This window comes from Marinomonas rhizomae, assembly GCF_003315485.1.
GTDB classification, from domain to species: domain Bacteria; phylum Pseudomonadota; class Gammaproteobacteria; order Pseudomonadales; family Marinomonadaceae; genus Marinomonas; species Marinomonas rhizomae.
In genome coordinates, this window is sequence record NZ_QNSE01000008.1 from 145092 (window position 1) to 260434 (window position 115343).

110 protein-coding genes and 1 other RNA gene (2 of these 111 cut by a window edge) are annotated in these 115343 nt (G+C 41.5%); 76 read left to right on the forward strand and 35 right to left on the reverse strand.

Annotated features, from left to right (window positions below; translation table 11 throughout):
* A protein-coding gene (locus DFP80_RS11715; RefSeq protein ID WP_113916985.1) for an NAD-glutamate dehydrogenase crosses the window boundary here: on the reverse strand, nucleotides 1–3674 show its 5' portion. It extends 1144 nt beyond the left edge of the window; only the first 3674 of its 4818 coding nucleotides appear in the window; it begins with the start codon at nucleotides 3672–3674; its stop codon lies off the left edge, out of view.
* A gap of 295 nt (nucleotides 3675–3969) precedes the next feature.
* On the opposite strand from DFP80_RS11715, the gene DFP80_RS11720 reads away from it, so the two are divergent.
* The 5 genes from DFP80_RS11720 (at nucleotide 3970) to DFP80_RS11740 (ending at nucleotide 8222) form a co-directional block, all read left to right on the forward strand.
* A complete protein-coding gene (locus tag DFP80_RS11720) occupies nucleotides 3970–4989 on the forward strand; it encodes a GlxA family transcriptional regulator (RefSeq protein ID WP_113916986.1) in 1020 nt (339 codons plus the stop codon).
* A gap of 151 nt (nucleotides 4990–5140) precedes the next feature.
* Entirely contained in the window at nucleotides 5141–5908 is a 768-nt protein-coding gene (locus tag DFP80_RS11725) for an ABC transporter ATP-binding protein (protein ID WP_113916987.1), read from the forward strand.
* 76 nt (nucleotides 5909–5984) lie between these two features.
* On the forward strand, nucleotides 5985–6743 hold the full coding sequence (locus DFP80_RS11730; RefSeq protein WP_113916988.1) for a transporter substrate-binding domain-containing protein: 759 nt from the start codon (nucleotides 5985–5987) through the stop codon (nucleotides 6741–6743).
* A 75-nt stretch (nucleotides 6744–6818) separates the two neighbouring features.
* Complete coding sequence (locus tag DFP80_RS11735; protein WP_113916989.1) at nucleotides 6819–7508, forward strand: ABC transporter permease; 690 nt, start codon at nucleotides 6819–6821, stop codon at nucleotides 7506–7508.
* A gap of 3 nt (nucleotides 7509–7511) precedes the next feature.
* Nucleotides 7512–8222, forward strand: coding sequence for an ABC transporter permease (locus DFP80_RS11740; RefSeq protein ID WP_113916990.1), 711 nt, complete (start codon nucleotides 7512–7514; stop codon nucleotides 8220–8222).
* An 87-nt stretch (nucleotides 8223–8309) separates the two neighbouring features.
* Here the strand turns inward: DFP80_RS11740 and DFP80_RS11745 are convergent, their stop codons facing one another.
* Complete coding sequence (locus tag DFP80_RS11745) at nucleotides 8310–8648, reverse strand: P-II family nitrogen regulator (protein WP_110577288.1); 339 nt, start codon at nucleotides 8646–8648, stop codon at nucleotides 8310–8312.
* Nucleotides 8649–8825: 177 nt separating this feature from the next.
* On the opposite strand from DFP80_RS11745, the gene DFP80_RS11750 reads away from it, so the two are divergent.
* Complete coding sequence (locus tag DFP80_RS11750) at nucleotides 8826–9194, forward strand: hypothetical protein (RefSeq protein ID WP_113916991.1); 369 nt, start codon at nucleotides 8826–8828, stop codon at nucleotides 9192–9194.
* A 76-nt stretch (nucleotides 9195–9270) separates the two neighbouring features.
* On the opposite strand, the gene hemE is transcribed toward DFP80_RS11750, so the two are convergent.
* The 3 genes from hemE to DFP80_RS11765 all read right to left on the reverse strand — a co-directional run bounded on the left by hemE (nucleotide 9271) and on the right by DFP80_RS11765 (nucleotide 11830).
* A complete protein-coding gene (gene hemE / locus DFP80_RS11755) occupies nucleotides 9271–10371 on the reverse strand; it encodes a uroporphyrinogen decarboxylase (RefSeq protein ID WP_113916992.1) in 1101 nt (366 codons plus the stop codon).
* A 153-nt stretch (nucleotides 10372–10524) separates the two neighbouring features.
* The gene (locus tag DFP80_RS11760) at nucleotides 10525–11310 is read right to left on the reverse strand and encodes a DUF2927 domain-containing protein (protein ID WP_241560226.1); all 786 of its coding nucleotides are present in this window, start codon (nucleotides 11308–11310) and stop codon (nucleotides 10525–10527) included.
* Entirely contained in the window at nucleotides 11294–11830 is a 537-nt protein-coding gene (locus tag DFP80_RS11765; protein WP_113916993.1) for an NUDIX hydrolase, read from the reverse strand. The genes DFP80_RS11760 and DFP80_RS11765 overlap by 17 nt, the downstream gene beginning before the upstream one ends.
* Nucleotides 11831–12103: 273 nt before the next feature.
* Between DFP80_RS11765 and astE the strand changes: the two genes are divergently transcribed.
* The 8 genes from astE to traF (DFP80_RS11805) all read left to right on the forward strand — a co-directional run bounded on the left by astE (nucleotide 12104) and on the right by traF (DFP80_RS11805) (nucleotide 20766).
* On the forward strand, nucleotides 12104–13120 hold the full coding sequence (astE, locus tag DFP80_RS11770) for a succinylglutamate desuccinylase (RefSeq protein ID WP_113916994.1): 1017 nt from the start codon (nucleotides 12104–12106) through the stop codon (nucleotides 13118–13120).
* 106 nt (nucleotides 13121–13226) lie between these two features.
* The gene (gene znuA, locus DFP80_RS11775) at nucleotides 13227–14216 is read left to right on the forward strand and encodes a zinc ABC transporter substrate-binding protein ZnuA (protein WP_113916995.1); all 990 of its coding nucleotides are present in this window, start codon (nucleotides 13227–13229) and stop codon (nucleotides 14214–14216) included.
* A gap of 116 nt (nucleotides 14217–14332) precedes the next feature.
* Entirely contained in the window at nucleotides 14333–15319 is a 987-nt protein-coding gene (locus DFP80_RS11780; RefSeq protein ID WP_206610579.1) for a KpsF/GutQ family sugar-phosphate isomerase, read from the forward strand.
* Between the two features lie 75 nt (nucleotides 15320–15394).
* On the forward strand, nucleotides 15395–16261 hold the full coding sequence (gene kdsA, locus DFP80_RS11785) for a 3-deoxy-8-phosphooctulonate synthase (RefSeq protein ID WP_113916996.1): 867 nt from the start codon (nucleotides 15395–15397) through the stop codon (nucleotides 16259–16261).
* 3 nt (nucleotides 16262–16264) lie between these two features.
* Nucleotides 16265–16846 (forward strand): KdsC family phosphatase, encoded by a 582-nt coding sequence (locus DFP80_RS11790; RefSeq protein ID WP_113916997.1) that lies wholly within the window; start codon nucleotides 16265–16267, stop codon nucleotides 16844–16846.
* The gene (kdsB, locus tag DFP80_RS11795) at nucleotides 16846–17640 is read left to right on the forward strand and encodes a 3-deoxy-manno-octulosonate cytidylyltransferase (protein ID WP_113916998.1); all 795 of its coding nucleotides are present in this window, start codon (nucleotides 16846–16848) and stop codon (nucleotides 17638–17640) included. The genes DFP80_RS11790 and kdsB overlap by 1 nt, the downstream gene beginning before the upstream one ends.
* Before the next feature lie 303 nt (nucleotides 17641–17943).
* On the forward strand, nucleotides 17944–19224 hold the full coding sequence (gene traF, locus DFP80_RS11800) for a conjugal transfer protein TraF (protein WP_158601349.1): 1281 nt from the start codon (nucleotides 17944–17946) through the stop codon (nucleotides 19222–19224).
* 96 nt (nucleotides 19225–19320) lie between these two features.
* Nucleotides 19321–20766 carry a conjugal transfer protein TraF gene (gene traF, locus DFP80_RS11805; protein ID WP_113917000.1) on the forward strand — a complete coding sequence of 482 codons (1446 nt, stop codon included), beginning with the start codon at nucleotides 19321–19323 and terminating at the stop codon, nucleotides 20764–20766.
* An 8-nt stretch (nucleotides 20767–20774) separates the two neighbouring features.
* Here the strand turns inward: traF (DFP80_RS11805) and DFP80_RS11810 are convergent, their stop codons facing one another.
* From DFP80_RS11810 to DFP80_RS11820, 3 genes are all read right to left on the reverse strand, one after another.
* Entirely contained in the window at nucleotides 20775–21359 is a 585-nt protein-coding gene (locus DFP80_RS11810; protein WP_113917001.1) for a 5-formyltetrahydrofolate cyclo-ligase, read from the reverse strand.
* 4 nt (nucleotides 21360–21363) lie between these two features.
* Nucleotides 21364–21541: non-coding RNA, 6S RNA (gene ssrS / locus DFP80_RS11815), on the reverse strand.
* A 129-nt stretch (nucleotides 21542–21670) separates the two neighbouring features.
* On the reverse strand, nucleotides 21671–21970 hold the full coding sequence (locus tag DFP80_RS11820; protein WP_113917002.1) for a cell division protein ZapA: 300 nt from the start codon (nucleotides 21968–21970) through the stop codon (nucleotides 21671–21673).
* 144 nt (nucleotides 21971–22114) lie between these two features.
* Here DFP80_RS11820 and prfB point away from each other — a divergent pair.
* From prfB to DFP80_RS11845, 5 genes are all read left to right on the forward strand, one after another.
* Nucleotides 22115–23210, forward strand: a protein-coding gene (gene prfB / locus DFP80_RS11825; protein ID WP_113917003.1) for a peptide chain release factor 2 whose coding sequence is annotated in 2 segments (ribosomal slippage) — nucleotides 22115–22186 and nucleotides 22188–23210 — 1095 coding nt in all. Because the reading frame shifts where the segments join, the coding sequence is not laid out codon by codon here.
* Between the two features lie 48 nt (nucleotides 23211–23258).
* Nucleotides 23259–24761 carry a lysine--tRNA ligase gene (gene lysS, locus DFP80_RS11830; RefSeq protein ID WP_113917004.1) on the forward strand — a complete coding sequence of 501 codons (1503 nt, stop codon included), beginning with the start codon at nucleotides 23259–23261 and terminating at the stop codon, nucleotides 24759–24761.
* Nucleotides 24762–24869: 108 nt separating this feature from the next.
* Nucleotides 24870–25931 carry a histidinol-phosphate transaminase gene (hisC, locus tag DFP80_RS11835; protein ID WP_113917005.1) on the forward strand — a complete coding sequence of 354 codons (1062 nt, stop codon included), beginning with the start codon at nucleotides 24870–24872 and terminating at the stop codon, nucleotides 25929–25931.
* A gap of 113 nt (nucleotides 25932–26044) precedes the next feature.
* Nucleotides 26045–26515, forward strand: a complete 471-nt coding sequence (locus DFP80_RS11840) for a 2-thiouracil desulfurase family protein (RefSeq protein WP_309472358.1) — start codon at nucleotides 26045–26047, stop codon at nucleotides 26513–26515.
* Between the two features lie 35 nt (nucleotides 26516–26550).
* Complete coding sequence (locus DFP80_RS11845; RefSeq protein ID WP_113917104.1) at nucleotides 26551–26961, forward strand: hypothetical protein; 411 nt, start codon at nucleotides 26551–26553, stop codon at nucleotides 26959–26961.
* Between the two features lie 332 nt (nucleotides 26962–27293).
* Here DFP80_RS11845 and DFP80_RS11850 read toward each other — a convergent pair whose 3' ends face one another.
* Nucleotides 27294–28181, reverse strand: a complete 888-nt coding sequence (locus DFP80_RS11850; protein ID WP_113917006.1) for a spermidine synthase — start codon at nucleotides 28179–28181, stop codon at nucleotides 27294–27296.
* Complete coding sequence (locus DFP80_RS11855; protein ID WP_206610578.1) at nucleotides 28174–28737, reverse strand: fused MFS/spermidine synthase; 564 nt, start codon at nucleotides 28735–28737, stop codon at nucleotides 28174–28176. Before DFP80_RS11855 ends, DFP80_RS11850 begins: the two co-directional genes overlap by 8 nt.
* A 248-nt stretch (nucleotides 28738–28985) precedes the next feature.
* On the opposite strand from DFP80_RS11855, the gene DFP80_RS11860 reads away from it, so the two are divergent.
* Together DFP80_RS11860 and DFP80_RS11865 are read left to right on the forward strand one after the other, a co-directional pair.
* Complete coding sequence (locus DFP80_RS11860) at nucleotides 28986–29228, forward strand: Rho-binding antiterminator (protein WP_113917008.1); 243 nt, start codon at nucleotides 28986–28988, stop codon at nucleotides 29226–29228.
* Between the two features lie 117 nt (nucleotides 29229–29345).
* Complete coding sequence (locus DFP80_RS11865; protein ID WP_113917009.1) at nucleotides 29346–29663, forward strand: antibiotic biosynthesis monooxygenase family protein; 318 nt, start codon at nucleotides 29346–29348, stop codon at nucleotides 29661–29663.
* Here the strand turns inward: DFP80_RS11865 and DFP80_RS11870 are convergent.
* Nucleotides 29660–30790, reverse strand: coding sequence for a putative manganese transporter (locus tag DFP80_RS11870; protein ID WP_241560225.1), 1131 nt, complete (start codon nucleotides 30788–30790; stop codon nucleotides 29660–29662). The two genes, DFP80_RS11865 and DFP80_RS11870, sit on opposite strands and share 4 nt — an antisense overlap.
* Nucleotides 30791–31327: 537 nt before the next feature.
* Between DFP80_RS11870 and DFP80_RS11875 the strand changes: the two genes are divergently transcribed.
* The 4 genes from DFP80_RS11875 to DFP80_RS11890 all read left to right on the forward strand — a co-directional run bounded on the left by DFP80_RS11875 (nucleotide 31328) and on the right by DFP80_RS11890 (nucleotide 33574).
* Nucleotides 31328–31897 carry a sigma-70 family RNA polymerase sigma factor gene (locus DFP80_RS11875; protein ID WP_113917011.1) on the forward strand — a complete coding sequence of 190 codons (570 nt, stop codon included), beginning with the start codon at nucleotides 31328–31330 and terminating at the stop codon, nucleotides 31895–31897.
* A complete protein-coding gene (locus tag DFP80_RS11880; RefSeq protein ID WP_113917012.1) occupies nucleotides 31894–32658 on the forward strand; it encodes an anti-sigma factor in 765 nt (254 codons plus the stop codon). The genes DFP80_RS11875 and DFP80_RS11880 overlap by 4 nt, the downstream gene beginning before the upstream one ends.
* A gap of 114 nt (nucleotides 32659–32772) precedes the next feature.
* Nucleotides 32773–33216, forward strand: coding sequence for a GNAT family N-acetyltransferase (locus DFP80_RS11885; RefSeq protein WP_113917013.1), 444 nt, complete (start codon nucleotides 32773–32775; stop codon nucleotides 33214–33216).
* A 25-nt stretch (nucleotides 33217–33241) separates the two neighbouring features.
* On the forward strand, nucleotides 33242–33574 hold the full coding sequence (locus tag DFP80_RS11890; protein WP_113917014.1) for a YnfA family protein: 333 nt from the start codon (nucleotides 33242–33244) through the stop codon (nucleotides 33572–33574).
* Here DFP80_RS11890 and DFP80_RS11895 read toward each other — a convergent pair.
* A complete protein-coding gene (locus DFP80_RS11895) occupies nucleotides 33571–34476 on the reverse strand; it encodes a LysR family transcriptional regulator (RefSeq protein ID WP_113917015.1) in 906 nt (301 codons plus the stop codon). The two genes, DFP80_RS11890 and DFP80_RS11895, sit on opposite strands and share 4 nt — an antisense overlap.
* Nucleotides 34477–34626: 150 nt before the next feature.
* Between DFP80_RS11895 and DFP80_RS11900 the strand changes: the two genes are divergently transcribed.
* Both DFP80_RS11900 and DFP80_RS11905 read left to right on the forward strand, forming a co-directional pair.
* Complete coding sequence (locus tag DFP80_RS11900; RefSeq protein WP_206610577.1) at nucleotides 34627–36081, forward strand: YfcC family protein; 1455 nt, start codon at nucleotides 34627–34629, stop codon at nucleotides 36079–36081.
* Between the two features lie 61 nt (nucleotides 36082–36142).
* Complete coding sequence (locus DFP80_RS11905; protein WP_113917016.1) at nucleotides 36143–37039, forward strand: aspartoacylase; 897 nt, start codon at nucleotides 36143–36145, stop codon at nucleotides 37037–37039.
* Nucleotides 37040–37131: 92 nt separating this feature from the next.
* On the opposite strand, the gene DFP80_RS11910 is transcribed toward DFP80_RS11905, so the two are convergent.
* Nucleotides 37132–37632, reverse strand: a complete 501-nt coding sequence (locus DFP80_RS11910; protein ID WP_113917017.1) for a lactoylglutathione lyase family protein — start codon at nucleotides 37630–37632, stop codon at nucleotides 37132–37134.
* Between the two features lie 93 nt (nucleotides 37633–37725).
* On the opposite strand from DFP80_RS11910, the gene DFP80_RS11915 reads away from it, so the two are divergent.
* Nucleotides 37726–38598 (forward strand): LysR family transcriptional regulator, encoded by an 873-nt coding sequence (locus DFP80_RS11915; protein WP_113917018.1) that lies wholly within the window; start codon nucleotides 37726–37728, stop codon nucleotides 38596–38598.
* A 60-nt stretch (nucleotides 38599–38658) separates the two neighbouring features.
* Here the strand turns inward: DFP80_RS11915 and dxs are convergent, their stop codons facing one another.
* Genes dxs through DFP80_RS11930 form a run of 3 tightly spaced genes read right to left on the reverse strand, consistent with a single transcriptional unit; the run spans nucleotide 38659 to nucleotide 41698 of the window.
* Nucleotides 38659–40527 carry a 1-deoxy-D-xylulose-5-phosphate synthase gene (gene dxs, locus DFP80_RS11920; RefSeq protein WP_113917106.1) on the reverse strand — a complete coding sequence of 623 codons (1869 nt, stop codon included), beginning with the start codon at nucleotides 40525–40527 and terminating at the stop codon, nucleotides 38659–38661.
* Between the two features lie 50 nt (nucleotides 40528–40577).
* On the reverse strand, nucleotides 40578–41459 hold the full coding sequence (locus DFP80_RS11925; RefSeq protein ID WP_113917019.1) for a polyprenyl synthetase family protein: 882 nt from the start codon (nucleotides 41457–41459) through the stop codon (nucleotides 40578–40580).
* Nucleotides 41456–41698, reverse strand: a complete 243-nt coding sequence (locus tag DFP80_RS11930) for an exodeoxyribonuclease VII small subunit (protein ID WP_113917020.1) — start codon at nucleotides 41696–41698, stop codon at nucleotides 41456–41458. Before DFP80_RS11930 ends, DFP80_RS11925 begins: the two co-directional genes overlap by 4 nt.
* Nucleotides 41699–41872: 174 nt before the next feature.
* On the opposite strand from DFP80_RS11930, the gene pomA reads away from it, so the two are divergent.
* The 3 genes from pomA (at nucleotide 41873) to dapB (ending at nucleotide 44583) form a co-directional block, all read left to right on the forward strand.
* Nucleotides 41873–42628 (forward strand): flagellar motor protein PomA, encoded by a 756-nt coding sequence (gene pomA, locus DFP80_RS11935; protein ID WP_113917021.1) that lies wholly within the window; start codon nucleotides 41873–41875, stop codon nucleotides 42626–42628.
* A 27-nt stretch (nucleotides 42629–42655) separates the two neighbouring features.
* A complete protein-coding gene (locus DFP80_RS11940) occupies nucleotides 42656–43648 on the forward strand; it encodes a flagellar motor protein MotB (protein ID WP_113917022.1) in 993 nt (330 codons plus the stop codon).
* Between the two features lie 134 nt (nucleotides 43649–43782).
* Entirely contained in the window at nucleotides 43783–44583 is an 801-nt protein-coding gene (gene dapB, locus DFP80_RS11945; protein ID WP_113917023.1) for a 4-hydroxy-tetrahydrodipicolinate reductase, read from the forward strand.
* Between the two features lie 223 nt (nucleotides 44584–44806).
* Here the strand turns inward: dapB and DFP80_RS11950 are convergent, their stop codons facing one another.
* From DFP80_RS11950 to DFP80_RS11980, 6 genes are all read right to left on the reverse strand, one after another.
* On the reverse strand, nucleotides 44807–45163 hold the full coding sequence (locus DFP80_RS11950) for a hypothetical protein (RefSeq protein ID WP_113917024.1): 357 nt from the start codon (nucleotides 45161–45163) through the stop codon (nucleotides 44807–44809).
* Nucleotides 45156–46352 carry a hypothetical protein gene (locus DFP80_RS11955; protein ID WP_113917025.1) on the reverse strand — a complete coding sequence of 399 codons (1197 nt, stop codon included), beginning with the start codon at nucleotides 46350–46352 and terminating at the stop codon, nucleotides 45156–45158. Before DFP80_RS11955 ends, DFP80_RS11950 begins: the two co-directional genes overlap by 8 nt.
* Nucleotides 46353–47044: 692 nt before the next feature.
* Entirely contained in the window at nucleotides 47045–47536 is a 492-nt protein-coding gene (locus DFP80_RS11965; protein WP_113917027.1) for a MarR family winged helix-turn-helix transcriptional regulator, read from the reverse strand.
* A 153-nt stretch (nucleotides 47537–47689) separates the two neighbouring features.
* Nucleotides 47690–49102: a deoxyribodipyrimidine photo-lyase gene (gene phrB, locus DFP80_RS11970; RefSeq protein ID WP_113917028.1), complete on the reverse strand. Its 1413-nt coding sequence runs from the start codon at nucleotides 49100–49102 to the stop codon at nucleotides 47690–47692.
* Between the two features lie 14 nt (nucleotides 49103–49116).
* Nucleotides 49117–50097, reverse strand: a complete 981-nt coding sequence (locus DFP80_RS11975) for a YbgA family protein (RefSeq protein WP_113917029.1) — start codon at nucleotides 50095–50097, stop codon at nucleotides 49117–49119.
* Nucleotides 50098–50129: 32 nt separating this feature from the next.
* A complete protein-coding gene (locus DFP80_RS11980) occupies nucleotides 50130–51146 on the reverse strand; it encodes an NAD(P)/FAD-dependent oxidoreductase (protein ID WP_241560224.1) in 1017 nt (338 codons plus the stop codon).
* A gap of 177 nt (nucleotides 51147–51323) precedes the next feature.
* Here DFP80_RS11980 and DFP80_RS11985 point away from each other — a divergent pair, with 177 nt between their 5' ends.
* Both DFP80_RS11985 and DFP80_RS11990 read left to right on the forward strand, forming a co-directional pair.
* The gene (locus DFP80_RS11985; protein ID WP_241560223.1) at nucleotides 51324–52259 is read left to right on the forward strand and encodes a MerR family transcriptional regulator; all 936 of its coding nucleotides are present in this window, start codon (nucleotides 51324–51326) and stop codon (nucleotides 52257–52259) included.
* 106 nt (nucleotides 52260–52365) lie between these two features.
* Entirely contained in the window at nucleotides 52366–52605 is a 240-nt protein-coding gene (locus DFP80_RS11990; protein WP_113917031.1) for a DUF2061 domain-containing protein, read from the forward strand.
* Nucleotides 52606–52695: 90 nt separating this feature from the next.
* Here DFP80_RS11990 and DFP80_RS11995 read toward each other — a convergent pair whose 3' ends face one another.
* Complete coding sequence (locus DFP80_RS11995; protein ID WP_113917032.1) at nucleotides 52696–54054, reverse strand: sodium-dependent transporter; 1359 nt, start codon at nucleotides 54052–54054, stop codon at nucleotides 52696–52698.
* Between the two features lie 445 nt (nucleotides 54055–54499).
* Between DFP80_RS11995 and ectA the strand changes: the two genes are divergently transcribed.
* The 5 genes from ectA to DFP80_RS12020 all read left to right on the forward strand — a co-directional run bounded on the left by ectA (nucleotide 54500) and on the right by DFP80_RS12020 (nucleotide 59605).
* Nucleotides 54500–55000, forward strand: coding sequence for a diaminobutyrate acetyltransferase (gene ectA, locus DFP80_RS12000; RefSeq protein WP_258546983.1), 501 nt, complete (start codon nucleotides 54500–54502; stop codon nucleotides 54998–55000).
* Between the two features lie 143 nt (nucleotides 55001–55143).
* Entirely contained in the window at nucleotides 55144–56457 is a 1314-nt protein-coding gene (gene ectB / locus DFP80_RS12005) for a diaminobutyrate--2-oxoglutarate transaminase (protein WP_113917034.1), read from the forward strand.
* 149 nt (nucleotides 56458–56606) lie between these two features.
* Nucleotides 56607–56996, forward strand: a complete 390-nt coding sequence (locus tag DFP80_RS12010) for an ectoine synthase (RefSeq protein ID WP_113917035.1) — start codon at nucleotides 56607–56609, stop codon at nucleotides 56994–56996.
* A 57-nt stretch (nucleotides 56997–57053) separates the two neighbouring features.
* On the forward strand, nucleotides 57054–58058 hold the full coding sequence (gene thpD, locus DFP80_RS12015; RefSeq protein ID WP_123097926.1) for an ectoine hydroxylase: 1005 nt from the start codon (nucleotides 57054–57056) through the stop codon (nucleotides 58056–58058).
* Between the two features lie 104 nt (nucleotides 58059–58162).
* Complete coding sequence (locus DFP80_RS12020) at nucleotides 58163–59605, forward strand: aspartate kinase (RefSeq protein WP_113917036.1); 1443 nt, start codon at nucleotides 58163–58165, stop codon at nucleotides 59603–59605.
* 172 nt (nucleotides 59606–59777) lie between these two features.
* Here DFP80_RS12020 and DFP80_RS12025 read toward each other — a convergent pair whose 3' ends face one another.
* Nucleotides 59778–61973: a bifunctional diguanylate cyclase/phosphodiesterase gene (locus DFP80_RS12025; RefSeq protein WP_113917037.1), complete on the reverse strand. Its 2196-nt coding sequence runs from the start codon at nucleotides 61971–61973 to the stop codon at nucleotides 59778–59780.
* A 202-nt stretch (nucleotides 61974–62175) separates the two neighbouring features.
* Nucleotides 62176–62760, reverse strand: a complete 585-nt coding sequence (locus DFP80_RS12030; RefSeq protein ID WP_113917038.1) for a HupE/UreJ family protein — start codon at nucleotides 62758–62760, stop codon at nucleotides 62176–62178.
* 266 nt (nucleotides 62761–63026) lie between these two features.
* Between DFP80_RS12030 and DFP80_RS12035 the strand changes: the two genes are divergently transcribed.
* From DFP80_RS12035 to DFP80_RS12045, 3 genes are all read left to right on the forward strand, one after another.
* On the forward strand, nucleotides 63027–63662 hold the full coding sequence (locus DFP80_RS12035; RefSeq protein WP_113917039.1) for a LysE family translocator: 636 nt from the start codon (nucleotides 63027–63029) through the stop codon (nucleotides 63660–63662).
* A 28-nt stretch (nucleotides 63663–63690) separates the two neighbouring features.
* Complete coding sequence (locus DFP80_RS12040) at nucleotides 63691–63954, forward strand: DksA/TraR family C4-type zinc finger protein (RefSeq protein ID WP_100185968.1); 264 nt, start codon at nucleotides 63691–63693, stop codon at nucleotides 63952–63954.
* A gap of 187 nt (nucleotides 63955–64141) precedes the next feature.
* Nucleotides 64142–64726 carry a hypothetical protein gene (locus DFP80_RS12045; protein ID WP_113917040.1) on the forward strand — a complete coding sequence of 195 codons (585 nt, stop codon included), beginning with the start codon at nucleotides 64142–64144 and terminating at the stop codon, nucleotides 64724–64726.
* A gap of 77 nt (nucleotides 64727–64803) precedes the next feature.
* On the opposite strand, the gene DFP80_RS12050 is transcribed toward DFP80_RS12045, so the two are convergent.
* Nucleotides 64804–66015: a ribose-phosphate diphosphokinase gene (locus DFP80_RS12050; protein ID WP_113917041.1), complete on the reverse strand. Its 1212-nt coding sequence runs from the start codon at nucleotides 66013–66015 to the stop codon at nucleotides 64804–64806.
* A gap of 244 nt (nucleotides 66016–66259) precedes the next feature.
* On the opposite strand from DFP80_RS12050, the gene DFP80_RS12055 reads away from it, so the two are divergent.
* Entirely contained in the window at nucleotides 66260–66664 is a 405-nt protein-coding gene (locus tag DFP80_RS12055; protein ID WP_113917042.1) for a DUF1801 domain-containing protein, read from the forward strand.
* Between the two features lie 20 nt (nucleotides 66665–66684).
* Here DFP80_RS12055 and DFP80_RS12060 read toward each other — a convergent pair whose 3' ends face one another.
* A complete protein-coding gene (locus DFP80_RS12060; protein WP_113917043.1) occupies nucleotides 66685–68211 on the reverse strand; it encodes a DUF3612 domain-containing protein in 1527 nt (508 codons plus the stop codon).
* A gap of 143 nt (nucleotides 68212–68354) precedes the next feature.
* Between DFP80_RS12060 and DFP80_RS12065 the strand changes: the two genes are divergently transcribed.
* The 3 genes from DFP80_RS12065 (at nucleotide 68355) to DFP80_RS12075 (ending at nucleotide 74182) form a co-directional block, all read left to right on the forward strand.
* On the forward strand, nucleotides 68355–70553 hold the full coding sequence (locus DFP80_RS12065) for a malate synthase G (protein WP_113917044.1): 2199 nt from the start codon (nucleotides 68355–68357) through the stop codon (nucleotides 70551–70553).
* Between the two features lie 60 nt (nucleotides 70554–70613).
* Nucleotides 70614–72215, forward strand: coding sequence for an isocitrate lyase (locus DFP80_RS12070; protein ID WP_113917045.1), 1602 nt, complete (start codon nucleotides 70614–70616; stop codon nucleotides 72213–72215).
* A gap of 170 nt (nucleotides 72216–72385) precedes the next feature.
* Nucleotides 72386–74182 (forward strand): ATP-binding protein, encoded by a 1797-nt coding sequence (locus tag DFP80_RS12075; protein WP_113917046.1) that lies wholly within the window; start codon nucleotides 72386–72388, stop codon nucleotides 74180–74182.
* Between the two features lie 238 nt (nucleotides 74183–74420).
* Here DFP80_RS12075 and DFP80_RS12080 read toward each other — a convergent pair whose 3' ends face one another.
* Nucleotides 74421–75308 carry a LysR substrate-binding domain-containing protein gene (locus tag DFP80_RS12080; RefSeq protein WP_113917047.1) on the reverse strand — a complete coding sequence of 296 codons (888 nt, stop codon included), beginning with the start codon at nucleotides 75306–75308 and terminating at the stop codon, nucleotides 74421–74423.
* A gap of 251 nt (nucleotides 75309–75559) precedes the next feature.
* On the opposite strand from DFP80_RS12080, the gene DFP80_RS12085 reads away from it, so the two are divergent.
* From DFP80_RS12085 to DFP80_RS12135, 11 genes are all read left to right on the forward strand, one after another.
* Nucleotides 75560–76162 (forward strand): DUF6198 family protein, encoded by a 603-nt coding sequence (locus tag DFP80_RS12085; protein ID WP_113917048.1) that lies wholly within the window; start codon nucleotides 75560–75562, stop codon nucleotides 76160–76162.
* Nucleotides 76163–76511: 349 nt separating this feature from the next.
* Nucleotides 76512–78296 carry a two-component system response regulator gene (locus DFP80_RS12090; RefSeq protein ID WP_113917049.1) on the forward strand — a complete coding sequence of 595 codons (1785 nt, stop codon included), beginning with the start codon at nucleotides 76512–76514 and terminating at the stop codon, nucleotides 78294–78296.
* Between the two features lie 50 nt (nucleotides 78297–78346).
* A complete protein-coding gene (locus tag DFP80_RS12095; RefSeq protein ID WP_113917050.1) occupies nucleotides 78347–81061 on the forward strand; it encodes a PAS domain-containing hybrid sensor histidine kinase/response regulator in 2715 nt (904 codons plus the stop codon).
* 190 nt (nucleotides 81062–81251) lie between these two features.
* Nucleotides 81252–83036 carry an ATP-binding protein gene (locus DFP80_RS12100; protein ID WP_113917051.1) on the forward strand — a complete coding sequence of 595 codons (1785 nt, stop codon included), beginning with the start codon at nucleotides 81252–81254 and terminating at the stop codon, nucleotides 83034–83036.
* Entirely contained in the window at nucleotides 83033–84367 is a 1335-nt protein-coding gene (locus DFP80_RS12105) for a cobyrinic acid a,c-diamide synthase CobB (protein ID WP_113917052.1), read from the forward strand. The genes DFP80_RS12100 and DFP80_RS12105 overlap by 4 nt, the downstream gene beginning before the upstream one ends.
* A gap of 6 nt (nucleotides 84368–84373) precedes the next feature.
* Entirely contained in the window at nucleotides 84374–85528 is a 1155-nt protein-coding gene (locus DFP80_RS12110) for a cobalt-precorrin-5B (C(1))-methyltransferase (RefSeq protein ID WP_113917053.1), read from the forward strand.
* On the forward strand, nucleotides 85525–86313 hold the full coding sequence (locus tag DFP80_RS12115; RefSeq protein WP_113917054.1) for a precorrin-6A/cobalt-precorrin-6A reductase: 789 nt from the start codon (nucleotides 85525–85527) through the stop codon (nucleotides 86311–86313). Before DFP80_RS12110 ends, DFP80_RS12115 begins: the two co-directional genes overlap by 4 nt.
* Nucleotides 86310–86975 (forward strand): precorrin-8X methylmutase, encoded by a 666-nt coding sequence (locus DFP80_RS12120; protein WP_113917055.1) that lies wholly within the window; start codon nucleotides 86310–86312, stop codon nucleotides 86973–86975. Before DFP80_RS12115 ends, DFP80_RS12120 begins: the two co-directional genes overlap by 4 nt.
* A 168-nt stretch (nucleotides 86976–87143) precedes the next feature.
* Nucleotides 87144–88469, forward strand: a complete 1326-nt coding sequence (cbiE, locus tag DFP80_RS12125; RefSeq protein ID WP_241560222.1) for a precorrin-6y C5,15-methyltransferase (decarboxylating) subunit CbiE — start codon at nucleotides 87144–87146, stop codon at nucleotides 88467–88469.
* A gap of 32 nt (nucleotides 88470–88501) precedes the next feature.
* Nucleotides 88502–89242 carry a precorrin-2 C(20)-methyltransferase gene (cobI, locus tag DFP80_RS12130; protein WP_113917057.1) on the forward strand — a complete coding sequence of 247 codons (741 nt, stop codon included), beginning with the start codon at nucleotides 88502–88504 and terminating at the stop codon, nucleotides 89240–89242.
* A complete protein-coding gene (locus tag DFP80_RS12135; RefSeq protein ID WP_113917058.1) occupies nucleotides 89239–90015 on the forward strand; it encodes a cobalt-precorrin 5A hydrolase in 777 nt (258 codons plus the stop codon). The genes cobI and DFP80_RS12135 overlap by 4 nt, the downstream gene beginning before the upstream one ends.
* Nucleotides 90016–90318: 303 nt before the next feature.
* Here DFP80_RS12135 and DFP80_RS12140 read toward each other — a convergent pair whose 3' ends face one another.
* Together DFP80_RS12140 and DFP80_RS12145 are read right to left on the reverse strand one after the other, a co-directional pair.
* A complete protein-coding gene (locus DFP80_RS12140; RefSeq protein ID WP_113917059.1) occupies nucleotides 90319–91503 on the reverse strand; it encodes a murein transglycosylase domain-containing protein in 1185 nt (394 codons plus the stop codon).
* 24 nt (nucleotides 91504–91527) lie between these two features.
* Complete coding sequence (locus DFP80_RS12145; RefSeq protein ID WP_113917060.1) at nucleotides 91528–93714, reverse strand: OsmC domain/YcaO domain-containing protein; 2187 nt, start codon at nucleotides 93712–93714, stop codon at nucleotides 91528–91530.
* Nucleotides 93715–94315: 601 nt separating this feature from the next.
* Here DFP80_RS12145 and DFP80_RS12150 point away from each other — a divergent pair.
* From DFP80_RS12150 to DFP80_RS12175, 6 genes are read left to right on the forward strand one after another with little or no spacing between them, the layout of a single operon-like run.
* A complete protein-coding gene (locus DFP80_RS12150; protein WP_241560230.1) occupies nucleotides 94316–94783 on the forward strand; it encodes a hypothetical protein in 468 nt (155 codons plus the stop codon).
* Between the two features lie 44 nt (nucleotides 94784–94827).
* Entirely contained in the window at nucleotides 94828–95310 is a 483-nt protein-coding gene (locus tag DFP80_RS12155) for a hypothetical protein (RefSeq protein ID WP_113917062.1), read from the forward strand.
* A gap of 56 nt (nucleotides 95311–95366) precedes the next feature.
* On the forward strand, nucleotides 95367–96065 hold the full coding sequence (locus DFP80_RS12160; protein ID WP_113917063.1) for a fimbrial biogenesis chaperone: 699 nt from the start codon (nucleotides 95367–95369) through the stop codon (nucleotides 96063–96065).
* Entirely contained in the window at nucleotides 96065–96793 is a 729-nt protein-coding gene (locus DFP80_RS12165) for a fimbrial biogenesis chaperone (RefSeq protein ID WP_113917064.1), read from the forward strand. The genes DFP80_RS12160 and DFP80_RS12165 overlap by 1 nt, the downstream gene beginning before the upstream one ends.
* Nucleotide 96794: 1 nt before the next feature.
* Complete coding sequence (locus tag DFP80_RS12170; protein ID WP_113917065.1) at nucleotides 96795–99209, forward strand: fimbria/pilus outer membrane usher protein; 2415 nt, start codon at nucleotides 96795–96797, stop codon at nucleotides 99207–99209.
* Complete coding sequence (locus tag DFP80_RS12175) at nucleotides 99199–100047, forward strand: hypothetical protein (RefSeq protein ID WP_113917066.1); 849 nt, start codon at nucleotides 99199–99201, stop codon at nucleotides 100045–100047. The genes DFP80_RS12170 and DFP80_RS12175 overlap by 11 nt, the downstream gene beginning before the upstream one ends.
* On the opposite strand, the gene DFP80_RS12180 is transcribed toward DFP80_RS12175, so the two are convergent.
* Both DFP80_RS12180 and zntR read right to left on the reverse strand, forming a co-directional pair.
* Nucleotides 100037–100627, reverse strand: coding sequence for a LuxR C-terminal-related transcriptional regulator (locus tag DFP80_RS12180; RefSeq protein WP_113917067.1), 591 nt, complete (start codon nucleotides 100625–100627; stop codon nucleotides 100037–100039). The two genes, DFP80_RS12175 and DFP80_RS12180, sit on opposite strands and share 11 nt — an antisense overlap.
* A gap of 411 nt (nucleotides 100628–101038) precedes the next feature.
* Nucleotides 101039–101464 carry a Zn(2+)-responsive transcriptional regulator gene (gene zntR / locus DFP80_RS12185; RefSeq protein WP_113917068.1) on the reverse strand — a complete coding sequence of 142 codons (426 nt, stop codon included), beginning with the start codon at nucleotides 101462–101464 and terminating at the stop codon, nucleotides 101039–101041.
* Nucleotides 101465–101643: 179 nt separating this feature from the next.
* On the opposite strand from zntR, the gene DFP80_RS12190 reads away from it, so the two are divergent.
* The 3 genes from DFP80_RS12190 to trhA all read left to right on the forward strand — a co-directional run bounded on the left by DFP80_RS12190 (nucleotide 101644) and on the right by trhA (nucleotide 104400).
* Nucleotides 101644–102408 (forward strand): undecaprenyl-diphosphate phosphatase, encoded by a 765-nt coding sequence (locus tag DFP80_RS12190; RefSeq protein ID WP_113917069.1) that lies wholly within the window; start codon nucleotides 101644–101646, stop codon nucleotides 102406–102408.
* A 115-nt stretch (nucleotides 102409–102523) separates the two neighbouring features.
* Complete coding sequence (locus DFP80_RS12195; protein WP_113917070.1) at nucleotides 102524–103618, forward strand: amidohydrolase family protein; 1095 nt, start codon at nucleotides 102524–102526, stop codon at nucleotides 103616–103618.
* A gap of 122 nt (nucleotides 103619–103740) precedes the next feature.
* The gene (gene trhA, locus DFP80_RS12200; RefSeq protein ID WP_113917071.1) at nucleotides 103741–104400 is read left to right on the forward strand and encodes a PAQR family membrane homeostasis protein TrhA; all 660 of its coding nucleotides are present in this window, start codon (nucleotides 103741–103743) and stop codon (nucleotides 104398–104400) included.
* A 43-nt stretch (nucleotides 104401–104443) separates the two neighbouring features.
* Here the strand turns inward: trhA and DFP80_RS12205 are convergent, their stop codons facing one another.
* Nucleotides 104444–104833, reverse strand: coding sequence for a helix-turn-helix domain-containing protein (locus tag DFP80_RS12205; protein WP_113917072.1), 390 nt, complete (start codon nucleotides 104831–104833; stop codon nucleotides 104444–104446).
* Nucleotides 104834–104995: 162 nt separating this feature from the next.
* On the opposite strand from DFP80_RS12205, the gene DFP80_RS12210 reads away from it, so the two are divergent.
* The 4 genes from DFP80_RS12210 (at nucleotide 104996) to DFP80_RS12225 (ending at nucleotide 108823) form a co-directional block, all read left to right on the forward strand.
* Nucleotides 104996–106156 carry an EAL domain-containing protein gene (locus tag DFP80_RS12210; protein ID WP_113917073.1) on the forward strand — a complete coding sequence of 387 codons (1161 nt, stop codon included), beginning with the start codon at nucleotides 104996–104998 and terminating at the stop codon, nucleotides 106154–106156.
* Nucleotides 106157–106366: 210 nt separating this feature from the next.
* On the forward strand, nucleotides 106367–107986 hold the full coding sequence (locus tag DFP80_RS12215) for a methyl-accepting chemotaxis protein (RefSeq protein ID WP_113917074.1): 1620 nt from the start codon (nucleotides 106367–106369) through the stop codon (nucleotides 107984–107986).
* Nucleotides 107987–108164: 178 nt separating this feature from the next.
* Nucleotides 108165–108455 (forward strand): YkgJ family cysteine cluster protein, encoded by a 291-nt coding sequence (locus tag DFP80_RS12220; protein WP_113917075.1) that lies wholly within the window; start codon nucleotides 108165–108167, stop codon nucleotides 108453–108455.
* 29 nt (nucleotides 108456–108484) lie between these two features.
* Entirely contained in the window at nucleotides 108485–108823 is a 339-nt protein-coding gene (locus DFP80_RS12225; RefSeq protein WP_113917076.1) for a thioredoxin family protein, read from the forward strand.
* Nucleotides 108824–108834: 11 nt separating this feature from the next.
* Here DFP80_RS12225 and DFP80_RS12230 read toward each other — a convergent pair whose 3' ends face one another.
* Entirely contained in the window at nucleotides 108835–109104 is a 270-nt protein-coding gene (locus DFP80_RS12230) for a hypothetical protein (RefSeq protein ID WP_113917077.1), read from the reverse strand.
* Between the two features lie 120 nt (nucleotides 109105–109224).
* Between DFP80_RS12230 and DFP80_RS12235 the strand changes: the two genes are divergently transcribed.
* Nucleotides 109225–110154, forward strand: a complete 930-nt coding sequence (locus tag DFP80_RS12235; protein ID WP_113917078.1) for an N-acetylmuramoyl-L-alanine amidase-like domain-containing protein — start codon at nucleotides 109225–109227, stop codon at nucleotides 110152–110154.
* Nucleotides 110155–110190: 36 nt separating this feature from the next.
* Here DFP80_RS12235 and DFP80_RS12240 read toward each other — a convergent pair whose 3' ends face one another.
* Nucleotides 110191–110598, reverse strand: a complete 408-nt coding sequence (locus DFP80_RS12240) for a DUF2721 domain-containing protein (RefSeq protein ID WP_113917079.1) — start codon at nucleotides 110596–110598, stop codon at nucleotides 110191–110193.
* A 266-nt stretch (nucleotides 110599–110864) separates the two neighbouring features.
* Here DFP80_RS12240 and paeA point away from each other — a divergent pair, with 266 nt between their 5' ends.
* From paeA to DFP80_RS12265, 6 genes are all read left to right on the forward strand, one after another.
* Nucleotides 110865–112142 (forward strand): polyamine export protein PaeA, encoded by a 1278-nt coding sequence (gene paeA, locus DFP80_RS12245; protein ID WP_113917080.1) that lies wholly within the window; start codon nucleotides 110865–110867, stop codon nucleotides 112140–112142.
* Nucleotides 112143–112298: 156 nt separating this feature from the next.
* Nucleotides 112299–112439, forward strand: a complete 141-nt coding sequence (locus tag DFP80_RS20685; RefSeq protein WP_158601348.1) for a hypothetical protein — start codon at nucleotides 112299–112301, stop codon at nucleotides 112437–112439.
* Nucleotides 112440–112899: 460 nt separating this feature from the next.
* Nucleotides 112900–113205 (forward strand): DUF883 family protein, encoded by a 306-nt coding sequence (locus tag DFP80_RS12250; protein WP_113917081.1) that lies wholly within the window; start codon nucleotides 112900–112902, stop codon nucleotides 113203–113205.
* A gap of 17 nt (nucleotides 113206–113222) precedes the next feature.
* On the forward strand, nucleotides 113223–113615 hold the full coding sequence (locus DFP80_RS12255; RefSeq protein ID WP_147243852.1) for a hypothetical protein: 393 nt from the start codon (nucleotides 113223–113225) through the stop codon (nucleotides 113613–113615).
* A 21-nt stretch (nucleotides 113616–113636) separates the two neighbouring features.
* The gene (locus tag DFP80_RS12260; protein ID WP_113917083.1) at nucleotides 113637–114056 is read left to right on the forward strand and encodes a hypothetical protein; all 420 of its coding nucleotides are present in this window, start codon (nucleotides 113637–113639) and stop codon (nucleotides 114054–114056) included.
* Between the two features lie 225 nt (nucleotides 114057–114281).
* Nucleotides 114282–115343, forward strand: the 5' portion of a protein-coding gene (locus DFP80_RS12265) for an ABC-F family ATPase (protein WP_113917084.1). 522 nt of this gene lie beyond the right edge of the window; only the first 1062 of its 1584 coding nucleotides appear in the window; it begins with the start codon at nucleotides 114282–114284; its stop codon lies beyond the right edge, outside the window.

Here is a 115343-nt window from a genome sequence, read left to right on the forward strand (position 1 = left end):
GCTTGTGCGTTTGCCAAAGACAATACATGGCTTTGACCAAGGTTATGGCGTAAAACGAGTTTGCCCACTTCATCGGTCATTTCGGCCAGCAAGCTATTGCGTTGCTTCTCAGTCAAATCGCCATTTTCAACCACGCGATTTAGTAGAATCTTGATATTTACTTCGTGATCCGAGCTGTCTACGCCTGCAGAGTTATCAATCGCATCGGTGCTGATTAAGCCGCCTTTCTGAGCAAATTCAATACGACCTAGTTGAGTTAAACCTAGGTTACCGCCTTCACCAACGATCTTGCAGCGTAATTCTTTGCCGTTTACACGCAACCCATTGTTAGCACTGTCACCTGCATCTGCGTGAGACTCGCCTTCGGATTTAACGTAAGTACCGATACCGCCGTTCCAAAGTAGATCAACAGGGGCTTTTAGGATGGCATTGATCAAATCAGTTGGTGCCATGGATTTGATATTGCCTTCGATGCCTAAGGCTTTACGGATATCCGCATTGATCGGAATAGATTTCGCAGAGCGATTGAAGATGCCACCGCCTTTAGAAATAAGCTCTTTGTTATAATCTTCCCAGGAGGAGCGGGGTAGTTTGAACATACGCTCACGTTCTGCAAAAGATGTCGCCGCATTTGGCGTTGGGTCGATAAAAATGTGCATGTGGTTAAACGCCGCAATGAGGCAAGTATGTTCAGATAGCAGCATACCATTACCAAATACGTCGCCAGCCATGTCACCTACACCAACAGCGGTAAAGTCTGTAGTTTGACAATCAATGCCAATTTCTTTGAATTGACGTTTAACCGATTCCCAAGCGCCACGAGCTGTGATGCCCATTTTTTTATGGTCATAACCATTAGAGCCACCAGAGGCAAAAGCGTCCCCTAACCAGAATCCGTATTTCGCAGAAATGCTGTTCGCCAAGTCTGAGAAGGTTGCAGTGCCTTTATCTGCTGCTACAACTAAGTACGGGTCGTCTTCGTCATAACGAAGTACGGATAGAGGTGGCACCACTTCGTTTTGAACCAAGTTGTCTGTAATGTCTAGCAAACCACTAATGAAGGTGGTGTAGCAGTGAATGACTTCTGCTTGTACTTCTTCACGAGAGGCATTCTTTTTCAATTGTTTGGCAACAAAACCACCTTTTGCCCCAGATGGAACAATAACGGCGTTCTTCACCATTTGAGCTTTTACTAGGCCCAGTACTTCGGTTCGGAAATCTTCCATACGATCAGACCAGCGCAGCCCGCCACGAGCAACTTTACCGCCGCGCATGTGAATGCCTTCCACCCATGGCGCATAAACGAAAATCTCAAATTTCGGTCTTGGTAGTGGTACCGCTGGAATTTGTGAAGGATCCAATTTAAACGAAACGTAATCTTTGATTTCGCCTTCTGCGTCAGCTTGATAGAAGTTGGTACGCAGCATGGCTTGAATCACAGAAAGGTAGTGTTTCAAAATGCGGTCTTCGTCCAAGTTGGCAACTTGATCCAATTCTAGGACAATTTTATCAAGTAGTTTTTGTACTTTTTCATCGCGTTTTGCTTCTTGGCTAGGATCGAAGCGTTGTTCGAAAAGTTGAACCAAAAGACGAGCGATACCTGCATTTTTCTCTAGGGTTTGTTGCATGTACTGCAAAGAGAAAGGCACTTGAAGTTGCATTAGGTATTTAGTTAAGGCGCGCAGCATAGTCACTTGGCGCCACGTTAAGGAAGCGCTTAGAACTAGGGCGTTAAAACGATCATTTTCAACACGACGGCTGAAGACTTGGTTGAATGCGTCTTGGAATGCTTCGCGCTGAGAATTTTTCTCAAGATTGATGTCCGCATCTACACTGATGGCAAATTCAACCACCCATGTGTTTGCCGTACCATCACCATTTTGGTCTAGTTCGTATGGGCGAGCTTCTAATACTCGTAGGCCCATGCATTCCAAAATAGGCAATACGTCAGACAAAATAAGTGTTGTGCCTGCACCGTATACTTTGAAAAAGTAATTGTTCTTTGTTTGTCCAACTTGGCGGTAAATATGTGTTGAAATATCGCCTTCACCAGCCAATTGACCTAGACGTTCAATATCTAGTACGGCGGCGTTCGGTGAGAAATCTTCACGGTAGGCGGCAGGCAAGTAAGGAACATAGTCGTTGAAAAGAATGTTACCGCTTTCTTCCCCATGGCTCTTATGAAGAGCTGTTAACAGCTTGTCTTCCCATGAACTCATTGCATCTTGCATTTTTCGCTGGATGTCTTCAGCGTCAATGGTAGGGCTTTGTTTAGGATCAGCTATTTGAATAGTGAAGTTAACTCGCGCTAGGACAAGTTGTGAAAACTGCACATTGAATTCAGAGCTGGTGCCATTGCATGCAGTCATCAAGATGTCTTGCATCTTCATACGCAACTCAGTGTTGTAGCGGTCGCGTGGTACGTAAACTAAAGCGTTTAAGAATCGGCCGTAAATATCTTTGCGGAGAAATACACGTAGTTGGCGGCGTTCTTGAATGGCAAGAATGCTCTCGATAGTGCCAAAAAGCTCTTCAACAGGAGCTTGTAACATCTCATCACGTGGGTAACTGTTTAAGATATGCTTAAGGTTTTTGCCCTTATGGCTATTCGGGTCTACGTCGGCTTTTTCAACAATGACATTCAGTTTTTTTCGCAATAATGGGATGTCTTGTAAACGTGCGATATAAGCCGCAGATGAGTACAAACCAAAGAAGCGCCATTCGCCAATCACATTGCCTTTTTTGTCGAAGCGTTTTACACCAAGGTAATCAAGGTGAACGGGACGATGGACGGTAGAAACTGCAGTAGACTTGGTTAAAACAAGAATGTTATTAGGGTCTACTGCTAATTTAGCTAGGTTGTCTTGTAAAACGATATCACGCTTTACTTTCTTATCGTTGATGTCGCGGAAGGTTCCTAGACCTGAGCCTTCCACCAATTTAAGGTGTGTTTCGTCACCTTCCACTGAAAGGTCGTAAGCGCGGAAGCCAATAAAGGTGAAGTGATCATTGGCAACCCAGCGCAAGAAATCAAGGATTTCTTGATGTTCTTCGTTCTGTTTCAGATGGGCAAGTTTTTCTGATTCGCTAATAATATCGCTTAGTTTGGCTTTCATTGTTGGCCAATCTGCGACAGTTTTCTTTACATCAACTAAGCTATTCAGTAGCTCTTCTTTGATTTCATCTAGTAAGTTGATGTCTGATAAGCGGTCGATCTCAAAACGCATTAAGGCTTCTTGAGGCTTTGAAGATGGGTTGATACCTTGTAGTTCACCTTTCTTATTGCGTTCAACGGGTACAACCGGGTGTGCCGTTAAATGAATGGTGTGGCCAAGACGAACCAGAGCCATATTAAAAGACGAAACAAGGAAGGGCATATCATCCGTTAGAATCTCTATAACGGTATGAGTCGACTGCCAGCTGTGTTCTTCGTAGTTCGGATTGTAGACACGAACCTTAGGTTGATTTACTGGACGTTGCTGTAAAAAATCCCATAGGCATAGTATTGTGCCGTATAGGTTCTCTATAGATTCATTGGCCAAATCTTCCGTTAGAGAGTCCTGGAAGTAGAGGTGGGCAAGTTGAATCAGGTTGTTCGCTTCTACAGTGCCGAAGTTGTCGTTTATTTCTACTTCAACACGTTCGATTAATTCATTTTTTTTGTGGTCAGTCATTAGAACTCATCCCTCATGAGTGGTGTTCTTAATAAAACTAGTTGTTAATGCGATTTTGCGAAAGTATTTAGTTCGGACTCTGGATATGATTATTATGAAAATTTCACTCCTTTGATAGCTATCAACTTATCTAATTGCGACATATTGTTGTGATGTCTGGTTAATTGGACTAAAAAAGTCTTGCTCAATACGAAAAAAACCTTTGTTATCCATTTTAAACGAAATAAACTCCTTTTTTGTCTATAGTTCGCAGGATAATATTTTGTACAAGACTGAATTCGCATCAAGAGAAATCATGCAGGCAAGTAAAAAGCCGCAAAAGTACGGTTTTTTGCTCTTGCCTCATTATTCTATGCTGGGTTTTTCTTCCGCCATTGAAACATTGCATATGGCGAACTGGGTGGCAGGAAAAGAGCTTTATTCTTTTTGCACTATTAGTCATGAAGAGAGAGAGATCCCTTCAAGTACGGGGGTCACAACCGTTTCAGATTATCTAACAAGTGATGCTCCAAGTGATTTAGACGCCATTTTTGTCTGTGGTGCATCGCCTGTGATAAAAAACGAAAGTCAAACTTTAGAAAATTGGATAAAAAAACAAGCAAAAAAACAGGTTGGGCTTGGTGGTGTGTGTACAGGAAGCTATTTGTTGGCAAAAGCTGGCCTGTTAGATGGTTATCGTGCAACGATTCATTGGCGTAGTTTGGCTAACTTGCGTGATGAATTTTTACAGACGATTGTTTCTAATCATCTTTTTGAAGTTGATAGAGATCGTTATACTTGCAGTGGTGGCACAGCGGCGATGGATATGATGCTTTTCCTAATTGGCAAACAGCATGGCATGACGCTCGCTAGTAGTATTTCAGAGCAATTTGTTTGTGAGCGGATTCGCACACATGAAGATCCGCAAAGAATACCTCTTCAGGCTCGTATAGGTACAGGTCAACCTAAGCTTGTTGAGGCTGTCCAATTAATGGAGGCAAATATCCAGGAGCCATTGTCGTCAGATGATATTGCTTATCATGTAGGTGTTTCTAGACGACACCTAGAAAGGTTGTTTAAAGGTAATTTAGATATTGTGCCATCACGTTACTATCTCGAATTACGTTTACAACATGCTAAGCAATTGATTATCCAAACGGATAAAGCGATTACTGAGGTTGGTGTAGAGTGCGGGTTTGGATCCGCGCCTCATTTTAGTACAACCTACAAAGGCTTTTTTGGCGTTACTCCAAGAGAAGAACGTAATAAAATTCATAATAAAAGCGCTACCCCTGTCCAAACGGACAAGAAAAAGAGGCGGCTTTGGAAAAAGTAACTTAAAATATGGGTTACATTTTTCTTGGCGTGATTCTTGTATTCTGTTTGATTGACTAAGCTGGTTATTTGATCGGTTAGGTGTCAATTAGGTGTTACGTTGTTATTACGGTAAAAATAATAAGCTTATAAAATAAAAGAAGGTATAAAACATGTCGAAAGTCCCGGCGTTAGAGCTCGTTGATATCCACAAAACGTTTGGTGATATTGAGGTGTTAAAGGGGATTTCCCTAAAAGCCTACGATGGTGACGTCATTTCCATTCTTGGTTCTAGTGGCTCAGGCAAAAGTACGTTTTTGCGTTGTGTTAACCTGCTTGAGAATCCCACCCGAGGCGATATTCTTTTTAATGGTAATAAGCTTGATTTGATTCAAGGTGAATCTGATTTAGTCGCCAACAACATGAAGCAACTTACGCAAATGCGTCAGCAGATTGGTTTTGTTTTTCAAAGCTTTAATTTATGGCCGCATATGACTATTTTGCAGAATGTGATGGAAGGACCACTTCATGTTTTAAAGCGTCCTAAGCATGAAGTGGCTGAATACGCTGAGCATTTGCTACGTAAGGTGGGTATCGCAGAGAAAAAGGACATGTATCCTAATCAATTATCTGGTGGTCAACAGCAACGTGTTGCGATTGCCAGAACATTGGCAATGGACCCACAAGTCATTTTGTTTGATGAGCCGACTTCGGCATTAGATCCTGAACTTGTAGGTGAAGTGCTGACAGTTATGCGTAATTTGGCAGAAGAAGGGCGTACTATGCTTATCGTGACACATGAAATGAATTTTGCTCGCGAAGTGTCCAGTGAAGTGGTGTTTTTGCATCAAGGTGTGGTTGAAGAAAAAGGCACGCCTGATCAGGTGTTTGGTGCGCCCAAATCAGAACGTTGTAAAGCGTTTTTGTCTAGTGTTTTTTAGGTGATATCTAGTTATTCAAGTAATAATTATTAAAAGTAAAAATGATTAAATAAACAAATATACTAAGGGGATTACAATGAAATTGAAAAAAATGGTTTTGGGGTCAGCACTGTTATTAACGGCGGCATTTTCAGCGGTTTCTGTGCAAGCGGCCGATAAAGTTCGTTTCGTAACGGAAGGGGCTTGGGCGCCATTTAACTTTATTGATTCTGCAGGTAAGCCACAAGGTTTTGATGTAGATATCGCCCGTGCTTTGTGTGCGAAAATGGAAGCAGATTGCGAAATTGGTACCCAAGACTGGGATGGTTTGATTCCTGGACTTAAAGTACGCAAATTTGATGCGATCATTGCGTCTATGTCTATTACAGAAGATCGCTTGAAAGTTGTTGATTTCACCAATAAATATTACTCAGGTGGTTTGCGTTTCATGGGCCGTGTTGGTGAAAAGTTTGATCTAGCTAAGCTTGATGGAAAAACCATTGGAGCACAGCGTGCGACTCTAGGTGCGCAGTATCTTGAAGATAATTTCGCAGATAAAGCCAACTTGAAGTTTTATGATAACCAAGACAATGTTTATTTGGATCTAGTTTCTGGTCGTTTGGATATCGTTTTATCTGATGAATTGCCAACGTATAACTGGTTGAAAACATCAGAAAGTGGTTCTAAGTTTGAATTTAAAGGCGATGCTTTCATGAAAACAGATAACATTGCGATTGCTATTCGTAAGGGCGATGACAAGCTGAAAGCGAAATTGAACAAAGCTCTAGATGCTATTTTAGCGGATGGTACTTACCAGAAAATCAATGCTAAATACTTCCCGTTCTCTATCTACTAAGTGTAGATATTTCTTAGAGTTTCTCGGCGCTATTGTGCCGAGAAACCTACTTTAAGCTTACTCTGAGAAAAAACTATGATTGATCTTCATGGATTCGGTGATCAGCTGCTGCAAGGTGCTGTTGTTACCTTAGAGCTAGCGCTGGCTTCGCTGTTTGTTGGTTTGATTCTGGGATTATTGGGCGCTTCTGCTAAATTGTCCTCTATCGCAGTTATTCGATGGATCGCTAATGGTTACACCACTATTATTCGTGGTATTCCTGAATTGCTCACTGTACTTATCATTTATTTTGGTGCCACCAGTGTTTTGATGGCGATAGCCGGTTTATTTGGTTACGACGAATATATTGAAGTTGGCGCATTTGCTGCGGGTGTTACCGCACTTGGTCTAACGTTTGGTGCTTATGCGACAGAAGTGTTCCGTGGTGCTTTACAATCTATTCCGAAAGGGCAGCATGAAGCGGCAATCGCTTTAGGGATGGGGCCTATTCGAAAGTTCTACCGTATTATTTTGCCGCAGGTATGGCGAATTGCACTGCCTGGGTTAGGGAATTTATTTCTGGTTTTGCTAAAAGATACCGCTTTGGTATCTGTGGTGGGGCTAGATGACATCATGCGCAAGGCAAATATTGCTGTAAGTAGTACCAAGCAAGCTTTCTTATTTTATTTGGTCGCGGCATTTATGTATTTGGCTTTAACCATTATCTCTATGGCGTTTGTTTCCTATATGGAAAAACGAGCGAGCCGTGGTTTGACTAGGGGATAATGTATGGATTTTTCGGTTGTTGTTGAATATTTTCCTCGTTTGCTCGAAGGAGCTTGGGTTAGTCTTCAGTTAGTAATTGTTTCTATTGTATTGGGTGGCGTTTTTGCTTTACCGATTGCTTTAGCAAGGATTTCACCGGTAGCATGGGTTCGAGCGGTGCCTTTCGCTTATATCTTTTTCTTTCGTGGAACCCCCTTGTTGGTGCAGATTTTTTTGGTGTATTACGGCGCATCACAATTTGATGTAGTTCGAGAAAGCGTTCTGTGGCCAATATTGAGAGAGCCGTTCTGGTGTGCCATTATTGCCTTTACGCTGAATACCTCAGCTTATACCGCTGAAATCTTTCGTGGCGCGATTCAGGCGATTCCGCAGGGTGAAGTGGAAGCCTGTAAGGTGGTTGGTATGACGAAGTTCCAGATGTATCGACGTATCTTGTTGCCACGTGCTTTTGGTATTGTGCTACCAGCTTATGGTAATGAGATTATCTTAATGCTAAAAGGCAGTGCGTTAGCAAGTACCATTACCATTTTGGATTTAACGGGCATGTCACGAACCATCATTGCAAGAACCTATACGCCAATGGAGATCTTTTTGGCGGCTGGTGCTATCTACTTGGTGATTAGTATCGTAATTATTGCTATTTTTCGTCAAATCGAATTGCGGCAAAATCGTTACTTGGGAACTTTATCTATCAAGGTTCCTGACAAAGGATAAGTAGTTAAGCAGTGCTAAAATAAAAAAGAGGCCTCGGCCTCTTTTTTATTTTATAGCGTTAAATACCTAAATTAGGTGGCGTTTAGCTTAGATCGCTTCTGCGCCTGTTTCACCGGTACGAATACGGATGATTTGTTCTAGTGCGGTTACGAATATCTTTCCGTCGCCAATTTTACCTGTGTTCGCACTGTGTTGGATGGCTTCAATTGCACGCTCAACTTGGTCTGTTTCTACTGCAAGCTCTAATTTTACTTTTGGTAGAAAATCGACAACATATTCAGCCCCACGATAAAGTTCTGTATGGCCTCGTTGGCGCCCAAAACCTTTCACTTCTGTGACGGTAATGCCGTTAATGCCAATTTCTGAAAGTGCTTCTCGCACTTCATCAAGTTTAAAGGGCTTAACAATGGCCGTAATTAGTTTCATTTCTTTTCTCCATACAAATTAAGAAACCCTTGCACGGATACTGCACTTGCAGCATGTGTAAAGATTTCAAAGCATTATTTAGTCTAAAAATACCACTCTATTGTAAAAGTCGCTACAGGCTCGGCGGTTATGATCTACATTTAGTGAATATATCTTCATAGAAATGGAGTGTCTGAAATGAAAGAAATAACATCAAGCGAGCACTTTACATCAGGGGCAGAGTCTTTTTTTACTGATATGGCTGCTTTGTTGTCTGATCGAGATGGAGTGCAATTATCTAGTGTGTCTTCTCCTCAAAGTGTGGCCTGTTATCAAGCTAAAGGAGTAGCGAGTAATTTGCAGCTAAGGCTTGTGTTGATCCCACTTTCTAATGGTTGCTTACTTGGCCGTTTGTCTTGGTTGGACTGGCGCGGCATAGATCACGTTTGTTGTTATGTAAATGAGGCTTTCGACTGCTTGGTTATGGCATCAGCTGGTATTTGGAAAAAACAAATTGAGAGTGCTGAAACTTTGTGTTTAAAGGGTTTTGAGGCGTTGGTTAAGTAAGTATTCAAAGACCTTTGCTGGCGATTTGGGCAAAGGTCTTGGTGAGATGATTCTATTTTTAATGGTTCATTTTACCTTACAGACCATTTAATTCATCTAAGTCATCATATTTAGGTTCGTGGTACTTTCGCCCCAATTCATGAACCGCATCGATTAAGTATTTCGGATGATCTGGATTTACAAACTGGTGAATGCCATGACCTAAGTTAAATACGTGGCCGCTGCCTGCACCGAAGCCAGATAAGACGTTTTCTACTTCGCGTTCAATGACATCTTTGTCTGCATAAAGAACACAAGGATCAATATTACCCTGTAGTGCCACTTTGTCTCCAACGCGAGCACGAGCTTCTGCAATATCGGTGGTCCAATCTAAACCAAGTGCATCAGGTCCTGTTGCCGCCATGTTTTCCAACCACTGACCGCCATTTTTGGTGAACATAATGACAGGGATTTTTTTGCCTTCGTGTTCACGAATTAGGCCGTCTAGAATTTGTTTCATGTAAAGCAAAGAGAACTGTTGATACATAGGGCCACTTAACACGCCGCCCCAAGTGTCAAAAATTTGCAGTGCTTGCGCTCCAGCTAAAATTTGGCCGTTTAAATACGCTGTAACAGATTTAGCCAGTTTGTCTAATAAAGCGTGTAGAGTTTCTGGCGAGCGGTACATCATGGCTTTGATATGGCGAAAGTCTTTGCTAGATCCTCCTTCCACCATATACGTTGCTAGTGTCCACGGGCTACCAGAAAAGCCTATTAGCGGAACCTCGCCATTCAAGGCGTGGCGGATGGTAGTCACAGCTTTCATTACGTAACCTAAGTCATTCGCCGTGGTTACCGGGATGGCATCCACATCAGCTTTGTTACGAATAGTGTGTCTGAACTTAGGACCTTCGCCCGTTTCAAAATACAAACCTAGCCCCATTGCATCAGGGATAGTCAATATGTCAGAGAACAAAATGGCCGCATCTAAGTCATAGCGCTTTAGTGGCTGAAGAGTTACTTCGCAAGCAAAGGCATCGTTCTTGCAAAGGCTCAAAAAGTCTCCGGCTGTGGCGCGGCTGGCACGGTATTCTGGTAAATAGCGTCCAGCTTGTCTCATCATCCATACAGGTGTTGTATCGACAGGTTGTTTGAGTAATGCGCGCAAGAAGCGGTCATTTTTGAGCTCTGGGAACATTAGGACTCTCCGATATAAATTTTCAGTTGGCGCATTTTACCTAAGTTGGACAGGAAAAGCAGAGTGAATAAGCACAATTTATGGCTTGGTGATTGAAAAGGCTAATTATATTGATCTATGGCAGGGTTTGTTTATGCCTATTTACGAGAAAAATCAGTCGCCTAGGTAAGTTTTCAAACTGTATTTTTGCACCCGGCGGGCCGCATTTTCTATGTCTTTACTAGTGTGAAGCTCAGCTAATACTTTAGGAAAGGCTGCTTTAGTTTGCGTAACATTCATACCTGGTTTGAGGTGAGAGGAATAGAGTGCTTTAAGTAGTAGATAATCTAGAGGGCTAAGGTAGGTGTCTACACTGACATCGTTAAACACAGATGGAAAAACATCGTTAGAGTCATTTGGTAGCCCTAGTAATTGCGTAATCTCTTCAACAATGCAATCTAAAAAACGTGCTTTTCTGCGTGCATAATCGACAGGAATAATAATACTTCCCTTGGTTATTTCGTATTTTCCATTACGACTAAAATTACCTAAACAAATCGCCTCGTTTAGTGCTGTACGAATTTTTTCTGGGTCGCCAATGTATTGTCTGACTTTGTTTTCGATATTATCGTAAGTGGTGAAAATAACAAAAATATTGGCTTGTTTAGGGTCGTTAGTAAAGTCGATTGATAGTCCTGTGATATAGGCAAGGTGCTGGGCATGGACGCTGAGCAATTCTTTTTGTAGGTTGGCATCACCACTGTCGCTTTCGAAAAACAGTTTGATAGGTTTAGTCCAGCGAATTAATTTAGGGTGCTTGGTCTCTTTGTATTCTCGTTCTAGGGCGATTTTAACAAAACTGTCTTGGATATAAGTATCGTTTTGCCAGCGCTCCTCACTCAAGGTGAATGAGGAAATAAAAAAGGTTAGTAACCAAAACGAATTAAATCGGATCATCATGTTGAGGTTGAGTGAGTTTGCCAGCGTAATGTTGTAACGCGCTTAACGAATCTGGTGTAAATAGCATGTTGTCAGCGTTACTGAGTATGCTGTCGATGCTCATCTCGTGGACAGAAGCGACCTCTTTTGGTTGCAAGGTGAGTTCACCCTGTATTGCGGAATCATAGTGGCAGGTATAAATTTTACCCCAGATTTTAAAGCCGTCCCCTTCGGTAAAAAACACGCCTTGGCTTTCAAGTGGAGCATCAAATCCTAGCTCTTCTTGTAGCTCCCTGTGTGCTGAGTCGATATAAGATTCACCTTTTTCAACCACGCCACCCGTTGTTATGCCGTAAAAACCCGGGCAAAACGCTTTATCGTCGGTTCTTTTTTGAATGAGTAAGTTTCCAGCTGTGTTAAATACCAAAATATAAGTGACACGATGATAGTCTCTGCCAAAATTCATTAAGCGTCGTGGCACATCGCCAATTATCTTGTTGTTTTCATCGACTAAGATAATGACTTCGTCATTTTCGGGCATAAAATACTCAATTTAAAAGTGAATCTGGTAGAAGGCAAAAGGGTATCGGCATTTGTCTTGAAAGAAAAGCCTTCTCGCTCATTAAAGAATAGTAGGTTGCTCAAGATAATAGGTTCATTAGAAAACGCAAGGTGTCGCAAAAGCGACCTGTTTTTGTGTAATATCTACTGCTGAGTGCTATTTGTCTTATTATTTGACGGAAAGCGGTATCATGAACCCTTACTTTTAAATTGTATTCTGCGATGAAATTGATAGGGAAGGTTAGTAGTAAAGATGACCATTTTGAACAATGATTTTTTAGCCTTAACGCTGGCAAACCAAGATGGCATTGCGCCTTTTCAATTTTCTTTTCCAGGTGGTGTCGGCTATGTTGAGGATGCAGGGATTTTACGCCTTGAGCCTACACAATCTAGCGCGACTCACCTCGTGTTGTCCGTTGGTATTCACGGAAATGAGACAGGACCAATTGAGTTAGTAAATCAATTGGTCACTGCCATTTTAAAGGGGGCGATTTCATTAAATATTCGGCTGTTGGTTTTGATAGGTAACCCCGTTGCCGCTAATTTAGCAAAACGTTTTTGTGATGTGAATTTGAATCGCTTGTTTAATGGTGCTTGGCAAGAGTATGACGGTTTTGAAGCCAAGAGAGCACAGCGCCTAGAGCAAGCCATTTGTGATTTCTATTCCATTACGGAACATAAAACGGATCAAATCAAGCTACATTATGATTTACATACCGCTATTCGGGGTTCTGTTTACGAAAAATTCGCCGTGTATCCTTATGTTAAAAATGGTGTTTATAACAAAGAACAATTAGCATTTTTAGCAGCCAGTGGTATTGATGCGGTTTTATTGTCGCATCAACCAACAACGACTTTTTCTTATTATAGCTATGCAGTACATGATGCTCATGCTTTTACGGTAGAGCTTGGGAAAGTATATCGGTTTGGCGAGAATGATTTGTCGCGTTTCGCTGATTTTGGAGACAGTTTGACTTTACTGCTAGAGCAAGGCCGTTTAGCCCAGTCTTCTTTGGCGACCTTGTGCATATTTCGTGTCTTAGATAGTTTGGTGAAAGACGATGATAGTTACGAGCTCAGTATTGCCAGTGATGCAAAAAACTTTACGGCACTGGAAGCCGGCTATCGCATTGCTCATTCGGATAAAGGCGATTACTACATTAAGCAAACTGGGGATGCGATAGTATTTCCTAATATTAAGCTTCCTGTAGGGCAGCGTGCGGGGTTGATGGTTCGACCCGCAGCCATGAGTGATTTGCAGCTAGATTGAGTCGAATGTTTTGGAGTATAAAAAAGGAGATTTAAGTTAAACTCTTGAATCTCTTTTTTTTATATCGTACTGTTACGTTATAACATCAATTCAGTGGTATTAAATAATGAATAAACTTCTTTTAGCCTTAGGTGTTTCAGCCTTATCGCCTTTAGCTCTGGCGAAGCCTGTGATTGCGACCAGTATTAAACCTGTTTCTATGATCGTTGCGGCGATCGCAGGGGATAAAGCTGAGATACAACAGATTGTATCCAGTACGGCATCCCCTCATGATTTTGCTATGCGTCCTTCTGATCTAAAGAAAATCCTCAAGGCAGATACCGTCGTTTGGGTCGGTGAATCACTAGAGCGATTCTTAGAAAAGCCACTTGAGAATGCAGATAAAGAAAAGTCATCTATTGAATGGCTGGCTTTAGATGGTATGGCTTTACATAATTTTGCTGAAGAGCACCATCACGGTGAAGACGAAGCAGAGGAAGAGCATGACGATCACGATCATGAAGGACATGATGATCACGATCATGAAGAGCATGATGATCACGATCATGAAGGGCATGAAGGGCATGAAGGGCATCACCATGATGGGGTTGATCCGCATGTATGGCTATCGCCAGATAACGCGAGAGTTTTGGCAAAGGCCGTGACAGCACGTTTAGTGTCATTGGATTCTGCAAATACTAAGTACTATAAAGCCAACTTGGCTTCGTTTGAAAAAGGACTTAATGCGAAAGACGCAGAAATTCGCAAAGCTCTAAACAAAGTGAATAAAGTTCCTTATATAGTGTTCCATGATGGTTACAGCTATTTTGAGCAGCACTATGGGCTAAATCATGTAGGTGAAATTACGGTTAGCCCAGAGCGTAAGCCTGGTGCGAAAAAAGTCGCAGAGATTCGTCATGAAATTGAAGAACACAATGTGCAGTGTGTATTTAGTGAGCCGCAATTTAGTCCCGCGATAGTGAAAACTTTGCTGGAAGGTTCTGATGTAAAAACCGCACCTCTAGATCCATTGGGTAGCAAAGTGAAGATGGGAACCAATGCCTATTTTTCATTCTTAGACAGTTTGAGTGGTCAATTTCTTAGCTGTTTAGGTTAATTTCCCCAGACCTACCAAAGAGTAAGCGATTAAAGCTTGCTCTTTGGTAGGCGATCAGCTTTCTCCTCTGTATAATGATCTCATTTTACGATTATTACATTGAGCAGCGAGGCTTTATGAGCGATCCAATTAATTTGCATACCGATTCGAGTCCCCACTCCGATATCCTGATTGAAAGCGCTCGACGTACTTTATCTACACAAGCTCAAGCATTAGCCAATTTAGCAAACCAAGTAACCGAAGAATTCTCCAAAGCCGTTCGGCTGATTCTTGCCAGTAAGGGCCGTACGATTATTTGCGGTATGGGAAAGTCTGGTTTAATCGGTAAAAAAATTGCGGCTACATTTGCTTCAACCGGTACGCCAAGCTTCTTTCTTCATCCTGGTGAAGCTTTCCATGGCGATTTAGGTATGATTCAGCCTGAAGATGTCTTGGTGTTGATCAGTTTTTCAGGCGAAACAGAAGAGCTGATGCGCTTATTGCCTTCTTTAAAAAGTTTCGGAAACCCAAGTATTGCTATGGTAGGAAATATTAACTCTACTTTGGCGAAGCATTGTGATTGTGTACTCGACCTTTCTATTGATAAAGAAACCTGCCCAAATAATTTAGCACCAACTACGTCGACGACTATGACAACCGCGATGGGGGATGCGTTGGCTGTGACTTTGATGGAGTGTCGGAACTTCCAGCCACAAGATTTTGCCCGTTTTCACCCAGGGGGCAGCTTAGGTCGTAAACTATTAACGCGAGTTAAAGATCTGATGCATAAGGATAACCTTCCTGTGTGTACGCCAGATACCACATTGAAAGATGCTATTTCTGTTATGACGCGCGGCAGAATGGGCGTCATATTAATTCAAGAAGCTGGTAAGTTGCAGGGGATTTTTACCGATGGCGACTTACGTCGTGCCATGCTAAAAGAAAGCGAAGGTATGATAAATAAAACAATGGTTAGCTTGATGACCCCTAACCCAAAAACTATCAATGAAAATGTGATGATAGTGCAAGCGGAAGAACAAATGTTGCGCGATAAAATCACCTTGTTGGTTGTGGTGGACGATGCGAACAACTTATCCGGTATTTTAGAAATTTACGATCGATAAAAAAACGGTTCAACAAATTTTACGCCGCTTTAGATTTGTTTAAAGTGAGCAAACCTAGATCAAAATGGAGTTCTCATGACGCAGTCAGCTCAAGAATCAAAGATTATTAAAATTGGTAACAAGCTTGAAGTAGCTAACCACCTTCCTTTTGTATTGTTCAGTGGTGTGAATGTATTAGAGTCTCGCGACTTGGCCATGCGTGTTGCAGAAGAGCATGTAAAAGTAACGGAAGCGCTGGGTATTCCTTATGTCTTTAAAGGTTCTTTTGATAAGGCGAATCGTTCGTCTATCAATTCTTTTCGTGGCCCGGGCATGGAAGAAGGGTTGAAAATCCTACAAGAGATTAAAGACACCTTTGGTGTACCAGTCATTACCGATGTGCATGAAGAGTATCAATGTGCGCCAGTTGCAGAAGTGGCTGATGTAATTCAGTTGCCCGCTTTTTTATCTCGCCAAACGGACCTAGTTGTGGCGATGGCGAAAACTGGTGCCGTGATTAATATTAAAAAAGCACAATTCTTAGCACCTCACGAAATGAAGCATATTCTTACGAAGTGCAAAGAGGCAGGTAATGATAATTTAATGCTCTGTGAGCGTGGCACCATGATGGGTTATAACAATTTGGTGGTGGATATGCTTGGCTTTGGTGAAATGAAAAAAATGGGCTACCCAGTAATGTTTGATGTTACTCATTCATTGCAGCGTCCTGGTGGTCGTGAAGATTCTGCTGATGGTCGTCGTGCGCAAGTAACGGAATTGGCTCGTGCTGGGATGTCTCTTGGTTTATCTAGCTTATTTTTGGAAACTCACCCAGATCCTGATAACGCAAAATGTGATGGTCCTTGTGCTTTGCCTTTGGGTAAATTAGCGCCATTCTTAAAGCAAATGAAACAGCTTGATGAGTTGGTTAAAACATTCGAAGTATTGGATACGAGTGTGTAATAAATGGATGAAGCTTTTTTTTCTTCTTACCCTGACGTCGAAGCAGATACCGCTTTGCTAGCTAAGCTGCAATCCTTGAAACTGGTGGTGTTTGACGTGGATGGTGTACTGACTGATGGACGTTTACTTTATACCGAACAGGGCGAAACGATAAAGCGTTTCAACGTGAAAGATGGTGTGGCAATGAAGTTGCTGCCAAAGTGGGACGTTCAAGTTGCTGTAATCACTGCGAAAGACTCTGCACCATTAAGGCAGCGGATGAAAGAGCTAAAAGTAGAGCATTTTTACCCTGGTTGTCATAACAAAGCCGAAGCCTTTGGAGAGTTGATTGGGCGTTTGGGAATAGAACCAGAAGAAGCGGCATATGTAGGCGATGATGTTATTGACCTTCAGGTGATGCCTAAGGTTGGAGTTGCTTTGTGTCCCGCCGATGCGCATATTTTATTGCAACGTCATTGTCCAATTATACTTAGTAAAGCGGCCGGTGAAGGCGTAGCAAGAGAGGTCGCCGATATGGTGTTAGCGTCTAGAATGTCTTTGGAACAAGCCTATGAATTGGCTCAAAAGCCGGAGTTTGAAAAATAATGACTATTCAAACCTTACCTGAGTTTCACATAGTGATTCCTGCTCGCTACGCTTCTCAACGTTTTCCGCAAAAACTGATGGCTGATTTGGGTGGTAAGCCAGTATTGCAGTGGGTTTATGAGCTGTCACTAAATGCTGGCGCAAAATCTGTAACGATTGCTACAGACCATCAACTCATAGAAAAAGCGGCTATAGGTTTTGGTGCTTCAGTGGTGATGACTCGCGATGACCATGAAAATGGTACAGAGCGTCTTGCCGAAGTAGCTGAAAAAATGGGTTGGAAGGGGGGGGAAATTGTCGTCAATGTTCAGGGGGACGAACCTTTTTTGCCGGTTAACTTGATACATTCGAGTGTCATTGCATTAAATCAAGACAAAGAAGCAGAAATGGCAACGGTTGCCTGTACAATTGATCAGGTTGAAGACTTTTTTAATCCAAATGTGGTGAAAGTAGTTTGTGATGAAAGACAGCGCGCACTGTATTTCAGTCGCTCACCTATGCCTTGGGACAGAGATGGCTTTGCTAGTAATCCCGAGAGAACAGGCCTATTGCCAGTGGGCTTTCCTGCTCTTCGTCACATTGGTCTGTATGTTTACCGAGCCAGCTTACTAGCAAGATACGCAGATTTACCTATGTCGCCACTAGAGCGTTGGGAAAAACTTGAGCAATTACGTTTCTTGCATCAAGGTATTATAGTGCAAGTGGCGTTAGCTGATGGCTTACCGACTCATGGTGTAGATACGCCGGAAGATTTGGAAAAGCTTCGCTATCAGCTGTCTTTAGACAGCATTTAGCCTCTTTATTTTAAAAGTTTAATGTAAACGGCAAGTCTTACTATGGCTTGCCGTTTTTTTATGCTTTTTTTTTGCTCAATTTCACGGTTCACGCTTTTAGATTCTCTAAAAAAAGTGGGTTTTGAAGGAAATGATGGTTTTTATAAGTTGATGCGAGTGTCTTATTGTTTAAATTTAGGGTTGTTTCTCTTTAATTTGTCCACTTTATGTAGGAAAAGTGTAAGTATTGAGTTTATACTTTATAATATTGAAATAAATTATATTTATCGTAGTGCCAGTTTTAATTCGCAAAAGGATAGCATCATGAAAAAACTCTTACTTGTTTCAAGCAGCTTACTAAGTACCGCAGTCATGGCGGCCATGCCAGTTAACCAACCGATTGGCTCCAGTTTTACCTTGAGTAGCTCTCCTAATCAACGCGCTTTGGCTACGGCGTTGGGGAACCCTGCCGCACCGTTTTTGATGGTAAATGAACAAGATGACGATAATTTTCGTTTTGGTATCCTAGGCCCACTAAGTATTGGCATTGAAATGGGTGACGTTAGTGACTTGGGCGATCGAGTAGAGGAAATTGAAGATATATTAGATGCGAGTTATAGCACACCTGCAGCAGCTCAAACAGGTGTTGATAAAGCAAATGAAATCCTGAACGGTATAGGTAATACGGCCTATGTAAAGACCTCTGTAGCTCTTCAAGTGCCTTTAATGCCGGTTATCTATAAAACAGATAACAATGGTGCCTTTATGTTGGATGCAAGCATATCTTCTGTTGCTAAAGCTAATGTTATAACTGACGAAATCTCTAATACAGGGTCGACCATTGATGATAATGATACGTCCTTTCAAGCGAGAACAGCGGTGGATCTCGCTATCGGGTTAGGTTACAGCCAAGCTATGTGGGAAAACTCCCACGGTATGTTGGTGGGTGGTGTTAAAGCCACCATGCACAACATTTCTATGGGGCATGCGCTAGTGGCTTTGGATGATGATTCTGATGATGCTGATGATGCCATTTCAAATGCTGTTGATGATGATGCGATAGAAACATCCAATGTTGGTATTGATCTTGGTGCCATTTGGATGTCTAACAATTATCAGTTAGGTGTCACTCTAGCGAATATTAATGAGCCAGAATTTGATGGTGTGGCTTTGGATACTAGCTGCACAAGCCGGAGTTGTACTGCTGCTAGTAATTTAATTGCAAACGGTAAAGTGACCTCAGGTCAGAAGTATATAATGGAAATGCAAACTACCATCGATGCGGCTGTTTCTACATCTGGTAAGCAAGTTACTTTGGGTATGTCTTATGACACTAATGCTGTAAAAGATGCTGTGGGTGATGAATATCAATGGGCTGCCGCTTCTATTTCTTACTATGGTGATTCACATTTCTTACCAGGACTTCGTGTTGGTTACCGCCAAAACATGGCAGGTACTGAGTTAAGTTACGGTAGTTTTGGTTTGACTATTCTAAAACGTCTAAATTTAGACATTGCTGTCGCTTTGGACACAGTGGAAGATGAAGATGGTGATGAAATGCCTCGTAGTGTGTATTTTGCTTTAGGTTACGATACTGCATTTTAAAGTGTAAAGATTTACTAAAAAAAGCCGATAACATTCATGTTATCGGCTTTTTTATTACCCATTGTTTACAGAGTTATTTAGGGATTCCGCTTCATCATGAAAAAGTATTTTGCCATTGCCTGTTTGTACCTTGTTAGCTCATCGGTTACAGCGGCTATGTATACTTATCAACCGATTGGCTCCAGTACGGTATTAGGGAGTTATGGTAATCGCCATGCCTTGTCTACGGCTATGGGAAACCCTGCAGCTTCTTATCTTATGGCCAATTTACAAGGCTTTCGGGTAGGCTTTCTTGGGCCAATCGGAATTGGTGTGGAAGGTGGTGGTGTAGGGACTATCAATGACAAGGTGGACGATCTAGAAAGTAGCATTGATACCGATTTTTTAGCAGATCTTGACTTAGATGCGATTGAAACAGAAGCAACCAATGTCTATAACAATACGTCAGGTAGTACAGCAGATAAAGAAGCCGCGGCTAATGCTTATATCGTCCAGGAAGTAAATGCTGCACTTGATGCAATAGACAATAACCTAGCAAGGGTAAGTGACAATATTGCCAGTATTGCAGACACAACGTATTTAAAATTTGCTACCACGGTGCAAGGGCCTTTTATGCCCATCATCTATAAAACTCGCCGCCGGGGAGTGTTTATGATTGACGCAAGTGCCTCTTTAGTCGGGCGCGCTCAGATCTTGTCGGATGACTTGTCTTTGGCTGGCTTGAGCGCGTTGCGCAGTATTACAGACGCAAATGATTTACAGAATGCTGATTTAGACGGAATTGAGTTGGAAACGGATACTTCCCTCTATTTAAAGCGAGTATCAAATTACAAGTTCAGTATTGGTTACAGTGAGATGTACTCACGCAGCGAAGGAAGTGCACTTATTCTTGGTGGGCGAGTAAACCTGCATAAGTTAGCAATGGATCAAAAGCTAACGGTATTAAATGACGATGGTGAGTCGAGTGTTTCTTATGGTGACTTTTTCTTAAGTCGAGAGTCCCAGTCTGACGGTATTTCTTTGGATTTAGGTGCCATTATTGTTGCTCGTTATTTGCAGTTGGGGGCAACCTTATCCAATGTGAATGAGCCTGAGTTTGATTATAAAACAATAAGCAGTTGTGTGGGGTTAACTGGTGCTGACTTATCTGCTTGTAGCGCAAGTCATGCTTTTGCTGCTGATGGAAAACTATCATTGAATGAAACCTACAAAATGAAAGCTCAGCTGAATTTGAGTGCGGCATTGAAAAGTAAGGATCAGAATTTTTCGATTGCAGGTTCATTTGATGCTAATTCAATTAAAGACCCTTTAGGTGACAAATATCAATGGGGTGCGGTATCCGTTTCTTATTTCAGTAATAACTTTTTTTCCATGGGTTTGCGAGCTGGAGTGCGTAAAAATATGGTAGAAGATGGACTGACCTATTATACAGCAGGCGCAACTTTTTCTCGCCGCTTGGATCTCGATGTCGCCTATGCGCCAGAAAATGACAAGGGAGATTCCGGTGTGTTTTTCTCGATAGGGTATAGTTTTGTCTATTAAGCTTGTGATTAAACAATGATGATTTGTTGAGGGCTTAGGATGCCTTGTAATGGCACATCCCAACCTTCAATAGGGAGTTTTTTTACTTCTTGGCAGTCATGTGCCAATCCGATTAGTAATGGAGTTTGATCTGCTCTTTTATCTTCAAAGGTTCTATCGTAAAAACCGCCACCCATACCAAGGCGTCCGCCTTTAGAGTCGAATCCAACCAAGGGTAAGAGGACAATATCCAGTTCATTGCCAGCTAAATACTCCGCAGTTATGGGTTCCTTAATGCCAAAGATATTTTCTTGCCAGGTAGTTTCTACACTATAGCGCGCAAATATTAGTTTTTTGCCTTGCACAACAGGAAGATAAGTTTCGATGTTTTGTTGCCAAAATAATTCGCATAACAAGTGAGGTGATATTTCACCATCATTGCTAAGATATAGAGCTACGCGTTTAGTAGGGGGGATGGTAAGACGTTCCAGTAGTTCTATATAGTTAGAAACTAGAGCTGAGGCGGCATCTAGCTGCTCAGTAACAGGCAGATTTCTTCTGGCTTGGCGCAGTTGGCGACGAAGTGTCTGTCTAGGATCGAAATGTGAGGTCATAAAAGAGTTTCCCAGGTTGCCGTTTCGGCTATTGGCCTTGAACCCAGTGGTTCAAGGTGGAAAGAGCTGTGACTCTTTAGGCTTTCCGACGCACGGACATGCACACCAAACCAGCAGGCTCTTTCCGGGGTATTACTCATAGGCTCAAGGGCGTTAAGCCGCTTCGAACAACCCAGGAAACGAACTCCAGTATAAAGTAACTCACTGTAGAAATCACTCAATAGCACAAATCGTTTTCTGCGTTGTATGAAGAAAATTCGTGTTCTACGCTTGCAATCAAAAAAGTAGATCAAGAAATAAACCATGGATGTTTATTCGTTAACCAACTTTGTTTCATGAGCTAAAGCGGCATCGAGCTGCGAGGTCAGTTCTCGTAACTGTTGCTCGTTTGAACGGGCGTATTTTCGATTATTAAGCATATCGTGAGTAATATTCAATGCCGCAAGTACGGCGATTTTTTCAAGACCAACGATTTTTCCACTGGCTTTGATTTCACTCATTTGATTGTTCAAATACTCCGCAGCTTCTTTCAAATCTGCTTCATGCCCTTTAGGGCAATTTATCTTATAATTTTGTCCCAGTATAGCGACTGAAACGGTTGGCTTATCCATATTGACTCCATTTGATAGCAAGGCCCACAAAAAATGGTCTGTTTTTCCATCATTGGGTAGCGAATGGCATTTTATGCTGCGACTAAATTCGTTACAATTCCGAATCACATTTATCCACACTGTTTATAGCAAATTGACGCCAATATGGAAATAAACCCGATACTTTCAAAGATAAAAGACCTCTCAGCCCGTGCTTTAACCCTTCGGGGGTATCTTTGACTATGAGTCAAAGAAAGAACGCTTAGAGGAAGTGAACCGTGAACTGGAAGACCCTGCTATTTGGAACGATCCAGATTACGCCCAAAAACTTGGTAAAGAGCGTGCTGCGCTCGAAGCCGTTGTCGAAACTTTAGACAGCATGGAGTCTGGTCTTAATGATTCCAAAGAGCTGTTGGATATCGCCGTAGAAGAAAACGATGAAGATTCTGTTGAAGCGGTTGAGCTAGAGCTAGAAGAACTAGAAGCCTTATTGGCCAAGCTAGAGTTCCGTCGTATGTTTTCAAAAGAGATGGATGAAAATAGTGCTTTCTTGGATATACAATCTGGTTCAGGTGGCACAGAAGCCCAAGATTGGGCCAACATTCTATTGCGCATGTATTTGCGCTGGGGTGAAGACAAAGGCTTTAAAGTTGAACTAATGGAAGTGTCTGCAGGCGATGTGGCGGGGATCAAATCCGCGACTATTCGTTTCGAAGGCGAATATGCTTTTGGTTGGTTGCGTACAGAAACGGGCGTACATCGTCTAGTTCGTAAGTCACCCTTTGACTCTGGCAACCGTCGTCATACCTCGTTTGCTTCTGTTTTTGTTTCGCCTGAGATCGACGATAACGTTGAGATTGAGATTAACCCTGCAGATATACGTACTGATACTTACCGTTCATCCGGTGCCGGTGGTCAGCACGTAAACACAACAGACTCTGCGGTACGTATTACCCACGTTCCTTCGGGCATCGTGGTGCAATGTCAGAACCAGCGTTCTCAGCACGCTAACCGTGACTTTGCGATGAAACAATTGCGTGCCAAATTGTACGAGTTTGAGATGCTGAAACGTACAGAAGCGGCGCAAGCTGTGGAAGATAGCAAATCCGATATTGGTTGGGGCAGTCAGATTCGCTCTTATGTATTGGATGCATCGCGTATTAAGGACTTACGTACAGGAGTGGAAACTTCTAATACTGGTGCTGTGTTAGATGGCAACTTGGACCAGTTTATTATTGCAAGTTTAAAACAAGGCCTGTAAAGCGCCGTTCCTTATTTAGAATATTTTAAAAAGAGTAGATAGCAAATCATGGCTAACGAAAATAACACAGAATCCACAGCGCAATCTGACGACAATCGCTTAGTTGCAGAACGTCGCGGTAAATTGTCGGCAATTCGCGAAGAGCGAAATGCCTATCCAAATACATTTCGCCCAGACGCTTATGCTGCGGACCTTCAAGCAGAATTCGGTGAGCTAGAAAAAGCTGAGCTAGAAGAGAAAGGTCATAAAGTTAGTATTGCGGGTCGTATCGTACGTAACCGTGGCGCTTTCATGTTGCTACAAGACATGACAGGCCAAATCCAAGCTTACGTAAATCGTAAAGCTTTAAGCCCTGAGTTATTGGCGGATCAAAAAACGTGGGATTTGGGCGATATTATCGGTGTTTCTGGTCCTGTGCACAAATCTGGCAAAGGCGACTTGTATATCGACATGCAAGAGGCTCAGTTGTTAACCAAATCACTACGTCCATTGCCAGACAAACATCATGGTTTGTCTGATATGGAAATGCGTTACCGTCAGCGTTATGTTGATTTGATTGTGAACGAAGAGTCTCGTGCGACTTTCCAAATGCGTTCAAAAATCATTTCTACGATTCGTCGTTTTTTAGAAGATCGACGCTTCATGGAAGTAGAAACACCAATGCTACAAACGATTCCTGGCGGTGCAACGGCGCGTCCTTTCGTGACGCATCACAATGCGATGGATATGAGCATGTACTTGCGTATCGCCCCTGAGCTTTACTTGAAGCGTTTGGTTGTCGGTGGTTTTGAGCGTGTATTCGAGATTAACCGTAACTTCCGTAATGAAGGTACATCGACTCGTCACAATCCAGAATTTACCATGATCGAATTCTATCAAGCGTACGCAGACTATAAAGATCTAATGGATCTAACAGAAGCTATGTTGCGTGAAGTGGCTGAGAAAGTTCTGGGCACAACGACAGTAACTTATCAAGGTTCTGAATATGACTTTGGCGCGCCGTTTGTTCGCATGAGCATGTTGGACTCGATTCTGTACTACAACCCAGAATTAACAGCCGCAGACCTAGAAACAGTTGAAAGCGCGACGGCAGTTGCGAAGAAACTAAAAATCGACGTGAAACCAATTTGGGGCTTGGGTAAACTTTGGACAGAAATTTTCGAAGAAACCGCAGAGCATAAACTGGATCAACCGACGTTCATTACGGAATATCCAGCAGAAGTGTCGCCACTTGCGCGTCGTAATGATGACAATGATTTCATTACAGACCGTTTTGAATTCTTTGTGGGTGGTCGTGAAATTGCTAATGGTTTCTCGGAGCTTAACGATCCAGAAGACCAAGCAGAACGTTTCCAGCGCCAAGTGGCTGAAAAAGACGCCGGTGATGATGAAGCTATGCATTACGATGCAGACTACATCAATGCGTTAGAGTATGGCCTACCACCAACGGCTGGTGAAGGTATCGGTATCGACCGTTTGGTGATGTTGTTCACTGATGCGCCATCTATCCGTGATGTCTTGTTGTTCCCTCATATGAAGCCTCAGGACTGATCCTAGGCCGGACGGTGACTGACAATTTGTAATGTATTTATAAGGCCTCATTAGAGGCCTTATTTTGTTTCCATACTTTATTTTTGATGACGTACAACGGAGCATCCCATGAGTCGTTTTTGGACAGATAAAATCGCTTCTCTTGACCCTTATGTGCCAGGCGAGCAACCGCAAGACAAAAAGTACATCAAGCTAAATACTAACGAAAGCCCATACTCGCCATCACCTAAAGCCCTAGAAGCTATGGAGCTTGAAGTCAGTGAGCGTTTACGTCTTTACCCTGACCCAAATTGTGAGACGCTTAAAGAGGCTCTGGCAAAGAGTTATCAGCTGAACGTGAACCAGGTATTTGTTGGAAATGGCTCGGACGAAGTCTTGGCTTTGGCTTTCATGGGCTACTTTGCTGGTGGTAAACCATTGGCATTTGCCGATATTACTTATAGCTTTTATAAAGTGTACGCTGGCTTATACAGCATCGAACCAAAGTTGGTCCCGCTTAGTGATGATTTCGACATCATTCCTGCGGATTATGAAAACCTAGATGTGTCAGGTGTTGTCATAACCAACCCGAATGCTCCAACGGGTAAAGCCTTGCCTTTGAGCGAAATTGAGGCAATTCTAAAAGCCAACCCAGATGTGATGGTGTTAGTTGATGAAGCCTATGTGGACTTCGGCGCACAAAGCGCAGTATCTTTGATTAACCAATACCCAAATTTGTTGGTTGTGCAAACCTTGTCTAAATCCCGTGCTTTGGCTGGGATTCGTGTCGGCTACGCATTGGGTCACCCAGATTTGATTGAAGGTTTGGAGCGCTTGAAGAATTCTTTCAACTCCTACCCAATCGATCGCATTGCTTTAGCAGGCGCGACAGCAGCGGTGGAAGATGAAGCGTATCTAAAAGAGATTTGTGATAAAACCATTGCCACTCGAGAGCAATCAGTCAAAGATCTAGAATCATTAGGGTTCAACATTATTCCATCAGCAACAAATTTTGTCTTCGTGACACACCCAGGTAAGGATGCTGAGAAAATTTACTTGGCTCTAAAAGAGCAGGGGATTCTCGTTCGTTTCTTTGGTAGTAACAAACCACGTATTGGTAACTATCTACGTATTACTATCGGTACTGATGAAGAAATGGCCGCGCTAACTGCAGCATTGAAAACACTGTAATCGCGCATTTGTGTTTATTTTAACGGTTATGTTTTATAAAACCGCTTCTCACTGAGCGGTTTTTTGTCAGCAAAAGTACCATTAGATTTTATCTGTTTTTTTAAAGAGTGCTTATGGAAAAATTGTTAGTCAGCTCTTGTCTAATGGGTTGTAAAGTACGTTATAACGGTAGTGACCTCCCAATGAGTCGGGACGATTTTGGTTGGTTGGCAGAGCATTTTGAGCTGATGTCTTTTTGCCCCGAAGTGGCTGGAGGGTTGTCGACACCTAGGCCGCCAGCTGAGATTGATGCTGGCGCTGGATCGGATGTATTGTCGGGTGGCTCTAGAGTTATAGGTAACGATGGCGTGGATGTTTCCGAAGCATTTATAAATGGTGCTTATTTGGCTTTGCAAGCTTGCCAAACAAACAATATTCGCTTTGCCATGCTGACTGAGTCTAGTCCATCTTGTGGGAGTGCAACGATTTATGATGGCTCGTTTGGTGGTATTAAAAAAAAGGACAAGGAGTCGCTGCTGCATTGCTGGCGCAGCATGGTATTCATGTGTTTAGTCAAGAAACTTTTAATGACTTTAAGGCACTGATTGAAAATAAGGTTGCTAAATTATCGGAGGGGAATGTGTTTGAACCTGTAATACAAGAAGAAACCACAGGGTGTGGTATCGCTTCTGTGGCGAATATTTTGGGTAAAACCTATGTACAAATGAAAGCTTCAGCCAATGCGATGGGAATTTATGCGGATGATAAATCTCTTTGGTCGGATACTCAGTATGTAAGACAAATGTTATCTGCTGCTGGCTTGAAAACATTGACAGAAGAGATTTCGTTCTCATCATGGAGTGATTTGCCGGACTTAGCTTTGCTTGCCATTAAACATCATCAAGAAGAAGGTAAAAGCTTCTGGCATTGGGTGGTGTTTAAGCGCGTTGATGGCAAAGCTTTTGTTCTAGATTCTGCGAGTTATTTGCCTGCGAATATTCGAACTGACTTTGAAGACATGCAGCCCAAATGGTTTATTGAAGTTTTATAAGGTGTCTATCTTTACTGGCTTGCTGCCAGAATATGTTACTCGAGTTGCCCTTAAGCTTTAGATGCAAGTGCAACGAGTAATCAAGACCGGCACATATAAACACAGTGCTTCATGCCTTTTTGGACTTTCCAGACCTCTTCTAGACTTAGCCTTTTTATGCAGGACATTTTAAGTCCCTAGCTTTATTCAATGAAGTAGCCCTTATCGCTTGCATGGCCTAACGTTATTTATTCAATAGTAACAACTAAGCTAGATGTTTTTTATTTTACATGTTAGGTGTTTGTTTCTATTGATTTTTATAGGTGCCTGGCTTTTTTTACTGTTTTATTAAATTAGTTGTTTAATAAATTCGCTGGTGAATATTGGTCGGTTAATACCTTCGTATCTGTTGGCCAGTCATGATTTCCTTGGGTAGAATAAATGATTTTCCGGATGTCTTGGATATCGATGTTATAAGTTGATAATCGAGGTTCCAGCCATGTTGCTTTTTTACTGATTTCTGTCTCAGTTGGCATTTTATCTAATCCGGCTAAAATAATTCTATTGCTTCGGTTATGGCGACTAACATTAATGAAGTCACCAAATACTGCGTAGTAAGTAGCGGACTCATGGTCGTATAATTTACTTGAAGAAAAAGTATTAGCGGCAATAATTCCACCAGGAGAGAGTATGCTTTTTACTTCTTCAAAAAATTCTTTAGTGAGTAAGTGCTCAGGAATATAGTCACCATTAAAGGCGTCTAAAATAATCCAGTCATATTTTTTCTGTTTCAGTGCCGCTCGTTTTATAAAAATGCGTCCGTCTTGTATGGTTGAAATGACTTTATTCGTTTCGATGAAATGAAAGTACTTACGAGCGACCTTTACGACTGCGGGATCTATCTCTACATTGTTAATACTGGCATTAGGGTATAGCTGATGGATTACATTAGAGAGAGTGCCACCACCTAAGCCAATGATTAGCACATTGTTAGGCTTATCTATGTAGAGGAGGCTTGAAAACACCATTTTGACATAATTGAAGAAGAGTTTGTTTGGTGCGCTTTTATAGATACAGCTTTGGTTGAGTTGAGTGCTCTTGGTATTGAATTGAAGGCACAGTACATCATTTTTATCTTCTACTATTATATTTCGATATAAAGAGCGTTCTTGGTGAATTTCCTTGCTGAATATCAGTGAAGAGAAAAGGCACATAGCAACAATGAAAAGTGGCTTAAGCATGGATTGGAGCCTCTCTGCGTACGTTCGATCCTATCATAATGGCAATAAGACCCAGTAAACCTAACGTAATTGCAAAGGTGATGATAATGCTGTTCACATCAAAGGCAAGTACGAAATAAAACGACGTTATGATGGTGCCAAGTGCACTACCTAGAGTACTCACAAAATAGAGGATACCGGCAATTTGACCACTTTTATCGCTTTCGGTAACGAGTAATCGAACTGAGTAGGGAGATATCATTCCCAGAATGACAGTTGGGATGAAAAAGAGTGCCATGGAAGCAAGTAGGGAGCCGTAACGGCTATCTTCTATATGAGTAAAAATAAACGCCATAATAGGTTGTGAAAAGAAAGAAATAGGCGTGATACTGATGCTTGCGACTAAAAAAATGAAACCATATTTGCTCAACGAAGGATTGTGAGTGCTAAGCTTACCACCGAGCAAATAACCCAAGGAAAGGCTCAACATAAAGACGGTAATAATGCTGCCCCATATATGGACGCTACTGCCAAAAAAAGGGGCTAGGATGCGTCCACCTAGTAGTTCAATTCCCATAATGCAAAAGCCACTACAGAAGGCTAAGAAGTAAACCAATCTATTTTTTTTAAAAGTCATATTAACATCATTATCTAGCTGATTAGGCCATCATCATAGCGTGATTATGGTACCTGGTGTAGTTATTTTAAAGGTATTAAAACTCATTAATAGCCAATGATTTAGTAGTAAAACAAGATAAGTTTTTGAGCATTTTTTCTTATGAAGCATTATTGTTTTACGCACCATAATTTTATTAGTGACCTCCTATGATGACTTGCCATGAATACGATTACATTGAGATCGTTTGTTTGTTTCATTACCCAATTCGGTTGACTATGGTCACAGGCGTGCTGATAGAAGGGGTTGCGTTAGATACGGCGCGTAATGAAAGTCGTGCTGAGTCTATAAAAATACAGACAGGTGATGGTATTCAGTTAGTGGCACTGTCAGAGGTGACTAAGCTTGCGATCACCATAGACAATCCGCATTTCACGGAAGTGCATTTTTAATCGTAATCTTAGGGCGTTCTAATAGGTGTGATACGAATTAGCTGTAATGTTATGGCCTCGCTGGTTACTTAGCAATATCGTGTTTGTCTATGTTTAACTCAACAAGAGGAAGTGTGCATGTCTTTCATAGCGAATACCCCTAAGCCGCCTTATTATGCGGTTATTTTCACTTCGGTACGAACCGAAAGAGAGAATGGTTATGGTGATATGGCTAGGAAAATGGTCGAATTGGCCCAACAGCAAGCAGGATTTTTAGGTATTGAATCGGCCCGTGAAGAAGTAGGTATCACCGTTTCTTATTGGGCAGACTTAGCGTCTATTAAGCGCTGGAAAACCAATGCAGAGCATCTTGTTGCGCAAAAAATGGGGCGTGAGTCTTGGTATGAGTATTTTAAAGTGCGCATCTCAAAAGTAGAACGAGATTATGGCTTCTAAGGTACGCTCTCAATCAACCAGTAATATCCGTATCCCGCCAATAAAGCCGGCACAGTGGAGTAGACTGTTGCGAGTAACGCGGCTTTCGGGGCAAGTGCAATGGCGGGAAATAATGCATCGCCATCGTTGCTGATGGCATTAGCTATTTGGGCTGATAAAGGAATAGCCCCTTGAAGGTATAGTCCTGTCACCATAATTTGTGGGCCGCATCCTGGTAATAGTCCTACCATGGCGGCAAAAAATACCGTTGTGCTTCCCCATGACTTTAATGAATCGAGCACACTGCCTCCCCAAAAAAGTAAGGTCAGCTCAAATACAATAAAGGCAACCACGACCCAGCTTGTGACAAATTGGGTGTCTTGAGCGACCTTCCGAATCCAATGTTTGGGAAGCGCGTTATCATTTTCTTTTGTTAGTTCAGAATAACGGTCGTTTTTAGCGGACAATGCCCATAGTAATAAGCATATAAAACCGGCCACGGCGCCAAGGTATTCTATCGACTTATCCGGCAATCCCACTAAATCATTGACGTTGTATTGCATGGAAAGAAGCAGAGCGATGATGCTGGCGGGTATAATAAGTAGGCACCAAAATACTATGCTTATACGGCTGACCCAGATGCCAAAAAGGCTGGGTTGTGGTGGCGGTGTGGTGTTTTTTTGACTGGTTGAGTGTGTAAGTTCTTGTTTTGGCGCAGGCAAAAAGCAATCTGTTACCAGACCTGACAGAATGCCGACGACTATGCTAATTGATAGCACGATGACTGCGTCTTCTGGTCGTTGGCTGATCAATAAAAAGGCGGCGTCACCCATGGTGCTTGTTAAGACGGCGACCACTGCTCCAAAGCCAATTTTCCCCTGAGTGTATTGGGTAATCACAACAATTGCGCCACCACAACCGGGTAAAATCCCCATTACTCCGGCAAAGATGACTTCTCGATAAGGTTTTTTTCTCATCCAATTATGTAAGGGGGTGGCATTGAGGTTGTGGCTGATGCCATAGTAGAGTGCGAGTGTTAGTGCGACAAACGCAGAAACTTGCAAAAAAGCATCTGCCAATACTGAATAGACGGTTTCTCGTAAGCTTGGAATTAGCCAAAGAACGACCAGCGCGACTGGAATTATCATTCGTTTATTGGTAAACCCTTGCAGTAGGGCGTTATTGTGTTTAAAAGATATTTTGGCTTCAGTCGGCATAAGAAACTATATGTTATTTATTTGTAAATGATTATCGTTTAAATTTAGTGGGTTATGCAAGATAGGATGGTTAAATAGTTACATTTTATAAAGGTTTTATTTCAACTGAACTGAAACTCGTTGGTTTGCGTAATAGCCCACAGTAACGACAAGAGTGAAGAAGGCGTATGCTATTTAGTGTTGATGAAAAATCAAGAATAGTCGATACAGTGTGGGAAGGCAGAGCATTTTCAAAGCCCTCGAATTAATTTAAGCAGTCGATGTTAGTCTAATGCTCCATAATTTAAAGCTGGCGGCGTTGAATTATTCTGTGATGGAGCGAATGGACGAAAAACGAAGCATTTGATGCTTAGATAGTCTAGAGTGACTCTAGACTACAACAGCCTAACTTACCATAAACCGCGCTAGTAACTATTCCTAGATGGTTGCTACCGTCTTAAATCGATTTATTTCATTGATACGAGCTTTATGAACCAATCCCCTTTATCAGAATCGCATACAAAAGAATCGCTCGTCGACTTGCTTAGCCGAGTCGCTCAAGGTGATCGTCTTGCCTTCTCTGAGCTGTATGAATCTACCCACCGGAAACTTTTTGGTATTGTTTATCGTATCTTAAAGAATCAGGCCGTCTCTGAAGAAGTGTTACAAGAGGTTTATCTTAAAATATGGGAAAAGGCGGCGAGTTTTGATGCGAGTGTTGCATCGCCTATAACTTGGATGGCGACTATTGCGCGTAACCGTACCATTGATGAGGTGCGAAAAAATAAACTACCAGACAGTGATATCGATGTAGATTTTGATTTAATCGCAGATGATTCTATGGCGCCAGCTGACCTTTTTACTAAGAGCCAGGATTTATTAAAGCTTGAAGCTTGTTTAGGCGATCTTGAATCGCCTCGTGCAGAAATGATTAAAGCTGCATATCTAGACGGTTTTTCACGTCAAGAGCTTGCCGAACGGTTCAAACAGCCGTTAGGTACTATTAAAACTTGGCTCCATCGCAGCATTAAGCAGCTGCAAGGTTGTATGAAATTATGAATAACAGCGAAGAAACATCCATTCACACGTTGGCGGCTGAGTACGTACTCGGTACTTTGGATCAAGACGAACGCGAAGCGGTAGAAGCTCGTCGCGTGAACGAGCCTTTGCTTGAGCAAGCCATTGTAGGCTGGCAAGCACACCTTGCTGGATTGAACGACTATGTGCAGGATGCAGAACCAAGAGAAGGTTTGTTTGATGAGATTTTGGCTAAGCTTGATCAACGCATTGATGAGAAAGTACTGAGCGATAAGCCAGTGAACACTATTGCTTCCGCTGTTGTTGTAGAAATGGAAGTGATGCGAATTAAACTAAAAAGATGGCGATTCAGTGCATTAGGGGCATCGGCCATTGCGGCTTGCCTCGCCATCTTTATGGTGGTTAAACCGCCCGTAGCGCCTAGCATTCAAGCCAACACTCCTTTTGTCGCAGTGTTTCAAGCCGATGATAAACAGCCTGCTTTTATTATGTCTCTGGATATTGGTACTCGCCAGCTGACGGTTCGTCCTGTTACTGCACAAGGACAAACCGCAGGTAAAACCTATCAGTTATGGATTAAAGCGGATGAAATAGGCCCAGCACCACGCTCTTTAGGTTTATTGACGAATGTGGCTTCGCCAATCAAAAAGCAAATTCATTATGATCCGGCTGTGATTCGTCATGCGACCTTTGGGATTAGTGTTGAACCTGCCGGAGGCTCTCCAACCGGTGTGCCAACTGGCCCTGCTATACATGGTAGACTTTATCCTACGTCTTTATAACTTATAAGTTAGGACCGTCAAAGCCAACCTAAACAGGTTGGCTTTTTATTTATAGAGTATTTTTTGCTTAACTAATAAGACATGATGGATGTAAAGCCAAGCAACGGAGGAGAAATGGATATTCAGAAAGTTGATATTGCTGATTTGGAACCTATTAAGCATTTTATTAGTCAAGTATCTGCAGTGGATGTGTTACCTAATTTCAATGATCAGGGAAAAGCCGAATACAAAGCGCATGTTCTTCCAGACATTCTTACAACGTTTGATGCTGAGTATTTTCAAATACTAAAAGTCGTCTGTGCTGGCGAGATTGTTGGTTTTGGTGCATTACGCAATGGTAATTATCTAACTCATTTATTTGTGTCTAAGTCGGTGCAAGGTCAGGGGGTTGGAAAGCGACTTCTTAGTACTTTATTAAATACGACGGAAGCTAAAAAAATCAGCTTGCGTTCTTCTGTGAATGCAGTTGGTTTTTATGAATCTTATGGGTTTGAAGCAACAGGGAGTGAGGCCGATTTTAATGGCATTCGTTTTGTGCCTATGTGCTTGGAGCGTTGATCACACTGTTAGAAGGAAACATTTTTTGCCAGAGTTAAAAACAATAAGTCTTTTTATACTAACCGCATTGGCAGAGATTGTCGGTTGTTACTTGCCTTATCTTTGGTTGCGTGAAGGAAAAACGATCTGGTTACTAGTACCAGCGGCGTTAAGTTTGGCTGTGTTTGCTTGGTTGCTGACTTTACACCCAACGGCATCAGGAAGAGTCTATGCCGCTTATGGTGGCGTTTATATCTTTATGGCCGTTTTATGGTTGTGGGTTGTTGACGGAGTTCGCCCAACCACTTGGGATATGATTGGTTCTGCCGTGGCGCTTTTAGGGATGGCAATTATCATGTTTGCGCCGAGATCGGTTTAATTGTCGTTATATAGAGGCATTTTTTTTATGTTGCGCTTTGCACAAGCCGAAAACTCTCTCGATAATTTACTGCGAATATGGTCCGTAGAATAATACATGGTGTAACGATATTTCAATTGTGGTCTAAAAGGCCGAGTGACAACATTTAACCCATTCCACATGCTGGCATTGAAGGGATCTAAGAGGGCGATACAGAGCCCCGCTGCTACCATTCCATACCCGGAAAGTGAGCGCTGAGTGGAAAACTGCGAACGGATTTTAATGTTATATTCTTTCAATAAGCTTTTATGGCTGTGCCACTCAATGCCATCTTCATCAATCAAGGTTAGGAGGTTTTCGCCATTTAAATCTGTAGGCGTTATCACCTTTTTTTGTGCTAAAGGGTGACTTTCTGGTAGCACACACACCCAATCAACATCGATTAACGGCTCTTCAATAAAGCCTGAGTGGTAGTCTGCGTGATTCGTAATAATTAGGTCATATTTAGCGTGTCTCAACCCTCTCATTAATTGGTCAACGCTGTCTGTTAATAGGCTGATGTGTACATCTGGGTTCTCATCGACAAAATGGCGGATTAAGGTTGGCGTTAATTGCGTCCCTAATGCAGGAGTGGAGCCAATTGTTAGGCTTCCATGGGTCGATTGTTTTAAATTATCTGCAAAATTTTCTAGATGATGGATGCCATGAATAACCCCTTTCACTTCTTCATAAAATGCCATGGCTTCGGCTGTTGGAATCATCCTTCCTTTTTGTTTCTGAAATAATTCAAAGCCGATATTTTCTTGTAAGTCTTTGATAAGTCGACTTATTGATGGCTGGGATACTTGCAGCGTCGTAGCGGCTTGAGAAAAAGAACCTTTCTCAATGACCGCTAAAAATGCTTGAAGTTGTTTGTATTGCATTACTACACCTTATAGTTTTTTCAAATATAACTATACATAAATGGCTATTGTTCGAATAGTTTATATGTGAAATATTTATTCTTAATTGAGGTCATAATTCATAAGTTCGCAAAAAATGCGAATATAAAAAACAAAATATGGGGAACTAGTGTGCCGAATATTAATGAAGATAAAAGCCATTCGAATCAGGTGAAAGATAAGCAAGCTTGGTATCTAAGAATGCCAGATCCAATGGTGCTGATATTTTATATTTTACTTGTGGCCAGTGCACTTTCTTGGATAGTGCCAAAAGGGGCTTATGATCTAGAGAAAGTTGATGGCCGACAACGAGTAGTTGCTGGGTCATTTCATTATTTAGATGGGGGTTCTAGTCATACCACTTTGGCTTCTGTGATAAATAGTGTTTTTGATATCTTTGTGGCTATTCCACAAGGTCTCATTCAATCTGCGCAGTATTTGTTTATTGTATTCGTTGCTGGCGGACTTTTTAATATTTTATACCGAACCAATGCGCTGGAAAATTTTGTCGGCACATCGGTTAAGCGCATAGGTCTAAAGCGCGGTAATTTACTCATTTGGTTATCAACTTATTTATATGGTGTATTTGGTATTGCTGTTGGATTTGAAAACAACATTGCATTGGTACCAGTAGCCCTGCTGGTATCAAGCGCACTGGGGTATAAAAATCTTGTTGGTGCTTGCATTGCGATTGGTGGTATTGGTATCGGCTTTGCGTTGTCTCCTATCAATCCTTATACCGTTGGCGTATCACAAAGTATTGCAGGCCTACCTATTTTTTCTGGTGCTTTATTACGTTGTGTTTTGACTTTTTTGTCTTTAAGTCTATTGGCTTGGTACATCACGAAGTTTGTTGCGCCGAAATCTAAAGCAGAAGGATCCACGTCAGGTCAATTATCCAAACAACTTTCTGATTATCGTATGAACTCTCGTGACATCTGCGTCATGCTAGTTTTCTTAGCTGGCATTGTGGTTATTGCAGGCTGTTCTTATCTTGCCGGAACGGGGACGTTGGGGCGTAGTTGGTATATTAAGGAAATCACCGCAGTCTTTATCGTTATGTCTATTATCATTGCTGCAATTTGTCGAATCGGGGCGAATCAATATGTAAAGCATATGATTGACGGGGCTTCGAAGGTGACTGCTGGGGCTTTAGTTATCGGCTTGGCGGCATCAATTAAGGTCGTACTTGAAGATGGGCAAATTATTTATACCATTGTTCACACTCTAAATTTGCTAATCGATTTCATGCCGGATGCGTTTATTGCGGTCACTATTAGTGTGATTCAAGGCGTTATCAACTTATTTATCCCAAGTGGTTCAGGTCAAGCTTTAGTGACTATGCCGATTCTCATTCCTCTTGCTGATTTAGTGGGTATTAGTCGCCAAGTAATGATTCTCGCTTTTCAGGTTGGTGATGGTATTACCAATTTAATCATTCCAACATCTGGCGGCACTCTAGCCATGCTGGCATTGGCTAAAGTGGGCTTTTCTGAGTGGGTTAAAACCTTTTTCCCCGTCATTTTAATGGTTTATGTGATTAGTTGGGTGTTTCTTGTCTTTGCTCAGTATACGAATTGGTCATAACATTTAATTAGATGGCGCCGCATTATGGAAGCGTTGCGGCGCTTTGGAGATGTAAGTAAATATGAAAAAAATACAGCGTATTGCCTTAATTGGTGGCACACATGGAAATGAGTTATCTGGTATTTATTTGGTTAAAAAATGGCTGACTCAACAAACATTAAAACAATGGAATAGCTTAGACATTACCGCTCGTATTGTTAATCCAAGAGCCTGTGAGCAGTCTGTTCGTTATATTGAAACAGATTTGAATCGTGAGTTTGGCGTTGCTGATCTTGCTGACATGACAAAGTCTGGCTACGAAGCGTTATTAGCCAAAAAAATTAATATTGAGTTTGGTCCTAAAGGGAATTCGCCCTACGAGCTTTTGATTGATTTACATAATACAACGTCAAACATGGGGGCTTGTTTGATGTTGCAGCGTAAAAATGCCTTCACTATCTTGTTAGGTGGTTATGTTAAACATCATATGCCGCATGCCAATATTTATTTTCAGGATAATGTACCGGAAGAAAAACAGAATTTTTTGCTGACAGTCGCTCAGCAAGGTGTAACGGTTGAAGTTGGGCCACAACCAAATTCGGTACTGCAACAAGAAACCTTAGATTTAATGGAGGAGATGACAAGGCATATTCTGGATTTTGTTGAGCTTTGTAATAACGACTCTTCTCTAGAAATACCGGATGAATATGATGCGTTTCAGTACTCAGAAAATTTACATTTGCCAGTAGATGATAAAGGGCAGAGAAAAGGTTTAGTATCTTGTTTGATTGACCAAAAAGACTTTCAGGCGATTGAGCCTGGGCAGGTAGTGATGGAGACCTTTTCAGGTGAGAAAATTACTTGGCAAGGGGATTATACGGCGTACCCGTTGTTTGTTAATGAAGCGGCTTATCATAAGAGCCATAGTGCCATGACACTCTCTCGTAAGATTGTCATGTCATGTCGTGACTATAAGTAATTTTGGTCGGTTAAGGTCAGAGTGGGCTCTGACCTTAACGAATGGAAACGGCTTGGCTCCGGGCTAAGACAATCTATAGTTTCGAGTCCTAACTAATAAGCGCCTTCACTGTAAATTAGCTCATAACTGTGACTGTAAATTTCTAAGATATTGCCAAATGGGTCTTCCATGTAAATCATGCGATAAGGCTTGCTTCCAGGGTAATAGTAGCGTGGCTCTTTCATGCGTTTTTTGCCACCTGCGGCGACAATTTTGTCTGCTAGTTCTTCTACGTTTGGATCTTGTACACAGAAGTGAAATATTCCAGTTTTCCAATATTCGAAATTATTTTCTGGGTTTTCTTGTCCTTTAAATTCAAAAATTTCTACGCCAATACGGTCACCAGTTGAGAGATGAGCGATACGGAATTTCTCCCAACCACCGCCAAAAACGTCGGTGCACATTTCACCAATTGGGCTATCATCTTCGACAATATCTGTCGGCTTCATAATTAAATACCAGCCCATTACTTGGGTATAAAATTCCACTGCTTTATTCAAATCTGGGACAGAAATACCAATGTGTGAAAAATTACGTGGGTAAACATTATTCATGATCTTTTCCTATGTTGTGACTTTTCTGTAGGTTACAAATCATCATTCATTAAGTAAAATTATCATTAAGAATATTAATGAGTATTTTTTGTAATGATAAATCCACTTTGGTTGCGTAGCTTTTGTACTTTGGTTGAGGTTATGCATTTCACTCGTACCGCTGAGCAGTTGAATATGACGCAATCAGGCGTCAGCCAGCATATCCATAAGCTTGAGTCTTGGCTTGGGCAGCCCTTGTTAATTCGTCAAGGTAAACACTTTACTTTGACGGACGCGGGTGAGCGTTTATACCGAGAAGGACGAGAGTTGTTAAATAGCCTTGCTGAACTTAAACGGAATATTGGCGATGATCCTGCATTCGAAGGATTGGTGCGAGTTGTATCGCCTGGAAGCGTTGGACTTAAACTTTACCATCAGTTGTTATTGCTTCAGAAACAGCACCCTAAGCTGGTAATAGATTATCGATTTGCACCAAATCGAGAGGTTGAGCGTTTGATTTTTGAACATAAAGTAGATATTGGCTTTATGACCAGCTCTACTATGACGAATGATGTTCACATTCAGCTGATAGGAGAAGAGGAGTTGCTTTTGGTGACACCTCATACAATTCAATCGCCGACTTGGCAGCAACTACAAACACTGGGCTTCATTGACCATCCTGATGGTGCTTATCATGCTGGTTTGTTGTTAGGCGCGAATTATCCAGAGTTTGAGGAAGGGCAAGCATTTAAGCGTTCTGGCTTTTCAAATCAGATTAGTCTGATTCTTGAGCCTGTGGCTATGGGGCTGGGCTTTACTGTTTTGCCTCGTCATGCCGTTGCAGCGTTTAATAGGCCTGATTGCATTTATATTAACCCGTTAGAGAAACAGGTTAGTGAAACTTTGTATCTCGGTGTGCATAGAAATAAAAGGCTGCCGAGTCGAGTTCATACAGTATTAGAAGAGGCTAAGCATTGCTTGAAATAATAAAAAAGCCATACTTATATTTTGAATGAGTATGGCTTTTAAAATGAAGGATCAATGATTTTACAGTTTATTTTGAATACTGCGTAAAATACCTTCAGCGTCTAATCCTACGCGTTTTAACATAGAAGCATGGCTGGCATGTTCTTCATATTGATCTGGCAAACCAAGGTGAAGCGTTGGAATATTTATGTGATTAGCAAGTAGGAACTCACTTACTGCTGAACCGGCCCCGCCCATGATGGCATTTTCTTCAACGGTTACAATAAGTTTTGCTTCGCGATTAGCAAGTAACGCTTCTTCATCGATCGGTTTAACAAAGCGCATATCAAGCAGGGTGGCGTCTAATTGATCTGCTGCTTGCAGAGCGTCGTATGTCGGACGGCCAAAACCGCAAATAACAATACCAGATTGTCCATTTCTCAATGTACGAGACTTGCCAATGTCTAAAGTGCTTAATCTTGCTTCAATGTCGACACCTTGGCCTGTTCCACGAGGATAGCGAACAGCCGCCGGACCTTTATATTCATAGCCTGTTTGTAGCATTTTACGGCATTCGTCTTCATTAGAAGGCGCCATAACAACCATGTTCGGAATGCAACGAAGGTAGCTTAAATCGTAAACGCCAGCGTGAGTTGGACCATCTTCACCGACTAAACCTGCTCGGTCGATGGCAAACAAAACATCAAGGTTTTGAAGTGCGACATCGTGAATTAGCTGATCGTAAGCGCGTTGCAGGAAGGTCGAGTAAATAGCAACAACTGGTTTAACACCATCGCATGCCATGCCAGCAGCTAATGTCACTGCGTGTTGCTCTGCGATGGCAACATCAAAGTATCTTTCTGGAAAGCGATCTGCAAACTCAATTAGGTCGGAGCCTTCTTTCATAGCTGGCGTGATAGCAACCAATTTGTCGTCTTGTTCGGCGGCATCACATACCCATTTCCCAAATACATTACAGTATTTTGATAATTTGCTTTTCTCTAGGTTCGGTTTCGGATCAGGTTCAATCTTGTTGATAGCGTGATAGCCAATTGGATCGCCTTCAGCGGGTTCAAAGCCTTTGCCTTTTTTGGTTATGACATGAAGGAATTGGGGGCCTTTTCGATCTTTTAAGTTCGCTATTGTTGTTAGTAAATGGTCCATATCGTGACCATCGATGGGGCCAATATAGTTGAAACCTAACTCTTCAAACATCATGCCTGGCGAGACCATGCCTTTCATATGCTCTTCTGCTTTGCGAGCAAGCTCTAGTGCTGAAGGTAAGCCTGAAAAAACTTTTCTACCGCCTTCTCTAATGTGGTCGTAGGTTTTGCTTGCCCAAATACGAGCAAAGTAACTGGATAATGCGCCTACGGGTTTGGATATGGACATTTCGTTATCATTTAAAATGACCAGCATGTCGGCTTTTACATCGCCCGCATGATTTAGCGCTTCGAACGCCATGCCTGCAGACATGGCGCCATCACCAATGATTGCAACGGCTTTACGTTCCGTTTTTAGTTGACGAGCAGCAAGTGACATACCTAATGCGGCGCCAATAGATGTGCTTGAATGCCCAACACCAAAGGTATCGTATTCACTTTCATCGCGTTTAGGAAAACCTGATATGCCATTTTCTTGGCGAATATTAAGCAAGGCTTCGCGACGACCCGTAAGAATCTTGTGTGGGTAGGCTTGATGGCCAACATCCCAAACGATACGGTCTTCAGGCGTGTTGTATAGATAGTGAAGGGCAACAGTAAGCTCTACAACGCCAAGGCCTGCGCCAAAGTGACCGCCAGTTTGTCCGACACTATATAGCATGAATTCTCTTAATTCGCGGACAAGAGTAGGCAATTGCTCTTTTTTAAAAGCACGCAAGTCAGCAGGTGAGTTGACTTGATCAAGTAGCGGCGTGTCAGGTCGCGCAGTAGGTATCTCTTCGAACATCGGCACAGGTTTGGTCACATTTAATTAATCTAAAAAAGCGGGTAAGTATATCAGTGGTTACGACCAATAATATAGTTCGCGAGCTCAACTAAAGGTTGGGCAGCGTCTCCAAATGGCGAAATTGCTGTAATGGCTTGCTCATGTAAACTCTGAGCAAGCGCTTGAGCGCCTTCTAAACCGAGTAGCTTAGGATAAGTTGGTTTGTTTGCTTCTTCATCGGAGAATTGGGTTTTGCCCAGCGTCGTTGTATCGCTAGTGATATCAATGATGTCATCTTGAACTTGGAACGCCAACCCAATGGCTAAAGCGTAAGCGTCTAAAGCAGCGAAATCTGTTTCGCTCTTTGCTCCAGTACTGATGGCTCCCATGCGAATACTGGCACGAATAAGTGCGCCTGTTTTATGTTGGTGCATTTGTTCTAGCTCATCAATGTCGATGTTTTTGTCAACATTAGCTAAATCAATCATTTGCCCAGTAACCATGCCATGGCGACCAGAAGCATGAACAAGCTCTTGAATCAATTGTAGTTGTATTGTTGTGTTCTGGTGTTTAGAGTCGCTCAACAATTCAAAGGCAAATGTTTGTAATGCGTCACCTGAAAGTATCGCTGTCGCTTCATCGTACTGAATGTGGCAGGTGGGCTTTCCTCGGCGTAGGTTATCGTCATCCATTGCTGGAAGATCATCATGGATCAAGGAATAAGCATGGATGGATTCAATCGCCGCTGCACTGGCATCCGTAAGATCATTGGCTTTGCCAAATAAAGAGGCAGCAGCATAGGTCAACATAGGGCGAACGCGTTTTCCACCATTAAATAGGCTATATGCCATGGCGCTTTGTAAATGGCTGGCAGGTTGGTATTGGTTTAAATTTTGCGTAAGGTAATCATCAACTCTACGGCGAGCATAGTGAGAAAAATCGTTTAAAGTCACGAATTTAATTCCGGATCAAAGGTTTCTAGGCGCTCACCATCTTGTTTTTCTAACAATATTTGAACTTTTTGTTCTGCTTGGGTGAGAACAGATTGGCATTCCTGACTTAGTTTAACACCTTTCTCAAAAGCTTTTAGTGCCTCTTCTAGAGAAAGTTGGTTGGATTCTAGTTGGGTGACGAGCGTGTCTAATTCATTGAGGTTTTCTTCAAAATGACGGACATTTGTTTTACGTGACATGATGATTACTCTTATTTGAACCTATGTTTTGTAACAGAAAATGGCCTACTGTTCGAGGGCGTGTTAACGAAAATTACAAAAATCATGTAAGAAGATGTCATTCTTCTTCTTCGTTTCGTATAGAATCATTTAAATGAACCAGTCGCATTATAGCTTTTTTGTTAGGAGACGTGTGTGGATATCGCAACGTTAATAGGACTCATCGGGTCTTTTATAGTAATTATTTCCGCCATTTTTGTCGGCGGATCAGCAGGAATGTTTGTCAATATTCCATCAATCTTGATTGTATTGATTGGTTCCGTCTTTGTTGTGTTAATGCAATACCCATTAAGCCAATTTCTTAGTGCTGGTAAAATCGCTGCAAAAGCCTTCATGTTTAAAAGCATACCATTAGATACTTTGGTTGATGAAATCTATGGTTTGGCAGATGAGGCGCGCAAGGGTGGTTTACTTTCACTAGAAGGGAAAGAGGTAAGTCATCCGTTTCTATCAAAAGGCATTCAGATGCTGGTGGATGGTCATGATAGTGCCGTGGTGAAGAACCAGCTATCTAAAGATATGAATCAAGCGTATTTTCGGCATACTGCTGGCGCTAAAGTGTTTAAAGCTTTTGGTGATGTAGGCCCAGCAATGGGGATGATAGGGACATTGGTTGGTTTGGTGCAGATGCTTGCTAATATGTCAGACCCTAAAGCTATCGGTCCGGCCATGGCTGTGGCTCTTTTAACAACACTATATGGTGCTATGATGGCGAATATGGTGTTCTTGCCTATGCAAGTAAAGTTAAATATCCGTGCGGATGAGGAGTTAATTTGTCAGAAATTGATTCTAGATGCTTTGCTTGCTATTCAGTCTGGTCAGAATCCGCGTATCTTGGATGGTGCCCTTAAGTCATATATGGCGGAAAGCAAAAGATTAGAGCGCGAATAATATGTTAGTTGTAAGCGGAATTTCATAATGAGTGATGAAGAAGAGTCAGATTGCCCTGAATGTGTAGAGGGTTTACCTGCTTACATGGGAACCTTTGCGGATCTTATGTCTTTGTTGATGTGTTTCTTTGTACTTCTGTTATCTTTTTCAGAAATGGATGTTATTAAGTTCAAGCAACTTGCTGGTTCATTGAAAACAGCATTTGGTGTACAACGTGAGGTTCAAGCCGACTCTATTCCTATGGGGACCTCTGTCATTGCGCAGGAATTTAGCCCTGGTCGACCAGAGCCAACACCAATTAACGAAGTAAAACAAAAAGCTGACGCTACACCTGAAAATACATTGGAAGTCATTTGTAAGCCAGGAGATGCTGAATTAAAGGAGCAAAGTGATTCAGGTTCCCCTTCACCTGTCACTTTTGTGGATAAGTCAAATGCAGATCTTGAACGAGAGAAGAAAATTCAAGAGACAGAAGGCGATGCGCAGATGATTGCTTCGGTGATGCATGAAGAAGTGTCAAAGGGGACGGTGGAAATTGAAACGCAGGAAGAAACCATAACGATTCGGATAAAAGATCAGGGCTCATTTGAGTCTGGTTCTGCTGAATTGAATTATGACTTTATTCCCGTTATTGATTTAATTCGTGATGTATTAGTTGGCATTCAAGGAACTATTTCAGTTGAAGGTCATACCGATAATGTACCAATTGGCAGTGGCCGTTTTCGTTCGAACTGGCAATTGTCATCGGCTCGGGCTATTTCTGTGGCTGAAGAGTTGTTTTCAACTGGTCAGTTAAATCAAGGCCGATTTGCCGTAACAGGTTATGCTGATACTCGACCCTTGGTACCGAATGATACAGCGGCGCATCGTGCAACCAATCGCCGTGTAGAGATTGTTATCAAGCAAAATGATACCTCTCGACCTGAAATGCGCAGTACAGTAGACGAAATACCATCGGATGGCGTTATTGAATTTGACCGAGATATGGTTGATGAGTTGAGGCCAAACGAAATATTTTAATTAATTACTTTAAGCATAAAAAAGGAACTTCGGTTCCTTTTTATGCTTTGTAGTGTGGCTTATTGTTTTTTAGTGCTGAGATTTAAGCGAATTTTTGTTATGGTTTGCGCAGACAAAATTGAGGAAGTAGATCAATGCGAGTAGCAGTTATTGGCGCATCAGGGCGCATGGGAAAAAATTTAATCACCGCCATATATGATGCTAAAGATGTTTCTTTAGGCGCCGCTATTTTAAAACCTGGCAGTAGTTTGATTGGTGCTGATGCAGGTGAAATAGCCGGTGTTGGTAAGTTGGGAGTTGCAGCCGTTGCTTCGTTGGCTGATTGCGTAAATGACTTTGATGTGCTTATTGACTTCACCACACCGGCATTAACGTTAGAAAATGCGGCTTTTTGTGCTAAACATCAAAAAGCCATAGTGGTTGGAACAACGGGTTTAAGTGATGACGAGAAAGCAAAGCTAAATGAAGCCGCTCAGCAGTCATCTATCGTTTTTGCTCCAAATATGAGTGTAGGCGTGAATTTAACACTCAAGTTACTGGCTACCGCCGCGCAGATTTTGGGCGATGATTATGATGTCGAAATCGTAGAAGCACATCATCGTCATAAAGTTGATTCGCCTTCTGGAACCGCTCTAAGAATGGGGGAAGTGGTAGCTGAAGCGTTAGGTCGTGATTTAAAAGAGTGTGCTGTCTATGGCCGTGAAGGTCAGACGGGCGCTCGTACCCAGAAAGAAATTGGCTTTGAAACCATTCGCGCTGGCGATGTTGTTGGTGAGCACAGTGTTTGGTTTGCTACTGAAGGTGAACGCATTGAGATTGTTCACAAAGCGAGTAGCCGTATGACCTTTGCTAAAGGTGCCGTTCGTGCCGCTAGCTGGTTAGACGGTAAGTCTGCTGGTATGTACGACATGCAAGATGTATTAAACTTAAAATAAGCTCTGATAAATACTGGCATTTAAAATAGCCATCTGATTTTTCAAATGAGCGCTTTTTATGTCAGTATTTCTATTAATCTTCTAATCGCTTTAGCGCGTACCTTTTCTTCAGGTTAGCTGTGGGTAATGGCTTAGATCGGCTTCAACCTGAATACCTCAGTCTTTAGTTTGCTTGGTTAACGTTATTTATGAGTGCCTCTTAAGAGGCGAACTAGGCGGCAGATCAACAGGGGGGCAGGTAAAAGTGATTGGCTTCGATTTCTTCTTGCTCTAGATGTATCCAAGAAATATGTAAGCCCAGTTCTTTTTTTAGGTCTTGAAATATTTCCTTAATCTGTTGCTTTGATTGTTCCTGCTTATCAGAAGTGACTGATAAGAGAATCTTCATTCCTTTTTCTATTTCCCCTTTTTTATATTGAGCTTTATTTTGGTCTCCATCTTTTGACCAAACTCCATCTATGGCGTGACAACAAGCACCTGCAAATAATTCTCCTAATTTGGGGCTTAACCAATCTAAGACTTCTTGGTAAGGGAAGTCAGGAGTCGAAAATATAATAGTAAAACGAATTCTTTTATTCATGGCTTTTATAAAAATAGAGTGTGAAAAAAACAACAATGATAACGGTTGAGCTTAGAAAGTTTTCAGAAGAGATCATATGTACCAAGTCAAGTAGCCCCATCGTATCATTATGGGTGACTTCTCTCTCTATATTAATTAAATCAATAACCAGACTAATAAGCCCGAGAGAACCTAAAAAGCCTAACAATGTCTGCATGCTTCTGTTTTGTTGACGTAATTTATCCTGAAATAAACGGTCTATTCTCATTTGAGTTAGGTTCACTAATTGAGCAATACGTTCTCGCTGCTCTTCTCCGCCCCAAGCTTTATGAAATTGTTGTAGTAACTCTCTACGTCGTCCTTGAACACCAGACGATGCAGCGGACACTTGAATATTGATATATTCTATATGGTCATTGCGATATTGTTGAGCTGCAAGGTAAGAGCTTAAAGGTGTAGATGAGCTTTCATTATAATGATTACTGTTGAATTTTTTTAAGTTTCCTTTCAGTAGTTCTTCTATACGGTACATTAGGGCGGCATGAAATTGCGACATAACCATAATACGATGAACATCTGAAAAGCACTCTTCTTTTCTCAATAGGGAATTCCCTGAGCCTAATTGTAGAAGATCTGTCTGCACATCAATATTTTTAATCCAATTAGTGTAGTGTTCTGAGCTGAGCGATTTATTTTGAGTGAGCATCCTTGCAACCCATAATGGTTTTGCATTCGTAAGCTCTGCGTGGTCATTGTTAAAAAACTTATACTTGCTAGGTTCTATCAGAGGGTAGGTTGTTTTAATGGTGTAGAACTGCTCCAGAATAGGTGAAATATACTGTTGAGATAAAAGCTCTATTCTCTGGGATATTGCTAAATCATCAATATGGGCAATATCAGAATCTACAGTAAGGCCCACATATAATATTGCTAAACAGTTATCGTAAACATACAAATCAGCATGCTTGATATCATCTTCTTTTGAGAGTTCATTGAGTGTTATAACCGCTGCGGGTTGATATAAATCGGGTAGATAGTCGTGCTCTAGCGATCCGTAACCCATCAGCCAATTATTTGGTTTGATATCAATTAGTGGTATAGATGAAAAGAACTTTTTTAGTAACTTATAGCGCTGTTCACTGTCTGTTATGAGTTCTGATTGCCAGTTTATTGGGACATTAATAGGTGCATATATTTTAAAATCCAGCATTCAATATCCTAATTTTGTAAAAGTGTTGCTCTTAACTCAGCGCAGCTAATTTTGCTTGGTGACTTATGATAGTAGATAGTTTCAATTGATACTCATGGATAAATTAAGGTGAGTGGCTAACTGTTGAGAGTTTTTCATCATGAAATTTAAAGCCGATTTGCCACCAAATATCAATAGTTGAGCGAAGAATAACAATAGCAGATATCACTTCGTCATACAGAAAATTATTTTCAAAAGTGCACTGCTGAAAAAAAGGAGGAAGTTCCCCCTTTTATTATTGAACATACAGTTATTGAACGCTCAGTCAGGTCGAATTGATGTGGCGTATTTATTTCAAAATACTCACTCTGCTGTTTTTGTCTGTTTTTTAGTCGCTATATTAGGTAATTAAGTTTTATTCTTCACATGCGGTGGCAGAGCATGCTGCAGGTCTTCCAGCATTATCTCGCTTAGAATGAAACAGCTCAATAAGCAGTTCTCATTGAGCTTGAGACATCCAATTATTCATCAGAATAAGGGTGTTTTTATTTTTTTTATGGCGCTTGTTGCTGAAGCCGCTACCGGCAAAGGTGATTTGGTTGATGCTCAAAGAGTTAAAGCACGACTATGTCATGATAGATATTTATTATCATAGCGCATAGAAATGTGTCATTTATCGTTGAGACCAAGGCCATATTTTGAATATCTCTTGTTTAAGCGACTGTTGTGCTAGGAGAGTTGATGACCAGCATAGGAGCCGCATCAATATTTTCCGCATCCATCATCATAGCGATACGTTGCAAGGAAGATAGAACTTGAGTCTGTTCCCAGCCCTCTAATGAGTCAAATTCATCAATGAATTTTTCGTGCAGAAGTGGTGGCGTGGTTTTAAGTATTTCCATACCAACAGAGGTTAAACGAGCGTTGACGATACGTTTGTCTTTTTGTCCTCGAACTCGTTCCACGTATTTTCTGTCTTCTAAGCGGTTTAAAATGGTCGTTACCGTGGCTTGACTGAGAGACACACTGTCGGAAATTTTTCGCACAGTCACATCACCTAGTTCTTCAATAGAACGAAGCACCATGATTTGCGGAATGGTTAACCCGCAGGCTTTTACAACGCGCTTTGATTGTAGGTCCGTAGCACGGATAATGCGTCGTAGATGGACAAGAACATCGTGTAAGTGTTGCGGTGAGTCAGGCATAGCTATTAATTAATCCCAAAAAATTTTACGGATTATATGATTTTGTTTTGATCTGTAAAAGCTTAGTTTGAAAAATATTACAACTCAAAGTATAGGTGTGTTTTTCTAATTTACCAATAGGCGAGAAATAATGACTAGAAAAACACATTTAACCTAACTTCTTTTCAATTCGTCGAAAGCGGCAATAGCGGCTAATCTTGCTGGTTTATAATCGATGATCGGCTCTGGGTAATGACATTGTTTTCTTTGTTCCGGCTTTGGGCTATGGATAGATTTTGCGTCTAACTTTGCGAGTTCAGGGACAAAGCGACGGATAAAATCACCATTTTTATCATAAGTTTGTGATTGTCTGGTCGGGTTAAAGACACGAAAATAGGGCGCTGCATCACAGCCAGTCGATGCGCTCCATTGCCAGCCGCCATTATTTGCTGCAAATTCACCATCGATCAATTTGCTCATAAAATAGGCTTCACCTTTGCGCCAATCAGCAAACATTAGCTTGCTAAAAAAGCTGGCGGTCACCATTCTTAAGCGGTTATGCATCCAGCCAGTTTGATTAAGTTGACGCATGGCGGCGTCGACAATAGGGAAGCCAGTTCTACCTTCGCACCATGCCTGAAACTCCTCTGCATTGTGTCGCCAAATCAACGCATTGGTCTCTGGTTTAAATGGTTGATTCCTACAAAGAAAAGGAAAGTGCCCCATTAGTTGGCGGTAGAAGTCTCGCCACGCCAGTTCTTTTAGCCAAATGCTGTCTTGCCAGCGCTTTTCCTCTTGGCTGCAAGTGTAGAAAATCGCTTCCAAGCATTGTCTTGGGCCTAATGCTCCCAGTGCAAGGTATGGTGATAAGGTGCTGGTGGCTGGCTCAATTGGGTAATCTCTGCCTTCTTGGTAATGACGTTCTTTGTGGTGACAAAACTGCCATAGCTTTTGTTTTGCTGTGTCGTGATCGGCTGGCCATAAATCCTCTCGGAAGGGTTTTTCCCATGTTAGATCTAAATTGGGTTCTGGCAAGGCTTCAGCTTGTGAGTTTGGTGCCGGAAAAGGTGTCATGTCTTGCTGAGCTAATATGGTGATCCATCTATTAAAAAAGGGTGTGAAAACTTTAAATGGCGTACCTTGTTGGCTAAGTACATCTTGCGGAACGATAATATCTGTTGCTTGAATATGCGTGTTGATTTGGTGTTGCTGTAATTGTTCGCATAGTGCTTGATCACGTTGTTGTTCGTGAATCGGTAGGTCACGGTTAAACCAAAGGTGCTCTATTTTATTACTCAGGCAAAAGGCTGCGATAGTATCTGGAAGCTGATCAAAGGTATTCGCTTCCAGAATATGCAGTGGAATGCCAAGTCTCGCTAGTGTCTTTGCTAGGTTTCTGATTAATCCAGCACGTAGCCCATTCTTAGCGTCTGATTCGTTATGCTGTGCCCATTGTATTGGTGTGGGAGTAACTATAACGGCAACGCCTTCTTGAGCTGAGTTCGCTTCTAAAGAAGCGAAATAGAGCGCAGGATTGTCTAAACAGCGAAGGTCGTTCCTCAGCCAGACCAAATGTGTAATTTTCATTCTACTAAGCCACCTTAAACCGTATTACGTATGCCAAGAGGCGATGGGTATGGGATGAAATAGCTTTGCTCATTGATATATTCACTGCCGTAATGTTTTAGGTAGTGATGAAGCAAGGTGACAGGCGTGGCAAGATTGACTTCACCGCGGCGGTATTGCTCAACCACATCCAAGATATCTTTTCGAACGGACACATCTACAGCGTGTTTTAAATAACCGACAAGATGCATGAGGACGTTACAGTGATTTTTACGCTCTGCTGGTTTTGAGAGGGTTGTCATTAAAATCTCAAAATAAGCCGCTTTTAATTCGTCAAAAGGTCTTGTGTCGTTGCCTGCAAGCATGCGTCCGAGTTTGCGGTAAATCGGTTGAGAGTGCGCCATAACCATGTACTTATAGCGGCTATGGAAAGCAATAAGATCCTTCATTCGTGCCTCTTCGCCCATGCTGTGACGAAAATCATGATGGGTAAAAACGCGTAATAAAAAATTTTCTCTTAGTGCTGGGTCGTTTAAACGACCATCTTCTTCTATTGGTAATAATGGGTATCGTTGCTGTAGTGCTTTGGTAAAAAGTCCTGCACTTCTTTGCATGTGAGGGTGGCCATTCTCTTGATAGACCTTGATGCGCTCCATGCCACAGCTTGGAGATTTTTTCATCAAAATATAACCATCTAGATGGGATAAGTTTTCTAAATACTTGTTAGACGCTGCCATGAAAACATCCGAAACATCTTCTTCGGAGTTCTTGCTGAAGGTCATTCTTGGGTCCTCTGGGTTGCCTTCTAAGCGTAGTGTAGGGCGAGGAGTACCAAATCCAGCGGCAACTTCTGGACAGAATTTTTGATAATCAAAATAATGACTGAGTATTTTATCACAATAGTCAGAATGGCTATGACCACCGTTGAATCGAACATTTTCACCTAATAAACAGGCGCTAATACCAACGGGAATCTTATGTGTTAGCTGATCTGGTGATGGTTGAGAATGTGGCATAGATGAGTCCTCCATTGGACAACGACATTGTTCTATTTTGAATCGTTTATATGATTAACAAGAGACAGTGCGCTGAGTAAAGCGCCTTCAGCGTCACCTTGACATAACCAGTCACCCGCTAGGCCTACATTGTGTTCAGGAAACCATGCAAATGGTTTATTGCCTTTGCTTTCAGTAAAGCGGCTGAGAAACCAGCGGTGTGGCTCGCCATGCTTTAACACTCTATGTTCAGTTATATCTGAAAAAGCGCGTAGTAATGTCTGACTGATCCACTCTTTGTAACAATCAAGGTGTTGCTTCGTCCAGTTTGGGTCTGTTTGAATAACCCAGCGATCGACTTCTGTGCCGTGGCGCATGGGTTTGTAATTGTCTTTCATCATACGTTTGATCAAAGAATTTTTTGGCTCAATCAGGGCATTTAAGTCGCACAGCTCTGTTTCTAACCATATCGCCCACTGAGATTGATAAGAGGCGCTAGCTTGATTTGCTCTGAGTAACAGCACAGCTAACTTTTCGTGTGAAGCCAGTATTGAAGCAGCTTGTGGGGCTGGCGCGGTGATAATAATTTTTTTGGCGATTGCAACAGGCTGATACTTATCATCTCTTAATAACCAGCTTGCCTGATCATCACCTTGCTGTGTTATCTGATCCAAATGATGAATGCGGGTGCTGGTAATGAAATTGGCATTCTTAATCCAATGGCGAGTGATAGCGCTCATTTTGGGCACGCCAACAAAAGCTTGAGAACTTGTGTTGCTAAGCTGCTTCCATGTTGCAGCGACACCTTCTTTGGTGAGTTGTTTGCATATATTGAGACTGTCTGGGTGTGCGGCAACAATGTACGGAGTGCCGAGGTCACAACTTACATCACCTTCCAGCCTTTTGCTACTCGCTCGACCGCCACTCCCGCGGCTTTTGTCGATGATGCAAACACTTTGTCCTGACTGGGAGAGCAAATGTGCGCACAAGCTTCCAGCGAGACCCGCGCCAATTATGACGATATCAAAGGTTGGAGTGTGAATTTGGCTGTCAGTTAATGTATCCATCATATTTTTCCCAGTGCTCTTGCTGCTTTTCTTATACAATATAGAAAGTTGTACAATAAAAGCAACTATCTTATACAAAAAAATATTTGTATAGTTTTATTGTGCTCTTTGGTGGTTGTAAAAGTTTAGGCCACAATAGTTTTATTGTCTTAGATGAATGATGATTTTTTGGGAAAATGTATGAGTCAGTCGAACCAAAATGCGAAAACAGAGAAACAGCAGGACCAAGAGCCTTTAGATACCTTAGATCTATTGGATGGCGCTGCGTATTTCCCTATCAGAGAGTTATCTCTAAAAACAGGTGTTAACTCAGTCACGCTAAGGGCTTGGGAGCGACGCTATGGCTTATTAAAGCCTAAACGTACTGGCAAGGGTCATCGATTGTATGATCAAGGTGATGTGCAGCTTGTAGAGAGCATACTGCGTTGGATCCAGCAAGGAGTTGCTGTGAGTAAAGTTCGAGCCTTATTGGAGAAAGGTGCGACACTCGATGGGGTTGTGCCGTCGAATGAATGGCTAGAGTGGCAAGAAGTCTTGATAAAAGCATCTGAGGCTTTTCAAGAAGACAAAATTGAGCAGATGTATCAGCAAATTTTTTCTCAATATCCCGCTGATATTGCTATACGAGACTGGTTACTACCAAGTTTCGAACAGATGGGGAAAGGGGCTGCCTTAGCATTCTGTGAGTCTGTAGTGCTGTCGTGTTTAATGACACGTGTAAGTACCTTTAAAGTGCAAAAAAAGAATGCCCCTAAAGTGTTGATTACTGGATTACATTCCCAACGAAGTTTGTGGTGTTATATGGCTGCAGCCATGTTGTTAGACAAAGGTTTGTCGTGCAGCGTCGTTCCTAATATTCAACACAGTAGTGATTGGTCTGGTTTGATTGAGGGGATTTTGGCTAATTCCGTATTGGTTTTTTGTGAAAATGAATTCGCCAATAAAGCGACAGAATTAGTGAATTTAATGCAGCAATGGCAAAGGCCTGTTGGTGTAATTGGCGCAAGTTTTTGGCTGGCAGCTCATGAGTCTAATGTAACGGACCTTGATCAGGTTAAAGTCTATTCTGAAGCATTTGAAGGAGTGATTAATTTTATAGATAGGTTGGAGGGTTAGAAAGTAAAAAACTATCAGATAGATATCTACAATATATTTTTATTATTTCTGGCTTAGTCTTATCCTTTCTTCTATCAACTATACAAAGTAAAGAAGGGGATTCAACATGGTTAAAACAATGACTTTTGCCGTTATGCACTTTTCTATCGCGTTCTCTGTAGCGTATCTCATCACGGGGAGTTTGTTAGTCGGTGGTTTGGTGGCTATTGTAGAACCAGCGATTAATACCGTCGCTTTTTATTTTCATGAAATTGTATGGAATAGAATCCAACAAACTGACGTCGCGTCTGAATTGAGCAAGACGATTCAAACAGCAGGGGAAAATTATGCCCTAAGGTCAATGTGATTTTCTGGCATGCTTTAAAAAAGAAACCCCACCAGCGTAGAACGCTAATGGGGTTGGTAACAGATTTAATACGTTATGTATTTTTAAGTACTACTTCATAGGATTTATTAAGAAGTATAATACGAGCGCAACTGCAATTGGTGCCGTGAACTTCATAGAGAAGTTCCATAGTTTGAAAACAGCGCTAGGCAAATTTAGCTCGTCTTGAGCAAATTTATCTTTAACCTTCCAGCCAGCAAATAGCGCGATCATTATGCCGCCTAATGGCAACATAATATTTGCTGTAATGTAATCTAAGAAGTCGAAAGTGTTTTTGCCGAACAGGGTTACATCAGACATAAAGTTGAATGAACCTAGGCAGGCAATACCTAACCCCCAAACGACAATTCCCAAACTAATAGAGGCGGTAATACGCTTCATTTTGAAACGTTCTACCAAGAAGGCTACTGTTGGTTCTAGTAAAGAAATTGCCGATGTCCATGCTGCTACGCCGACCAAGACGAAGAACAATACACCGAACAATTGACCGAAAGGCATTTGGCCAAACGCTACCGGTAAGGAAATAAACATCAAGCCTGGGCCCGCTGCTGGATCCATTCCGTTCGAGAAGATGATAGGGAAAATCGCCAAGCCAGCGACCAGAGCGACAAGCGTATCCAGTGCGCCAATAGCTAGTACAGTCTTACCGATTGACGCTTCTTTCGTCATATAAGAGCCATAAGCCATGATGGTTCCCATACCCAAGGATAGAGTAAAGAACGAATGACCTAGTGCTATCAAAGCAGCATTCCAAGTTAACTTGCTGAAGTCAAACTCGAACATGAAATTCCAACCTTGCGCAAAACCGCCTGTTGTCATTGCATAACCAAGCAAAAGAATAAGCAATACAAACAAAGCAGGCATCATGATGCGAGTTGCTGTTTCAATACCCTTGTTTATACCTGCAGCGACAACAACAACCGTCATGATGCTGAAAAGAGTATGCCAGCCTAGCAGAGTAGCAGGATCAGCAAGCAAAGCGCCGAATGCAGCACCAGCATCATCAGATGATATCCCGTTCATTTCACCTGTGAGCATCACCTTAATATAATGAAGTACCCAGCCACCAACAACAGAATAGAACGAAAAGATAAGCACGCCAGACAGCATTCCCATCAAACCAATCAATCCCCAAGATTTAGCACTTCCAGATTCTTCAGCGACATCTGTTAAAGCATTAATTGGGTTCTTACGTGCACGACGCCCAATAAATACTTCAGCCATCATAATTGGAATGCCGACAAGCAGAATACAAACCAAATAAACTAGAACAAACGCCCCACCACCGTTTTCGCCAGTGATGTAAGGGAATTTCCAAATGTTACCTAAGCCTACAGCGGAACCTGTTGCCGCTAAAATGAATATCCATCGACTCGCCCATGAGCCTTGGATAGATGTTTTATTTTTCATAGTTATCTCTAAATAGTTGAAAGCAAAATATATAAACAGCGATCGGAGTTGGTTTTTTACCCATACCAATGCTTCCTACTTCACCAGCTTGAATCAATGCCAGTAAGCAAAACTCCGAATAGGGACGGGATTTTCCGAATTTCGCTGCATATATGCAACTAAAATTGTTTTTTTATGATGTTTTTCGCTATTTGGCGAACGCTTTTCAGCTTAGAGGTGGTCTAGCTTTGGGCAAAATCTTACGCCTGTAATAGTTAGTTCTCTAAATAAATGTCTGGACTTGAAAATGCTTTTAGGTAGAATAATTAGACATCAAACTAATTTGGTTTGAAAAACCTGATGAGTAACACTAAATTCATATAAATCAGTCATAGTCGTTGTTATTGATCGACTGATTTATAAAATCGTCGGGTTAATAATGCTTTGTTTTCTAATGGATGTGATGATGAATTCAGAAAAAATTGTGTTAACGAAACCCAGTGCAATAGATGGTATGGCAGTGAATAAGTTGGTTGCATCTTGTCCGCCATTAGATACCAACTCGGTATATTGCAATTTACTTCAAGCCAGTCATTTCAATGAAACGTCCGTTGCAGCTAGCTTCGAAGGCGGTGAAATGGTGGGTTTTGTCTCTGGCTATATCATTCCTAACCAAACTGACACTTTGTTCGTTTGGCAAGTGGCGGTGAGTGAAAAAGCACGCGGACAGGGTTTAGCGAAAAAAATGGTTTTATCACTGCTTGAACGATCCAACTGTTCAGATGTGCGTTACATAGAAACCAGTATTACCGCATCAAATGAAGGTTCTTGGGCTTTGTTTCGACGCCTTGCAAATCAGCTAGGCGCCCCTTTGGAAGAATCTGTCATGTTCGATAAACAAGATCACTTTAAAGGGCAGCACGATACCGAACACCTCGTTAGGATTGGCCCCTTTTCTATAAATTAAAAAGCTAATGAGTCATACGACTTATAAATGTAAATGTACGCGAGTTAGAAATGCGATGAGTTAGAAGGTGCAGCTTTCACTCTCAGTTTTTGCTTTCTGCTCGATGTATAAATAACTATTTATGAACTTAAAGGATGATAAAAATGAAAATTTTTGACGAAATCGAATCAGAAGTACAATCTTATGCGCGCTCTTTCCCACGTATTTTTAACCGTGCACTAGGTGCGCATTTGTTTGATGAGGAAGGTAATAAATACTTAGATTTCTTGGCTGGTGCTGGGACATTGAATTATGGTCACAACAATCCTGTTTTCAAAGAAAAGCTAGTCGAATACATAATGGAAGATGGTATTACTCATGGCCTCGATTTGCATACCAAAGCCAAAGGTGAATTTTTAGAGTCTTTCAAACAATATATTTTAGAGCCTCGTGGTTTGGAATATATGATGCAGTTTACAGGGCCGACAGGGACCAATGCGGTTGAAGCCGCCCTTAAGCTAGCTCGCAATGTTACAGGTCGAGAAAATATTATTAGTTTCACCAACGGTTTCCACGGTTGTAGTTTGGGCGCCTTATCTGTAACGGGTAATTCTCACCACCGTGGCGCAGCGGGTACAACATTAGGAGCTGGTGTTTCTACTGTTCCTTTTGATGGCTACTTAGGTGATGGTATTGAAACAACCGAATACTTAGACAAAGTATTGTCAGATTCTAGTAGCGGTGTAGATACACCAGCGGCAGTAATCGTCGAAACAGTACAGGGTGAAGGTGGTATTAATGTGGCTAGCTTTGCTTGGCTGCAGAACCTTGAAGCCGTTTGTAAAAAGCATGGCGTGTTATTGATTGTTGATGACATCCAAGCTGGTTGCGGCCGTACTGGTACTTTCTTCAGCTTTGAAGACGCAGGTATTAAGCCTGATATTGTCACTATGTCGAAATCTCTGAGCGGTTATGGTTTGCCATTCGCTGTTGTTTTAATGCGCCCAGAATTGGATGAATGGAAACCAGGTGAGCATAACGGTACTTTTCGTGGTAACAATTTGGCTTTTGTAACCGCCAAAGTAGCGATTGAAACCTATTGGAAAGATGATGCGTTTGAGAAAGAAATCAAACGTAAAGGTGAATATATCCATCAGCGTACACAAGACATTATTAATGAGTTTGGTGAAGGTAATTTCGTTGTTCAAGGTCGAGGCATGATGCGCGGTATTAACTGTGTAAGTGGTGAACTGGCGAACAAGATCACCAAAAAATGTTTCCAAAATGGTCTGATGATCGAAACCTCCGGTGCTGATGATCAAGTTGTGAAATTCCTATGTCCTCTTATTATTAGTGACGAAGACCTTAAACAAGGTATCGATATTCTAGAGCGCGCTATTCGTGATGTCTGTGCTAAAGAAGATGATATGCCTGAAGCTAAAAGCTATTTTGATGAGAACTACGATATCGCAGTTTAGTTCCTCTTTTGTAAAAGTCGTCTTTATAAGTTGAAAGGCGATTTTTGTCACTGACTTGAGTGAAGTAAATGGTAAGTTAAAAACCTCAGGTTTCTTCCGGTATCTGATTACCGGTATTTAAGCGATCTTAGGATCATAAGGAGAAAAGAATGTTTGCACGTGATTTAGCCGAATGTGAAAAAACCGAACGCCGTGTTGTGTCCCCAGATGGTAATTGGGAGAGTACGCGCCTTTTGCTAAAAGAAGACAACATGGGGTTTTCTTTCCACATTACCACTATTTATGAAGGCAAAGATTTTGATATGCACTATCAAAATCACCTTGAATCTGTGTACTGCATTTCAGGTGAAGGCGAAGTAGAAAGCCGTGAAACAGGGCAAAAGCATCACATTAAACCTGGCGTTGTTTATGTCTTGGATAAGCATGACGCTCATACCTTGCGAGCTTCCAAAGAACTGAAATTGGCTTGTGTCTTTAATCCGCCAATTACAGGTAAAGAGGTGCATAACTCGGAAGGCGCTTACGAGCTGCTGGATTAAAAGCGAATTTTAAATCAAATAGTTAATTATTGAAGGAGTAAATAAGGAGGTACGATAATGTCTGCGTCGGCATCAGCTTTAGCGAATGACGTTTTTTATAGCGAAGGGCTTTTGGAACAAGAGCCTTCTAATAAAAAAAACTCTAGCGATGAGTGGGTGAAAAAGAGTACAGAAGAAGGTGGGCAGAAAGATGTTTATCCTTCTAGAAAGTATTCCTTACCAACGTATATTAATCGTAAGGATCCAGTTATTTACTCAACAGATCTAAAGGCGCCTCTCGAAGAAGCGCTTTTAGATCAATATGAAAAGAAAGGCTTTTTGTTTTTAGATCATCTTTTTGAAGATCATGAGATCGCAGATATGCAAAAGCATATGCAGTGCTTGCGAGACAGTGAGGTCATTAAGCAAAGAGAAGAGAGTATTACAGAAGTCAGTAGTGGTGATATTCGTTCGGTTTTTGATGTTCACAAGCTAGGTGGTTTTTTTCAAAAAATTGCACAGGATCCAAGGTTGGTTCAAATTGCTGAATACCTTTTAGGGGATAGGGTCTACCTTCATCAAACGCGTTTGAATTATAAACCGGGTTTTCGTGGTAAAGAGTTTTATTGGCACTCGGACTTTGAGACATGGCATGTGGAAGATGGAATGCCGCGTATGAGAGCTTTGAGTATGTCCATTACACTGACTTCAAACGATCACCAAAACGGCCCTTTATTATTGATCCCAGGTTCTCATCATACTTATGTATCTTGTGTTGGTGAAACGCCAGAAAATAACTACTTTTCTTCGCTTAAAAAACAAAATGTTGGTGTTCCAGATGATGCTTCTTTACAGTCATTGATTGAACAGCATGGTATCGAAGCGGCCGTCGGTCAGCCCGGCAGAATTACCTTGTTTGATTGCAATGTATTACATGGTTCAAACGGCAACATTACTCCGGCGCCTCGTTCGAATTTATTTTTTGTCTACAATGCCTTGTCGAATCGGGTAGGTTTACCATTCGGTAACACAACCCCAAGGCCTGAATACATCGCGGCTAGAAAGTCGATTAAAGCGCTTTAAAAAGCGATTAATGCTTAAATTTTCCGCAACCTTATGACAATATAGCGGCAGTTTTATATTTCGGCACAAGTTGGCTTTTAGCCCCTAAACATATTGGAAAAATGATGGGACAACATACAGTTGAAAAAATTGGCGGCACGTCCATGAGTGACTACCGTTCAGTGAGAGATAATATAATTTTCAAACCCACTTTGGCTAACAACATGTACCAGCGTGTTTTTGTTGTTTCCGCATATGCTGGTATGACGGATAAGTTGTTAGAGCATAAAAAAACAGGCGATGCAGGCGTGTTTGCTTTATTCGCTCAAGAGCGTAAGCAAAACAACTGGTTCCCTGCGCTGCAAGATGTTCGTACGGCTATGTTAGAGATTAACCATAGTTTGTTCGACGCTGGGGAATTGCGTCATAAAGCCGATGCGTTTTTAAATAGTCGTTTACAAGAAGCACAAGAGTGCCTTGAAGACTTGCACCGTCTTTGCCAGCATGGCCATTTTTCGATTAGCGAGCACCTTGCAACTGTACGAGAAATGCTCGCTAGTCTTGGCGAAGCACATAGCGCTTGGAATACTGCTCATTTGTTACAACGCGATGGGGTAAATGCGGTATTCGTCGATTTAACTGGTTGGAATAGCCCGAGTCATATGTCACTTGATGAGCGTATTCTTGATGCGTTTAAAAACATTGATTTGAGCAAAGAGCTTCCTATCACGACGGGCTATGCTCATAGTGAAACCGGTTTGATGTCTACATTTGATCGTGGTTATAGTGAAATGACATTTAGCCGTATTGCGGTTTTGACTGAGGCGCATGAAGCGGTTATTCATAAAGAATTCCACCTAAGTAGTGCCGATCCTCGTTTGGTAGGTGAAACTAAAGCAGTACCAATTGGTCGTACCAACTACGATGTAGCCGATCAACTTGCTAACCTTGGTATGGAAGCGATCCATCCAAAGGCAGCAAAAGGGCTTCGTCAAAGTGGTATTGCATTGCGTGTAAAAAATACCTTTGAGCCAGAACACACGGGTACGCTTATTACTGGTGATTATGTCAGTGATGCACCTTGTGTTGAGATTATTGCAGGCTGCCGCGGGGTATTTGCCGTAGAGCTATTTGACCAAGACATGGCAGGCGATATTGATAAGTTTGATGTAGATATTCTTAAAGTATTAAGGCAGTTCCATGCTCATATCATAGCTAAAGATATTAATGCGAATACGATTACGCACTATTTGGCGATCAACTTAAAAACCTTAAAGCGTGTTATGAGAGTGTTGCATGAGCGTTTTGCTGATGCCGAAATTACGCAACGTAAGGTGGCGATTGTTTCTGCGATTGGTAGTGATATGAAAACCACAGGTATGCTGGCAAAGGCTGTTAAAGCCATTGCAGAGCAAGAGGTCAACGTATTGGCTATGCACCAATCGATGCGTCAGGTAGATATGCAGTTTGTTGTCGATGAAGAAGATTACGAAAAAGCGATCTGTAGCCTCCACAAAGAATTGGTTGAAGCGCATAACCATGGCAGAGCGATTTGCTTAGCGTCTTAGTTAAAGGCGAGCCGTGTTAGGGTTATCTAGAGCCTCAAGTGTCTGTAATGGTACTTGAGGCTTTTTTGTGATTGGTATTCAAGGAGGAGGTGTTCTGGGGATGGTGTAAAACAGCATTATTTTCATAGTGGTACGGAACAAAAGGAATTCTCGTAACTATGATGACAGAGCACTAATCTTGATGAATAACTGAAGTGCCTTGGTTGAATTCATCGGCAGTTACTGCCTTGCTAACATAGTAGCCTTGACCAAAATCACATTGAAATTCCGCCAACATCTTCCATTGTTCTCTGGTTTCTATGCCTTCTGCCAATACCTTAATATTAAGCTTGTGTGCCATAGCAATGATTGCTTCAACGATCTTTCGATCATCTGGGTCATTTTCTAGATCCATCACAAAACTACGGTCAATTTTTAGCAGGTCTACAGGCAGGTTTTTAAGTTGAGAAAGGGAGGAATAACCGGTTCCAAAATCATCAATGGCAATGCAAATGCCCATTTCTTTAAGTGTTTGTAATAGATATCTTGCAAGGTGAATGTCTTCAAGGATAGAGGTTTCAGTTATCTCAAAGCCAATCAAATGAGCTGGCACCTGATATTTTTCAAGTAGTTCCTTAACTAGAGTAACAAAGTGAGGGTCTGACAGTTGCTCAGAAGCAAGGTTAATATGTAAAAGAATATCAGGTCGACCTTCATCTTTACGCTTTGCCAAATAGGCTATGCTGCTTTCTAGGACCCAATATCCTAACTGCACAATTTTTCCGGTGCTCTCAGCAAGGGAAATAAAATCATTAGGAAAAACCAAGCCTTTTTCTGGATGATTCCAGCGAATCAATGCTTCAGCGCCAAAGACATGATCGGTATGAAGGTCAAACTGAGGTTGGTAATACATCTCAAATTCATTTCTTTGTAAGGCAAGAGACAAATCATCTTCAGCTTTAATTAGGTTATGTGTGCTGATTTTCATCGTTTCAGTATAAAAAATGTACTGATTTTTCCCCATCAGTTTTGCCTGATACAGTGCCATATCAGCATTCTGCATAATAGTGACAAGGTCATAACCATGCTCTGGTATCATGGCAATCCCCAAAGACGTACTTAAAATGTACTCCTTATTGTCCATTTTTATGGGCGCTCGAATACTTTCTAATACTTGATTTGCTTGTTTAGCTGCTTGTTTTTCATTGCTAATATCACCCAATAATATGCCAAATTCGTCCCCACCTAAGCGTACAACAAGATCTGATACATGCTTTAGTTTGTTCAACCTGTCTCCGACAATGACGAGAACTTGGTCACCAACATCGTGACCTATAGTGTCATTAATACGTTTGAAGTTATCTAAATCGAAATAAATAAAGGCAGATATGCGTTTGCGTTTTTGATTGTCGTATAGAGTTTTAGGCAAACTATCTTGTAGGAAGCGTCTATTTGGTAGCCCTGTTAATGGGTCTTTATAGGCAAGTTCTTGAAGTTCTGCGGTTTTTTCTTTCACTAGAGTCCGAAGCTTCAAAGGCTGGATTAAGATCGCATATAAAGCAATTGATAGTAAAAATGCGACAGTAATGCTGATAACGTAGCCTGTAATTTTTCGATGTTTTAATTGTGCGTCTAATGCCCGACTTATCCGAAGAGTCCATGTGCCGACAGGTAAAATAAGGTTGGTGGATACTTGTATATCTGAAAGTGGAGTTATAGAAGAAGACAGAACTATAGTTTCTTTTGTCGCAGCGTGCTTTCGTGACAAGCTGTATTGATAGCCCTCTTGTTCTAGCTGTTTTAATTGAGTCGCCTCTAACAGGTTGTCTAAATAAATAACAGCCGAGGCAAACCCCCAAAAGAGCTCTCTTTGAGTGCCTCTATTTAAAAAAACAGGCGCACGACTGATAACGGCAACACCGCCTTGAACTAAGGCGACAGGACCAATGACAAACATCTTATGATGTTTAATCGACAACATGGCTTCATCTTTGAACCTAGGCGTCGAGATAATATCAAAGCCGATGGCGGCTTCATTTCCTTTGAGCGGGTATATATCAGAAATAATACCATCAGGGGCAAGTTGGAGGTTTTCAATGCCTCCAATTGACTTAATTAGCTTGTCCGCATAATTGGAAAACCACTCACCATAGCCGTTATTTTGTTCTACTTCATAAGCGAGAATTTGCGCGGAAGTAAAGGCAGAAGAAAGGCGTCTTTCTAAAACAGATGCTTGTGTTCTAGATATGCCACCTAATAGGGATTGATGTTGGCTAACGATAGATTCGTTATTTGACTGAGTCCAATAGCCACCAAATACTGTGATAGCGAAAAAAGCAATCAACGAAAAAAATAAGGCGGAAGGTTGCCTAAATTCTGCTTTCTTCAACTAACGACCTCCATTTGATAAAGTATACAGAAAATAATACAGATAATTTCTTTATTAGTATTTAGTTTTTTGTAAGCCTAGACGCTGAGATAGGTGGGATAAATTAAATAGAAAAGTGTTAATTGATAAAGACGTTATTGATTAAAGAAAGAATAGCCACTGCTCTAAGAATGAATAAAACAGTGGCTGACGGGCATTATTGTTATGCTAGAGCTAAGAATAGTCCTGCAATGGCAATTAAACTACCGGTTAAGCGAGTCACGATAGGTGCTTGGAAACGGGCAACCGTCAAACCAAAACCGATACCAACAACGTGAAGCAAAGTTGTTGCCGCGGCAAAGCCTAATGCGTACTCTGCACCGTTAGCATTTAACGGCATTTCTAAACCGTGTGCAGCGCCATGAAACAAGGCGAACAATCCAGCAATGCCTGCGCAGACAGCAACAGGGAAGCGTGCAGCACCAACCAGCAATGTACCCATCAGAATAACAGATAAAACAATACCCTGTTCGATGAAAGGGACTTGCACGCCAGCAACAGCTAAACCGCCACCAACCAACATAGTGCCAACAAAAGCCATAGGTACAGCCCACAAAGCACGACCACCAAGGCTAGCAGCCCAAAGTCCAATGGCTAACATGGCTAATAAATGGTCCAAACCACCCATAGGGTGCATGAAACCAGTCATGAAGCTAGTTGTGTGTTCGTGTCCTGGGTGAGCGAATGCAAGAGCAGGTATTACTGCAACAAGTGCAGCAAATCCTATTTTTAGCGTAGATAAACGCATGGTGTTGTCTCCAAAAAAATATAAACATGAAAAAGACCTTATAAAATGGTCTTCTCTAAACCACCGCTCTTGCGGCTGGAAGATAGGATTCTAACATACCCTCAGTGAGGGTAAATTGAATGATATTGTCAATAGGTAACAAAAATATTCAGCTTTTAGCGAAATATGATGATAAATTAACCTTTATTGAGGTTCAGTTGTTAATTCATACCCCAACTTCTATTGCTAATCCGACATTAATAGTTCCACATGCTTAAGGATAAATCATGACTTTCCATCTCTGGACTTTGTTTTTCTTGGCTTACTTAGTGACTACTTTGTCACCAGGGCCGAATGTATTGCTTGTGCTTAAAAACAGCATTCAATTTGGCTGGAAATCGGCCTTTATTACGATTTTTGGTAATTTAACCTGCCAGTTTTTGATCGTGTGTTTGGTGGCTTTAGGAGTTGGGGCACTGTTACAAACATTGCCTGTCTGGTTTCTGGCGATGAAAATAATGGGCGGGACTTATTTGATTTACCTTGGGATGAAAGCACTACGATCCAAAAAGAAATCAACCTTTGAGGCTATAGATAACACAGTCATAACTAAGTCGGCTAAAACAGGAATTGCGCTGTTTAGTGAAGCGTTTTTGGTCTCTGCCAGTAATCCCAAAACATTGATATTTTTGTCGGCCTTCTTGCCTCAGTTTTTAACCCTAGAGTTGCCAGCCTACCAACAGTTTTCGGTTATGTTTATTACTATCTGCACTATCGTTACTAGCGTACATATCGGCTATGCTTTTGGTATTGCTCGTCTAGGAAAACGTTTCTCGCTAAAAAACATGGAGGCCAAAATCACCAAAATAACTGGCGGGTTGTTTATTACTATGGGTGGCGGAATATTGTTGAGTAATCGATAAGGCAAATACAAAGAACAGGACTCGTTTTATGGCCAGTGGTTGGGCGCAAGATGGTGCAGTGCAGGACCAAATAGACGCAACGGTTGACTCCGAAGTGGAGCGTGCAAAAAATAGCATGCCAAAAGGGGAGAGCCTGACCCATTGTGAAGAGTGCGATGCGGTCATTCCTGAACCTCGGCGCAAAGCCATTCAAGGTGTACGTTTGTGTATTCAATGCCAATCCGAGCAAGAGAAGAAAGGCCGTTCTGCTTTGTATAATCGTGCAGGCAGTAAAGATAGCCAACTAAGATAAGATCCGTAAGTTGTTTTCTTCCATTTCATTGATATTGATTCCAGTATTCTTCATGGAATCTACATGTATATCGTCGAATTTCTCCTGCTTGATCTTCTTCATTATGGTAAGGTTTCGCTTATCTAAAAGGGTGTTTTGAGCATAAGTCAGGCACTTTGTTTCTTTCAGAATAAATAAGGATGAGGTTGTGGCAGACACTTACTCAACAGAAGTGAATAAATTAGAGAAATTACGTGCGGCTTGGTTGCCTGCGGTAGAGTTTCTTTTTGGTGAAGCCGTTGAAGAAGCTAAATTTGATGGTTTTGAAGTCAGTGATGACATCGCTAAACCAAGTGCTGTATTTGAACACGCTGATGAACCATATCGTTATAAGATTCAGATGCCTGCTCGAGTATTCAGTAATGATGTCATGTTGTTGGCTGATGTAATTCAAGAAATGGTACGTGGTCAATATCCTGCTGGTTTTGAAGGGGCTAAAACGCCAGCATTGTGTGAAGGCGTTGCTGTCTTCGGTGCAATTACCGCCATCAAGCAAGTGTTTGGAGAAGAGTCAGTTGACTCTTATTTGAATGCACTCAAAGAACAGGCTTTTCCTTACTATGACGCTTTTTCTTATGTTGCAGTCTTGCTGGCTGAAGACCCACAAGCGATCAAGAAACTTCGCGATGTCCAGCCTTTCTTGTACAAAGTCGAAAGAGCCGATTTTGAAACTGCGCAAGTCGAAATAGATCGTAAAATCAAAGATATTCTTTTGTTAGCTTTCCGCGCTTAATCAAATAGATTGAATGTAAAAGAAAAATGCCGCGATAAACGCGGCATTTTTATAGGATATCTTAGTGAATTACAGTCTTAGCTCTTTAATTCAGACAGTTCTTCACTGAACCAAATTTTACGTTTAAAGCGCGGGTTTTTAGACGACATATCGATTTTATAAGGGTTTGGTTCGTGAGTTTGTGGCAAATCAAGAATATTACAAAGCTCTTGAGCAAGCCATTTTTCGACTTTTAATACGACCATTTTCTTACGTAAGCGACCTTGCTCATCACGGTTCAAAATCGTTGGTAAAGTGTTGAGTGTCAGAATTTCACCAATCGCTGGGTGGGCCATACGTTCGCGACCTTCATCGCTGGCATAAAAATGCGATACTGCAAATACCATACGTTCAGGGTGAATTTGTTTTAGGAACTGGCAGGATTTAACTACGGTGGAGCCAGTGCGAACCATGTCATCGAATAATACAATGCTAGCACCATCTAATCCGTCGAACGTATGTTCACTTTCTTTGTGTAGTTTGATTTCAACTTTACGTTCATCGCTACGCTCTTTATCGAGCATAATGAATTTCGCTTTGCTTAATCCGAGAGTTTTAAACATTTCTTTAACGAAATCACGGGCACCTTTGTCTGGTGCGCATAACACTAGACCTTCACCATCTTTACCGTAATTTAGAATGTTTGAATTCAACAAGTAATGGGCGTAGATCTCATAAGGGATTAGGTTATGAAAGTCACCTTCAAATACTTCAGTAAACATTTTTTGAACAGAGTCTGAGTGGTTGTGAATCGTCATCACAGTATCCACGCCAGAGAGTTTCAACAATTGAGCGTAAAGCTTGGCAGTAAAAGGCTGGCCATCAAATTTTTTCACGTCTTGAATATTACGCTCAAAACTGGTTTCGCCTAGACTTTGATGTGGTCCACGGTCTTGCGCGCTATAAAAAAGGTCAGGTTCAACCAAAATCACGCGGTCGGCACCATTTTCTTTTGCGGCACGGGCAATAATCAGGTTGGACATCGCTAATTCTTGGCGGCTTTTGACATGACTGCCAGTACTAACAATGATGACAGCTTTACCCTTGAGTTTGCGGCCAATGTTATCGAAATCTGCTTCGTCAGAAATAAAACGTGGGCAAAATTCGGAGTTCATGAACTGTTTCATACTGATCAAATCAGCGATGTCTTCGTGTTGTCCCATTGCATAAGCGACATCAATTGCAAAAGGGTTATCGGAAGAGTTACTAACAACGACGACATTAGTAGCCTGACCGGTCGACAAAGTCATGAGAGATCCTTAACTAAGGGTAGGGGAATTTGCGCTGATTTTAATACTTGTAGCCTTTTTTCGATAGGGCTGATTGAGGATAAATGGCATTTTTATGTTGATCTAGGGTGATTATGCTTTGTGTTCAACCTAAAAAGCACTTATGAAAACGTTATTTTAGCGAGTGCTAGTCATAAAAAAATGATAAAAGAAGACAGTATCATTCATTAAATTCGAGAATGGTCCATTGGACGGAGTTTCCCTTATGACACCTAATGTAAAAGCAAAGTTTGATGCTTACCCTGATGATGTGAGAAGCACCATGCTAGCCATGAGGCAACTTATTTTTTCTATGGCAAAAGAAAATGCGCTTGGTGCCGTTGAAGAATCGTTAAAATGGGGGGAGCCAAGTTACCTTGTGAAAGGTGGCAGTACCATTCGATTTGATTGGAAGCTAAAAACTCCTGATCAATACTGCGTGTACTTTAATTGCCAAAGTAAGCTGGTCGATACATTTCGAGAACTGTATTCTGATCAACTGAAATTTTCAGGTAACCGAGCCATTGTACTTGAAATAAATCAATCAGTACCGCCTAGCTGTTTATCCCATTGCATTGAGTTGGCAATGAGATACCAGAAAAATAAACACCTTCCTTTGCTGGGAGCGTAAGGCTCCCTTATGCCCGCCAACTACCTTGCTTCACACTGTTGATAGCAACTCGGTTTCCTCGGACAGACGGCACCGCGAGAGCAAATGAGCCGAGCATCGTTGTCTATGCCTCGTTCGACCCAATTGATGTTTAGAATTTTAGCCACGCTCATTAGGTCTTTTTTTATGCTCCTTGGGATCTGTGAAGAGCCGCCTTTGGAGACACATGCTTCGCGTAAATCCGCCGCGATGGAGATTGCGTCTCTGCCTTGGGCGTCGATGGCTGGGTTTAGATCAATGCCGGAGCAAAGTACGTGATTGTTGCCAGCAAGGTCTTGCACTTTGATCGATTCACAAGCGTAAATCCGCGGCTCGTCACCGACATTGAGTATCGATATTTGTGCTGAAGTGCCGGTGCTTTGTTCACTGATTTTGCGAAATACTGACCAGTGCTGACAGGGGTCTTCCACCATACTCATATTGCCCCAAGGTAGCGGAATGCCATTACCTCGATAAACTGCCTTGAGTTTTCCTGGAGCATAAGCATCAAAATAATGCCAATGGGGGTAAGGCGAAGCCGCTGTCATGCGTCGCATGGTGACTGATTCAGATACACCCGCCAGTTGCGCTGTATTAATTTCGTAGCCGTTGCGATCCAGCATTTGTCGAAAGGGTACTTTTGGGCAAAGTAATGCTCCTGCAAAGAAGCTGCATTCGAAGTCCCGCCAAGCGTACAAAATATCCTGAGCATCCATACCAGATGACTGTATTTTGGATGACTTCGCCTGCAATGGGGATATTTCATTTCGTCCTGTGACCAAAATGTTTTTCATGCCATCTTTATCATGTAGCACCGTGTGACCAATATGCACCGCGAGGTTGTATTTCAAGCGTTGCGGCTGTGCTTTCATGATTTGATTGATGTAAATCGTATTTGGTGGATCAAAGAAAGACGTCACCACATGGCTTTCTCCAATCCCCATTTCTTGTAAAACCGCTAACGGAGTTTTTCTAAACCATTTGATTTGCAAACCCATTTTTTGGGTTATGGCGATAATCTCATCAAGACTTAATGGTAAGCGCTTTAGGCCCACTTCCTCGGCTGCACGTTCTAAATCTGGGAAGTGATTTTGATGATGTTCTTGGTGAGCACGAATCAATAGATGCGCAAATTGTCGGCCACTGGTGCCGGTTTGGGAAAGCATCTCAGGAATGGCGATTTGCAGTATTTCTTTTGAGAATAAAAAATTAGGCTCTAACGCCATGCCATCGATGCCACCACCAGATCCCTTGGTTGGTGTAATGGCTTCTTCTTCCGGAATATCGTCCAAAAACCATTCGACTTCTTTTTGAAAAACACTGGCGATGACTTCCAAAACGTCTTCGCTAGGGATGCGTTTTCCTCTCTCTATCATGGATAGATAAGACACAGATGGCGCAGATTCTGCGTCCATTTTAATGCATCTCGCTGATAGGTCTTCCATCGTCAAACGGTTGCGTTTACGCAGGTTGCGGATCTTGGTGCCCAGAAAATGAGCTTTGCGATTTAGGCTATTTTTATTTTTCATTTTTGTAAAATTTACACTGTGTAATTCTTATTGTGAAATTTTAGCTTATTCCGACATAGACTATAAATCAAGCAATCGTTAGAGAGATTAAACGAATTGCTAACCCTAAGAATCAGATAGATAAGAGAAAAAAGGAAAGCGAGATGAATATGCCCCAAGCTAAAAATAACAGTGTGATTCATCCAGGGTTTTGCAACTTCATCAATGAAGAAGTGCTACCACTTCACGCTATCGAACCCACAAAATTCTGGCGCGATCTCGAGCAACTGGTTGCTGATTTGTCGCCGGTAAATCGTCAGTTACTGGCCACCCGTGATCTTATGCAACAGCAGATTGATCAATGGCACCTTGACCATAAAGACCAAGATATGGACATCAAGGCTTATGAAGCCTTCTTACGAGAGATTGGTTATTTGGTCAAAGAGGAGGACGATTTCACCATCACTACGACGAATGTCGATGATGAAATCGCAAGCCTTGCTGGCCCTCAGCTTGTGGTGCCAGTAAAAAACGCACGCTTTGCTCTGAATGCGGCTAATGCCCGTTGGGGGAGTTTATATGACGCTTTTTACGGGACCGATGTCATTGCAAAAGCGGCAGGACTAGAAACCGCTGCTTTGGACAATAAAGGCTACAACCCAGCTCGCGGTGAAGCGGTGATTGCCAAAGCCAAAGACTTTTTAGACGAAGTGTTTCCCTTGGAATCGGGCTCTCATCAAGACGTGATCAGCTATATGGTTTATTACCGTCATTTATTAGCCTTTTTTCAAGATGGCAGCCAAACCGGTTTGCAACAGCCTTGTCAGCTGGTGGCAGTGAATGGTCAGCGTAGCGAGCCAGAAGCTATTTTACTGAAAAACAATGGCTTACATGTAGAGATCCAGTTTGATCGTAACGGCAAAAACGGTACGAAAGACCAGGCCAATATCAATGACATTCTAATTGAGTCCGCATTAAGCACCATTATGGACTGCGAAGATTCTGTGGCAGCGGTGGATGCAGAAGACAAAATTGAAGTGTACCGAAATTGGTTAGGGTTGATGCAAGGTTCGTTAGAAGCCAGCTTTCGTAAAAATGGGCAAATGCAAACGCGCCGTATGAACCCAGACCGTATTTTTACGGGTTTAGACAATGAAGAATATCGTTTACATGGTCGCTCTCTTTTACTGGTACGCAATGTAGGTCACTTAATGGAATGTGATTTGATGCAAGACGAGCTGGGTAACTTCGTACCGGAAGGCATCATGGATGCGGTAGTGACTACTCTGATAGGTGCGCTGGACTTGCAACGTGCAGAAAGTCCGTGCAGTAACCGAGTACAGAATAGCCGCACGGGCAGTGTTTATATCGTCAAACCCAAGATGCATGGGCCAGAAGAAGTGGCGTTTAGCTGTGAGTTGTTCAGTCGAGTTGAGCAAATGCTTGGCTTGCCAGAAAACACCATCAAGATCGGCATTATGGACGAAGAGCGTCGTACTACCTTAAATCTGAAAGAGTGCATTCGTCAGGCGAAATCACGAGTGTTTTTCATTAATACCGGCTTTCTAGATCGAACTGGCGATGAGATTCACACCAGCATGCAAGCTGGCGCGTTTTTACCAAAGGATCAGATCAAAACTCAGCCTTGGATTCAAGCCTATGAAAACCGCAATGTAGACATAGGCTTACAGTGTGGTTTGCCTGGCAAAGCGCAAATTGGCAAAGGAATGTGGGCGATGCCAGATGAAATGGCGGACATGATGACAGCCAAAATTGCGCATCCAAAAGCGGGCGCAAATACAGCTTGGGTGCCATCGCCAACGGCAGCGACATTACATGCTTTGCATTATCACCAAGTGAATGTGTTTGAAGTACAAGACCGTATTAAACACCGTCCGCAAGCGAGCCTTACGGATCTACTTACCATTCCGACGATTCCGGGCAACCTGACTTTGTCGCAGCAAGTGATTGAACGAGAAATTGAAAACAATGTTCAAGGGCTATTGGGTTATGTAGTGCGCTGGATTGAAGCTGGCATTGGCTGCTCGAAAGTACCTGATATTAACAACGTGGGCTTGATGGAAGATCGTGCCACCTTGCGAATTTCCAGCCAGCATTTGGCTAACTGGTTACTTCATGGACTGTGCAGCAAAGAACAGATTGACGAAGTGATGCAGCGTATGGCGCGGGTGGTTGATGAGCAAAATAGAGCCACAGAAGGGTATCGTCCGATGGAAAAAAATGCCAAGAGTGTCGCTTTTAAAGCAGCACAGGATTTAATTTTCAATGGTGTTATTCAACCTAACGGTTATACCGAACCCTTGCTGCATGCTTACCGCGTGCAGGTGAAAGAAACACGTTAATAAATGAATTAATAAAGCAGTATTTATCCCATTTAAACAACCTAAAGAGCGAGAAAGACTATGCATACTTACAAAAACAAAACGCAACAAGCTAGCCAAACAATTGATTCACAAGGTCCAGCTTGGGCGGCGATGAATCCAGAGTCTGTGGTTAGAATGCAATTGCAAAACCGTTTTAATACGGGGTTAGATATCGCCAAATACACAGCTCAAATTATGCGTGAAGACATGGCTAGCTACGACAAGGACCCAGCGAACTACACTCAGTCTTTGGGCTGCTGGCATGGATTTATCGGCCAACAGAAAATGATTTCTATTAAGAAGCATTTTGGTACTACGCGCAGTCGTTACCTGTACTTGTCAGGTTGGATGGTAGCGGCGATGCGCTCTGAGTTTGGTCCTTTGCCAGATCAATCTATGCATGAAAAAACGTCTGTGCCAGCCTTGATAGAAGAGTTATACACTTTTTTGAAACAAGCGGATGCTCGTGAGTTGCAGCATTTGTTTAAAGAAATGGACGAGGCGAGAGAAGCGGGCGATCAAGTTCGTGAGCAAGCAGCACAGCAAAAAATTGATGACTTCGAAACACATGTTGTACCGATTATTGCGGATATTGATGCGGGCTTTGGCAATGAAGAAGCGACGTATTTGTTAGCGAAAAAAATGATTGAAGCGGGCGCTTGCTGTATCCAGATTGAAAACCAAGTGTCTGATGTAAAACAATGTGGTCACCAAGATGGCAAGGTAACCGTACCGCATGAAGACTTCTTAGCGAAAATTAACGCTGTACGTTATGCCTTTTTAGAGTTGGGGGTAGATGATGGTGTGATTGTGGCTCGTACGGATTCTTTGGGTGCGGGTTTAACTCAAAAAATCCCTGTATCACAAACAGCGGGCGATTTGGCAGAACAGTACAATGCCTTTATTGATGGCGAAGAAGTGACGTCACTGGAGCAAATGAAGTCTGGCGATATGGCGATTAAACTCGGTGAGCGTTTAATCAAGCCAACTCGTTTAGCCAATGGTTTGGTGCGCTTTAAGCCGAATACAGGTGAAGATCGTGTGGTATTGGATTGCATCACCTCTTTGCAAAATGGTGCGGATCTATTGTGGATCGAAACGGAAAAACCACACATTGGTCAAATCGCTGCCATTGTGAATCGTATTCGCGATGTGATGCCAAATGCTAAGTTGGTTTATAACAACAGTCCTTCTTTCAACTGGACGTTAAATTTCCGTCAGCAAGTGTTTGATGCTTGGTTGGAGGAAGGTAAAGATGTGAGCCAATATCAACGCGAAAAACTGATGTCACAAGATTACGATGGTAGTGTTTTGGCAGACGAAGCCGATGAGCGTATCCGTAGTTTCCAAAAAGACGCCGCAGCGCAAGCGGGTATTTTCCATCACTTAATTACGCTGCCGACTTACCATACCGCAGCCTTGTCTACGGATAATTTGGCTAAAGACTACTTTGGTGAACTAGGTATGTTGGGCTACGTGAGAGAAGTGCAGCGTAAAGAAATTCGCCAAGGCTTAGCCTGTGTGAAACATCAAGATATGTCTGGTTCAAACATTGGTGATGATCACAAAGAGTATTTTTCTGGTGAGCAGGCACTAAAAGCGTCTGGTAAAGACAATACTATGAATCAATTCGCGGTTTGATTCGTTAAATAACAAGCCGTTTATATTGATAAAAAAGGCCAGCAGTTTCCCCCTGCTGGCCTTTTTTGCGTAGTTTTCAATAATACTTAAATGGACTATTATGTTTTAGTCAGGCTATAAAAAACGGTTGTATCCAAAACCTTCAATAATCATTGAATTTGAGGATCTTATTGAATAATTCACGTTATGCGCTGGGCGATAAGCAAGTTGACGACATTCGCTTAAAAGATTTAGCCAAACGTTCTCGATATGGTGGGATCTTCTATCTGTTTGCATTTTTGGCGGCTATTTTTAGTTCAGCAACGGCCCGTGAGCATTTAGATATCATTAGTGTTTTTTCTGTTTTTTTTATTTCACTTCAAATCTATCGTTTGGTTTTGTTTTTCAAAGTTTTTTCCTCTCACGAGATTGACTATCCATTCTATTTTTCTCGTTATGCTTTTATTTATAATTCATCCGCTATTGTATGGGTGAGTGGTTCTGCTTGGCTCTTTTACATAAATCCAACTATCGACTTGGCGGTGACCATTAATGTTATGGCGGCGGCAGGTATTAGTATTGGTGGAATTACAGTATTGGCGCCTTCTTATAGCACAATGCGCAGTTACTGGTTCTTGGTTTGTTGGCCTTTTGCTTTGGCCGCGGGGGTGTTTCTTAATGAGCCTGAGAACTGGGTTGTTGTCGGTTTAATTCTTGCTTATGGCTTGTTTATCTTTGTGACGGGAAAACAACAGCATCGGGCTTATTGGCAAGCTCTTAATGATAATTTAACACTATCAGAACAGGCCGAAGAGCTGGAAAAAGCCAAAATAGCTGCGGAATTAGCAGGGCAAGCAAAAGCCGATTTTTTATCCGCGATGACTCATGAGATACGAACGCCAATGAATGGTGTGCTTGGCATGGCTCAATTGCTGGCTATGGGAGACCTTAATGAGAAGCAGAGACAACAAGTAACCGTTATTAATAATGCTGGTCGCACTTTAATGCACATTATTAATAATATTCTTGATTACTCTAAAATTAATGCGGAACAGCTCGAATTAGAGAATATTCCATTCAGTTCGCGCAATATCGTCAACGAAGTGATGTTGTTGATCGCTCCTCAGTTTGATAAAAAGCCAATAAATCTAACTTGCACTGTCGATGATATTCCCGAGTTCGTGCAAGGAGACCCTTACCGACTCCATCAAATCCTTTATAACCTTGTAGGAAATGCATTTAAATTTACTAATGAGGGGGAGATATCTATTTCAGTTTTTGCAAAAAACAGTGATGTAGAAAATACGGTGATGCTGTCTTTTGTCATTAGAGATTCGGGTATTGGGATTGCACCTGAAGAACAGCAGCACATTTTTGAACAGTTTTATCAGGTTAGCCACTTTAATCCTAATATTCGAGGAACCGGCTTGGGGTTGAGTATTACTCAGCGTTTAGTCGAGCTTATGGGTGGGGTCATTTCAGTTGAGAGTGAGGTTGGCGTAGGAAGTACTTTTACAATCGTAATTCCGTTTGCTTTGATCGTCCAGAAGGCAGCTCTAAAATCACCAGAAAAGCTAGTAATAAAACCGAATGTTGAGTCCGATTTACACATACTTTTGGTTGAGGATAACAAAGTAAATCAGATGATCAGTGAGCAATTTTTCTTTAAATTGGGGTGTTCTGTGGACTTGGCCGAAACGGGTCTTGTGGCGTTGGAAAAATTTATTGGCTCTGAACACTACGATGTTATTTTTATGGACTGTAATATGCCTGAATTGGATGGCTTTTCAGCCTCCGTTGCTATTAGGCAAATTGAGAAGAGCAAAGGGTTAAACCAAACTCCCATTGTCGCGCTAACCGCTCATGTGGAGGATGGTGTTAAACGAAAATGTCTTGATTCAGGTATGAACGCTTTTATTAGTAAACCTTTCTTGTTTGAAGATTTAGAAAATATGATAAATAAAGTCCGGAATGGAGAGGGTCTCTAGATTGGTTTAAGTACCGAATGTGAATAATGCTCTATTTTCAAGCTGCTCAACAAAGAATACAGACTTTTAGATTATTCCCTTCGGGTTTTTAATAGAAAGCGCCATATGTCGTTGCGACTCTTTGAAAGGGATTTACATTCCTTCAGAGTCGCGCCTTATTTGACGACTTCTCTGAAAGACTGAGGCTTAGTAGACTTATTCGTACCTTCCTTAATGTTCTTAATTCTTAATCCTGAGCCTAAAGGTTTGATAGGATTGGCACGGCACAGCATAAATCGATAAAACGCTGGGCGTTTTGTGTTAACGCTGTATTTTTTGGCGTGACGATCAATAGGTTTCGATTGAGTTCTAGAGGCGTCTGATAAAGTCTAATCAGTCCAGAGTTAAGCTCCTGAGAGATCGCCATCCTAGACAAACACCCCAGCCCCATTTGATGAATGACAGCTTGTTTTACCGCTTCCATATGAGCAAGGGAAAGGGCGACATTGAGCTGTGGGATTTGAGCTGCGGTGGCTTGTTCTAATATATTGCGAGTGCCGGACCCTGATTCGCGCATTACCCAGTTAGCTTCTTTTAGATCTTCCCACGATAAATTTTCAGGGCGCTCTTCCTCAATAGAACCAAATACTACCAGTTCATCTTTCAGCCATACTTGAGTCATTAGCTCGGCGTGCTGGCAGTAGCCTTCTATAAAACCGACTTCGGCTTTACCTGTTAGTAATTGTTGAATCACACTCTGTGTATTACCAATATCCAAATTAAATCGAATATTAGGATGCTGACGCTTAAATGAGGACATTTGTTTAGGCAGTAGATAATTCCCCACGCTTACGCTTGCGGCTAGATGCAGCGAGCCACTCAGTTCGTCTTCGCTTCCCATGCTTTCAATTTGCTCTATCTGACTAAGCACGGCGCGGGCTTGAGGAAGTAAATGTCTAGCTTGGGGGGTTATTTGTAAGCGTTTGCCATGACGACGAAAAAGAGGGCGACCCAAAAGGGCTTCCAGCTCTCTTAGTGCTTGGCTCGCGGCAGGTTGGCTGATAGAGACCATCTCTGCTGCAGCAGTGACTGAGCCTGTGTGTACAACCGCTTCAAATATTTGTAATTGTCTAAGTGTGATTCTCATTTGGCTATTGTAGCCTTGTTTCTGTTTTGAAGAGTAGTGCTATTCGCTTCTTGCATGATAAATGACTAAAGAGACACATAAATCAGTTTAAGATATTATGTATTCTGAAGTTCTGGTATGAAATATGCTTCGGTTCACACTGATAAACTCAGTACTGTATTCGGTTTGTGTTATCGACTTCCACAAGAAGTGATTTTTACAAGCCTTTGTTATTAACCAAAAGTTGATGCGGATCTTGTTAAGGATATTTTATGAAAACCACACATCGTTGGCTCTCTATCGTTGAGGGCTGTCTGCTTGTTGCCTTAGGCTTGCACATTTTAAACTCTTCTGGCTTGTTAATTAGTGGTACAGCAGGAGCAGGGATGATTTTGTTGAGGGTTACAGATTTATCGTTTGGGCAGTTGTTTTTCTTGCTCAATATTCCTTTTTATATTTTAGCTTGGTATACATTGGGCCGAGATTTTACTTTGCGTACTTTTGCGAGTGTGAGTCTGCTGTCTTTACTCTCTGAGCTGATGAAACAATACGTTGTGCTATCTATTCATCCGCTGTTATCTGGCGCTTTAGGCGGGTTATTGGTCGGCTTTGGGTTAATTATCTTGTTCCGTCACAATGCTTCTCTGGGCGGATTAAATATCTTATCTGTATTCTTAGAACGCCGCTTTGGCCTCCATGCGAGTAAAACAACATTAGTCGCAGATATTTTGGTGTTGATGGCCGCAGTGGTATTTCTAGATTGGAGCCATTTGGGGTATTCGTTACTTGCCTTCTTGTTATTAAGTTCTGTTGTGGGGCGTTATCACCGTCCACCTGAATGGGCACAGATAGTGATGGTGGACGCTAAAGTTTAAGTTTCAAATAAACTGGATTTGAACTTTTGTTTTAGTCGTGTTCATGCAGAAACCTTATTGGGGGGGCTGAGTGATCCGAATTGGTGCGCGTTACGTATTCAGCCGGTATATTTCTAATCTTTTGACGTTTTCATTAGGCCAAGTTTGGGCGCATTGTTTTTATATGCGTTCTGCTTTTCTATTAGGACTATTGTTTAGTTTGCGTGCTCGTTTTTTACCGCTAACTTAGATGGATATTGTATAAGAAATAAGGGTAATATTTAGTTGTATCACTTAAGAATTGTTCAATCGTGGCGTTTTCATTATTCTATTTAAGTGATGGTGAACCATAGAAAAGGCATAGCTAAGTATGAAGCAGTCTCCAACGGTGTTAATTGTCGATGATGTTCCAGAGAATTTACGCGTTTTAAAGGAAGTAATGGATGCATTGGATTGCCAAATCTCTGTGGCAAATTCCGGTGAGCGAGCTTTGGAGCTATTAGAAAGAACTCAGCCATGCTTAATTTTATTAGACGTTATGATGGGAGGGATTGACGGATTTGAAACCTGTCGCCGAATTCGCTCTCACCCGCATCATAAGGATGTGCCTATTATATTTGTTACCGCCTTAGCCGATGATATCAGTCGAGGCTTTGACGCGGGTGGTAATGATTACATAAGCAAGCCTATCCGGATTGAAGAGGTTCGTTCACGAGTCCAGCATCAGTTGGAAAAATTTCAACTAGTGAATGAATTAAGAGAGCTTACTTCTTCATTAGAAGAAAAGGTTCGTGAGCGCACAGCTGACTTGAATTTAGTCAACCGAAACCTTCGCAAAGAAGTTAACGAAAGACGTTATATGCAAGATCGACTAAGGTATCTTGCCCAGCATGACTTTGTTACTCAACTTTATAATCGCGATGCATTAGACGAACACATTTCTCATCTTATTTCTGACATTCAAGGCAAAACTTCCGGACACGTGCCGTATTTTATTTTGATTGATGTGAACGAATTTCGTCTGATCAATGATTCGTGTGGCTGTATTGCAGGCGATGAATTGTTACATCAATTAGCGGCCATGATGAGCGAGCTTGCTGATCCGCAACGTGATTTTTGTGCGCGCTTAAGTGGAGATAAATTTGCTATTGTCATCAGTCAAGGTGGCGATGAAGCTGCAGAGTCTTTTTTTCGTCTACTACAGCAAGGTTTCAAGGATTTTGCATTTGTGTGGGATGAGCGTCAGTTTCGGATGACGGTGACACAAGTGGCTATTCCTATCACGCTTGATATGGTGTCTTTTGAACAAGTTGTCATGTTGGCCGATGAAATCTGTTACTCAAGTAAAAGGTCAGGCATTCATTCTCGAGTTATCAAAAACGCCAAAGATCTTGCCTATGATGAGCACAGAGGCAATTTAAATTGGGGGCTGCGCATTATTGATGGTCTTGATAAAGATTTATTTGAAGTGCATTACCAGCAAGTTTGCTCATTAGTAAATGATGAACCCAAAAAGAAAATCGAAATTCTAGTTAGACTGAAAGATGAAGAAAATGGCGGTTTAATTTACCCTAATGATTTTATTCGAGCGGCAGAGCGTTTTGGTATTGTTTCTAAAATAGATCGTTGGGTGATTAGTAATACTATGCAACAGTTGTCAGAACGTGCTGATTTATGGAATGAAATAGATCAAGTTGCTTTAAATGTGTCTGCGTTGTCGGTGCGACAGTCAAATTTTGCTGAATTCATTGTGGAGCAGTTAGAGTATTATCAATTAGATGGCAGTAAATTTTGTTTTGAAATCACCGAAACAGAAGCACTCAATAACTTTGCTGATACCCGCCGGTTTATGTCTTTACTTCATGAGCATGGTTGTACGATTGCGTTAGATGACTTTGGAACAGGATTTTCATCCTTTGCCTATCTGATGGACTTGCCGTTTGATTTAATTAAAATCGATGGCATGTTTATTAAAGATATGCATATAAATGACATTCACTACGGCATGGTCGATTCGATTGTTAAGTTAGCCAAAATGCTTAACAAACCCGTTGTGGCTGAGTTTGTCGAAAATCAAAATATTGTAGATAAACTGAAGCTTTTAGGTGTTGAGTGGGGACAGGGGTATTTTTTCCATAAGCCGGAAAAGCTTTAGTACGACAACTGGCCTGTGCTCGTATTATTTAGTGTTTTAAGGGAATAAATATGGATATTGAATTACCCATTCTACTCAAGATTTTTGCAGGTTTATTTGCCTTCACGGCCTTCCTATTGCTTGCTTTACAACTTGCTTTTCTTTTTCGCTTTAAGTTATTGCAACGTCGTTATTCAAGAGCTATTTTGGCAACCGGCGCTGGGGTTTGGGAATGGTTTCCTGAAACGGGGCGTTTATATGCTTCTTCGGAATTCTTTATGCAACTTGGCTTCGAAGAACAAAAAACACCTAAGAGCCTTAATGATTGGCTGGCGTTTTTATCACCAGAAGATCAAATCGCTTTTAATACATGGCGGACAGTATTGCTTAAACAGGGCCCTCACCTAGTATCCAAGTCGGTACGTGTGAAGCTTACCAATCATCTAAAGGAATGTTTTTGGGTAGAGATGCGTGGTAACGTTACTCGTAGGGATGCTCACCAGCGTGTTTTGAGTGTTGCGGGAATCTTCGAAGATATCGGTCATTTAGTTGAGACTGAAAACGCTTTAATTGCTGCTCGTGAAGAATCGAGGAGACGCGAACTCACCCTCTCCTCGTTACTCAATAATATTCCTGACCTTGTTTGGTCTAAAGATGAGCAGGGCAATTATCTTGATTGCAATCAGGCTTTCTTGGATTTCAATCAGTTAACTGCCCAGTCCATAAAAGGCAAAAACGATTTAGATTTAAATTTAGATGGCAAAGGTGCTTATTATCAAAATGCCGGTGATATTCCTTTACAGACAGGAATAACCTCTCATGAACAAGGTTGGGGTTGCCCAAAAGATGGCAGTGAGTCACGTTTATTTGAAGTTTATCGGGTTCCGGTAATTGAGCCTTCCATAAATTTCCGTGGCACCCTCGGGATTGCTCGTGATATTACCGAGCGACACCAACTTTTTAATCAACTTAAGCTGTTTAAACGTTTTGCTGATAATTCAGCGCAAGGTTTTGCAATGGCTAGCCTTGATGGTGATATTTCCTATTTTAATAAGAAAATACGGTCGATGCTTGGCGTAGACGAAAGCGCCAGTGATGAATCTCTGAGTAAATTCAATTATATGGAGTTCTACCCTGAAGCGAGTCAAAAATTCCTCAAAGAAACGGTGATTCCATATGTTAGGGAGCATGGTGTTTGGGAAGGGGAGTTGGAGGTTAAGAGTTTAGATGGTCGTATTTTTACCACCTATGAAACCTATTTTTTAATGCTCGATGAGAATGGCAAGGCGATTTCTGTTGGTGACATCATGAGTGATATCACCGAGCAAAAAAATGTTTCCATGCAATTGGAGCAAGCAAAAGAAGAAGCAGAACAAGCCAATCAAGCGAAAAGCCATTTTTTAGCCAATATGAGTCATGAAATTCGTACGCCATTAAATGCCATAATTGGCTATGCTCAACTGATCAGTGAAGACAATCAGCTAACAGGCCTTTCTAAAACACGATTTTTATCTATTGCGAGTGCTGGCCATCGTTTATTAGGGTTGATTAATGATATTTTAGACATTGCCAGAATAGAATCTGGACGACTCGTCTTACATGAACAAAAAACCAATCTTTGTCGAGAAGTTAAGCAAATAAGTAAGCTTTTCCAAGGTCAAGCTCAGGAAAAGGGCTTAGACCTTATTGTTGAGTGTGATATTGATGAGCGGCAGATAGTCTTAATAGACCCTGTTAAATTCCAGCAAATCATTACCAACCTTTTAGGTAATGCCGTGAAATTCACCGTCCAAGGTTATGTAAAAGCCGTTGTGCAAATTGTAGAAGATCGTATTCATGTCAGTATCGAGGATACCGGTCCGGGAATAGAAACCGAACTTATGGATCACCTTTTCACGCCTTTTGTACAAGGAAAAGCGGGCGAAGCATCTGGTGGTACTGGACTAGGTTTGTCTCTATCGACGACCTTGGTCAAATTGATGGGCGGCACCTTAACAGTCAACAGCAGTGAAGGTCTAGGTACGCAAATAGTTGTCGATTTACCATTATCTAAAGTAAACAACAGTGAGACGATTGACTGTGATGAGCAAGACACACTGCTTAACATGAGACTTAATAACCCTATTAGAGTGCTAGTAGCAGAAGATGATGAATGGTCGCGAGACATTTTAGTGTCTTTATTGGAAAAAGCGGGGTGTCAGATTATTGAAGCTGAAGATGGTGAACAAGCTATCAAGGCCTTTAAAAATAATCCGCCAGACTTAGTTATGACCGACATTCGAATGCCGAATAAAACGGGGATCGACTTATTAAAATTCATTCAACAAGAAGATACAGAACAACGAATTCCTGTTGTAGCGGTTACTGCATCGACATTGATCCATGAACAGCAGTCACTCCTAGATGATGGCTTTTGGCAAGTTATTGCTAAGCCTTATCGGATCGAAGATATCTATAAAGCCTTAGTAGCACATCTTGATGTGAAATTTGTGCCTATTATTGAATCGACAGAAGCGCAAAAAGATACGGATGAGCAGGTAGAAGAAGATGTTCAAAACGTCGACTCAGTAGATTTATTGTGCGATATAGCGCCAGAAGATTGGCGGCCATTATTGTTGGCAGCACAAAGCGGTGATGTTCAAACGACCGAAGAAGTATTTAATCTATTGCGTAAATCATTGTCTACGAATCAGCAAAAAACTCTCCAGGCAGCGATCAGTCAATTTGATTTAGGTTTGGTAGAAACCTTGATTGCACAATATTCTGGCCAACAAGAATCTGTTTAAGAAAGTCATAACTCACGCTGTGTTATCTTTGTTGTTGTATGCGCTTTGCTCAAGGCATGTTGAAGGCTTTAGGTTTGACATAAATAGGGCGCATAGATAAGGTCAAACAAGACAAATCATAGGAAAAACGCCTACAATAGACGGCTGATGATTTTCTTTTTACCTTAACGAAACTGCAACAGGTAGCCCAATGACTCGCTTAGCCTCTAGTGACTTTCCTTTTACCGCAGTAGCAGGACAAGAGCCACTGAAACTGGCGTTGACTTTATGTGCGATTAACCCACAAATTGGCGGTGTTTTGGTCAGTGGCCCGCGTGGCTCCGCAAAGTCTACTTTGGCGCGCGGTTTGTCTGGCGTCATGCCTGCGTTACAGGGTGAAGAGCTTGCTCCTTTTGCCACCTTGCCACTTGGTACCAGTGAAGATCGTTTGCTTGGCGCATTGGATTTAAAACAGGTTCTACAGGACAAAAATGTTGTTTTTAACCCCGGCTTATTGAGCAAAGCCCATGGCGGCGTCTTGTATGTCGATGAAGTGAACTTGCTTGCCGACCATTTGGTTGATCAACTTTTAGATGTGTCCGCCAGCGGTGTAAACCGTGTCGAGCGTGATGGCATCAGCCATGAACACGCTGCGCGTTTTTTATTGGTTGGCACCATGAACCCCGATGAAGGCGAGTTGCGTCCGCAGTTAAAAGATCGTTTTGGATTAATGGTTGAATTGGTTAATCAATACAGCCTTGAAGAGCGCGTACAGATTGTGCGTCTGCGAGATGAATATGATCAAGACTCTCAATCATTTTGTGATGCCTTTAAATACAAGCAACGAAATCTAAAAAATAGCATTCGTTTGGCAAGACAAGTTTTGGCTCAGGTACGTTGTTCTGATGAACTGCGTTTAGAAGTCGCAACACGTTGCCAGTTAGCGAACATTGATGGCGTACGTGGTGATATTGTGTGGATTCGAGCGGCTATGACCCACGCCGCGTGGCGTGGCGCAAAAGTCGTTGCTTTGGATGATATTCAAGCGGTGGAAGATTTGGTGTTGGCACATAGACGTCAGGCTAAAACTCAGAACCCGTCACCGCCTCCAAGCCCGCCACCGTCTCGTCGACCTGATGATTCTCGCTCGCCTTCACTGAATAATAGCAATCAGCCACAAGATGATCTTTCTCAAGACAGTCAGAAAAATGAGCAAAATGGTTCGGGTGAATGGGGCAGTATGGCGCCTCAAACCCTTGCGAGCAGCTCGCCCATCAATGTTGCTGTTCATGGTGCGCAGAGTGAGCGTCGCTCATTTCAATCCCTTACTGGGGAGGTAACGCCGGGAAAGCGTAAAGGCAAGCAGCAGAGTGGTTATCGACCTGATGCTGCGCAATCTGTTGACATTCAAGCAGCCAATGGCATTGATTGGTTTCGTAGTATTGTAAGCCAGCCGCAAGAATGGCCACCGAAAAATCTTACCCATAAGCCAAATAAAACAGGTCAGCCAGTATTGCACTTGGTGTTGTTAGATACCTCAGCGTCAACCTTGAGCCAAGGTGTTTTTGCTCAAGCTAAGGGCGTAATTTTAGACATTGCCAATCGAGCTTATTTATCTCGAGAGCAGATAACTATTTTAGGCTTTGGGCAAGATAGCGTGTCATCGATTTTACCGAAAATCCGAGCACCCAAAGAAATTTCTGATTTATTGGAAAATTTAGGTGCTGGCGGCGGCACGCCGTTTCGTGCCGCGATGGAGAACGCCAGCCAGTATTTGACACAGCAGCATAAGGCAACAACAGACTTGCATAGCCAAACTTACATCTTGACTGATGGCCGCACCCAAGCGGACGTATCAGGTCTTGTTTTACCGGGTAACACGGTATTGATTGATACTGAAAATGCGCCAGTTAAACGAGGCCGCGGTCAGGATATTGCCCAGCATTTGGGCGCACAATACGTTTTATTAAATTCGCTCCTAGAGACTGTTTTATGACCTCTTCTGTTGTCCATTGTCCCGCATTATTTTTGACCGCTCCAGCGTCGAATCAGGGGAAAACCACCATTACTGCGGCGTTGGCGCGTTATTTTACCAATCAAGGTAAAGTAGTTCGTGTGTTTAAAACAGGTCCTGATTACCTTGATCCGCAGATCTTAGCGCAAGCGTCTAAGCAGCCCGTCGAGCAACTGGATATTTGGATGGCGGGCGAAGAGTATTGCCAAGACATGCTTTACCAAGCTGCCCAAGTAGCGGATTTGATCTTAGTGGAAGGTGCTATGGGTATGTTTGACGGCGAGCCATCCAGTGCTGATCTTGCGGCTCGTTTTGGTATTCCCATGGCGATAGTTATGGACGTTAAAGGTATGGCGCAAACCGCTGCTGCAGTTGCGACAGGCTTGGCGCATTTCCGTGATGATGTGCAAGTCGCAGGACTTATTGCGAATCGTTGTGGCAGCGAGCGCCATGCGGAATTAATTCGCGATGCGCTACCTAAAAGCTTGCCTTTGCTCGCAACCTTAAAGCGTGATGAAGAAATTACTTTGCCAGAACGGCACTTGGGCTTGGTACAAGCAGACGAAGTAAAAGACGAACTAGAAGTGCGTTTTGAAGCGGCCGTGGAATGGTTAAAAGAAACTCAAGATACAGGCTTGCTGGAATTACCTAACGCCGTACCTTTTTACTCAACTAATCAAGCTGATGACAATCAAGCCATCGAGCAAAAATTGCTGGGCAAAACCATTGCGGTTGCTAGAGACGGCGCGTTCAGTTTTATCTACGATGCGAACCTGATTGCTTTGACAAGCTTGGGCGCGAAGGTGGTATTTTTCTCGCCCTTGCACGATCAGGTTTTACCTGATGCTGATGCCCTTTGGTTGCCGGGTGGTTATCCTGAATTACACACCAAAGCGCTCTCTGAAAACCTCCCAATGCGCCAAGCCATCAAGGCTTTTTTCCAGTCGGGAAAAGGTATTTTAGCCGAGTGCGGCGGCATGCTTTATAGCTTGGATGATCTAACCGATTTGGATAATCAGTGTTATCCGATGTTGGGGATTCTAGAAGGCCAAGGCGCAATGCGCGGCAAACGCGGCTGCCAAGGCATGCAAACTGCGGTGATTCCACAAGGTGAAATCCGCGGTCATGCTCATCACAGATCGCGCAGTGCCAATACACCTGAACCGGTTGGTTATGGTCGTCGTCAGCGACACCCTGCACCGGGCGAAGCGATTTATCAGCAGAAAGGCTTAACCGCCAGTTATTTGCATTTGTTTTTCCCTTCGAATTTAGACGTCACTGCTAAGATCTTTTTAGCGGGTCAGCAGGGCTAGCGGGTTATGTGGCCTGAAAGTGCTGAATCGCCCGCGCCACTGCGTACTGGTTTAACCACTGGAACCTGCGCGACAGCTTGCTGTGTGGCGGCGGCTCAGGCACTTTTTGCCCAACAACAAGATTCAAGCGTCAGCGTCACCTTACCTAAAGGCAAAGTGGTCGACCTGCCGATTATCGAGTATCAAGCAATAGACGACGGCATCAAAACAGCGACGATTAAAGATGCTGGAGACGACCCAGACGCGACCCACGGGGCAACCTTATTTGTCGAGCTGAGATTATCGCCAGAGCAGGGCGTGCGCTTTCATGCGGCGCAAGGCGTGGGCACTGTGACACGAACGGGTTTGCTGCTTGATGTGGGCGAACCGGCGATTAATCCAGTGCCGCGTAAAATGATGACGGAGCATTTGGAAGGTTTTGCGCAAACCTATCAATATCATGGTGGTTTCGATGTGTCAGTTGGCGTGATCAATGGCGAGCAAATTGCTCAAAAGACCATGAATCCACGTTTGGGAATTTTGGGAGGCTTATCAATTCTTGGCACTACCGGGATAGTGCGTCCGTTTTCTTGTGCCGCCTACATTGCGTCTATTCATCAGGGCATCGATGTAGCACGAGCTAACTCGATCACCCATATTGCCGCTACCACAGGCAATGCCAGTGAAGACGCCATAAAAAGCCATTATCAGCTTGATGATATGGCGTTGATCGAAATGGGCGACTTTGTTGGTGCTGTGTTAAAACACATTAAAAAAGTTGAGCAAGCCAGCTCTTCTCAGATAAACAGTTCGATACAATTACAGAAGCTCAGTATTTGCGGTGGCTTCGGAAAAATTAGCAAATTAGCTCAGCATCACATGGATTTAAACAGTCGCGCGTCCAGCATAGACCTTGCTGCCTTGGCACAATTAGCGGCTAGTTTAGGCGCGGAGGCTGAGTTACAAGAGCGCATGACAAGCGCCAACACGAGTGTGGAAGCCTTGTCTTTTGCTATGTCCGCAGGATTAGCACTGGCCGATGCTATCTGTCAGCAAGCCTCAGACTTTGCACGACAGTATATTCCCGCTCATATCGAGTTAGAAGTCTGGGCGATTGATCGCAAAGGCCAATTTGTTGGTAAAGCTTTGGATACTGATTTAACAAAGCGAGGCGAGCTATGAAGATTTTATTATTGGGCGGCACCGCTGACGCTCGCCGTTTAGCCGACTCTTTACATAAAGAGAATGTAAGCGTCATCTACAGCTTGGCGGGGTTGGTACGCGTGCCCAAAGTCGATTGCCAGCTGGTGGTGGGTGGATTTACCCAATTTGGTGGGTTAACTCAGTACTTAAAAGACAATAATATCGGCGCGATTTTGGATGTGACCCATCCTTATGCGCAAACCATGAGCAGCAAGGCCGTGACGGCGGCTAAAGCAGTTGGCATTCCATGCTGGCGTTTTCATCGCCCCGCTTGGAAACAAGAAGAGGCCGATCACTGGAAGTTTTACCAAGATGAAACCGATTTGCTGGCGCAGCTTGATGGCTATCGAGTACCTTTATTAAGCGCTGGGCAAATGAGCGAAGACTTGCTCAAACGTGTTCTGCAATTGCCGAGTATCGAACGCATTGTGTGGCGAACGGCGGTTGAGCCTAAGTTTGATCTGCCAGATAAGATAGATTGGATAAAAGCAATAGGCCCTTTTGCCTTAGAGGACGAGCGCCAATTGTTAGTGGATCACGGCATTGATGTTATCGTTAGTAAGAACAGCGGCGGTTCGGCTACCTATTCAAAGCTTGAAGCCGCCAGAGAATTATCTATTCCCGTTTTATTGCATGCTCGGCCAATTTTGCCAGAAGCCGAGCGCGAATTTAGTGATACGGAAGACTGCTTGAAAGCTTGTTTAGCCGCTTGGGGCAAGGCTTCTATTCACATTAAACATCAACAAAAAGACAACCAACAGTGACTTCTTTAGACGACTCTCAATACGAAAGAAAATACGAAAATAATCCTCAAGCCATTGAGAGCGACAGCTTTCGACAAATCCGCGAGCTAACGGATTTGTCTGGCTTGAGCCAAGACCAGCAGCAAGTCGTCATGCGCGTAGTACATAGCCTTGGTTTGCCTGACGTGGCTGAACAAGTACGCTTTAGTGTCAATGCCACTCAGGCAGGACGCGAGGCATTAGCCAACAATGGCGCGATTTTGTGCGACGTGGAAATGGTCAAGCAAGGCGTGACCAAACGCATGATAACGCGGGAACCATTGTGCTTTTTGAACGATGCTCGTACGGCAGAATTGGCGAAAAGCAAAGGTGAAACTCGCTCTATGGCGGCACTGAGTTTATGGCAACAGGATCTTGCTGGCAGTGTGGTTTTAATCGGCAATGCGCCAACCGCCTTGTTTCGATTATTAGAAATGATAGAGCAAGGCGCGCCAAAACCCGCCTTAATCATCGGTATGCCGGTGGGCTTTGTCGGCGCTGCAGAGTCAAAAGACGCGCTTTGGCAGGCTCACGAAACGCTCGGTATCGAATGCATTACCTTGCTCGGACGAATGGGCGGCAGCGCCGTGACATCAGCCAGTTGTAATGCATTGTTGCGCTGCAATTTAGGCGAGTATTATTAGTGCATGCCATGAGCCTTGGTATTCAGTTCTTAAAAATAAAAAATACTTGCGCCTGTTTCGCAAGCTCAACGCGTCAGCGTGAATCAAATACCAAGGTTCTTGTTATCCGTTTTTTACTCTCGTTAATCCACCTAGCTTAATGTAATGGCATTGAATGGAAGTAGGTTTATGAAACACACACAAATGCCAATCCATGTTATCGGTTTGGGCGTTAATCAAGTGGCGCATCTGGATGAGGCGGCGCAAGCGGTTTTGGGGCGTTTGTCGCCGAACGATATTGTGTTGGGCGCACCGCGTCAGCATGAAACTATTGCGCACTATGTCCATCAAGCGAGGCGTGAGGATTTACCTAAGCTAAAAGAGCTAAAAGAATCGTTTGTACAATGGCAATCTCAGGGGGCAAAACAGGTGGTGATGTTGGCCTCTGGCGATCCATTGTATTACGGCATTGGCGCTTGGTTAATGCGTACTTTTTCGCTCGAAAACCTACATTTCTATCCGAATGTTTCCAGTATTCAAGTAGCTTGTCATCGTCTTGGGTTATCCTTGCAAGACGTGCAGGTGGTGAGCTTGCATGGTCGACCTTTGGCGTCTTTACGTCGCCATTTGCAATCAAATAAAACCTTGGTATTACTGACCGATCAATACAGTCAGCCGAAACATATTGCCGAAGAGTGTATAAAGGCTGGGCTGGATCAAAGCGAGATAACTGTATGTGAAGCCTTGGGTTATGAACAAGAACAAGTCCGCACTTTTTTCGCCCATTCTTTGATAGACGCTGAACTCGAATGTGATCCGCTCAATGTGATTGTGCTGAAAACCAGCCAACAAGCTTCACTTTATCCAAGTTCCGTTGGCATTCCTGATACGTCTTTTGTGACCGATAAAGGCGACGGTAAAGGCATGATTACCAAGCGGGAAATGCGTTTGGCGATTTTGTCTTACATGAATATTGAGCAAGGCGACACAGTGTGGGACATTGGCGCGGGCTGCGGTGGCGTGAGCGTGGAAATGGCCTATTGGCATCCTCGTAGTCAAATTGTTGCCATTGAACATCATCCCGATCGCTTGGCCTGTTTGGCGGCTAACCAAGATAGGTTTGGTGTGATGCAGAACTTATCAATTGTCGCAGGGCGAGCGCCAGATGCGCTGGTGGATTTACTTACTGACAATTTTTTTGCTGGCAAAAACACACAATATGGCAAGCCGAACAAAGTCTTCATTGGTGGCAGTGATGGTGAATTGAATGCCTTGATGACTCAGGTTTGGGAGCTATTGCCAGAGGGGGGCAGCTTGATGGTCAGTGCTGTTACCGAAGAGACAAAATATCAGGTCATGCAATTCGCCCAACAGCGTGACCATGCACAAGACGCCGATGAGCAGAGTTTGCAAGTATCCATTGCCAAAGGCGAACGATTAGCGGGGCAGCGGTTATTTCGTCCCAGTCTGCCCGTGACGCTTTATCATTTTAGAAAATATACAGCCACAATATAGACTATCAATACAAATCATAAGGAAAATGCACAATGAGTTCCTTGGAAGCATCACAAAAAACAGGCCGATTCATTGGTGTAGGCGTCGGACCCGGTGATCCGGAATTGATCACCTTGAAAGCCTTGCGTTTAATTCAGCGAGCCAGTGTGGTGAGTTACCTTGCCAATGACGAAGGGGGTTCTCAAGCAAAAAACATTGCCAGCGAAGCCTTTGCGGGCGTCACCCATGTGCAAAACGAAATTGCCATTGTGATGCCGATGTCGACGGATCGCTCGTTGGCAAATGAAGCTTACGACAATGGCGCAAAAGCCATTGCCAATGAATTATTGCAAGGTAAAGACGTGGTTTTCTTGTGTGAAGGTGATCCATTGTTTTTTGGTTCTTTCGCGTATTTATTAGAGCGACTAGAAGGCAATTTTCAATGCCAAGTGGTGCCAGGCGTGTCGTCAATCAATGCCGCATCGTCCGCCTTGAATCATCCGTTAACCGTGTTAAAAGAATCCTTTGCGGTGGTGAGTGGTCGTCATACCGCACTGCAAATTGATACTGCGCTAGAACAACACGACAGTGTGGTTATCATGAAAGCAGGGCGTGCGCGTCCTCGCATCTTGATGGCGCTGCGCAAAACCAATCGTATGCAAGATGCGAAATATCTTGAGTACATTGGCCGTGATAACGAACGTATTGTGCGCGATGTATCGACTTTGGAAGATAAAGCTGGGCCGTATTTTTCTTTGTTCGTGGTGACCAAAAGTGAGCGAGGCACTCGGTGATACGTTTTATCGCATTAACGCCAGTAGGTGAACGGTTGGCGAGAAAACTATTGTCTAACGGGACCCAGAATAACTGGCCAGATGCGGTTGTCGACTACAAGCCAAAGCCTTTCGCTGAGTTCGTACAGACGGCCTTTCAAAATGGTGATTGGCTGGTATTTATTTGTGCCACAGGCATTGTGATGCGAACCCTTGCGCCAGTGCTACAAGACAAGTATCAAGACCCGCCAGTCTTGGTATTGGACGAAGAAGGCAAGTTTGTCATTCCGCTTTTATCTGGACATGAAGGTGGTGCGAACGAGTGGGGCGCCAAAGTGGCAACATCCCTTGGCGCGCAGTTGGTAATGACAACTGCGAAGCCTTACCTGAATCCTATTTATACTCTGGGAATGGGCTGCGAACGCAACTGCCCGCTTGAATTTATCGAAAACCTGATGCTTGATGCGCTTAGTCAAAAAGGCTTAACGCCAAGCGATATTCATTCCTTAAACAGCATCGACATCAAAGCCGACGAAACTAACCTCATCGCTCTCGCTGACAAATACCATTGGGACTTCAACACCTACAGCGCACAAGAGCTGACACCGATGGAGTCGCTTCTTAGTACTAAATCAGACTACATCTTCAATACCGTCGGCGTTTATGGCGTCGCTGAATCTGCCGCGCTGTTAGCTGCTCAAATTAAAACCGGCACAGAACCAGAGCTTATCTTGAATAAAATCAAAAACGCCAAAGCTACATGCGCTTTGGCGAGGGGGTTTGTTAGTAAGTAGTTATGCTTTCTTGCTTTTAATTTAATTTTCGTCACGCAGATTTCTTTGAACAAGTTGTCTGGCTTGGTTCTATTTACATTATTTTTAGTCTTTTATTACCTGTAATAGGTCAAATTTAGAGGTGCATTGTAGGTATTTATGCTCCAATTTTATTGGTTATAATTTTATTTTTAATCTCAATTCAAATTTTCATACCAAACCAACAGTATCAGCACAAGAAAAATCACATTCGACGAGTTAGGCGATAGTGTTGAGGCGTAATGTCGTTTTGCTTCGATTACCTAAGTACTTGACGATTACTATTTACTCATAGTTCTTTTTAGCTTTAGTTACTTTTTCAAGATACATGCGAGACTCTGCTCTAGGGTGATCGTATCTGAGTTTCTTGTACACATTGCTGGTAGATGTTTGGTTTATTTTTTTCATCGCGCGTGTTCGATCAGCATCAAATGCTTTTAACACATTGCCAGTGCCGCCGTTGTAAGCGGAAATCATGGAATACTCTTGACTGGTTTTGTTAGCCACGTTTTTCAGGTAGCGAGTTTGTAATATGTATAAATAGGCGCTGCCAATATCGATGTTATTTTCTGGTGAGAAAAGTACGGCTTTGGTCGGTTCACCTGATTTTTTCTTTACTAGGTTATAAACATCTCGTCCTGCTGTCGCAGGTACCACTTGCATCAATCCATAGGCGTTGGCTGGGCTGACGGCGTAGGGGTTAAAAGAGCTTTCGGTTTCAATAATGCCGTAGATAAGCGCTGGCGATAAGTTGTAGCGCTTCGCGGCGGCTATCACATAGTCGCTGTATTTTTCTTGGCGTAGGTGTTCGTGTTGTGCCACAAGGTTGAACTCCACTGCGTAAATGCTTTTGCCGTTCGAGCTGGATTTTTTTAGTTTGTTGGTGACGAGATAATCAGCATAACGTTCTGCTCGCCAGCGGTATTTCACCAAGACACCATCGTGGTCCATGACTTGTGGGTATAAGAAAGGCACTCCTTCCGTGTCTGGCGCGTCGCTGGAAAAAATATCGGTTTTGGTTGGGTCGGCAGTAGTGAGGAGTGTTGTTGATACTGCTTGTTTTAGGGTGTCGAGAGGAGAGCTTGATGTTAGTGTTTCGACACGAACCGTGCCTTTTTCAAAATCGACAATGGTCCTTGCTTGATAGTCATTGGTGTATTTGACGTACTTTTTCTTTTCGGGCAGTTCGCTATTACTTTTCCCCCATCTTTTATTTACTTTTTGATCAAGCTCGGCATACAAGGCTTTAATCGCTTTTATGTCTGCTCTAATGGCGTCTCTAGTGATTTTCGCTTGTTTGCCAATGGCCTTCACATCGTCAATATCGTCGGCTTCTTTTATCTGTTTTGATAATTGTTTTACAGAATCAGCGGAGTTGAAAGAGAGCGGAATGGATTCACAGCCACCTAATGTTAATAATACAAGGCCAATGGATACAAAGGCGGATTGGCGAACGATATTATGCAACATTAAGTGGCTTCCCTAGATATTTCGTTACTTTATGGCGTTTATTTTACGCGCTTGATGTAATTTCTTGTAGCTCTCAATTAAGCGTAAATGTGGTTCGATACCTTCAAGCTGCATGCTGGTTTTGGTGAGACCATAAAAGCGCACGTCTCCAGTGACTGAGCCTACGACGTTTTCAATGACGTCTGTTCCGAACATGCGACTGAAGTTATGGATAAAGTCCTCTAGCGATAATTCTTCGTCGAGAGTGACTTCTAATACGCAGTTCATTGCCTGATAGAACAGACCGCGTTTTGCTGTGTTGTCGTTAAATTGCAAGAATTCACCAACCAGTTCCAATGCCTCTTCATGAGCGTCAAGAGCCAAGTAGATTAGGATCTTCAGCTCCATTATGGTTAATTGGCCCCAGACGGTATTTTCATCAAATACGATGCCAATCAAGGTTGGAATATCGGTGTAGTTATCAAGCTGGCTTTCTTCGAGACGACTGACTAAATCAGTTAACTGTTCATCGTTTAAAGAATGTAGGTTCAAGATATCTTCTCGATAGTCCAGTGCTTTGTTGGTGTTGTCCCAGACCAAGTCTTCCACTGGATACACTTCGGAATAATCCGGTACTAAAATACGACAAGCAGATGCGCCTAAATCGGTTAATTCCGCCACATAGACTTCTTTACCTAACTCTTCCAAGATGCCAAACATGGCACTGGCTTCTTCTTCGCTGGTGCCAGAAAAGTCCCATTCACAGAAGTCATAATCGTGCTTATTGCTGAAGAAGCGCCAAGAGATGACACCCGTTGAGTCGATAAAGTGTTCTACAAAGTTTTCTGGTTCGGTGACGGCCATGCTGTTGAAAGTTGGCTTTGGTATATCGTTTAAGCCTTCGAAGCTACGTCCTTGCATGAGCTCGGTCAAGCTACGCTCTAACGCCACTTCTAAGCTTGGGTGCGCGCCAAACGAGGCAAATACACCGCCCGTTTTAGGGTTCATGAGCGTGACGTTCATCACGGGGAATTGACCACCCAGAGAGGCGTCTTTCACTACGATAGGAAAGCCTTGCTCTTCCAATCCTTTGATGCCAGCAAGGATGCTTGGGTATTTCTGCAAGACTTCCATTGGGACATCTGGTAAGACAATTTCGTCTTCGATGATTTGGCGTTTAACGGCGCGTTCTAAAATTTCCGACAAGCACTGTACTTGCGCTTCTTGTTGGTTATTGCCAGCGCTCATGCCGTTGCTTAGGAACAAGTTTTCGATGAGGTTTGACGGAAAGTAAACCGTTTCGCCATCGGACTGGCGGGTATAAGGAATCGTACAAATACCACGTGCTTTGTTGCCCGAATTGGTATCGATCAAGTGCGAACCAAACAGCTCGTCGTCTGGGTTGTAAATATCTAGACAGTAATCATCCAAGATGCCTTCTGGCAGGGAATCGTCTTCGGTTAACGCAAACCATTTTTCATTGGGGTAATGCACAAAGTCGCTGTTGGCGATTTCAGTACCAAAGAATTGATCATTGTAGAAAAAGTTATTGTTCAGGCGCTCGATAAACTCACCAAGAGCAGAGCACAGGGCACTTTCTTTGGAAGCGCCCTTGCCATTGGTAAAACACATAGGCGACGCCGCATCACGAATATGCAATGACCAAACGTTAGGCACGATATTGCGCCATGAGGAGATTTCAATCTTCATGCCAAGGTCCGCTAGCATGGCGGTCATGTTGGCGATGGTTTGCTCTAACGGTAAGTCTTTACCTGGGATGACCGTGTTTGTTGCGCCATCAGGCTGACCCATCAACATGGCGTTAGCGTCTGCGTCTAGGTTTTCAACCGTTTCAATTTTGAACTCAGGACCAGTTTGTACGACTTTTTTTACGGTACAGCGATCAATAGAACGCAGAATGCCTTCTCTATCTTTGTCGGAAATATCCTCTGGCAACTCGACCTGAATTTGGAAAATCTGATTGTAGCGATCTTCTGGATCGACAATGTTGTTCTGCGACAAGCGGATGTTGTCTGTGGAGATATCGCGAGCCTTGCAGTAGACCTTGACGAAATACGCCGCACACAAAGCTGATGATGCTAAAAAGTAATCGAATGGACTGGGGGCTGAGCCATCCCCTTTGTAGCGAATTGGCTGATCGGTGATAACGGTAAAATCGTCAAACTTGGCTTCAAGTCTTAGATTGTCGAGAAAGTTAACTTTGATTTCCATTGGATAGGGGTTCCACTTTGTATACGAGTTGCTCTACCAAAGCCTTGGGCTGGGGTGAGTCATTAGCAGGGATTATCGGTGATAGAAGAGGCTGAGTAAAATCAAATTAGTCTTTATGGATAACTAATTATTAGCGCCAGTTAGCTTCTATACCCAAAAAAGAGGATGAACCCGCTACCGAATATTTTGTTACTTGTATTTATAGATATTGGGTATGCAGATGACGAAATCGATAGAGTCAGTATCTTGTCATGAGATCTTAAGAATTATTTATATTAAGTTGATTTTAAGTAATGTTTAATTGTTTTTTAGATGAAAATTGTTTTTATTGTGAGTTTTTGCTTATTTAATGTTTGCTTTTGTAAAGAAAATGTATCCTGTTGTAAGTATATAAAATCAATAGATATTTAATGTTTTTTAAATAGTTAAGTTTATTTTTTTTAATCTTATTAAGATGAAATGTTTATAAAAAATCTCTTCGCCTCTTAAGTTAATAAACAAGTTTATGGTGTCCTGATAAGCAAATAGAAACTAACTAAACGTTATTTTTTATCTAGGATCTTGGTTGTGTTAGCGAGACAACCGAAAGGGATAAAAGGTGATGAAAAGAATGGGTGTTTTGTTTTTTGCTTGTACATTCGATGCTTTTTGTAGCAGTGATATTGATCTGACTTTAGTCGGTTATATTCCTTCAAAATGTGAATTTACTGCATTAGATAATAACTTAATAATTTCATCTAAAGGTTACGCTAGTACCGAATTGGTGATCGATTGTAACTCACCTATGCGAGTATCAATGCAGTCCGAAAATGGTGGGTTAAGCTACCAGCATAGTACTCAAATAAATAGCTACAACCTTACTTGGTCTATTGATAGTTTAAGAGGGAGTGAAACTTATTCCTCTCATCTTCTTAGAACAATACAGTATATAAATGTTGGAGATATTTTATTTAAAAGCATGGCGAAGTTACAACTTGAACTGGTTGAGCCGTTAGTTTATGCAGGAAATTATAAGGATGTAATCCGCATAGAAATGACTCCATCGGCTATTTCGGGTGGGGTTTGGTAAGCATTAATTTTAAATCTAATTCACATTATTGAAGGAATATTACAATGAAAAAGTTAATCGTATTATCAGCAATTGCAACTTTGTCATCTGGTGTAGCATTAGCAGGCAATCTTGATGTGGGCGGTTCAGTCCCTTCTGTTTGTGAAGTTTCTACCTCCGCTACCTCTGTGCATTTCTCTCAACTAACTCAAGGTGCCACGTTTCAACTTCCAATTACCAGTTTGAAATGTAATGACTATGATGGAGCAACAGTTACCCTAACGTCATCAGAAGGCCATATGCAAACTGTAGATGGGCAAGACGCTACAGGGGTTGGTTATACTGCGCAATTTAAAGCGGGCCCATATGACTTCACCTTAAATGCGACGACTGGTGTGGATGATTTGAAAGAATCACAAAGTAAAAATGGTTCGGCTGCGTTAGCAGCAGGGTACAACTCTGGTAACATTTTTATGAAGGTTACCCAGACTCCAACCTTCGCTGGTAACTACACAGATCAACTGATGTTATCAATCACAGCTAACTAAGAAAAAACAAAAAAAGGCAGTTAAAAACTGCCTTTTTTTAATTAGGAGAAAAAAACATGCGATATATTATATTTTTTCTTTTTAGCTTAATTTCTCTTCCTATTTTTGCTTTTCAGGTACAACCAATGGTATCTGAAATACAGCCTACAGGAAGTCAATCTCAGAAAACTATACGTGTTTTTAATAACTCAGACAAACCTCTAACGGTAGAAGTATTTGCGCTAGATTTGTTATTTAGCGAAAACGGAAAAGAGGAACTTCGTCCAAACGATGATGACTTCTTAATCATACCTTTAACAACAATTATTCCCGCAGGAAAAACTCAGTCTGTCATTATAAGGTATATAGGAGAACCTATTTTATCTGAATCCAAATCCTATCGAATTGCAATAAATCAAGTTACTGTCGATCTTGGTGAGTTAGATGGCTCAGGAATTGGTATGGCGCTTAGTTTTAAAACATTACTTAATGTTGTACCTAATAATGCTAAAGCTAATTTGTTAATAAAAAATAAAGAGCAAGTAGGAAAGGATACGTGGAAAGTATCTCTGGAAAACACAGGGAATAAATTTATCCGCCTTTCTCAAGCTAAATGGGTAGTAAAAAATAAAGATCAAATTTATATATTGGAAGGTCAAAAATTAAGTAACGTTTTGGATGGGAAATTTTTGCTTCCAAATTCAAGTCGTGAAGTGTTTATAAAAATTCCTTCTGCATTTGATGCAAAAAAAAGTAATTTAGAAGTGGTTTTATAATGTATATTTTTATTAGAAACATGTTATTAATGTCTCTATTTATAATATCACCTACGTATGCGATAGAAGTTGCTCCAATGGTGATTACATTTTCACCATTTGAAACGTCTAAAATTCCCTCTAGTATGATATATAACGATCTTTCTAGAGATATTGCATTTGAAGCTCAAGTTTATGAAGTGAAATTCGATCCTTTAGGTAAATCAGAGCCTGACCTAATACCTTTGGAAGATTCTCCACTATGGGTTTTTCCTCCTTTATTATATTTAAAGCCAGGAAAACATCAGAGAATTCAATTTCGCTGGTTAGGTGAAACTGTGCCAGAAACAGACAAAACATATCAAGTGAGTTTGGTTGAACAGATGGTTGCTAATGAGAATGAAGAGCAGAGCTCAAAGCTAACAGTATTGCTCAACATTAATCTAATTGTACATCTTGACCAAGTGCAAATGCTTCCAAATCTCAATGTTGAAAATGCTCATTTTGAACAGAATTCTATAGTCGCTACAGTCGTGAATACTGGTATCGGATCCTCTCGTCTGAGTGATTATGAGGTGGCAATATTTTATAATGAATTGAAAAAGGAACTCTATTATAAAGATCAATTGAAATCAGAAGGGTATGACGTTTTTTTTCCTCCTTTAAGTTCAGTTTTTATTAGAGTACCACTTTCATTTTATGCTGAAGGTTTAATTTCAAAGAAATTAAATATTGAGTTATTGAACTAAAATGAGATATTTGATTTTTGCGGTTTTTTTAGTTTTTTTTTCTTTTCCTGCTTACTCAAAAATCAATCCAACAAAACGAAATATTGAACTAATTGTGGAAGCAGAGATGAATAAAAGCTCTATTGGAAGACTAAATATTATGGTCACACCTGAGGATAACATACTATTGAAGTGGGATGAAATTGAACCAATTTTCAAGCGTTTTTTTTATCCTGAGAGTTTATTTTTAATATCTAATGACGTTAAAAATGAATTGATTCCCACAAAAAAAATGGAATTTTATGGGTTGAGTTTTGTTTTTGATTTAAGCGATTTTAGCTTGAAAATATCAGTGCCATCTAAATTAATAAAGCCACAGTTTTTAAGTCTTAAAGCTTACACTAGACCACTAGATACGATAAAGGAATCTGATTTTAGTGGTTATATGAATGTATATTCAAGCTATTTTTATCAAGATAGCTCCTCTTCTTCTCGTTATAATGAACAGTCAGCTGTTCGAACAGAAATGGTGGTAAATATTAAAAAGTGGGTTCTAGAGAACGAAGCTGAATATGACTCCGAAAAAAAACAAAATGGTCCAATTCTAAAAAGAATAGCAACTCGTTTAGTTCATGATATTCCTGACAGTGGGTTGAGAGTCACACTAGGAGACAAAAATACGACAGGTAGTTATTTTCAATCATCATCAAGTATTTTAGGTATAGCGCTATCTCATAATTACTCTCTCGTTTCAGATGATATTGTTCGCCCCAGTGCTTCAAGAAGTTTTAATTTAGATAATCCATCGTCTGTAGAAGTAATTTTAGATGATCAAGTTATACAGCGACTAAATTTAGATCCTGGAATTTATTTTTTAGATGACATCCCTATTAAAGAGGGTAATAACAATATCGTTTTAAGAATTACAGATAATGTTGGAAAGGTCAGTGTTATTAATTTTGATGTTACTACTGGACTAAATTTATTTGCAGAAGGTGATTTAAAATATGAACTTTTTCTTGGTGTCCCATCAGAGGTAAGTGAAGAGAAAGAATATGATTATGAAAGCCCTCTTATAAGTGGCTACTTCGATTATGGCGTTATGACAGCATGGACAGCTGGTATTAATGCCCAAGCAGATGAATATGTCCAACAGATTGGCTTTAAAAATATTATAGCAACAAAGATAGGCCAGTTTGCATTTGAAAATTCATGGAGTATAAGCGATAAAAAAAATGGTAGCGCTTATCGTATTGTATTTAATACCTTTACGGATCCCAGCATAAAGCATAGAAGTTTTAGTCTAGGGTATGAACACGCTAGTCAGGATTATTTGTCATTAGGTTATCGGCCCGAAAAAAATAACGCCTTTCAACGCCGAGAGCATATTTTTCAAGCGAATTATAGCTATTTTAACAGCCCTAATTTTCAGACTTACTTATTTTTTAATGCAGCTACTACTTATGGCGAAGAAGGCGTAGATAAAACTATAGGTGCCAGCTTCTCTCACGACTTATATAATAGTCAATGGCGATATAGCCTTGGCGGACAATGGGAAGAAAACAGTGGTAAAGAGGGTTGGCGGGCAAGACTCTCATTATTGTATAAATTTTCAAGCGCGCGAAGCGCAAGGCTTTCTCAACAATCTGGTGGGAAAAAAACACGTTTAGAATTTGCACAAGACAGTAACCGTCGTTATGTGGATTCATTTAACTATCGCGTGGGGGCAGAAAAAAATGATCAAGATGAAGCAGAGTTTGATCTGTATGCTCAATATAATGCGAATCGTTTTTTATCTAGTTTTGAACATTCTAGTTCTTATGAAGAACTGAATTCAAAATCAGCCGATCATCAAACCCGTTTGAGTTTTTCTTCCAGTATTGCGTTTGCCGAAAACGACTGGGCGATTGGTAAACCTATCTATGATAGCTTTGCCTTGGTTAAAGCTCATTCAAGCTTAGAAAGCAAAAAAATTACGTTAGGAAAGTATAATAATCAGTATCGTGCAAGTAATGAAGATTTTTCGACTATTCTACTAAATGATATTAACTCATACAGCCGTTCAACAATAAGTGTTGATGTAGACAATTTGGCTCCTGGATATGATATTGGGTCTGGTGTTATTTCTTTTTACCCATCTTATAGAAGTGGCTATCAAGCCATAATAGGTACTGAAGCAAATATTTCAGTTATTGCCACTTTGCTTGATGAGAAAGGTGTACCTTTATCTTTACAAGTTGGAACTGCTATTTGTACTACTGATATTAAAAGAGAAGAAATAGACTTCTTTACTAATAAAAAAGGAAAATTTGCACTGACAGGTCTTATTCCTTGTCAATATGAAGTGACATTAAATAACGATAGCGGTTCTAGATTTTTTATTGATGTTAAAGAAAATGAGCAGTTGCAAAGAAAAGGAGTAATTCATGTTAATTAATAAAATATGGCTTATTTTGAATGGTATATTTCTTTTAACTCTACCTGAATATGTTATTGCTCAATGTGATGCAAGAATTGGAGAGGTAAGACATATTTATGATGACTTTGAAAGTTATTATTCATCACAACCAAATCCTGCAAGAAAAAAAATTCGTATTGATTTAGTTAATGGTGATTGTGGTGCTTATATTATTTTGAATACAAGTAACCAATTTCAATTGAGAGGTCAATTTCAGTCCATTAAATATCAGGTTAAAAGTGAAAGTGGAAATTTAGTTTATCCATCAAGTTCAAGGTTTGATTTTGTTGATTTATCAGCTGATATTAATTTATTTATTCCTGTTGGTACGATAGCCAGAGCTGGTATATATACTGATAATTTTTTTATAAAACTGTTTGATAAAAATGATAATTTATTAGACGAAAAAAATTTTGAGATTCAAGAGAATATAACTCCTAGAGCAAGCATTTCAATTCTTGGTTATAATTCTCATAGCAGTCAAGTTTATTTGGGGGAGCTAGTGCCGGGGAAAGAGTATAATATGCTACCTAGCTTCAAGATTATAACGAATACTGATGTTAAATTGAATGTTTTTTCTGAGAATAGGGGGGAGTTAAGGCACAGTGTTTATAAAAATAAATATTCGATTTCGTATCTTCTTGATTTAGATGGTGAGTGGATTAAATTAAAGCAAAACTATAGTAGGTTTTTTTCGTATAATAGTAAGAATGATTTTTTTATAACATTGAAAATGAGGTTGGAGTATTTTAAGAATCAAGCGGCAGGTGAATATTCTGATATTCTTAGATTTCAGATAAGCCCTCTTAACTACTGATCTTGTTAAAATTTGTTTTACACCAGATTCTAGCTTGTTGTTTATTTTTCACCTCAATTTTTTGGTAGATTTTATGCAGATGAACTCGAACGGTAGCCTCACTTATAAAAAGGCTGTCAGCAATGGCGGTATACTCTAAACCTGAGTATAAAAGTTTTAATACTTTTATTTCCTTTCTAGTTAAATTATTTGTCCGTAATGTAGTGTGTTGTTCTTCTTCAAGCATTTTTCGAGTCCAGCAATCTGTTACTGGTCTTGGAAACCATAATTCACCTTGTTCTATTGCCTTGAAGCCTTGTGCTAAAAGGTTTTCATCAGCATATTCAAAAAAAATCCCTTTCAAGTTAGGCCATGATTTCAGATCAGAAAAATCAGCGTTTTTAGGTACGTCAAAAATTACAAGTCCCTTTTGTCCATTTTTCTGCATGAACTGGTTTACTAATTCATAATTAGTAATTACATTTAAAGTTTTATAATTAACAAGTAACAAATTGTAATCGACAGCTTCATAGAGTAGAGGGCTTTGATTTTTATTGTTTAAATTATTTATACTGTTATTTTTTTTTATTCCGACATCCATAATGTCTACCTTTATGGTATTTTAAATGTCTATTTAATATATTCTTAATTTTTGAACATTTCAATGGGGAATCATATTAATATTTTATGTCCCGTTGATAACGGGAAACTATCAGAATTGGTTTTTCTATTGCTCTTTTGTGTTGTGGAAATGTATTGAAAATTTCTATGTATAAGATCAGTTTTTTTAATATATCTATTATTTTATGGTTTTATTATTTTTGGTGCTCTCTTATATTTTTCTTTTACTTCATATTTCTAGCAAGAATACAAATGATGCACTATATGTGAGGTGATCATTTTTTAGAGCTTCTAGCCTCAACTATGTTTTTTCTGACAATGAGTTCAATAATCAACCCAACAGAGCCTTCCCTTTTTTGATGAATAACAAGCTGATTGATTAGTGTCTTAGCTAGGTTTCATGACGTACATTGTCTGTATTCGACTCTAATGCTTCAAGTATAGTGCAATGTTCGGCACTTTCTTTGCCCCCACAGCAGGCATCAGATAAGCGTTTGAGTGACATTTGAAAGCGGGCGAGTTCCGCAAGCTTTCTTTCGACGTCTGCGAGTTTTATATCGACAAGCGTTTTCACATCAGCGCAGGCGTTATCGGCTTTGTTTACTTCAATAGAGAGCAGCTCACGAACTTCAGCAAGGGTGAACCCGACCCCTTTCGCGCGTAAGATAAATTGCAGTATGTTTTTGTCTTTTTCTGTGTAAAGACGGTAGCCAGATTCAGACCTACTGGAAGGAGTGAGTAAGGCGTTTTTTTCGTAAAAGCGTAATGTATCATTGTTAATGTCACATGCTTTTGCCAGCTCTCCAATACGATACATATTTTTCTCCTATTTATTGCTCCTTAATATAAACCTTATAGCTAGATCTTAGGTCAAGGCTTTTTGCTGGTTATTTTTTACTTTTCTTTCACTTAATGTGTTTTATGTTGCAGGCGCAGTTTTTTATGTATTCGTTTTGTTTTTATTTGGTCGTCGTAAACAGTGGAAGGTAAGTTGTAATGGATGTATTACATAGTGTCATTCTCGGTTTGGTAGAGGGAGCGACAGAATTTTTACCTATCTCTTCAACAGGTCATTTGATTGTTGTTAGTCAATGGTTAGGAATGGAGCAAACGGAAGACAATAAAGCGTTTGAGGTGATCATTCAATTAGCGGCCATTTTGGCTGTGGTCGTCAATTATAAAGAGCGTTTTACGCTTAAGTATTTCCGTTTGTGGTGTCAAGTGTTTGTGGCTTTTTTGCCTGTTGCTATAGTTGGTTTCTTGTTTCACCATCAAATAAAAGCCATGTTTTCGGTGTCTGTGGTAGCGACTATGTTTATCGTCGGAGGGGGGATCTTTTTATTGACCGAGAAATATATAAAACACAACTCCGCGAGTGTCGATAGTTTGGATGGTCTGAATTTTAAGCAGGCTTTGTCGGTCGGGGTTGCACAAATATTTGCTTTGATACCAGGGACAAGTCGTGCTGGTTCAACTATTGTTGGTGCTTTGTTGGTAGGCCTAAGCCGAAAGGCTAGTGCAGAGTTTTCTTTCTTATTAGCATTGCCGGTGATGATGGCGGCTTCGGGTTATGACTTACTTTCAAATTACAAAGCATTCTCAGGCGAGCAGTGGGTGCCTTTGGCGATCGGATTTGTGGTGGCTTTTCTAAGTGCTTTTGTAGTGATGAAGTTGTTTATGGTGTTTTTACAGAAGTTTACTTTTGTCGCCTTTGGTTGGTATCGAATTTTGTTTGGTGGTCTTTTGTTGTTCTTAGCATAACCAATGAGTCCTTCGTAGGGCTCGACGCATGATTTGCATTGAATAGTGGTTTACACATTGGGAGGGATGTTTTGTAATGTCTCCTTGTTAAATGTGATTCATAAGGATGTTTGCCATGCGCCGTTGTTTCCCTTTCACCATTTTGGCTTTTTTGTTAGCAGGTGGCTGTGCTTCAGCTGATAACACGCCAGCAAACCGTTCTTTGGACTCTTTTAAAGATACGACTGCTTGTTATGATCGAGAAACCGAGCCTTACACACCCGTTGTGGATACGCATTTACATTACCGACCTTTTGATGGTCGGGCGATTCCTTTTAACAAGGTAAATGAATACTTGTCTCGTACTACGGTGCGTTTTGCTAATGTCTATGGCATTGGCCAGATGTTGCCTGCTAACTCTTCTTGTTCTAATTACTTGAAATGTCCTGGTACGCCTGTTTCTCCAACGACTCGTAATGATTTCGTTAATGCTGCAAACATGCTGGAATACAAACCGGATAACCTTCACCTTACTTTATCGATGACCTTTACGGATTTATCCAATCCAGAACCAACTGTTGCGTTAATGGAGCTGTATGAAAAGGAATACCCCGGTTTGTTCCATTGGATGGGGGAGGTCAATTTAGTTAAGCAAGCTCAATTTAATAATCGTCATAAACCAGCGACACCAAAAGACATCACAAAGTGGGCGGGCTTTATGGCGGAGTTAAGAGCCAGAGATTACCCAATTACGATTCATTCAGACATTGGTAGCGATGCTGCTCCGACTTTGTATTTACCCTTGATGGAGAAAGCGTTAACACTCTATCCCGATAATAAAATTGTCTGGGCTCATATGGGATTGTCTTATGAGCAGACAAAAATGAAAGCATCAGAACATATTGCTATTTTGTCTCGTTTATTAGATCAGTATCCAAATTTGATGTTAGATATTTCTTGGCGGATTTTGGAGGACTATTACTTTAGTAAATCGGCTTATCGTTCTCAATATGTTGCCTTTATGAATCAATATTCTGAACGTATTTTGCCAGGCTCTGACTTTGTCGCCTTTCGGAATAATAGTTTTAAGGTGTACGAGCAGGAGCTAGAAGTAACCAGCCGAATACTTCAGCATCTTGATGATGACGCCTTTCGCAACATTGCTTTGGGTGAAAATTATTTCAAGTTATTAAACCTCGATTATCAGGCTCCACAAATATGCAGTAAGTAATAAAACATTTGATAGCTTCTTGCAGTTTGCATAGTTTATTCTTTGTCTTTCGTTGTTAAATTTCTCTACTTGTCCCATGCTTTTAGGAGTGTATTTATTCGTACATTTAGGAGTATCTGAGTATGGGAAGGTTTATTTCAACATCGTCTAATCGTGGGCAGTCATTAGGTGAGGAAGTGGCAAATAGTATCAGCCACGGCTTGGGGCTAGTGGCTGCAATTGTTGGTACTCCATTCCTTATTCTTAGTGCAATCGATTACGCTGACGTGAGTTTTGTCGTCGGGGTCAGTATTTTCTCCGGCACCATGATTTTACTGTATTTGGCATCGACGCTTTACCATGCTATGCCAAGAGGCAAAGCCAAATACGTTTTCCGCGTGATTGATCATTCCGCAGTCTATTTGTTGATCGCTGGGACATATACACCTTTTATGTTGGGGGTGTTGAAAGGCGCATGGGGCTGGTCCTTGTTGGCGGCTGTTTGGACTTTGGCTCTTATTGGCGTTGGTCTCAAGGCGTTTGGCAAGGCCTCGCATCCAGCTATTTCCACGACGCTTTATGTCGTATTAGGCTGGTTGATTCTTATTGTAATTAAACCATTAGTTTCCTTGATGGAGCCTAATGGCTTGTTATTACTGGTGTTGGGAGGAGTTCTTTATACGCTAGGAGTTGTGTTTTTTGTGATTGATTCACGCCTACGTTACGGGCATTTGGTTTGGCACTTGTTTGTTGTAGGTGGGACGGTTTGCCACTATTTTTCAATTTTTTATTATGGCGCTTAGTGATAAAAAGTTGAGCTATTGCTCTTTTAATTTTATCAAATATTCATTGTCCTAGTTTTGTCTGCCATCTATGCAGTGTTTTTAATTGCTCCAATAACAAAGACTTATTGTCTGGTGTCAACTCGCTGAATAGTTTGAGCGCGGTCTGGGTTTCATGATTGAGTAGCAGTGGGTTAGCATTCTCTTCTTTTTTTTCTTCTAGCTCTAAAAAATCAGAGATATCCGCTATTGGCTGTTCGCTTGCCGCGTACAGTAACGATGGCTTGGTATTCAGAGCTTTCGCTATTTTCTGAAGTACTTTTTGGGACGGTTGTCTTAGGCCTTTTTCAATGCGTGATACATTGCTGGTAGCCATGTCAGCCTCCAGTGCAATTTGCTCCTGTGTCATCTTACGTTGAATACGCAAAATTTTAATAACGTGACCAATGTTCATGGCAAGATTATCCGTTTAGCTTTGCCTATATGGCAAAACCTGTGAGGCAATTTGCTTGACACTTTTTGCCATATGGGCAATATTGGTGGAAATTTGTGTCTAAAAGACAAATTGATATTGGTATTTTTTGTTAATCGAAGCATGCAGTAGAAGGATTGACTTGTGAAAACGGATAGTTTGAATACTGAGCGTGATCGATTGGAGTTACAAGAAACGAATAGTCTCTTTATTGTGTTAGACAGTAAGGGTTTGATTGTTTCTTGTAATGATAAAGCCAAAAAAGCGCTGTCAGACTTATCTTTTGAGCAAGGCCGCAGTACCTATTTTCCTGACGTTTTTTTTAGGTTAGGGACCAATTCGCGTGCATTTCATGCCCATGAATTTATAAGTATCGTAGGGCAAACAATCGAGCTTTTATTCATACCGAATCATGGTACTGAACAAAATGTGACCGTCTCTGTGGAAAATGTTTACGTATCTTGCCAGCAATACTACAGCCTTACAATTCAGGAAACTCCATTATCATTTGATGCTGATAGCATTTTTCAGACACGTCAAATGGCAGGGGCATTACGTGCTGATTTGAAAAATAATTTGCTGGAACTGCATTATCAACCTCAAATAAATACAGTGGATAGTAGTTTGTATGGTGTTGAGGTGTTGGTAAGATGGACTAATCAACAGCTAGGCCAGGTTGCCCCTGATAATTTCATTGCTCTTGCTGAAGAGTATGGTTTTATTGCTGAATTGGATTTGTGGGTGTTACGTCATGCTTGTCAACAGTTAGCAGAGTGGCGACGGAGCAATATTCATATTCCTGTCATAGCGGTCAATTTCTCAGTACTAACTTTTCGCTATCCTAATTTGAAGAGCCTTATTCAGTCAATTCTGGACGAGAACGACCTCGTTGTTTCTGATTTGATGGTGGAAATCATAGAAAGTAAAAAGATCAAACCATCTGATTCATTTATTAGTACTATTAATGAACTTTATTCAATAGGAATTAATATATCTTTAGATGATTTTGGAACAGGCTATTCTAATTTAAAAAGGTTATTGAAATTTCCTATATCGCAAATAAAACTAGATAGAACTTTCGTTTGTTCCTTACCTAGTCACCTGTCCATAGAGTTGAGTACTATGGTGTATTCCATTAGCAAAAAGATAGGGGCTGTGGCGATTGCAGAGGGTGTGGAAACTAAAGAGCAGCTTTTTTATTTAAAAAATATAGGATATGAAATTATTCAGGGGTATTTTTATTCTCCGCCATTGTCTAAAGAGAATTTAGAATATTGGATTAGATGTAATAATTATCATTATTAATTTTTTTCACTTTTTATTTTTTGGTTTTATTTGTAATTATTTTTAATGTTACAAAAAATTACATTTATATATTTTTTATTACTTAAAATTTGATAGATTGTTTTTCTTGGTGGGCTTTAATGCTTTTAAATTTTCTATTTTATTTGTGTTTTTTGATGCTAGATGTTTTTTAAGGCTTTTTTTGAAATTTAAAATTTGGAAGGGATGAAAATGCTACGCAATATAAATATAAGGTCTCGTCTGTTGATGGCCTTTTTTATCATTATATTTTTACTTGTGTGTCTTGGTGCTGTGGCAATGACAGCCATGAAGGGTATTCGTGCCAATTCAGAGATGATTGAAGCAAAAATTTTACCCGCTATTAGTAGCTTAGGAGAGATGAATAGTAACTTAATGCGAGTAAGAGTATTTACGCTGAGGCTGCTGAACGAAGCAAATGACGAGAATAAGCGTGAGACTCTGCGGGCGCTAGAGAAGATAAAAAAAGAAGTCGCTAAGTATAGATCCGATTATGAAAAGACTATTTATTTAGACAGTGAGCGACGTTTATTTGAAGAGTTTAAAAAAACCGAAGCAAGCTATTATAAATTGCAAGGCACTGTGTCTGCTTTGGCCATGAAGAGTGATCAAGGTGCTATTGCAAAATTGGTCCCTGATATGAACCTGGCCGCAGATGATATGGTTCGTTTGTTGCGAGAAATTGTTGCGGCGAATCAAGAGGGGGCTGATCTAGCCAGTGCAGACTCACTTCATGACTATAATGTGAGCTTACGCCTTATCATTTTTATTATTATCGCAGCTGCTGGTATTGGGTCATTAATCGCTATTATTTTATCTAAGAGCATCAATAAACCATTACAGGATGCTGTAGCGACAGCAGAAGTAATTGCTAGCGGTGATTTGACTCAGACCATTAATTCAGATGGAGATGACGAATTAACTCGTTTAACTAATGCATTGAAGGCGATGCAGGAGAATCTACGAGAAGCTATTATTCATATTGGGGATTCATCAAGTCAGCTGGCGTCAGCAGCAGAAGAGTTAAATACTGTCACGGAAAGTTCTTCGAATGGGCTAATGTTGCAGAATGAAGAAATTCAGCAAGCCGCAGCCGCTATTACTCAGATGAGTTCTGCTGTTGATGAAGTCGCTCGAACTGCGCAGCAAACATCGGAAGCCTCTGTGGAATCCTCTAAATTAACTGCTGAGGGTAAGGCTCGAGTTGGGGAAACTACGGTTGTTATTCTTGATATGAATGAAGAAATGACGGTTAGTACTCGAGTGATTAATCAATTGGCAGAACAGGTTGCTTCGATCGGTCAGATCTTAGATGTGATTCGTGCTGTAGCGGAGCAGACAAACTTATTAGCTCTAAATGCTGCTATCGAAGCGGCTCGTGCTGGAGAAGCGGGTCGAGGTTTTGCCGTAGTGGCAGATGAGGTGCGAAGTCTTGCTCATCGCACTCAAGAGTCTACTGGCGAAATTGAAACCATGGTTCGTCAAGTTCAGCTTTCAGCCAATGAAGCAGTGTCTTCAATGGAAAGTACGAGTCAAAAAACCAGTCAGGCTCAAACTGTTGCTGCGGAAGCTGCCAAGGCATTAGAGCAAATTACGGAGCGTATTATTGCGATTAGCGACAGTAATCACGTTATTGCTAGTGCTGCTGAGGAGCAGTCTAATGTTGCTAAAGAAATCGATGGCAATATTACGACGATTAGTGATTTGGCAGCGCAAACTGTGGTTGGTGCAAACCAAACCAGTGCAAGTGCTGCTGAGTTAACTCGATTAGCTATTGAGCTAAATGAACTGGTTATTAAATTTAAGGTGTAGTTGCTAAGCTATTACAGCTAAGTTGTACGCTTTTTTATTGATCTAGTTTGAAGGTTTGTTGTTCAACAATATCTTCTAAACTGGATCATCTGTATATTATTTCCTTCTGTATTGGCTTTGCTCTTCGTATTGGGCATAGGCGCCTCAATTTTCTCTTCTTGGTAATACATCGTTAATTATGAATATTGCTCTCAAAAATATTACAGAATCTAATGTAATCTGTTCTAACTGTCAGGCTTGTTGCTGTCGTATGGAGGTTATGATAATCAGTGATACTGGTGTACCTGACAAACATGTATCGGTGGATGAATGGGGGGGAGAAACCATGCTTAGATTGGAGGATGGCTGGTGTTCGGCGGTTGATCGGGATACTTTTCGTTGTACTATTTATGAAAATCGACCTTGGATTTGCCGAGAGTTTGAAATGGGTTCTGATGAATGTAAAGACGAATTTAATGTCATTAGGTAAAGATGATCTACAGCCATAGTGGAGATTTTATGCACGCAATGCAAATAGGGTTTAATCCAGAATACGCAGAAGAGGCGCCAACTCTTGATGAGGTTCAAGCTTTAAACGGCGTGGCTATTGTGGAGTTTGGTACGCCTTGGTGTGGCCATTGTCAGGTGTCCCGTGATGCAATGAAAAAGGCAATGGCCTCTCATCCTGAGGTTATTCATATTAAGGTATTTGACGGCAAAGGAAAGCGCTTGGGTCGCCAGTTTGGCGTTAAATTGTGGCCGACTTTAATTCTGTTAAAAGACGGAGAAGAAGTTGCTCGCGTGGTGCGTTTTACATCGAGTGATGAAGTATGTGAGTTGTTGGCTTCGGCTCTGTAGAGCGTTAATTATTAGACTGTTATATCGATGAGACGGCCGATTGTTTTGTCTGAAGAGTCTATCACTCTGGCATTGGCTTGTGCTTCTAACTCGCTGCTGTTGGCTTCGATCAGTCCATCTTGTATAGGTGATCCGTAATGTCCTGTATTCTTGATAGAGGTTGGTTGGCTTAAGGTCTGTGTTGATGCATCAGCTACTTTCTGGCTAGCTTGATCTAACTTTTTTTGGCTACCTTGTAGTCCTTGTTGACCATAGATAAGTGACGAATTATTGATTTGCATGCTATAGCCTTTCTTTCAAATATTTGATCGAGTTTAGCACAATAGGGCGTTTATTTTTTAAACAAAGATTTTTTTTATGTTTCAAATTGAAATTGAAAATGAAGTGACGTGGCTGAGTGCATGAATCGTTTTATCCGGAAAATAGTTATTGCTAATACACTTATTCTTTTCTTGTCGCCTGTGGCGGCAGTGAATTCTCTTGATACTACAAATAAAATACGGTTTTACCAGACGATAGACGAGAATTCAGCTCACTCATCTGCTGATAAAATAGATCTTCTAAGTCGTACTTTGCTTGGTACTGAATATATTGGAGGAAGCGTAGGAGAAGGGGCGCGGGGGAAATATGATAAAGATCCTCTTATCCGTTTTGATGTGTTTGATTGTACTACGTTCGTTGAAACCATATTGGCCGGAGTTGTGTCATCCACTTCCGCAGATTTTGAAGCAAACTTAATGCGTTTACGCTACAAGAATGCACAAGTGTCCTTTGTGTCACGCAATCATTTTCCTAGTTTAGATTGGTTTCATAACAATCAGGCAACTTTGAAGGATATAACACCAGATGTGGCTAATGGAGGTGCGAAAATTGCAAAGACGACAATTGATAAAGCCGCTTGGTATCAGCATATTAGCAATGAGGTTATTCAGTGTGATAGACCAGCGTCTAGTGACTGTCGATTATTGATGAGTCAGCTGCACGCGGAGGGAAAGGTTTTTGTCGCTGAACCTGCCTATTTGCCTTATGTACCACTAACGGAATTGTTTCTCGGCACAGATAGGCATGTTAACCAAGCTTTGCTAGATCGAATTCCTTCCGGTAGCTTGATCAGTATGGTTCGCCCTGATTGGCCACTAAAACAATATATTGGTACGAATATGAACGTATCACATCAAGGGCTTGCTATTCGTAAAAATGGCAAGCTATTTCTTCGTCATGCCAGTTTGACTCACAAAAAAGTCACAGACGAAGGCTTTGCCGAGTATTTTTCACATTACCCTGATGCCTCATCTTTAAAAGGCTTCAACGTTCATGTGTTAAGACACTAGGTTTTACTTAATAGGGCATGCTTTATAAAGCGCCAGTTATTTTTTACGGTGGCGTTGTTTAAAGTTAGTGCTGAAGTGTTGTAAATGAAGCTCCAGTGCGTCACAAGAAATCGTGATTTCACGTACAGATAAATACAGTGAGTACATTAGGCAAACAAGACTAGCTCCAAAAATGTAGCTACCAACTTGTTGATATTCAAGATAGATCGCCATCATGGACAATACACAAAGAAAAAAGCTGATTACACCGGCTTCTTGCATGCGCCGTATCAAATAAATTCGTTTGCGTAAGTTGGTTATTTGTTCTGTGGTATTAGCGTCTTCAAGCTTTGGGTCAAAGTTTCGGATAATCGAGGCCAATGTTACGAAACGGTTGGTGTAAGCCAATAATAATAGCGATACAGCTGGGAACAGCATCGCTGGTGTGGTTAGGGTGATGATCATGGTCGACCTTGGATACCTTGTAAGTTAGTGGATATTTTTAAGACCCTTTTATTACTTTATTCTACGTTTTTATAAGGGGTTTTAGTACTGTATCTTATTCTTCTGAAAGTATAAAAAATAAGCATTGTATCCTTTCAACTTCCTTCTATAATGCGCTTAAATTTAAATAGTAATTAGAGATGAGCTCATTGCGGTAGGGCTTCCCCGTCTGTTTTATCCAGTATTAATCAAAGTATTAGTTAGCCTTTTCGAAAAGAGAGAAAGAAATGAGTGATGTGTTAAGTATTGGCTTATTGATTATTGCCAGTGCATTGTTTGCTATGTCTGAAATTGGCATGGCGGCAGCACGGAAAATTAAATTGCGTGTATTGGCAGATGAGGGCAATGTTAAAGCGCAAGCTGTCCTCACGTTGCAACAAAAGCCAGGTGCTTTTTTCGCAATGATTCAGGTTATTCTTAATGCGATTGCTATTTTAGGTGGTATTGTGGGTGAGCAAGCACTTACCCCTTATATTCGACAGATTGTGAGCCTTCTATATATCGGCCCTTTATTAGAACAAATCAGTTTTGTTCTTTCCTTTCTTTGTTTGACGTCTCTTTTTATCTTATTTGCAGACCTTTTGCCTAAACGACTGGCAATGATAATGCCTGAAACAGTGGCTGTTCGGATGGTTACACCAATGCTTTGGGTAACTTTCATGTTAACCCCTGTGGTTTTTCTATTTAACGGTCTAACCAATATCATTCTGCGTTTATTTAACCTTCCTATTGAACGCGAAGAGGTAGTAACAACTGAAGATATTGTCGCCATGATGGATGCCGGTGCCGAAGATGGTAGTTTACAAAGTCAAGAATATCAGCTGATCGGTAATGTGTTTGAATTAGAAACTCGAAATATTTCCAGTGCTATGACGCCTCGTGATCAAATTATCTATTTTGATATTGAGGACAGCAGTGCAGAAATTAGTCAGAAAATTATCGATCACCCGCATAACGATTTCTTAGTCTGTAATGGCAGCTTAGATAAAATTGAAGGCATCATTGAATCGAAAGAAATATTACGTTTGGTGCTAAAAGGTGAAGCCGCGCAGATTAAACCAGAGAAAGTTGATAAGGAAGTCTTTTATTTACCAGAGACTCTAACACTTTCTGAAGCGCTTAACGCATTTCGAGTGGCACCACAGGCCTTCGCCGTTATCATTAATGAATACGCAACTATTGTTGGTATTGTGACGGTGAAAGATTTATTGGGTGGCTTTATGGGGGGGTTGTTAACGCCTCATGATGAAGAGCAAATCGTGCAGCGCGACCCTAATTCTTGGTTGATTGAAGGGTTAACGCCGATCAATGATGTGATGCGTAGCTTAAATATAGAAGAGTTCCCTGATCGGACGCAGTATGAAACGCTTGGCGGCTTCATTACTTACAGCTTAAAGCGTTTGCCAAAACGGACGGACTTTTATGTCTACGAAGGTTATAAGTTTGAAGTTCTGGATTTGGAAGGGGTGAGGGTTGAGCAGTTATTGGTTACGCGATTAAAATAAGCATTTTGTGTCTCATATAAGAACCATATGTCAAGAAATTAAAGAATAGTTCGAGTAATGGGGAAAGAGACTTTCTTTAGTGGATGCTGACATATCATTGCGGTTTTCGATGCTAGCATGATATTTCCAAAATCATGAAAGATAAGGAAAACCAAGATGACTCGTTTAATTAAAAAGTTGATGAAAGCACAGGTATTTAACCGAGAGTCTAGTCACTTTGTAGAGATTGAAACTGGTTCTCATGAGGATATGGATGAGTGGAAAGGTTGGGATGCCTGGGTAGATATTAAAAAATAAAGGCTTTTCTAACTCATACTTATGGAAAACATTGACCTTGGAGCAGTGTTGAGGAGTGGTTATGAGGCAATTTAAAAAGGGCAAAAAATATACCTAATAGTATGTTTTTGCCCTTTTTTTGTTATCTGACTATTCAATAATGAACTAGGCTTCTTAGTCACTTTAAGTGATGATGTTTTTGCAGTTTATTAGGTTTATTCTTTAAAGATAAATTATAAAAAAAGGAAAAACAATGCGTTTGGTCGAGTGAATTTGACCATCATAAATTAACCACGTAGTGTAAATAGCGAACTGTAAGAGCATTTTCTTGTTAGGCGTTTTTACTTTCTATTATAGCTATTACAAGAAGTCTACTCTTACTTTCACTGTAATTCCCACTAAACCTTATAAGGTTTAGTTCGTTTTTTGTCGCTAGATTGGCGTTGAAAAGTTAGTTTTAATTCTAAAAGGAGAATAAAGAATGGCTACAACAACCAAGAACACGACCCAAGCAAAAGCTCATGAAAAAGTAGATAACGCTGCAGAAGCTGCCCATAAAGGGGTTGATAGTGCTGCTGAAATGAAAGAACAGAGTCAAGAACGTATTGAAGAAGTGGCTCATCAAATTAGCGAGCAAGCTCATAAAATTGCAGACACTGCGAAAAATCAATCTGAACAAATTTCTTCTGCGGTTGGTGAATATGCCAAAGAGCACCCTGTTAAAACTATCGGTATTGCGTTTTTGGCTGGCGCTTTAGCCGCCAGTTTCTTATGCAAGCGTAAATAAGTTTAGAAACGGAATAAATGGAAACAGTCTTGATGGAAACACCACAGCACTCTGACTCACAGCAAGAGAAATCTGACTTTGATAATGTTATCGATACCCATAAAAGTTGGCTAAAGAGTGTATTGGGGCTTGGAGCATTAGAAGCTAAGTTATGGGTGACATCCAGTGCCCAGCTCCTTGCCTTAATGTGTGGTGTGATTTTTTTATTGCTTACTACTTGGTTATTAATTATCGCAACTAGTGCTGCTATTGCATGGAGTTATGGGTTTTCTCTTGTTGGGATTTTATTAACCGCAACGTTAGTGACTTTTTTAAGCTCTATTGTCTTACTCTATTTTGTGAAACAAACATTAAAAAGTATGGATTTTACTCGTACCTTGGACGCTATTATTCCAACGGAAGAGACATAACAGAAAAAGGAAAGCGTAATTATGTTTGGCCTTAAACGAATGCACCAAAAGCGCGAACGCCTTTATTTACGTACTCAGGTTTTGGAGAAGCGTGCCAAGTTATCTCGAGATAAAGTCGTTGATAATATTCTTGATACAGCGGCTAGTCCGGTAGGATTGCTTGCGAGCTTTGCGTTAGGTGCAACGACACAGCTTGATATTACGAAAAAGGTTAGAAAGAATCTGCTGAATGGTGCTAGTCGTGACGTCTTAAGTTTTTTGATGGCGCAAGTGTCTGCTTATATAGCGAATAGTACAGCTATAGCAAATAGTACAGCGCAAGCAAGCTCTTCAGCTGAAAATATGACTTCTGAAGGCGAAGACAACGTGTCTTCTAGTGAAGAAGATGCCACCTCCCTAGCCACACCTTTTGTCGAGCAGAAAGGGACTAACGCTCAATAAGCCCGGGGTAAGATGTCATTGCTCATACGGTGTACTTGAGCACCATGAGTTGGTTATATAAATAATCACAGCTAATACACACACTTGTTCAAAAAAACGGCACTTAATCCTCGACTTTAGTGCTTTAAGCCTCTATATTCGCCCATCTTTGTGTTTGTCTTTTGACCCTACTTTTGTGGTCTGTATGAACGTTTTTCTTTTCTCTTTGTTTTAGGGCTTTTTCCTTTGATCTCCACGGCTAATATCACCATGCAATTTGGCGCAACGCCATTGTTTGAAAACATCTCTGCAAAATTCGGTAACGGTAATCGCTATGGCTTAATTGGCGCGAACGGATGTGGCAAGTCTACCTTCATGAAAATTCTTAGCGGAGCACTGACGCCAACGTCTGGTAATGTCTCTATCACGCCAGGGGAAAAAGTTGGTACCTTGAGTCAGGATCAGTTTGCTTTCGAAGAATACTCTGTAGTTGATGCCGTAATCATGGGAGATGTGGCCCTATGGAAAGTCAAACAGGAACGTGATGCCATTTACTCAAAGCCAGAAATGAGCGAAGAAGATGGTATGCGAGCGGGTGAGCTAGAAGCTGAGTTCGCTGAGATGGACGGTTACAGTGCGGAAAGCCGTGCGGGCGATATTCTATTGGAAGCTGGCATCGAAGAAGAATTTCATTTTGGTTTGATGAGCCAAGTCGCTCCAGGTTGGAAACTTCGTGTTTTGTTAGCGCAAGCCTTGTTTGCTAACCCCGATATTTTGCTATTGGACGAACCAACCAACAACTTAGACATCCATACTATTAACTGGTTAGCTGGTGTACTGAATCAGCGCAAATGCACCATGATCATCATTTCCCATGATCGTCACTTTTTGAACTCGGTATGTACTCACATGGCGGATATCGATTTTGGAGAGTTGCGCATTTACCCAGGTAACTACGAATATTTCATGGAAGCCTCGTCTTTGATTCGTGAACAATTGTTAACTGAAAACGCGAAAAAAAGTGCTGAAATGGATGATCTTCAAGCCTTTGTGAACCGTTTTTCTGCCAATGCATCTAAAGCCAAACAAGCGAGCTCTCGCGCTAAAAAATTAGAAAAAATTGAATTGTCAGAAGTTAAGCAGTCTAGCCGAATGACGCCATCTCTGACTTTTAAGCAAGATAAGAAACTTCATCGTCACGCGTTGATTTTGGAGGATCTGGGTCATGGCTATGATGAGTTGCTGTTTACTGGTGGCGACATGATTTTAGAAGCGGGCTCACGACTGGCTATTATTGGTGAAAATGGC

Excerpts from the sequence above, each read along its gene's own strand:
- trhA (WP_113917071.1), top strand. The coding sequence starts at position 103,741 with ATGGGAAGGTTTATTTCAACATCGTCTAATCGTGGGCAGTCATTAGGT.
- DFP80_RS11735 (WP_113916989.1), top strand. The coding sequence starts at position 6,819 with ATGATTGATCTTCATGGATTCGGTGATCAGCTGCTGCAAGGTGCTGTT.
- DFP80_RS12160 (WP_113917063.1), top strand. The coding sequence starts at position 95,367 with ATGCGATATATTATATTTTTTCTTTTTAGCTTAATTTCTCTTCCTATT.
- DFP80_RS12145 (WP_113917060.1), bottom strand. The coding sequence starts at position 93,714 with ATGGAAATCAAAGTTAACTTTCTCGACAATCTAAGACTTGAAGCCAAG.
- DFP80_RS11880 (WP_113917012.1), top strand. The coding sequence starts at position 31,894 with ATGAATAACAGCGAAGAAACATCCATTCACACGTTGGCGGCTGAGTAC.
- DFP80_RS12050 (WP_113917041.1), bottom strand. The coding sequence starts at position 66,015 with ATGACTTTGTCGACCGGTCAGGCTACTAATGTCGTCGTTGTTAGTAAC.
- DFP80_RS11860 (WP_113917008.1), top strand. The coding sequence starts at position 28,986 with ATGATGACTTGCCATGAATACGATTACATTGAGATCGTTTGTTTGTTT.
- DFP80_RS11950 (WP_113917024.1), bottom strand. The coding sequence starts at position 45,163 with ATGAATAAAAGAATTCGTTTTACTATTATATTTTCGACTCCTGACTTC.
- DFP80_RS11990 (WP_113917031.1), top strand. The coding sequence starts at position 52,366 with ATGGTTAAAACAATGACTTTTGCCGTTATGCACTTTTCTATCGCGTTC.
- DFP80_RS11975 (WP_113917029.1), bottom strand. The coding sequence starts at position 50,097 with ATGCCACATTCTCAACCATCACCAGATCAGCTAACACATAAGATTCCC.
- DFP80_RS12165 (WP_113917064.1), top strand. The coding sequence starts at position 96,065 with ATGTATATTTTTATTAGAAACATGTTATTAATGTCTCTATTTATAATA.
- DFP80_RS12250 (WP_113917081.1), top strand. The coding sequence starts at position 112,900 with ATGGCTACAACAACCAAGAACACGACCCAAGCAAAAGCTCATGAAAAA.
- DFP80_RS12205 (WP_113917072.1), bottom strand. The coding sequence starts at position 104,833 with ATGAACATTGGTCACGTTATTAAAATTTTGCGTATTCAACGTAAGATG.
- DFP80_RS12190 (WP_113917069.1), top strand. The coding sequence starts at position 101,644 with ATGGATGTATTACATAGTGTCATTCTCGGTTTGGTAGAGGGAGCGACA.
- DFP80_RS12060 (WP_113917043.1), bottom strand. The coding sequence starts at position 68,211 with ATGAAAAATAAAAATAGCCTAAATCGCAAAGCTCATTTTCTGGGCACC.
- DFP80_RS11810 (WP_113917001.1), bottom strand. The coding sequence starts at position 21,359 with ATGACCTCACATTTCGATCCTAGACAGACACTTCGTCGCCAACTGCGC.
- DFP80_RS12035 (WP_113917039.1), top strand. The coding sequence starts at position 63,027 with ATGACTTTCCATCTCTGGACTTTGTTTTTCTTGGCTTACTTAGTGACT.
- DFP80_RS12235 (WP_113917078.1), top strand. The coding sequence starts at position 109,225 with ATGAATCGTTTTATCCGGAAAATAGTTATTGCTAATACACTTATTCTT.
- DFP80_RS11720 (WP_113916986.1), top strand. The coding sequence starts at position 3,970 with ATGCAGGCAAGTAAAAAGCCGCAAAAGTACGGTTTTTTGCTCTTGCCT.
- DFP80_RS11955 (WP_113917025.1), bottom strand. The coding sequence starts at position 46,352 with ATGCTGGATTTTAAAATATATGCACCTATTAATGTCCCAATAAACTGG.
- paeA (WP_113917080.1), top strand. The coding sequence starts at position 110,865 with ATGAGTGATGTGTTAAGTATTGGCTTATTGATTATTGCCAGTGCATTG.
- DFP80_RS12170 (WP_113917065.1), top strand. The coding sequence starts at position 96,795 with ATGAGATATTTGATTTTTGCGGTTTTTTTAGTTTTTTTTTCTTTTCCT.
- DFP80_RS12055 (WP_113917042.1), top strand. The coding sequence starts at position 66,260 with ATGACACCTAATGTAAAAGCAAAGTTTGATGCTTACCCTGATGATGTG.
- DFP80_RS11980 (WP_241560224.1), bottom strand. The coding sequence starts at position 51,146 with ATGATGGATACATTAACTGACAGCCAAATTCACACTCCAACCTTTGAT.
- DFP80_RS11885 (WP_113917013.1), top strand. The coding sequence starts at position 32,773 with ATGGATATTCAGAAAGTTGATATTGCTGATTTGGAACCTATTAAGCAT.
- DFP80_RS12260 (WP_113917083.1), top strand. The coding sequence starts at position 113,637 with ATGTTTGGCCTTAAACGAATGCACCAAAAGCGCGAACGCCTTTATTTA.
- DFP80_RS11780 (WP_206610579.1), top strand. The coding sequence starts at position 14,333 with ATGAGCGATCCAATTAATTTGCATACCGATTCGAGTCCCCACTCCGAT.
- DFP80_RS12155 (WP_113917062.1), top strand. The coding sequence starts at position 94,828 with ATGAAAAAGTTAATCGTATTATCAGCAATTGCAACTTTGTCATCTGGT.
- DFP80_RS11905 (WP_113917016.1), top strand. The coding sequence starts at position 36,143 with ATGAAAAAAATACAGCGTATTGCCTTAATTGGTGGCACACATGGAAAT.
- DFP80_RS11940 (WP_113917022.1), top strand. The coding sequence starts at position 42,656 with ATGAGTGATGAAGAAGAGTCAGATTGCCCTGAATGTGTAGAGGGTTTA.
- DFP80_RS12255 (WP_147243852.1), top strand. The coding sequence starts at position 113,223 with ATGGAAACAGTCTTGATGGAAACACCACAGCACTCTGACTCACAGCAA.
- DFP80_RS12030 (WP_113917038.1), bottom strand. The coding sequence starts at position 62,760 with ATGCGTTTATCTACGCTAAAAATAGGATTTGCTGCACTTGTTGCAGTA.
- DFP80_RS11865 (WP_113917009.1), top strand. The coding sequence starts at position 29,346 with ATGTCTTTCATAGCGAATACCCCTAAGCCGCCTTATTATGCGGTTATT.
- hemE (WP_113916992.1), bottom strand. The coding sequence starts at position 10,371 with ATGTTCCCAGAGCTCAAAAATGACCGCTTCTTGCGCGCATTACTCAAA.
- znuA (WP_113916995.1), top strand. The coding sequence starts at position 13,227 with ATGAATAAACTTCTTTTAGCCTTAGGTGTTTCAGCCTTATCGCCTTTA.
- DFP80_RS11745 (WP_110577288.1), bottom strand. The coding sequence starts at position 8,648 with ATGAAACTAATTACGGCCATTGTTAAGCCCTTTAAACTTGATGAAGTG.
- kdsA (WP_113916996.1), top strand. The coding sequence starts at position 15,395 with ATGACGCAGTCAGCTCAAGAATCAAAGATTATTAAAATTGGTAACAAG.
- DFP80_RS11765 (WP_113916993.1), bottom strand. The coding sequence starts at position 11,830 with ATGCCCGAAAATGACGAAGTCATTATCTTAGTCGATGAAAACAACAAG.
- cbiE (WP_241560222.1), top strand. The coding sequence starts at position 87,144 with ATGAAACACACACAAATGCCAATCCATGTTATCGGTTTGGGCGTTAAT.
- DFP80_RS11850 (WP_113917006.1), bottom strand. The coding sequence starts at position 28,181 with ATGCTTAAGCCACTTTTCATTGTTGCTATGTGCCTTTTCTCTTCACTG.
- dapB (WP_113917023.1), top strand. The coding sequence starts at position 43,783 with ATGCGAGTAGCAGTTATTGGCGCATCAGGGCGCATGGGAAAAAATTTA.
- DFP80_RS11870 (WP_241560225.1), bottom strand. The coding sequence starts at position 30,790 with ATGATAATTCCAGTCGCGCTGGTCGTTCTTTGGCTAATTCCAAGCTTA.
- DFP80_RS12085 (WP_113917048.1), top strand. The coding sequence starts at position 75,560 with ATGAAAACCACACATCGTTGGCTCTCTATCGTTGAGGGCTGTCTGCTT.
- DFP80_RS11930 (WP_113917020.1), bottom strand. The coding sequence starts at position 41,698 with ATGTCACGTAAAACAAATGTCCGTCATTTTGAAGAAAACCTCAATGAA.
- ectA (WP_258546983.1), top strand. The coding sequence starts at position 54,500 with ATGAATTCAGAAAAAATTGTGTTAACGAAACCCAGTGCAATAGATGGT.
- DFP80_RS12175 (WP_113917066.1), top strand. The coding sequence starts at position 99,199 with ATGTTAATTAATAAAATATGGCTTATTTTGAATGGTATATTTCTTTTA.
- DFP80_RS12195 (WP_113917070.1), top strand. The coding sequence starts at position 102,524 with ATGCGCCGTTGTTTCCCTTTCACCATTTTGGCTTTTTTGTTAGCAGGT.
- DFP80_RS11750 (WP_113916991.1), top strand. The coding sequence starts at position 8,826 with ATGAAAGAAATAACATCAAGCGAGCACTTTACATCAGGGGCAGAGTCT.
- DFP80_RS11875 (WP_113917011.1), top strand. The coding sequence starts at position 31,328 with ATGAACCAATCCCCTTTATCAGAATCGCATACAAAAGAATCGCTCGTC.
- DFP80_RS11820 (WP_113917002.1), bottom strand. The coding sequence starts at position 21,970 with ATGGATAAGCCAACCGTTTCAGTCGCTATACTGGGACAAAATTATAAG.
- DFP80_RS11965 (WP_113917027.1), bottom strand. The coding sequence starts at position 47,536 with ATGCCTGACTCACCGCAACACTTACACGATGTTCTTGTCCATCTACGA.
- DFP80_RS12140 (WP_113917059.1), bottom strand. The coding sequence starts at position 91,503 with ATGTTGCATAATATCGTTCGCCAATCCGCCTTTGTATCCATTGGCCTT.
- DFP80_RS11910 (WP_113917017.1), bottom strand. The coding sequence starts at position 37,632 with ATGAATAATGTTTACCCACGTAATTTTTCACACATTGGTATTTCTGTC.
- lysS (WP_113917004.1), top strand. The coding sequence starts at position 23,259 with ATGGCTAACGAAAATAACACAGAATCCACAGCGCAATCTGACGACAAT.
- DFP80_RS12240 (WP_113917079.1), bottom strand. The coding sequence starts at position 110,598 with ATGATCATCACCCTAACCACACCAGCGATGCTGTTCCCAGCTGTATCG.
- traF (WP_113917000.1), top strand. The coding sequence starts at position 19,321 with ATGAAAAAGTATTTTGCCATTGCCTGTTTGTACCTTGTTAGCTCATCG.
- DFP80_RS11915 (WP_113917018.1), top strand. The coding sequence starts at position 37,726 with ATGATAAATCCACTTTGGTTGCGTAGCTTTTGTACTTTGGTTGAGGTT.
- DFP80_RS12150 (WP_241560230.1), top strand. The coding sequence starts at position 94,316 with ATGAAAAGAATGGGTGTTTTGTTTTTTGCTTGTACATTCGATGCTTTT.
- DFP80_RS11760 (WP_241560226.1), bottom strand. The coding sequence starts at position 11,310 with ATGATGATCCGATTTAATTCGTTTTGGTTACTAACCTTTTTTATTTCC.
- DFP80_RS12180 (WP_113917067.1), bottom strand. The coding sequence starts at position 100,627 with ATGGATGTCGGAATAAAAAAAAATAACAGTATAAATAATTTAAACAAT.
- DFP80_RS11740 (WP_113916990.1), top strand. The coding sequence starts at position 7,512 with ATGGATTTTTCGGTTGTTGTTGAATATTTTCCTCGTTTGCTCGAAGGA.
- DFP80_RS20685 (WP_158601348.1), top strand. The coding sequence starts at position 112,299 with ATGACTCGTTTAATTAAAAAGTTGATGAAAGCACAGGTATTTAACCGA.
- DFP80_RS11840 (WP_309472358.1), top strand. The coding sequence starts at position 26,045 with ATGGAAAAATTGTTAGTCAGCTCTTGTCTAATGGGTTGTAAAGTACGT.
- DFP80_RS12115 (WP_113917054.1), top strand. The coding sequence starts at position 85,525 with ATGAAGATTTTATTATTGGGCGGCACCGCTGACGCTCGCCGTTTAGCC.
- zntR (WP_113917068.1), bottom strand. The coding sequence starts at position 101,464 with ATGTATCGTATTGGAGAGCTGGCAAAAGCATGTGACATTAACAATGAT.
- traF (WP_158601349.1), top strand. The coding sequence starts at position 17,944 with ATGAAAAAACTCTTACTTGTTTCAAGCAGCTTACTAAGTACCGCAGTC.
- astE (WP_113916994.1), top strand. The coding sequence starts at position 12,104 with ATGACCATTTTGAACAATGATTTTTTAGCCTTAACGCTGGCAAACCAA.
- DFP80_RS12110 (WP_113917053.1), top strand. The coding sequence starts at position 84,374 with ATGTGGCCTGAAAGTGCTGAATCGCCCGCGCCACTGCGTACTGGTTTA.
- ectB (WP_113917034.1), top strand. The coding sequence starts at position 55,144 with ATGAAAATTTTTGACGAAATCGAATCAGAAGTACAATCTTATGCGCGC.
- DFP80_RS12105 (WP_113917052.1), top strand. The coding sequence starts at position 83,033 with ATGACCTCTTCTGTTGTCCATTGTCCCGCATTATTTTTGACCGCTCCA.
- DFP80_RS11985 (WP_241560223.1), top strand. The coding sequence starts at position 51,324 with ATGAGTCAGTCGAACCAAAATGCGAAAACAGAGAAACAGCAGGACCAA.
- DFP80_RS11790 (WP_113916997.1), top strand. The coding sequence starts at position 16,265 with ATGGATGAAGCTTTTTTTTCTTCTTACCCTGACGTCGAAGCAGATACC.
- DFP80_RS12040 (WP_100185968.1), top strand. The coding sequence starts at position 63,691 with ATGGCCAGTGGTTGGGCGCAAGATGGTGCAGTGCAGGACCAAATAGAC.
- DFP80_RS12095 (WP_113917050.1), top strand. The coding sequence starts at position 78,347 with ATGGATATTGAATTACCCATTCTACTCAAGATTTTTGCAGGTTTATTT.
- DFP80_RS12065 (WP_113917044.1), top strand. The coding sequence starts at position 68,355 with ATGAATATGCCCCAAGCTAAAAATAACAGTGTGATTCATCCAGGGTTT.
- DFP80_RS12020 (WP_113917036.1), top strand. The coding sequence starts at position 58,163 with ATGGGACAACATACAGTTGAAAAAATTGGCGGCACGTCCATGAGTGAC.
- kdsB (WP_113916998.1), top strand. The coding sequence starts at position 16,846 with ATGACTATTCAAACCTTACCTGAGTTTCACATAGTGATTCCTGCTCGC.
- DFP80_RS11730 (WP_113916988.1), top strand. The coding sequence starts at position 5,985 with ATGAAATTGAAAAAAATGGTTTTGGGGTCAGCACTGTTATTAACGGCG.
- DFP80_RS12090 (WP_113917049.1), top strand. The coding sequence starts at position 76,512 with ATGAAGCAGTCTCCAACGGTGTTAATTGTCGATGATGTTCCAGAGAAT.
- DFP80_RS12215 (WP_113917074.1), top strand. The coding sequence starts at position 106,367 with ATGCTACGCAATATAAATATAAGGTCTCGTCTGTTGATGGCCTTTTTT.
- DFP80_RS12230 (WP_113917077.1), bottom strand. The coding sequence starts at position 109,104 with ATGCAAATCAATAATTCGTCACTTATCTATGGTCAACAAGGACTACAA.
- cobI (WP_113917057.1), top strand. The coding sequence starts at position 88,502 with ATGAGTTCCTTGGAAGCATCACAAAAAACAGGCCGATTCATTGGTGTA.
- DFP80_RS11725 (WP_113916987.1), top strand. The coding sequence starts at position 5,141 with ATGTCGAAAGTCCCGGCGTTAGAGCTCGTTGATATCCACAAAACGTTT.
- DFP80_RS12080 (WP_113917047.1), bottom strand. The coding sequence starts at position 75,308 with ATGAGAATCACACTTAGACAATTACAAATATTTGAAGCGGTTGTACAC.
- DFP80_RS12220 (WP_113917075.1), top strand. The coding sequence starts at position 108,165 with ATGAATATTGCTCTCAAAAATATTACAGAATCTAATGTAATCTGTTCT.
- hisC (WP_113917005.1), top strand. The coding sequence starts at position 24,870 with ATGAGTCGTTTTTGGACAGATAAAATCGCTTCTCTTGACCCTTATGTG.
- DFP80_RS12070 (WP_113917045.1), top strand. The coding sequence starts at position 70,614 with ATGCATACTTACAAAAACAAAACGCAACAAGCTAGCCAAACAATTGAT.
- DFP80_RS12010 (WP_113917035.1), top strand. The coding sequence starts at position 56,607 with ATGTTTGCACGTGATTTAGCCGAATGTGAAAAAACCGAACGCCGTGTT.
- thpD (WP_123097926.1), top strand. The coding sequence starts at position 57,054 with ATGTCTGCGTCGGCATCAGCTTTAGCGAATGACGTTTTTTATAGCGAA.
- DFP80_RS12100 (WP_113917051.1), top strand. The coding sequence starts at position 81,252 with ATGACTCGCTTAGCCTCTAGTGACTTTCCTTTTACCGCAGTAGCAGGA.
- DFP80_RS12225 (WP_113917076.1), top strand. The coding sequence starts at position 108,485 with ATGCACGCAATGCAAATAGGGTTTAATCCAGAATACGCAGAAGAGGCG.
- DFP80_RS11855 (WP_206610578.1), bottom strand. The coding sequence starts at position 28,737 with ATGGGAATTGAACTACTAGGTGGACGCATCCTAGCCCCTTTTTTTGGC.
- DFP80_RS11895 (WP_113917015.1), bottom strand. The coding sequence starts at position 34,476 with ATGCAATACAAACAACTTCAAGCATTTTTAGCGGTCATTGAGAAAGGT.
- dxs (WP_113917106.1), bottom strand. The coding sequence starts at position 40,527 with ATGTTCGAAGAGATACCTACTGCGCGACCTGACACGCCGCTACTTGAT.
- phrB (WP_113917028.1), bottom strand. The coding sequence starts at position 49,102 with ATGAAAATTACACATTTGGTCTGGCTGAGGAACGACCTTCGCTGTTTA.
- DFP80_RS11995 (WP_113917032.1), bottom strand. The coding sequence starts at position 54,054 with ATGAAAAATAAAACATCTATCCAAGGCTCATGGGCGAGTCGATGGATA.